This is a genomic window from Paenibacillus harenae DSM 16969 (assembly GCF_000422465.1).
In the GTDB taxonomy this organism is placed as follows: domain Bacteria; phylum Bacillota; class Bacilli; order Paenibacillales; family Paenibacillaceae; genus Pristimantibacillus; species Pristimantibacillus harenae.
This window is the reverse complement of sequence record NZ_KE383843.1, coordinates 346029-461371: the sequence shown is the minus strand read 5'-3', so window position 1 is coordinate 461371 and position 115343 is coordinate 346029. Positions and strand designations below refer to the sequence as shown.

Annotated in this window: 101 protein-coding genes and 1 pseudogene (2 of these 102 cut by a window edge); 87 read left to right on the top strand and 15 right to left on the bottom strand. The window is 52.3% G+C overall.

What is annotated here, in order from left to right:
- From H581_RS0121525 to yajC, 9 genes are all read left to right on the top strand, one after another.
- Positions 1 to 284: the 3' portion of a BofC C-terminal domain-containing protein gene (locus H581_RS0121525; protein WP_028611808.1), read on the top strand. 358 nt of this gene lie to the left of the window's left edge; 284 of the gene's 642 nt are visible here — the last part of the coding sequence; its start codon lies off the left edge, out of view; its stop codon occupies positions 282 to 284.
- Between the two features lie 167 nt (positions 285 to 451).
- Positions 452 to 955 carry a crossover junction endodeoxyribonuclease RuvC gene (gene ruvC / locus H581_RS0121515; protein WP_028611807.1) on the top strand — a complete coding sequence of 168 codons (504 nt, stop codon included), beginning with the start codon at positions 452 to 454 and terminating at the stop codon, positions 953 to 955.
- Positions 952 to 1587, top strand: a complete 636-nt coding sequence (ruvA, locus tag H581_RS0121510) for a Holliday junction branch migration protein RuvA (protein ID WP_028611806.1) — start codon at positions 952 to 954, stop codon at positions 1585 to 1587. Before ruvC ends, ruvA begins: the two co-directional genes overlap by 4 nt.
- A 20-nt stretch (positions 1588 to 1607) precedes the next feature.
- Complete coding sequence (ruvB, locus tag H581_RS0121505; RefSeq protein WP_028611805.1) at positions 1608 to 2609, top strand: Holliday junction branch migration DNA helicase RuvB; 1002 nt, start codon at positions 1608 to 1610, stop codon at positions 2607 to 2609.
- A gap of 6 nt (positions 2610 to 2615) precedes the next feature.
- Positions 2616 to 3086 (top strand): thiol-disulfide oxidoreductase DCC family protein, encoded by a 471-nt coding sequence (locus H581_RS0121500; RefSeq protein WP_028611804.1) that lies wholly within the window; start codon positions 2616 to 2618, stop codon positions 3084 to 3086.
- On the top strand, positions 3079 to 5205 hold the full coding sequence (locus tag H581_RS0121495) for a SpoIID/LytB domain-containing protein (RefSeq protein ID WP_051251184.1): 2127 nt from the start codon (positions 3079 to 3081) through the stop codon (positions 5203 to 5205). The genes H581_RS0121500 and H581_RS0121495 overlap by 8 nt, the downstream gene beginning before the upstream one ends.
- Before the next feature lie 9 nt (positions 5206 to 5214).
- Positions 5215 to 6261, top strand: coding sequence for a tRNA preQ1(34) S-adenosylmethionine ribosyltransferase-isomerase QueA (gene queA / locus H581_RS0121490; protein ID WP_028611802.1), 1047 nt, complete (start codon positions 5215 to 5217; stop codon positions 6259 to 6261).
- Positions 6262 to 6285: 24 nt separating this feature from the next.
- A complete protein-coding gene (tgt, locus tag H581_RS0121485) occupies positions 6286 to 7419 on the top strand; it encodes a tRNA guanosine(34) transglycosylase Tgt (protein WP_028611801.1) in 1134 nt (377 codons plus the stop codon).
- Between the two features lie 20 nt (positions 7420 to 7439).
- Positions 7440 to 7751: a preprotein translocase subunit YajC gene (gene yajC / locus H581_RS0121480; RefSeq protein ID WP_028611800.1), complete on the top strand. Its 312-nt coding sequence runs from the start codon at positions 7440 to 7442 to the stop codon at positions 7749 to 7751.
- Positions 7752 to 7816: 65 nt separating this feature from the next.
- On the opposite strand, the gene H581_RS0121475 is transcribed toward yajC, so the two are convergent.
- Entirely contained in the window at positions 7817 to 8209 is a 393-nt protein-coding gene (locus H581_RS0121475; RefSeq protein WP_028611799.1) for a TIGR04086 family membrane protein, read from the bottom strand.
- Between the two features lie 281 nt (positions 8210 to 8490).
- Here H581_RS0121475 and H581_RS0121470 point away from each other — a divergent pair, with 281 nt between their 5' ends.
- Positions 8491 to 9168, top strand: a complete 678-nt coding sequence (locus H581_RS0121470; RefSeq protein ID WP_425414642.1) for a DUF421 domain-containing protein — start codon at positions 8491 to 8493, stop codon at positions 9166 to 9168.
- A gap of 32 nt (positions 9169 to 9200) precedes the next feature.
- On the opposite strand, the gene spoVB is transcribed toward H581_RS0121470, so the two are convergent.
- Positions 9201 to 10760 carry a stage V sporulation protein B gene (gene spoVB, locus H581_RS0121465; RefSeq protein ID WP_028611797.1) on the bottom strand — a complete coding sequence of 520 codons (1560 nt, stop codon included), beginning with the start codon at positions 10758 to 10760 and terminating at the stop codon, positions 9201 to 9203.
- 268 nt (positions 10761 to 11028) lie between these two features.
- Between spoVB and H581_RS0121460 the strand changes: the two genes are divergently transcribed.
- The 13 genes from H581_RS0121460 to H581_RS36635 all read left to right on the top strand — a co-directional run bounded on the left by H581_RS0121460 (position 11029) and on the right by H581_RS36635 (position 25580).
- Positions 11029 to 11268, top strand: coding sequence for a post-transcriptional regulator (locus H581_RS0121460; RefSeq protein WP_028611796.1), 240 nt, complete (start codon positions 11029 to 11031; stop codon positions 11266 to 11268).
- Positions 11269 to 11352: 84 nt separating this feature from the next.
- Complete coding sequence (secD, locus tag H581_RS34960) at positions 11353 to 12618, top strand: protein translocase subunit SecD (RefSeq protein ID WP_036719553.1); 1266 nt, start codon at positions 11353 to 11355, stop codon at positions 12616 to 12618.
- On the top strand, positions 12608 to 13519 hold the full coding sequence (gene secF, locus H581_RS34955; RefSeq protein ID WP_051251183.1) for a protein translocase subunit SecF: 912 nt from the start codon (positions 12608 to 12610) through the stop codon (positions 13517 to 13519). The genes secD and secF overlap by 11 nt, the downstream gene beginning before the upstream one ends.
- Positions 13520 to 13608: 89 nt before the next feature.
- Entirely contained in the window at positions 13609 to 14523 is a 915-nt protein-coding gene (locus tag H581_RS0121450) for a cation diffusion facilitator family transporter (protein ID WP_028611795.1), read from the top strand.
- A 32-nt stretch (positions 14524 to 14555) separates the two neighbouring features.
- Positions 14556 to 16583, top strand: a complete 2028-nt coding sequence (recJ, locus tag H581_RS34950) for a single-stranded-DNA-specific exonuclease RecJ (protein WP_036719551.1) — start codon at positions 14556 to 14558, stop codon at positions 16581 to 16583.
- 39 nt (positions 16584 to 16622) lie between these two features.
- Positions 16623 to 17153 (top strand): adenine phosphoribosyltransferase, encoded by a 531-nt coding sequence (locus tag H581_RS0121440; RefSeq protein ID WP_028611794.1) that lies wholly within the window; start codon positions 16623 to 16625, stop codon positions 17151 to 17153.
- A 257-nt stretch (positions 17154 to 17410) separates the two neighbouring features.
- Positions 17411 to 19591, top strand: coding sequence for a RelA/SpoT family protein (locus H581_RS0121435; protein WP_028611793.1), 2181 nt, complete (start codon positions 17411 to 17413; stop codon positions 19589 to 19591).
- Between the two features lie 52 nt (positions 19592 to 19643).
- Positions 19644 to 20087 (top strand): D-aminoacyl-tRNA deacylase, encoded by a 444-nt coding sequence (gene dtd / locus H581_RS0121430; RefSeq protein WP_028611792.1) that lies wholly within the window; start codon positions 19644 to 19646, stop codon positions 20085 to 20087.
- 92 nt (positions 20088 to 20179) lie between these two features.
- Positions 20180 to 20347, top strand: a complete 168-nt coding sequence (locus tag H581_RS38475; protein ID WP_169507537.1) for a hypothetical protein — start codon at positions 20180 to 20182, stop codon at positions 20345 to 20347.
- A gap of 670 nt (positions 20348 to 21017) precedes the next feature.
- Positions 21018 to 22265, top strand: a complete 1248-nt coding sequence (hisS, locus tag H581_RS0121420; RefSeq protein ID WP_028611791.1) for a histidine--tRNA ligase — start codon at positions 21018 to 21020, stop codon at positions 22263 to 22265.
- A 47-nt stretch (positions 22266 to 22312) separates the two neighbouring features.
- Positions 22313 to 24127, top strand: coding sequence for an aspartate--tRNA ligase (aspS, locus tag H581_RS0121415; RefSeq protein WP_028611790.1), 1815 nt, complete (start codon positions 22313 to 22315; stop codon positions 24125 to 24127).
- A 29-nt stretch (positions 24128 to 24156) separates the two neighbouring features.
- Positions 24157 to 24912: a tRNA threonylcarbamoyladenosine dehydratase gene (locus tag H581_RS0121410; RefSeq protein WP_028611789.1), complete on the top strand. Its 756-nt coding sequence runs from the start codon at positions 24157 to 24159 to the stop codon at positions 24910 to 24912.
- Positions 24909 to 25580 carry a YdeI/OmpD-associated family protein gene (locus H581_RS36635; RefSeq protein WP_051251179.1) on the top strand — a complete coding sequence of 224 codons (672 nt, stop codon included), beginning with the start codon at positions 24909 to 24911 and terminating at the stop codon, positions 25578 to 25580. The genes H581_RS0121410 and H581_RS36635 overlap by 4 nt, the downstream gene beginning before the upstream one ends.
- A 90-nt stretch (positions 25581 to 25670) precedes the next feature.
- Here H581_RS36635 and H581_RS34940 read toward each other — a convergent pair whose 3' ends face one another.
- Entirely contained in the window at positions 25671 to 26204 is a 534-nt protein-coding gene (locus H581_RS34940) for a hypothetical protein (protein WP_036719549.1), read from the bottom strand.
- Positions 26205 to 26421: 217 nt separating this feature from the next.
- Here H581_RS34940 and H581_RS0121395 point away from each other — a divergent pair, with 217 nt between their 5' ends.
- The 3 genes from H581_RS0121395 to H581_RS0121385 all read left to right on the top strand — a co-directional run bounded on the left by H581_RS0121395 (position 26422) and on the right by H581_RS0121385 (position 28794).
- Positions 26422 to 27726 (top strand): replication-associated recombination protein A, encoded by a 1305-nt coding sequence (locus H581_RS0121395; protein ID WP_028611788.1) that lies wholly within the window; start codon positions 26422 to 26424, stop codon positions 27724 to 27726.
- A 124-nt stretch (positions 27727 to 27850) separates the two neighbouring features.
- Positions 27851 to 28357 carry a MerR family transcriptional regulator gene (locus H581_RS0121390; protein WP_028611787.1) on the top strand — a complete coding sequence of 169 codons (507 nt, stop codon included), beginning with the start codon at positions 27851 to 27853 and terminating at the stop codon, positions 28355 to 28357.
- Positions 28354 to 28794, top strand: coding sequence for an SRPBCC family protein (locus H581_RS0121385; protein ID WP_028611786.1), 441 nt, complete (start codon positions 28354 to 28356; stop codon positions 28792 to 28794). Before H581_RS0121390 ends, H581_RS0121385 begins: the two co-directional genes overlap by 4 nt.
- 525 nt (positions 28795 to 29319) lie before the next feature.
- Here H581_RS0121385 and H581_RS34935 read toward each other — a convergent pair.
- Both H581_RS34935 and H581_RS0121375 read right to left on the bottom strand, forming a co-directional pair.
- Positions 29320 to 30405 carry a copper resistance D family protein gene (locus H581_RS34935; protein WP_051251178.1) on the bottom strand — a complete coding sequence of 362 codons (1086 nt, stop codon included), beginning with the start codon at positions 30403 to 30405 and terminating at the stop codon, positions 29320 to 29322.
- On the bottom strand, positions 30402 to 31004 hold the full coding sequence (locus H581_RS0121375; protein ID WP_028611785.1) for a copper resistance CopC family protein: 603 nt from the start codon (positions 31002 to 31004) through the stop codon (positions 30402 to 30404). The genes H581_RS34935 and H581_RS0121375 overlap by 4 nt, the downstream gene beginning before the upstream one ends.
- Before the next feature lie 366 nt (positions 31005 to 31370).
- Here H581_RS0121375 and H581_RS0121370 point away from each other — a divergent pair, with 366 nt between their 5' ends.
- Complete coding sequence (locus tag H581_RS0121370) at positions 31371 to 32711, top strand: hemolysin family protein (protein ID WP_028611784.1); 1341 nt, start codon at positions 31371 to 31373, stop codon at positions 32709 to 32711.
- A 172-nt stretch (positions 32712 to 32883) separates the two neighbouring features.
- Here H581_RS0121370 and mnmA read toward each other — a convergent pair whose 3' ends face one another.
- A complete protein-coding gene (mnmA, locus tag H581_RS0121360; protein ID WP_028611783.1) occupies positions 32884 to 34017 on the bottom strand; it encodes a tRNA 2-thiouridine(34) synthase MnmA in 1134 nt (377 codons plus the stop codon).
- A gap of 174 nt (positions 34018 to 34191) precedes the next feature.
- Here mnmA and cymR point away from each other — a divergent pair, with 174 nt between their 5' ends.
- The 15 genes from cymR to H581_RS0121285 all read left to right on the top strand — a co-directional run bounded on the left by cymR (position 34192) and on the right by H581_RS0121285 (position 50254).
- On the top strand, positions 34192 to 34611 hold the full coding sequence (cymR, locus tag H581_RS0121355; protein ID WP_028611782.1) for a cysteine metabolism transcriptional regulator CymR: 420 nt from the start codon (positions 34192 to 34194) through the stop codon (positions 34609 to 34611).
- Between the two features lie 14 nt (positions 34612 to 34625).
- Positions 34626 to 35780 (top strand): cysteine desulfurase family protein, encoded by a 1155-nt coding sequence (locus tag H581_RS0121350; RefSeq protein ID WP_028611781.1) that lies wholly within the window; start codon positions 34626 to 34628, stop codon positions 35778 to 35780.
- Positions 35781 to 35797: 17 nt separating this feature from the next.
- Positions 35798 to 36343: a PRC-barrel domain-containing protein gene (locus tag H581_RS0121345; RefSeq protein ID WP_028611780.1), complete on the top strand. Its 546-nt coding sequence runs from the start codon at positions 35798 to 35800 to the stop codon at positions 36341 to 36343.
- 3 nt (positions 36344 to 36346) lie between these two features.
- Positions 36347 to 36544: a hypothetical protein gene (locus H581_RS0121340; protein WP_028611779.1), complete on the top strand. Its 198-nt coding sequence runs from the start codon at positions 36347 to 36349 to the stop codon at positions 36542 to 36544.
- A 156-nt stretch (positions 36545 to 36700) separates the two neighbouring features.
- Positions 36701 to 37771, top strand: coding sequence for an AI-2E family transporter (locus H581_RS0121335; RefSeq protein ID WP_028611778.1), 1071 nt, complete (start codon positions 36701 to 36703; stop codon positions 37769 to 37771).
- Between the two features lie 352 nt (positions 37772 to 38123).
- Positions 38124 to 40757, top strand: a complete 2634-nt coding sequence (gene alaS / locus H581_RS0121330) for an alanine--tRNA ligase (RefSeq protein WP_028611777.1) — start codon at positions 38124 to 38126, stop codon at positions 40755 to 40757.
- A gap of 36 nt (positions 40758 to 40793) precedes the next feature.
- Complete coding sequence (locus tag H581_RS0121325) at positions 40794 to 41054, top strand: IreB family regulatory phosphoprotein (RefSeq protein WP_028611776.1); 261 nt, start codon at positions 40794 to 40796, stop codon at positions 41052 to 41054.
- 25 nt (positions 41055 to 41079) lie between these two features.
- Positions 41080 to 41496 (top strand): Holliday junction resolvase RuvX, encoded by a 417-nt coding sequence (gene ruvX / locus H581_RS0121320; RefSeq protein WP_028611775.1) that lies wholly within the window; start codon positions 41080 to 41082, stop codon positions 41494 to 41496.
- A gap of 8 nt (positions 41497 to 41504) precedes the next feature.
- Positions 41505 to 41801 carry a DUF1292 domain-containing protein gene (locus tag H581_RS0121315; protein WP_028611774.1) on the top strand — a complete coding sequence of 99 codons (297 nt, stop codon included), beginning with the start codon at positions 41505 to 41507 and terminating at the stop codon, positions 41799 to 41801.
- Positions 41801 to 42112, top strand: a complete 312-nt coding sequence (locus H581_RS0121310) for a DUF1292 domain-containing protein (protein ID WP_028611773.1) — start codon at positions 41801 to 41803, stop codon at positions 42110 to 42112. Before H581_RS0121315 ends, H581_RS0121310 begins: the two co-directional genes overlap by 1 nt.
- Before the next feature lie 129 nt (positions 42113 to 42241).
- Positions 42242 to 43354: an endolytic transglycosylase MltG gene (gene mltG / locus H581_RS0121305; protein ID WP_281169562.1), complete on the top strand. Its 1113-nt coding sequence runs from the start codon at positions 42242 to 42244 to the stop codon at positions 43352 to 43354.
- A gap of 57 nt (positions 43355 to 43411) precedes the next feature.
- Positions 43412 to 44344, top strand: coding sequence for a peptidase U32 family protein (locus H581_RS0121300; protein WP_028611771.1), 933 nt, complete (start codon positions 43412 to 43414; stop codon positions 44342 to 44344).
- Positions 44345 to 44362: 18 nt separating this feature from the next.
- Positions 44363 to 45625: a peptidase U32 family protein gene (locus tag H581_RS0121295; protein ID WP_028611770.1), complete on the top strand. Its 1263-nt coding sequence runs from the start codon at positions 44363 to 44365 to the stop codon at positions 45623 to 45625.
- A 189-nt stretch (positions 45626 to 45814) separates the two neighbouring features.
- A complete protein-coding gene (locus H581_RS0121290) occupies positions 45815 to 48022 on the top strand; it encodes a methyl-accepting chemotaxis protein (protein WP_169507536.1) in 2208 nt (735 codons plus the stop codon).
- Positions 48023 to 48220: 198 nt separating this feature from the next.
- Positions 48221 to 50254, top strand: coding sequence for a peptidoglycan D,D-transpeptidase FtsI family protein (locus H581_RS0121285; RefSeq protein ID WP_028611768.1), 2034 nt, complete (start codon positions 48221 to 48223; stop codon positions 50252 to 50254).
- Positions 50255 to 50412: 158 nt separating this feature from the next.
- Here H581_RS0121285 and ytvI read toward each other — a convergent pair whose 3' ends face one another.
- Complete coding sequence (gene ytvI, locus H581_RS0121280; RefSeq protein WP_028611767.1) at positions 50413 to 51552, bottom strand: sporulation integral membrane protein YtvI; 1140 nt, start codon at positions 51550 to 51552, stop codon at positions 50413 to 50415.
- A gap of 167 nt (positions 51553 to 51719) precedes the next feature.
- On the opposite strand from ytvI, the gene H581_RS34930 reads away from it, so the two are divergent.
- Positions 51720 to 53123 (top strand): polysaccharide deacetylase family protein, encoded by a 1404-nt coding sequence (locus H581_RS34930; RefSeq protein WP_051251176.1) that lies wholly within the window; start codon positions 51720 to 51722, stop codon positions 53121 to 53123.
- Between the two features lie 258 nt (positions 53124 to 53381).
- On the top strand, positions 53382 to 57329 hold the full coding sequence (pelA, locus tag H581_RS37360) for a pectate lyase (protein WP_084134710.1): 3948 nt from the start codon (positions 53382 to 53384) through the stop codon (positions 57327 to 57329).
- Between the two features lie 141 nt (positions 57330 to 57470).
- Here pelA and ilvD read toward each other — a convergent pair whose 3' ends face one another.
- Positions 57471 to 59156, bottom strand: coding sequence for a dihydroxy-acid dehydratase (gene ilvD, locus H581_RS0121260; RefSeq protein ID WP_028611766.1), 1686 nt, complete (start codon positions 59154 to 59156; stop codon positions 57471 to 57473).
- A gap of 246 nt (positions 59157 to 59402) precedes the next feature.
- Between ilvD and H581_RS0121255 the strand changes: the two genes are divergently transcribed.
- The 18 genes from H581_RS0121255 to melA all read left to right on the top strand — a co-directional run bounded on the left by H581_RS0121255 (position 59403) and on the right by melA (position 77070).
- Entirely contained in the window at positions 59403 to 60107 is a 705-nt protein-coding gene (locus H581_RS0121255; RefSeq protein WP_028611765.1) for a response regulator transcription factor, read from the top strand.
- Positions 60085 to 61206, top strand: a complete 1122-nt coding sequence (locus H581_RS0121250) for a sensor histidine kinase (protein ID WP_245600110.1) — start codon at positions 60085 to 60087, stop codon at positions 61204 to 61206. The genes H581_RS0121255 and H581_RS0121250 overlap by 23 nt, the downstream gene beginning before the upstream one ends.
- An 89-nt stretch (positions 61207 to 61295) precedes the next feature.
- Positions 61296 to 62264, top strand: a complete 969-nt coding sequence (locus H581_RS34920) for a D-alanyl-D-alanine carboxypeptidase family protein (RefSeq protein ID WP_051251174.1) — start codon at positions 61296 to 61298, stop codon at positions 62262 to 62264.
- A gap of 188 nt (positions 62265 to 62452) precedes the next feature.
- Positions 62453 to 62758, top strand: coding sequence for an urease subunit gamma (locus tag H581_RS0121240; protein ID WP_028611763.1), 306 nt, complete (start codon positions 62453 to 62455; stop codon positions 62756 to 62758).
- A 45-nt stretch (positions 62759 to 62803) separates the two neighbouring features.
- Positions 62804 to 63172 carry an urease subunit beta gene (locus tag H581_RS0121235; RefSeq protein WP_028611762.1) on the top strand — a complete coding sequence of 123 codons (369 nt, stop codon included), beginning with the start codon at positions 62804 to 62806 and terminating at the stop codon, positions 63170 to 63172.
- Positions 63169 to 64884, top strand: coding sequence for an urease subunit alpha (ureC, locus tag H581_RS0121230; RefSeq protein WP_028611761.1), 1716 nt, complete (start codon positions 63169 to 63171; stop codon positions 64882 to 64884). The genes H581_RS0121235 and ureC overlap by 4 nt, the downstream gene beginning before the upstream one ends.
- A 22-nt stretch (positions 64885 to 64906) precedes the next feature.
- Positions 64907 to 65599 (top strand): urease accessory protein UreF, encoded by a 693-nt coding sequence (locus tag H581_RS0121225; protein ID WP_028611760.1) that lies wholly within the window; start codon positions 64907 to 64909, stop codon positions 65597 to 65599.
- Between the two features lie 27 nt (positions 65600 to 65626).
- The gene (gene ureG, locus H581_RS0121220; RefSeq protein WP_028611759.1) at positions 65627 to 66355 is read left to right on the top strand and encodes an urease accessory protein UreG; all 729 of its coding nucleotides are present in this window, start codon (positions 65627 to 65629) and stop codon (positions 66353 to 66355) included.
- Positions 66355 to 67242: an urease accessory protein UreD gene (locus H581_RS0121215; RefSeq protein WP_245600109.1), complete on the top strand. Its 888-nt coding sequence runs from the start codon at positions 66355 to 66357 to the stop codon at positions 67240 to 67242. Before ureG ends, H581_RS0121215 begins: the two co-directional genes overlap by 1 nt.
- Before the next feature lie 160 nt (positions 67243 to 67402).
- On the top strand, positions 67403 to 67864 hold the full coding sequence (locus H581_RS36630; protein WP_169507535.1) for a MarR family winged helix-turn-helix transcriptional regulator: 462 nt from the start codon (positions 67403 to 67405) through the stop codon (positions 67862 to 67864).
- Positions 67865 to 68084: 220 nt separating this feature from the next.
- Positions 68085 to 69140 (top strand): BMP family lipoprotein, encoded by a 1056-nt coding sequence (locus H581_RS0121205; RefSeq protein ID WP_028611757.1) that lies wholly within the window; start codon positions 68085 to 68087, stop codon positions 69138 to 69140.
- A 422-nt stretch (positions 69141 to 69562) separates the two neighbouring features.
- A complete protein-coding gene (locus tag H581_RS0121200; RefSeq protein ID WP_028611756.1) occupies positions 69563 to 71062 on the top strand; it encodes an ABC transporter ATP-binding protein in 1500 nt (499 codons plus the stop codon).
- Between the two features lie 22 nt (positions 71063 to 71084).
- Entirely contained in the window at positions 71085 to 72107 is a 1023-nt protein-coding gene (locus tag H581_RS0121195; RefSeq protein WP_036719784.1) for an ABC transporter permease, read from the top strand.
- 1 nt (position 72108) lies between these two features.
- Positions 72109 to 73032, top strand: a complete 924-nt coding sequence (locus H581_RS0121190; protein ID WP_028611754.1) for an ABC transporter permease — start codon at positions 72109 to 72111, stop codon at positions 73030 to 73032.
- Positions 73033 to 73090: 58 nt separating this feature from the next.
- Positions 73091 to 73765: a sulfite oxidase-like oxidoreductase gene (locus H581_RS0121185; protein WP_028611753.1), complete on the top strand. Its 675-nt coding sequence runs from the start codon at positions 73091 to 73093 to the stop codon at positions 73763 to 73765.
- Positions 73766 to 73769: 4 nt separating this feature from the next.
- On the top strand, positions 73770 to 74492 hold the full coding sequence (locus H581_RS0121180) for a nucleoside phosphorylase (protein WP_028611752.1): 723 nt from the start codon (positions 73770 to 73772) through the stop codon (positions 74490 to 74492).
- Between the two features lie 37 nt (positions 74493 to 74529).
- Positions 74530 to 75444, top strand: coding sequence for an AraC family transcriptional regulator (locus H581_RS0121175; RefSeq protein WP_028611751.1), 915 nt, complete (start codon positions 74530 to 74532; stop codon positions 75442 to 75444).
- Positions 75445 to 75573: 129 nt separating this feature from the next.
- On the top strand, positions 75574 to 77070 hold the full coding sequence (gene melA, locus H581_RS0121170) for an alpha-glucosidase/alpha-galactosidase (protein ID WP_036719542.1): 1497 nt from the start codon (positions 75574 to 75576) through the stop codon (positions 77068 to 77070).
- Here melA and H581_RS0121165 read toward each other — a convergent pair.
- Positions 77067 to 77678 carry a 3'-5' exonuclease gene (locus H581_RS0121165; protein WP_028611749.1) on the bottom strand — a complete coding sequence of 204 codons (612 nt, stop codon included), beginning with the start codon at positions 77676 to 77678 and terminating at the stop codon, positions 77067 to 77069. The two genes, melA and H581_RS0121165, sit on opposite strands and share 4 nt — an antisense overlap.
- Before the next feature lie 514 nt (positions 77679 to 78192).
- Between H581_RS0121165 and H581_RS0121155 the strand changes: the two genes are divergently transcribed.
- Positions 78193 to 79494 (top strand): MFS transporter, encoded by a 1302-nt coding sequence (locus tag H581_RS0121155; protein WP_028611748.1) that lies wholly within the window; start codon positions 78193 to 78195, stop codon positions 79492 to 79494.
- Between the two features lie 77 nt (positions 79495 to 79571).
- On the opposite strand, the gene H581_RS0121150 is transcribed toward H581_RS0121155, so the two are convergent.
- Positions 79572 to 80567 (bottom strand): ABC transporter substrate-binding protein, encoded by a 996-nt coding sequence (locus H581_RS0121150; RefSeq protein ID WP_051251170.1) that lies wholly within the window; start codon positions 80565 to 80567, stop codon positions 79572 to 79574.
- A gap of 205 nt (positions 80568 to 80772) precedes the next feature.
- On the opposite strand from H581_RS0121150, the gene H581_RS0121145 reads away from it, so the two are divergent.
- Positions 80773 to 81783 (top strand): FecCD family ABC transporter permease, encoded by a 1011-nt coding sequence (locus H581_RS0121145; protein WP_028611746.1) that lies wholly within the window; start codon positions 80773 to 80775, stop codon positions 81781 to 81783.
- A complete protein-coding gene (locus H581_RS0121140) occupies positions 81776 to 82774 on the top strand; it encodes a FecCD family ABC transporter permease (protein ID WP_028611745.1) in 999 nt (332 codons plus the stop codon). The genes H581_RS0121145 and H581_RS0121140 overlap by 8 nt, the downstream gene beginning before the upstream one ends.
- A 5-nt stretch (positions 82775 to 82779) precedes the next feature.
- On the opposite strand, the gene H581_RS36625 is transcribed toward H581_RS0121140, so the two are convergent.
- Positions 82780 to 83595, bottom strand: a complete 816-nt coding sequence (locus H581_RS36625; RefSeq protein WP_028611744.1) for a helix-turn-helix transcriptional regulator — start codon at positions 83593 to 83595, stop codon at positions 82780 to 82782.
- A gap of 349 nt (positions 83596 to 83944) precedes the next feature.
- Between H581_RS36625 and H581_RS34905 the strand changes: the two genes are divergently transcribed.
- The 6 genes from H581_RS34905 to H581_RS0121105 all read left to right on the top strand — a co-directional run bounded on the left by H581_RS34905 (position 83945) and on the right by H581_RS0121105 (position 91492).
- Positions 83945 to 85828, top strand: a complete 1884-nt coding sequence (locus H581_RS34905; RefSeq protein WP_051251168.1) for an IucA/IucC family protein — start codon at positions 83945 to 83947, stop codon at positions 85826 to 85828.
- Positions 85825 to 87696 carry an IucA/IucC family protein gene (locus tag H581_RS34900; protein WP_051251166.1) on the top strand — a complete coding sequence of 624 codons (1872 nt, stop codon included), beginning with the start codon at positions 85825 to 85827 and terminating at the stop codon, positions 87694 to 87696. The genes H581_RS34905 and H581_RS34900 overlap by 4 nt, the downstream gene beginning before the upstream one ends.
- Entirely contained in the window at positions 87693 to 88943 is a 1251-nt protein-coding gene (locus tag H581_RS0121120; RefSeq protein WP_028611743.1) for an AMP-binding protein, read from the top strand. The genes H581_RS34900 and H581_RS0121120 overlap by 4 nt, the downstream gene beginning before the upstream one ends.
- A gap of 245 nt (positions 88944 to 89188) precedes the next feature.
- The gene (locus H581_RS0121115; RefSeq protein WP_028611742.1) at positions 89189 to 90187 is read left to right on the top strand and encodes a DUF6005 family protein; all 999 of its coding nucleotides are present in this window, start codon (positions 89189 to 89191) and stop codon (positions 90185 to 90187) included.
- A complete protein-coding gene (locus tag H581_RS34895; protein ID WP_051251164.1) occupies positions 90184 to 91053 on the top strand; it encodes a sugar phosphate isomerase/epimerase family protein in 870 nt (289 codons plus the stop codon). Before H581_RS0121115 ends, H581_RS34895 begins: the two co-directional genes overlap by 4 nt.
- A 112-nt stretch (positions 91054 to 91165) precedes the next feature.
- Positions 91166 to 91492: an antibiotic biosynthesis monooxygenase family protein gene (locus H581_RS0121105; protein WP_028611741.1), complete on the top strand. Its 327-nt coding sequence runs from the start codon at positions 91166 to 91168 to the stop codon at positions 91490 to 91492.
- Between the two features lie 91 nt (positions 91493 to 91583).
- Here the strand turns inward: H581_RS0121105 and H581_RS0121100 are convergent, their stop codons facing one another.
- Positions 91584 to 93137, bottom strand: coding sequence for a sensor histidine kinase (locus H581_RS0121100; RefSeq protein ID WP_028611740.1), 1554 nt, complete (start codon positions 93135 to 93137; stop codon positions 91584 to 91586).
- Positions 93134 to 93820, bottom strand: coding sequence for a response regulator transcription factor (locus tag H581_RS0121095; RefSeq protein WP_028611739.1), 687 nt, complete (start codon positions 93818 to 93820; stop codon positions 93134 to 93136). The genes H581_RS0121100 and H581_RS0121095 overlap by 4 nt, the downstream gene beginning before the upstream one ends.
- Before the next feature lie 178 nt (positions 93821 to 93998).
- Between H581_RS0121095 and H581_RS39745 the strand changes: the two are divergent.
- Positions 93999 to 94298 (top strand): annotated as a pseudogene (locus tag H581_RS39745) (peptidoglycan-binding domain-containing protein); the annotation flags it as partial.
- A 33-nt stretch (positions 94299 to 94331) separates the two neighbouring features.
- On the opposite strand, the gene H581_RS39740 reads toward H581_RS39745, so the two are convergent.
- Complete coding sequence (locus H581_RS39740; protein WP_425414641.1) at positions 94332 to 94961, bottom strand: hypothetical protein; 630 nt, start codon at positions 94959 to 94961, stop codon at positions 94332 to 94334.
- A 723-nt stretch (positions 94962 to 95684) separates the two neighbouring features.
- Here H581_RS39740 and H581_RS0121085 point away from each other — a divergent pair.
- From H581_RS0121085 to H581_RS0121040, 10 genes are all read left to right on the top strand, one after another.
- Positions 95685 to 95864 (top strand): hypothetical protein, encoded by a 180-nt coding sequence (locus H581_RS0121085; RefSeq protein WP_028611737.1) that lies wholly within the window; start codon positions 95685 to 95687, stop codon positions 95862 to 95864.
- A gap of 67 nt (positions 95865 to 95931) precedes the next feature.
- Positions 95932 to 97503, top strand: a complete 1572-nt coding sequence (locus H581_RS0121080; RefSeq protein WP_028611736.1) for a glycoside hydrolase family 43 protein — start codon at positions 95932 to 95934, stop codon at positions 97501 to 97503.
- 302 nt (positions 97504 to 97805) lie between these two features.
- Positions 97806 to 98216: a helix-turn-helix domain-containing protein gene (locus H581_RS0121075; protein ID WP_156889657.1), complete on the top strand. Its 411-nt coding sequence runs from the start codon at positions 97806 to 97808 to the stop codon at positions 98214 to 98216.
- 76 nt (positions 98217 to 98292) lie between these two features.
- Positions 98293 to 99639, top strand: coding sequence for a chromosomal replication initiator protein DnaA (gene dnaA / locus H581_RS0121070; protein WP_028611734.1), 1347 nt, complete (start codon positions 98293 to 98295; stop codon positions 99637 to 99639).
- A 401-nt stretch (positions 99640 to 100040) separates the two neighbouring features.
- Positions 100041 to 101384 carry an ABC transporter substrate-binding protein gene (locus tag H581_RS0121065; protein ID WP_028611733.1) on the top strand — a complete coding sequence of 448 codons (1344 nt, stop codon included), beginning with the start codon at positions 100041 to 100043 and terminating at the stop codon, positions 101382 to 101384.
- A gap of 126 nt (positions 101385 to 101510) precedes the next feature.
- Entirely contained in the window at positions 101511 to 102404 is an 894-nt protein-coding gene (locus H581_RS0121060; RefSeq protein ID WP_028611732.1) for a carbohydrate ABC transporter permease, read from the top strand.
- A gap of 1 nt (position 102405) precedes the next feature.
- The gene (locus H581_RS0121055; protein WP_028611731.1) at positions 102406 to 103236 is read left to right on the top strand and encodes a carbohydrate ABC transporter permease; all 831 of its coding nucleotides are present in this window, start codon (positions 102406 to 102408) and stop codon (positions 103234 to 103236) included.
- Between the two features lie 39 nt (positions 103237 to 103275).
- The gene (locus tag H581_RS0121050; protein WP_028611730.1) at positions 103276 to 104430 is read left to right on the top strand and encodes an AGE family epimerase/isomerase; all 1155 of its coding nucleotides are present in this window, start codon (positions 103276 to 103278) and stop codon (positions 104428 to 104430) included.
- A 134-nt stretch (positions 104431 to 104564) separates the two neighbouring features.
- Positions 104565 to 106346 carry a cache domain-containing sensor histidine kinase gene (locus H581_RS0121045; protein WP_028611729.1) on the top strand — a complete coding sequence of 594 codons (1782 nt, stop codon included), beginning with the start codon at positions 104565 to 104567 and terminating at the stop codon, positions 106344 to 106346.
- The gene (locus tag H581_RS0121040; RefSeq protein ID WP_028611728.1) at positions 106321 to 107916 is read left to right on the top strand and encodes a response regulator; all 1596 of its coding nucleotides are present in this window, start codon (positions 106321 to 106323) and stop codon (positions 107914 to 107916) included. The genes H581_RS0121045 and H581_RS0121040 overlap by 26 nt, the downstream gene beginning before the upstream one ends.
- 182 nt (positions 107917 to 108098) lie before the next feature.
- Here H581_RS0121040 and H581_RS34890 read toward each other — a convergent pair whose 3' ends face one another.
- Complete coding sequence (locus H581_RS34890; RefSeq protein ID WP_036719536.1) at positions 108099 to 109094, bottom strand: LacI family DNA-binding transcriptional regulator; 996 nt, start codon at positions 109092 to 109094, stop codon at positions 108099 to 108101.
- Positions 109095 to 109540: 446 nt separating this feature from the next.
- Here H581_RS34890 and H581_RS0121030 point away from each other — a divergent pair, with 446 nt between their 5' ends.
- The 5 genes from H581_RS0121030 to H581_RS36620 all read left to right on the top strand — a co-directional run.
- On the top strand, positions 109541 to 110395 hold the full coding sequence (locus tag H581_RS0121030; protein WP_051251286.1) for an ABC transporter permease: 855 nt from the start codon (positions 109541 to 109543) through the stop codon (positions 110393 to 110395).
- Positions 110396 to 110411: 16 nt separating this feature from the next.
- Positions 110412 to 111305 (top strand): carbohydrate ABC transporter permease, encoded by an 894-nt coding sequence (locus tag H581_RS0121025; RefSeq protein ID WP_028611726.1) that lies wholly within the window; start codon positions 110412 to 110414, stop codon positions 111303 to 111305.
- Between the two features lie 73 nt (positions 111306 to 111378).
- Positions 111379 to 113121 carry a type 2 periplasmic-binding domain-containing protein gene (locus H581_RS0121020; protein WP_028611725.1) on the top strand — a complete coding sequence of 581 codons (1743 nt, stop codon included), beginning with the start codon at positions 111379 to 111381 and terminating at the stop codon, positions 113119 to 113121.
- A gap of 105 nt (positions 113122 to 113226) precedes the next feature.
- The gene (locus H581_RS0121015) at positions 113227 to 114684 is read left to right on the top strand and encodes a glycoside hydrolase family 32 protein (protein WP_028611724.1); all 1458 of its coding nucleotides are present in this window, start codon (positions 113227 to 113229) and stop codon (positions 114682 to 114684) included.
- 165 nt (positions 114685 to 114849) lie between these two features.
- A protein-coding gene (locus H581_RS36620) for a discoidin domain-containing protein (RefSeq protein WP_051251162.1) crosses the window boundary here: on the top strand, positions 114850 to 115343 show its 5' end (the start). It continues 2470 nt past the right edge of the window; only the first 494 of its 2964 coding nucleotides appear in the window; its start codon is at positions 114850 to 114852; the stop codon falls past the right edge of the window.

Below are 115343 nucleotides of genomic sequence, written 5' to 3'. Positions count from 1 at the left end.
AGGTTGACGATCTATCCGAGCATTGCAAGGAGAATGCGTATTTTGGCGTTGATAAAAGCGGAAATCTGACGTTATACGATGGGGCGCCGAAGAAAGAAAAGGTTGTTCGTACCTTCTTTCAGCTGGACGTAAGGTACATGGAGAGCAGTCTTCCGCAGGACAAGCTGGATGAACTTGCGAATGGCATCCGGGTCAGCGATATAGATGAATTCAACAGCGTCCTATCGACCTACAGCGATTTTGCGGTTGAAAAAAACGAGAAGGTTATGAAATCGGCTTATTAATCCATGCGAAGAAGCATAAGCGCTGTCAGCTTATGCTTCTTTTTTAATTCTGCCTGGCCGATTGATTGAAATATCAAACGCGCGTTCTCATTCACGCCAACTTTTGCTATAATGGACAGGATGCTTTCGTTGTAAGATTTACATAGAACTTTTTAGGAGATGACCACTTGCGCGTTCTTGGCATAGATCCCGGCATTGCGATCGTCGGGTTTGGATTTATTGATAAAATCGGTCATAAGCTCACGCCCGTACAATACGGGGCCATCCAAACGAAGCCCGACACGCCTCCCGAGCAGAGGCTGCTGCAGGTCTATGAGTCCGCGGGCGCTTTGATGGATAAATATAAGCCGGACGCCGTTGCGGTAGAGAAGCTGTTTTTCAACCGGAACGTGACGACGGCTTTCGATGTGGCGCAGGCGAGAGGCGCCATTATTTTGGCTGCCGCCCAGCGGGCGCTGACGATCGGTGAATATACGCCGCTTCAGGTGAAGCAGGCTGTAGTCGGCTACGGGAAGGCAGAGAAGAAGCAGGTGCAGGAAATGGTCAAAATGTTTTTAAAACTGTCAGCGGTGCCGAAGCCGGACGATGTTGCCGATGCGCTCGCTGTGGCCATTTGCCATGCGCACTCCGCGGTTATGAGCGGGATAATAAACGAGGTGAAACGTTCGTGATTGATTTTTTAAGAGGCAATGTCGTGCATATGGAATCGGAATATATCGTGTTGGATGTAAGAGATACCGGGTATCGGGTATTTACGCCAAATCCCTATGCTTTTGCGAAGAAAGAAGAGCCCGTAACCGTGTTTATTCATCATAACGTGCGCGAGGATGCGATTCTGCTGTTCGGCTTCGAGACGAGGGAGGAGCAGAAGCTGTTCCGCAAGCTGCTCGAGGTATCGGGAATCGGGCCGCGCGTTGCGCTGGGCATCCTATCCGGCGGCCGGCCGGATGCTGTTATCGCCGCTATCCAGCAGGAGAACATCGCATTTCTGACCAAGCTGCCGGGCATCGGCAAAAAAACAGCCCAGCGGATGATTCTTGATCTGAAGGATAAGCTGATCGGCGCCGGACTGGACGGAGGTTTATTAACCGCCGCCGGCATTGCCATGGACCTTTCGGACGGCAAGAACACGGGCCAGGGAGCCGGTACGGCGTGGCAGGAAGCGCGCGAGGCGCTGGCTGCGCTTGGATATACGGCGGCAGAGCTGGATAAGGCGTGGAACGGCCTGCAGAGCAGCATAACCGCCGAGGAGACGGTCGATTCTTTGATGAAGAGGGCGCTGCAGCAGCTTTTTAAAGGTTGACGGAAGGAGATGAACGAAGGTTGGATGATAGAATCATTTCCGCAAACCTTATGATGGAAGACCAAGCGGTGGAGCTTAGCCTGCGTCCCCGCTACTTGGCTGAATATATCGGGCAAACGAAGGTCAAGGAAAATTTGAAGATTTATATTGAAGCGGCGAAAATGCGCAAGGAAGCGCTGGATCATGTGCTGCTGTACGGTCCGCCGGGGCTTGGGAAAACGACCTTATCCAATATTATCGCGAACGAGCTCGGCGTTCATTTACGCACAACATCCGGTCCTGCCATTGAACGTCCGGGCGATTTGGCTGCGCTGTTGACGAATTTGCAGGAGGGCGACGTTTTATTTATCGACGAAATTCATCGCTTGCACCGTACGGTAGAAGAAGTGCTGTATCCGGCCATGGAGGACTTTGCGCTCGATATCATGATCGGCAAAGGGCCGAGCGCCCGCTCGGTCAGGCTCGATTTGCCCCCGTTTACGCTTATCGGGGCTACGACAAGGGCGGGGTTGCTCTCCGCTCCGCTGAGGGACCGGTTCGGGGTCGTCAGCAGACTGGAATTTTATACGGTTGACGAGCTTGCGTTTATCGTCTCGAGGGCATCCGAAATTTTAAACGTCAGCATCGTAGGAGAAGCCGCTTCCGAAATCGCCATGCGCTCCCGCGGGACTCCGAGGATCGCGAACCGGCTGCTGAAGCGCGTCCGCGATTTTGCCCAGGTTCGCGGCGACGGCGTCATTACGCATGATATCGCAAGGTCCGCGCTGGAGCTGCTTCAGGTCGATCCGATGGGCCTTGACAGCATCGATCACAAAATGCTGCATGCGATGATGACCAGCTTTGCCGGAAGGCCGGTCGGACTCGACACGATTGCGGCAACAATCGGGGAGGAAAGCCAGACCATCGAAGACGTATACGAGCCGTATTTGATGCAAATCGGCTTCCTGCAGCGAACGCCGCGGGGAAGAATTGCAACGGAAAGCGCATACCGGCATCTCGGCTTGCCTATGCCGGGGAGGTAGCCGGACATGGGCGCGAAGAAGATCCAGGCGCAGCCGGGGGAGAGGCTTTACGTTATATACGACGGCAACTGCAATCTCTGCCTTGCGTCGGTTGCCAGACTGAAGGACTTGCCTGCGGATTGTGAGCTGTTGTTCATTCCCATTCAACAAATCGAAAATGCGGGCAAGGAGCGTCGGCTTGCGCCTGGCATTGAAAAGCTGGCAACTGAAGCGTTGTACGAGAAAATTCACGTTGCCGACGAGTCCGGCCGCCTGTTCGCAGGAGCAGACGGCATCGTTCGGATTTTGCGGACGGTGAAGGGGCTGAAATGGATTTCCGCTTGCTATCGAATACCGGGGATGAAGAGGCTCGCGGACCGGCTTTATCGCTATGTGGCAGTCAGAAGATACGATTGGTTTGGCTCTGCGGAGGAAAGCTGCTCCGTACACGGATGCGAGCTGCCGGAAAGACAGGAAGGAGAAAATAAGCATGACTAGAACAAGATCACGATCGATTACCCGATTTATTCTTTTATCCGTTACGTTTTTGCTGCTTGCTTCGGCATGGACGGCTTCGCCTGCACGGGCGGCCGTACCGAAGCTCGATGATATCCGGGTTGCCATTTATATGAAGCTGCCCGGTAAATATGACGATACGACGGCAGCGGCGACCTTTTCGTCCACAGGCGGAATTGCTGTAGGAACGAGACAGCCTGACGGCGTAACCGACTGGTTTCAAGTAGCCGCATCGGCTCAAATCCGCTTTGCGGCGGACAATTATAAGGTAATGCTGTTTGAATCATCGAACTTTGCAACGGCGCACGCCGTTTTCAAACGGGTACAAGCCCTCAAGGGGGCGGCGTATCTGACGTCAATATCCAAAAACGGGGCAATTATTTATCAAGTCATCGAAGGTACATACCAGACAGCGGCGGAAGCGACAGCCGCACAGGCCAAATGGGCGTCCGACAGCGAGCTGGCCGGACTCGCAGGGGGCTTCCAGGCGAAGCTGCAAGGCCCGCTGCATCTCGAGACCAGGGCGCTCGCAAACAAAACAGCCGCAATCACAGCGGCAAACGGCTTCGGAGCCGTTGGGCTTGATGCTTTCGTAGCGGTACGCTTCTTGCAGAACGGAGCAGTCGGATACTCGGTTATGGTTGGCGCGGCCGTTACGGACGCGGAGCTGCAAATCGTTAAGGCGGCAGCGGCTAAAGCAACCGGAGGAGCAGGCTTGGCAGAGGCTGACGCGCAGTCGGCCTATATGCTTCTTCGGAACGATCATTCCGTCAGCGGTAAAGCCGAAAGCAGCTTGGAGCTATACGCTTTCGGGGGAACCGGGACGAAGGTGTCCCTGACATCAGCCGATTCTTCGCCGATTAAGCTGAGCGAAAGAAGCGGTCGTTCGTACCGCGGCATGTTCGAGCTGAGCGTTCTAAACGGCCGAATGGCTGTCGTGAACGAGCTGCCGTTCGAACAATACTTGTATTCGGTCGTCGGGGTGGAGATGTATCCGACATGGCCGGCTGAGGCATTGAAGGCACAGGCGGTAGCCGCACGCTCCTTTGTCCTTAACAAGGGTTTCGCCTTCCAAATCGCGCATGTCGTTGACACGACATTAAGCCAGGCTTATTACGGAACGGGCTCAGAGACTCCTTCCACGATCGCTGCCGTAGACGCGACAGCAGGCGAGGTTATCCTCTATAACGGCAAAGCGATTGAGGCGTTGTACTCTTCAAATGCCGGCGGAATGACCGCTGATGCGAAAGAAATTTGGAATAATCAGGTGCCGTACCTGCAGCCGGTTAAAAGTTCCGACAGCTCGTCGGAGGCCGGTCTGCACAGCTGGTTCAGAGTGCTCCTCCCAAGCGGAGCGATTGGCTACATCCGGGATGATCTTCTTGCTGATACAGGACGTGCTACAGCAGCAGGAAGCAAGATTATGCAGGTGAATACAAACGGAACAAAGGTGCGGAAGCATCCGGTTATACAAGATACCGTCCCGCTGATCGGTCAGGCGGACAGCGGGACGGAAGTGGTCGTTTTGGAGAAAACAATCGAGTCCAACGCCATGACATGGGTTCGAGGACCGTTTACCGCACAGGAAATGTCGACGGTTATTAACTCCAAAGCAAAAACAGCTATTGCCGGTCCGATCTACACGCTTGAGGTGAGCCAGCGCGGAGCATCCGGCCGGGCAGTCGCAGTCACGGCGAACGGGCAGAAGGTGGACGTCGGCAGCCCCGATTCGCTTCGCGGCGCATTAGGCGCGCAGGGCTCCCTTCCGAGCACATTGTTTGAGATCGATGAGACAGCTAAAGTCGCCATGCAGGGAGCAGGCTCTTCAACAAGAACGAAGACATCCGAATCTGCCCCGGTATACACCATAAGCGCTGGAGGCAAAGTATCGGAAGCCGTTAATGCCAATCTGTTTATAATGGACGGCGACGGAAATATCCGCCCTTCAACGAAGGAACCTTCCTTCCGTTTCGTCGGCACAGGATTCGGGCACGGGCTCGGCATGTCGCAGTATGGAGCGTTAAGCCTTGCGCAGCAAGGGTATGACTATCAATATATTTTGAAATACTATTACAAAGATGTCACCATCGCTAAGGAATGATTAAACGAGATGAATGTGGACTGGTTCGATTTTCAATTGCCGGAGAGGCTGATCGCGCAGACGCCTTTACGCGAACGTACGGCATCGAAACTGTTAGCCCTGGATAAACAAACAGGCGAAGTGACGCATCATACCTTTACCGATCTGGAGAAATTTATAAACGCGGGCGATGTTCTTGTCCTCAACGATACGAGAGTGATTCCAGCCCGGCTGACGGGGATGAAAAGCGATACCGGCGCCAAGATCGAGCTGCTTCTTCTAAAGCAGCTCGGCGAGGACAGGTGGGAAGCGCTGGGGAAGCCGGCCAAGCGGTTGAAGGTCGGCACGGCGCTCTCTTTCGGCGACGACGGCGAGGGAAATCCGCTGCTGAGGGCGTTTATCGAGCAGGAAGGCGAGATGGGCGGGCGAACGGTCCGCTTTGAGTATGATGGCATATTCCAGGAGCTGCTGGACCGGCTGGGCGAGATGCCTCTGCCGCCTTATATCAAAGAGAGATTAGAGGAGCGCGAGCGGTATCAGACCGTCTATTCGAAGCATGCAGGATCGGCAGCCGCGCCGACGGCGGGTCTTCATTTTACGGATGATTTTTTACGGAAGCTGCAGGATAAAGGAGTAAAGCTGGCCTATGTAACGCTTCATGTCGGCCTTGGAACCTTTCGCCCGATGTCTGTAGAGCTTGTTGAGGAGCATGAGATGCATGCGGAATATTATGAGCTGGACGAGCAGAATGCCCGGATCATAAATGAAGCCAATCAGAGCGGTGCGCGTATTATTGCCGTGGGTACTACTTCGTCAAGAACGCTGGAGACGGTGGCAGCCCGCTTCGGGGACAAACCAATTGAAGCATGCAGCGGCTGGACGTCCATCTTTATTTTCCCCGGTTATACGTTTAAGCTCGTTAACGCCTTGCTCACGAATTTTCATCTGCCGAAGTCAACGCTCGTTATGCTTGTAAGCGCGTTGGCCGGGCGGGATAAGGTGATGCGTGCTTACGGGGAAGCGATCGCGAAGGAATACCGATTCTTCAGCTTCGGCGACGCGATGTTCATTTACTAACATTAAGAATAGGAAGCGTGAATTGTGGCTGTCAAATATGAATTAATCAAACAATGCAAGCAATCCGGAGCACGTCTCGGCCGTGTCCATACCCCGCATGGCGTCATCGAGACGCCGGCGTTTATGCCGGTCGGCACGCAGGCGACCGTGAAGACGATGAGCCCGGAAGAATTGAAGACGATGGACGCTCATATTATTTTGAGCAATACGTACCACTTGTTCCTTCGCCCGGGACATGAGATCGTGAAGCAGGCGGGCGGACTTCATAAATTCATGAATTGGGATCGTCCGATTCTTACCGACAGCGGCGGTTTTCAAGTGTTCAGCCTTAGCGAGATGCGCAAAATTACCGAAGAGGGCGTACACTTTCGTTCGCATCTGAACGGAGACAAAAAATTTCTGTCCCCCGAGGTTGCGATGGAAATCCAAAACGCGCTTGGCTCCGATATTATGATGGCCTTTGACGAGTGTCCGCCGTTTCCAGCCGAGCACGAGTACGTGAAGAAATCGCTGGAGAGAACGACCAGGTGGGCGGAGCGCTGCTTGGAGGCGCATGCGAGACCGCAGGATCAAGGCTTATTCGCCATCGTTCAAGGCGGCATGTATAAAGATTTGCGTATTCAGAGCGCAAATGATTTGACTTCCATGGATTTCCCGGGGTATGCTATTGGTGGACTGAGCGTAGGCGAGCCCAAGCATTTGATGTATGAAGTGCTTGATTATACGGTTCCCGTTTTACCCGCTGGCAAACCTCGTTATTTAATGGGAGTCGGCTCTCCGGATGCTTTAATCGAAGGGGCTATCCGCGGAATCGACATGTTCGACTGCGTTCTCCCGACCCGTATTGCCCGCAATGGGACAACGATGACGAGCCAGGGAAGATTAGTCATTCGCAATGCGAAATACGCCGAAGATTTTGGTCCGTTAGATCCGGAATGCGCCTGTTATACGTGTACGAATTATTCCAGGGCCTACATACGGCATCTGATCAAGGCGGATGAGACTTTCGGCATGCGACTGACAACATATCACAATTTGCATTTCTTACTGCAACTCATGCGGGACGTCCGGCAAGCGATTATGGAGGATCGGCTGTTAGATTTCCGTGATTCCTTCTTCTCAAGCTACGGCCTGTTCGATAATGAGAAAGGATTTTGAAAGGGGGGATATCGATGTCCATGTTGCTCGCAACAGCTGAACCTGGCGGAGCTGGCGGTATTATCGGCATGATTTGGCCGTTCGTTCTTATGTTTGCGGTATTTTATTTCTTGCTTATAAGGCCGCAGCAGAAGAAACAAAAGCAGCGTACAAGTATGCTCAGCCAGTTGAAGAAAGGCGATAAAATTTCGACGATCGGCGGCTTGCACGGTACGGTTGTGGAATTGACGGATGATACGGTTGTGCTTCGTGTCAATGATACAACGAAAATGACATTCGAACGCAGCGCAATTAATACCATCATTACCTCTGCTCCGGCAGTAAACGAATAATCAGCTACATATAAAAACGGCCTGACATCTCCGATGTCGGCCGTTTTGCTTTTCAATATAAACGTTTATTTCCGTAAATTCACGCCGATCATGCCGCCGAGGGCTCCCGCAAGAAGAGCGGTTCCAAGAAGCAGGAAGCTATGCCATGATAAAGAGGCGTTTTGGGCAAGGAAACTGACGATGATAATGATGATTCCGTACAATAATCCCAGAATCGATCCATGGTACCACCCTTTTTTCTCCGAACGTCTCCCGGCCGTGAAGCCGCCTGCCAACGCGGCCGCTGCATGAACGAGAAATGCGGATCCGGATAAGCTGCTTTCCTTAATTTCCGTAAAATGGAGCAGCAAGGAAAGCAGCAGCGCGCCCGCTGCCAGCCAAACGATAGAGAAAAGCACTCCGGCAAGCAAAGGCGAAGCGATTAAAGGCGGTTTAGGAGCTTGTTTTACCGAACTCATCTTATTCCCCCCTAAGTATAAGTACATTACTAATCCATATGGTCAAGCCCCGCGGAATAGTACAACTTTGTCCGCCTGAATTCCATTGCCTTATCAGCAGTTGCCATATATTCGTACAAGGGACATTTGTATGATGTGATTGCACGAAGGCCAGAATAGCTGTACAAGAAAATGCCGTTTAAGATTAGCTGGTATATCAATGTCGAGGAGGAGGTTTCCGCTTGGAATATTGGGGCCTGTTAATCCGGACTGTGATTATCTACTTCGTCGTGTTTTTGATTATGCGTTTCATGGGAAAACGCGAGATCGGCAAGCTGTCGGTTTTTGATCTGGTTATCTCCGTCATGATCGCGGAAATTGCCGTTATTGTGCTCGAGGATATGGAAAGACCTTTATGGAGCGGTATCATGCCCATGTTAATCCTGCTGCTGGTGCAGCTTGGGACCGCTTATATCACGTTGAAAAGCAGAACGATGAGACTTTTATTTGACGGCAAGCCAAGCGTCATCATTGAGAAGGGCAAGCTGAACAAAGAGGTTATGCGCAAGCAGCGCTACAATCTGGACGATCTTATGCTTCAGCTTCGGGATAATAAAATCAGCACCGTTTCCGACGTCGAGTTCGCGATTCTGGAAACGACCGGCAAGCTGTCCATCATTCCGAAGGAGCAATCGGACGAAACGGTAGCGGAAAGTACGTCAGGGAATACTTCCGAATCGAATTTGGATGTTAAAAAAGTCATTCCTCCAAAATTCCGGTTTGAAATTTTGCCGATACCGTTGATTATGGATGGGAAAGTACAGGATAAGAATTTGGAAAGCCTTGAGAAAACGAGATTTTGGCTCAAAAACGTACTCCAGGAGGAAGACGTTTATGATTTTAAGGATGTTTTCTTATGCACGATTGATCATAAAGGCAAGCTGTTTATCGATCTGCAAGACAGAAAACCGCGATATTAGGGGCTTCCCTAGTACGCGGTTTTTTTATATTTTTATTTAAACCATTTACCGAGCAGAGGGATTCGAACGATGTCATGACGGTCAATAATTTTCATCATGATCATGAGCAGGAGATATACAATAACGCCCGCGCCGCATGCAAGGATCAAATTGATCCATTCCAGTGAAAGCGGCGTATGATCCATCGTGAACCGTGCGGCTGCCCCCATTACGACCATGGCGGCGATGACTTTGACGAAATCGATCACCTTCATATGGAAGCCGATAAAACGGAGAACGCTTATGCCATGCAGAACGGTAACCAGAACGATATTGACATTGATGGCAATGAGGGCCCCATAAATGCCGAAGTCGGGATTAGACGCTAACTGAATGATTAGGATAAGCTTGACGACCGCTCCGATCAACGTATTGATCAGCGCAGTCCCGGGTTTATCCAAGGCTTGCAGCGCCGCTTGCAGCGGGGCTTGCAAATAAATGAAAATACCGACGGGCGCAATCAATTGGAGCATAGGCGAAATATCGGCATGATCATACAGGATGCGGCAGATGGGTTCGGCGAATAGGGCCATGACAACCACGAATGGAGCGCCCGAAACAAGTGCAAGACGCATCGACTGATGGAGCCTCTTATGGATGAGGGCATTGTCTCCTTTGGCGGCCGCTTCGGATAAGGAAGGAACCAAGGAGACGGCTAATGAATAGGTTAATGCGGTCGGAAGCAGGACCAGCGGAACGATCATGCCCTGCAGAGCGCCGTATTGTGCCGTTGCGAGACTTGCGGTGATGCCGGCAGCTACCAGGCTTCTTGCGGTAAAGATCGTTTCAAGCAAATAGGATAGGGAACCGATCATCCGGCTGCCAGTCACCGGTATGGACAGACTAAGGAGCCTTCTTAACACCGGAACTCTCTTTTTTGGCGGATTCGGCGATGGGATTGCTGCTTCTAATTTGGTTCGCTGCTTGTCGCGATAATATTTCCACAGAATGACGCCCAAGCCTCCGATTTCACCGACGACAACGCCGAGCATCGCGCCCGCGGCCGCCCATTCGAGCCCCAACGGCAACAGCAGGTAAGCAAAGACAAGCGTAGCGATGATCCGCAGTACGGTTTCCGTGATCTGCGAGACTGCGCTGGGGATCATATTTTGTTTGCCTTGAAAATAACCGCGGTAAACGGCTGAAATTCCGCTAATCAGAAGCAAAGGAGTCATAGCGAGGAACGTGCGGTATACCCGTTCGTCCGGCAGGACATGCGTCGTAATCCAAGGGGCGAAGAGCAGCATTCCGGCCGTCATCATAATGCCCAATGTGACGGCAAGTCCCATTGCCGCGCGGAAAATGTATTTGACCCGCGCAGAGTCCCCTTGCGTGTCGGCTTCTGCAATCCATTTGGCAACGGCGAGCGGAATGCCTCCCGTAATGATCGTCAGCATAACCGTCAGGAATGGGAAGCTGAGCTGGTATAAGCCGACTCCCTCCGCACCGATGATGCGCGGCAGCGCAATTCGCGGCACAAAGCCGAGCAGCCGGTTGATGATGCCGGCGGCAAGCAGGATCATGGCGCCTTTAATAAAGGTTTGCTTCGTCATATTGTAATGCCCTCATCTCTTTTCTGAAATAGCGGAGCCCCTCATGCGGAAGCAATAAAGCGAAGCTGCTGTGAGACAGGCCGGTACTATCATCTTTATGCGCGGCATGTCCGATTCCATGTCACTCAATTAGTCAATTTTAGGAATCGGCCCCTATATGCAGGAATATGGAATACGAATATCGAATGACTTAAAGGAACGATTTAAGCGGATGCGTGCGAAGCGGTGCCAGCTTCGTCATGCTTTAGCTTATGGGAGGGTCGGCAGCATGGCAGACGATGAGCTAAACCGGGTAATCGAGGAGCTGTGCAACAGCAAAGCGGAGGAATTCCGACTGATCGGGTATGAGCATATTACCGGCAAGGAAATTTGGGATTGTGTCAATGATAAATATGCAAAGAGCGGACAGCCAGAGCTGCATCAGATGGTAAACGATATTTTATCGCTGAAGGTTACCAAATTTATGAATTACATGACGCTTAGCGCGTTTAAAGGGAACCCATTCTAAGCGGGGGTTCTTCTTTTTTTTGACTCGTTTTTACCGCGTCTGTATAATAGGAATATTGAGATCACAAGGGGGAGCCTACAATCTATGAAACGCATGGTTGCATTCGTGCTTATTGTCGTCCTGTCTTTCGTCGTAATCGGCGTGACAAGTCCGACACTAGTGAAAAAAGTTAAGCTGGGGCTTGATTTAAAAGGCGGGTTTGAAATTCTGTATCAGGCGGAGACCATTACTCCGGGAGGTACAGTGACGCATGAAGCGCTGATCGAAACGGCAAAAAGCCTCGAAAAGCGGGCTAATGGTTCAGGAGTAGCCGAACCCGAAGTTTTGCCGGAGGGAAAGGATCGGATTCGCGTTAGAATAGCAGGTGTAATGGACGAAGCGGCTGTAAGGGAAATATTGAAGAAACCCGCCGAATTGACGTTCCGCAGCATGGTAGGCTGCCCGGATGAGGAAGGGTTTTGCAAGGTAGAACTTATCGGAAGCGACTTCGTTGAGAACGGCGCCGATGTTGTGCTTAACCAAATGAACGGCTACGACATAACGCTTAAGATGAAGAGTGCCGACAAATTTGGCGATTTGACGAGCAGCATCTCCAAACAGCCTGACGGTAAAAATTTATTGGCCATTTACTTGGATGACCGGCAGCTTGCAGCTCCGAGAGTCGGGTTCGAGATTAGAAGCACGGAGGCTTCGATTGAAGGAAACTTTACCCGGGCGGAAGCGGATGAAATCGCTCAAACGATAAATCTGGGCGCCCTGCCGCTTAAGCTCACTGAAAAGTATACGCAAAGCGTAGGAGCAACGCTTGGACAAGCCTCGCTGCAGGAAACGATGTTTGCAGGTCTTCTCGGAACCGCCGTTATCTTATTGTTTATGCTTGCTTTTTACCGGCTTCCCGGTGTAGTCGCAAGTATTTCGATCATTGTATACATTTGGCTGCTGCTGGTAGGATTCTGGCTGATGAACGCCACGTTGACCCTGCCGGGAATCGCTGCATTTATACTTGGTATCGGTATGGCCGTCGATGCAAATATCATCACTTATGAGCGGATAAAGGAAGAGATTCGCAGCGGTAAAAGCGTCTTGTCGTCCTTGAAGGCAGGGTCGAAAAATTCACTCCGCACGATTCTCGATGCACAGATTACGACGGCTATTGCAGGATTTGTCCTCTTCTTTATCGGAACAGGGTCTGTAAAGGGCTTCGCAGTCATTTTGATCATGAGCATCGTGGTCAGCATTATCACAAACGTTGTTTTCTCGAGAATATTGCTAACGCTGCTTATTCGCAGTAACGTCTTGAATAAACCGTCTTTCTTCGGAGTAAAGGAGAGTGAAATCCGTGCGCTTTAATCCATCATTCAGCTTTATCAAAAAAAGCCGGATTTTCTTCATCTTCTCCATCGCTATCACTGTACTTGGCATCATTACGCTCGCGATGTTCGGTTTGAATTACGGCGTTGACTTTAAAGCAGGCTCCAATGTAGACATTTCAGTTTCGAAAAGCATGGTCGGACAGAAAGAAGCAATCGAGCAATATTTAAAGGATGGCGGTTTTGCCAAATCAACGGTGACGGTAGGTTCTGACAGGGTCGGCATACGTTTCGACGATGTGCTGCAAAGCGATAAAGAGACCCAATTAAAGAAAGATTTTGCGGAAAAATTCGATGCTGATGCTTCCATGGAGGTAAACACGGTAGACGTTGAGATGGCGAAGGAGCTGCAGCTTAATGCCTTAAAAGCCATGTTCGTTGCAAGCATTGGGATTATTGTTTACATCGCAATTCGCTTTGAATGGCGGTTTGCAGTCGCGGCGGTCATCTCGTTGGCACATGATGCTTTTATCGTCATCAGTTTATTTTCGATTTTACGGCTTGAGGTTAATCTGCCGTTTATCGTAGCAATACTGACGATCATCGGATATTCTATAAATGATACGATCGTCGTGTTTGACCGGATCCGTGAAAATATGCGTTTCGCAAAAATCCGAAGTCCTCAGGATTTGGCGGGTATCGTCGACTCGAGCATTTGGCAAACGATGACGCGTTCCATCAATACGGTATTGACTGTTTTTATCGCTGCTCTTTGCTTGTTTATCTTCGGCAGCGAATCATTGAAGATGTTTTCTCTTGCCATGCTTCTAGGTTTGCTAAGCGGAGCATATTCCTCTGTGTTTATTGCCAGTCCGATATGGTATGTGCTTAAAAGTAAACAAAAACCGAAGCCTGCTGCCAATAAACAGGCAACGCCATAGAACGGTAACTGCTGCGAAGAGGGTTTGTTTTGGAAAATCTTAGCTGATACTAACAAAGCAGGTTTCGCATTTATTGTAGGAGGTTACCGATGTCAACCGCACAGCGATATGCAAAAGCAGAGTCCGCAAGCAGGACCGGCTTATGGGGGAACATGCTGCTGGCCGTATTCAAAGGTATAGTAGGTTGGTTGTCAGGTAGTAAGGCGCTGCTGGCAGATGCATTCCGATCGGCTGCCGAGGCAGCCGGATCCGCTGCCGCTTTGACGGGCTTGCGGGAAAAGCGGCGCCGCAAAACGGACAAACCGGCGTCAAACGAAACCGAATATGCGAGAGGAGAGACGGCGGCGACAATTGTATTGTCAGTCGTTCTTCTCATCATTGGACTGGAGATCGGAATTTCCGCGGTCCGCGATATTTCCGATCTCGTGACCAGCGTTCCTCATTGGAGCGCAGCCGCGTTCATCGCTATCGGCCTTATCATTCAGCAATTCTTTTTCCCTTCCAAAAATCGGTTGTCCGAAATTTATTGTTCCCTTGCCGCATTCATTGGAGTTGTCGGGGCCACGATGGGCAAGGCGCTGGCGATTCCCGCTCTTTATTATTTCGACCCGGCCGCGGCTCTCGTGATTGCGGGAATTGTAACATACAACGGCTACCGGATGGCGGCAGGAGCCGTACGCAGACCAAATAAAGAGCGTATGGAAGAGGAACATCCGGATGAGCTGATGCAGCTCGTGCAGCGCATCGAAGGCGTGATTACGGTTCAGTCGCTGCGGGCGAAGGAGCACGGGCATTATGTCGTTGCAGAAATGGTCATAAGCGTTAATCCGCGAATTTCCGTACTGGAAGGCCATGAGATTGCCAAGAGGGTAAAGCAGCTTGTCATGAAAAAATTTATTCATATTACGGATGTATCGATTTATGTTGAACCATATGATCCCGGTTATCCATACAAGTCGAACCACGATCCGAATCAAGATCAGATACAAACGCTGTTGCAATAAAGGCTGCATACCGCAGGAGAGGGGAAAGCGGCATGATTCAAAGAAAGACCCGCTGGTCATTGGCGCCTTGGCAGACAACGGACGAAGAAAAGGCGAAAGAGCTGGCTGAAGGTTTAAACCTGCCGCCGCTTGTTGCCAGACTTCTCGTGCAACGGGGCTATAAGGAGCCGGAGGCGGCGAATCGATTTTTGCGAGGCGGTCATGAGCTTTTTCATGACCCCTATTTATTGCTTGGGATGAAGGAGGCCGTTGAACGCATTAGGCTGGCCGCTTCCCGGAATGAAAAAATTCGCATTTACGGCGATTATGATGCGGACGGCGTATCGAGCACCTCCTTGCTTGTTCACCTGTTTCGCGGCTTGGGTTATGATTTCGATTATTATATCCCTCATCGAGCCTTGGAAGGTTACGGCTTGAATCGCAAAGCGATAGAGCTTGCCGCCGAAGATGGTATACGTCTGATCGTAACCGTCGATACGGGAATCAGCGCTTATGACGAGATTGCGTACGCGAAATATCTTGGAATCGATGTCGTCGTAACGGATCATCATGAGCCTCCCGAGCGTACACCTGAAGCGGCAGCGGTCGTAAATCCGAAGCAGAAGGAGTGCGGTTATCCATTCAAAGGCCTCGCCGGCGTCGGTGTCGCGTTTAAGCTGGCGCAAGCGCTGCTCGGGCGCCCACCGCTCGAATGGACGGATATCGTCAGCTTGGGGACGATTGCAGATCTTATGCCGCTTACGGACGAGAACCGGATCATGGTGCGTTACGGCCTGGAACGGCTTCGAAGCCAGCCCGCAACCGGTTTCCGCGCCCTTGCCGAAGCGGGCGGTATCGAATTGCCGGGCGTAACGTCAACGGCAATCGCATTCGGAATGGCGCCGCGCATCAATGCGGCCGGCAGGCTGGACCACGCGAAGCGAGCGGTAGAGCTGTTAACGACGGAGGATTACGACCAAGCGATATTGACCGCGGTCGGGCTTGACAGCCTTAATAAGGAACGCCAGCGGGTCGTGGAGAGTATCGTCAAGGAAGCGGAGCTGCAGTGGCTGGACAAATGCGAGGCTGCGGAAGCGGCTGGAGCCGAGGCGCCACCTGTCATTGTGTTGGCGGGGGAGGGGTGGAATGTCGGCGTTATCGGCATTGTAGCCTCGAAGATTCTGGAACGGAATTATAAGCCGGTTATTATATTAGGCATAGATGAGCAGACCGGGATGTGCAAAGGTTCTGCGCGTTCGATAGAAGGCTATGATCTGCACGCGGCTTTAACGGAATGCGAAGAGCTTCTTGATCATTATGGCGGTCATCAGGCCGCTGCCGGGATGAGTCTCCACCGCGATCGCTTGGCGGCGTTTGAGAGGCGTCTGGGGGAGTTGGCGTCCCAATGGCTAACAGCCGACGACTGGATACCGAAAACGGCGGTGGATCTGGTATGCTCCCTAGGAGAAGCGACGATCGAGACGATTACGGAGCTGGCGCTTCTCGAGCCGTTCGGCATGGGAAATCCGTCGCCGCGGCTGCTCTTTCAGGGAACTGAGCTGGCGGACAAGAGAACGATCGGCAAGGAATCGAAGCATTTGAAGCTGTCGCTGGGGAGCGGCCGCCGATTGCTTGACGGTATTGGGTTCGGAATGGGTACGCTTGCGGCTGGACTCCAGCCGGGCTGCCGAATTGACGCGATCGGCGAGTTGTCCGTGAACGAATGGAACGGCCAGCGCAAGCCGCAGCTTCAGCTGCATGACCTCCATTTCGATCCCGAAAGCGAATCTTCATTTCCCGAACGCGAGCAATTCGGCGTCATCTATCAGCAGCTTCGGAAGCTTGGTGAAGCGCCGCTGCCGGGATTGCCGGAGAAACTGTCGGAGCAAAGCGGCTTGACCGTCGGCACGATACAGCTTATGCTTGACGTGTTCGCGGAACTGCAATTTATAGAAATACGCGACGGATTCATGACCGCAGCCGCTTCCCCCCGGAAGAGAGAACTGTCTTCTTCAAAAAAATACAGGGAAGCGAAGCAAAAATTTGAAGTGTCGCATAGGTCGGCAGCAAGTATAAAATAATAATAATGATGATGATGAGTGGGAAGGGTTGACAGATCAATGTCGAACATACAATACAATTTTAAAGATTACATCCGGGTTATTCCCGATTTTCCGCAGCCGGGTATCCGGTTCAAAGATATTACGACGTTGTTGAAGGATGGCGGAGCGTATCGCGCAGCCGTCGAAGAAATGCGGGAAGCCGTTTCGAACATGAAGATCGATATTATCGCAGGACCGGAGGCGCGCGGCTTCGTCGTCGGAGCTCCCCTCGCGTTGGCGCTCGGCGTAGGCTTTGCTCCAATCCGCAAAAGCGGCAAATTGCCGGGCGAGACGATCTCGGCAAGCTATGATCTGGAATACGGCAAAGACCAGCTTGCCATGCATAAGGACGCTATTTCGCCGGGACAACGGGTATTGATCGCGGACGATCTGCTCGCTACGGGCGGCACGATCGCAACCTCCATTAATCTCGTCCGCCAGCTCGGCGGCGAGGTCGTCGGAGCGGCCTTCCTGATCGAGCTTGCTTATTTGAACGGCCGCGAGAAGCTGGATGGAATCGATGTTTTCTCATTAATGACCTATAGCTGATAAATGCAGCGCGTGCGAACCAACCGCCTGTCTCCTTCCGTACGAATCGCGAAGGGACGGCGGTTTTTTAGAACCGGAATGGCCGCGATGGGTGATCAGCATCACTTCGATAGTTGACGTCATGCTGTTATAACAGGCATAATATTATAAAAACTCGGAAAACCGACATTTATACACCGCTTTTATTTCATTGCGAAACGGATTCTTGCCGGCGAGGGCAAGATAAACAGCCGTTTACGCTTGGGAAGGGACGTTTCATGGGCATTGAGCATTTAATCGAGAAGGCATCCGCCTATATGAAAGAGCAGGACCTTATACGCATACAGGAAGCCTATGACTTCGCGGAACAAGCCCATCACGGACAAGTGCGGAAATCGGGAGAGCCGTATATATTACACCCCGTCGCGGTTGCGGACATTCTTGTTGATATGCAAATGGACGTGCTGTCGATTATCGCGGCATTGCTTCATGATGTCGTCGAGGATACGACGGTGGATTTGCAGACGGTTCGCGCGAAATTTGGCGAAACCTGTGCGATGCTCGTTGACGGGCTGACAAAGCTCGAGAAAATAAAATTCCGCTCCAAGGAAGAGCAGCAGAACGAAAACTACCGTAAAATGTTTGTCGCGATGGCACAGGATATTCGCGTCATTCTTATTAAATTGGCGGACCGGCTGCATAATATGCGAACGCTGAAATTCCAATCGGAGGAAGCGCAGCGACGAATCGCGTACGAAACCTTGGAGATCTTTTGCCCGATTGCGCACAGGCTGGGGATATCGGCAATCAAATGGGAAATGGAAGATATCGCGTTGCGTTATTTGAATCCGCAGCAATATTACCGGATCGCGAATCTTATGAAGAAAAAACGCGCCGAGCGCGAGCAGTTTATCGACGATGTCATTACCAGGATTTCGGAGAAGCTGGAGGAAATGGGCATCGAAGGCGATATTTCCGGAAGACCCAAGCATTTGTACAGCATTTACAAAAAAATGACGGACCGGAATAAGCAGTTTACCGAAATTTACGATCTGCTGGCGATTCGAATTATTGTCGATAATATCAAGGATTGTTATGCGACGCTTGGCATTATTCATACGCTGTGGAAGCCGATGCCCGGACGCTTCAAGGATTATATCGCAATGCCGAAGGCGAATATGTATCAGTCGCTTCATACGACCGTAATCGGTCCCAACGGCGAACCGACCGAGGTTCAAATCCGGACCTGGGAAATGCACAGAACCTCCGAGTACGGCATTGCGGCACATTGGGCGTATAAGGAAGGCTCGATCGTGCCTGGCGGCAGCTTTGAGGATAAAATGACCTGGTTCCGCGAGATTTTAGAGCTTCAGAATGAAGCGCGCGATGCGTCCGAATTTATGGAGTCGCTGAAAATGGACTTTTTCTCCGACTTGGTTTTTGTCTTTACGCCGAGCGGGGAAGTCATCGAGCTGCCTGCGGGATCGGTTCCGCTTGACTTTGCTTACCGCATCCATACGGAGGTCGGCAACCGGACGATCGGCGCGAAGGTGAACAGCCGGATCGTGCCGCTTGATCATAAGCTGAAGACGGGAGATATTATTGAAATTTTAACGTCTAAGCATTCCTACGGTCCGAGCCAGGATTGGGTGAAGATCGCCCAGTCGTCGCATGCGCGCAGCAAGATCCGGCAATGGTTCAAGAAGGAGAAGCGCGATGAGAATGTCGCGAAGGGCCGCGAGCTGCTTGAGCGCGAGCTGAAGCGGCTCGGACTCGAGCCGTCCGCATGGCTGCAGGAGGATAAGCTGCAGGAGGCTGCCGCGAAATTCGCGTTCAACGATATTGAGGACATGATGTCGGCCATCGGCTTTGGCGGTATTACGGCTGCGCAAATATGTACGAAGCTGACCGAGAAGATGCGCAAGGAGGCTGAGCTTGCGAATCAGCTGGAGCTTACGGCCGAGATAAAGGAAATTAAGTCGCCGGGCAACCGGAAGACTAGACCGAACCAGGGCGTAACGGTTAAGGGAATCGACAATTTGCTTGTCAGATTCGCCCGCTGCTGCAACCCGGTGCCGGGCGATTCGATCGTCGGTTATATAACGCGGGGCCGCGGCGTCTCCGTTCACCGGATGGACTGCACGAACATTCCGTTCGGCGATCAGGGCGAGGAAGGCGAACGCGTTATCGAGGTGGAGTGGGAGCAATCGAGCGAAGCGAATTACAGCGTCGATATCGAGATTACGGGTCATGACCGCAGAGGGCTTCTCAACGAGGTGCTGCAGGCGGTGTCCGAGAGCAAAACGAATATATCTGCGGTAACGGGACGTTCGGTTAAAAATAAGATGGCGCTTATTCATATGACGGTGCTTATTCGCAATATTGAACATCTGTCTTCGGTCGTGGAGAAGATTAAGCGGGTGCAGGATATTTATTCCGTGCAACGTATCATGCAATAGAGAAGCCGGCCATATCCGGCGGGCATGCTCAGATCATCGGAGGTTACGCGAAGTGAAAGTAGTCGTACAGCGCAGCAAGCAGGCCAAAGTCGTCATCGAAGGCGAAATTGCCGGTTCTATCGAACACGGACTCGTACTGCTGGTTGGCATTACGCATGAAGATACGGAAGCGGATATACGGTGGATGGCGGATAAAATAGCGGGCTTGCGCATCTTCGAGGATGAATCCGGCAAAATGAATTTGTCCGTTACGGATACCGGCGGGCAATTGTTATCGGTATCGCAGTTCACGTTGTACGGCGATTGCCGCAAGGGGAGACGCCCGAATTTTATGGCCGCGGCGAGGCCGGAGCAGGCTGAGCAGCTGTATGACAAGTTTAACGAAGCGCTTCGCTCGCTCGGACTTATCGTGGAGACCGGCCGTTTCGGCGCGATGATGGACGTCGAATTCGTGAACTCCGGACCGGTCACTTTAATTTTGGAAAGCGGCGCTTAAGATGAGGAAACGCGGGTTACAATAGACATGTAGACACGTGTACGGAGGAATCGGCCGGAGCGTGCTGATGTTATATTGGAGGTATACCGCGCATGCACCAATCACGCAAGGAACAAAGCATAGAACGAGCTTCCAGAATACTGCTGCACCCGGATCGCAGAGAAGCCGGACTTTTAAGTGCGATGGAGGACAACATCGAGGCTGCTGAAGAATGGGCGGGTTTTGCGGTAAATCCCCGCCGGAACCATCAAGGCCGTTAACCGCTATAGAAACAGTGAAATTGTTCTTCGGCGCCGTTCGGGATAAAACCTGGGCGGCATTTGTTCAAATATAAGAAGGTATAAGGGAATGATTGCGTAAAACGCTTTCGAAATTGTAATATTTCTGTAATCAATCTCTAACCTGCTTTTAACATCGTTAACCTATAATAAATCTCGACCCCCTTTTTAAAAATATATTTTACTTTTGGACCTACAACTCGTTTTGTAGGTTTTTTTCTGTCCTTTTGTCGAACGGGACACTTGATTCTTGACTTTATGAAAGGCTGCGGGTAAAATTAACTCTCAGTATGATTCAAATGGATTCGTTGATGGGACAAAGTAATTCTTCGCGTTATATCCAGAGAGGGACGTCATTAAGGCTGCAAGCGTCCTTATACCGGTTGAATGAATAGACCTCCCGGAGAACAGACGGTGAACGAACGAGCTTGGCAAGCGTAGTCTTGTCACTTTCGGCGTTAAGTAGCCGCACTGCGGATGACGGACGTTAACCGTCTTAAGCGAGCTGCTGCCTGGGCATGCAGTCTCGGAATGTGGGTGGTACCACGGGAGATACACTCTCGTCCCTTTCGGCATGAGCCGTCAGGAACGGGAGTTTTTTGCGTTTTCCGAACCATAACAGCATTTATTACTGGGGCAGGAGGGAATTCGAATGGCTTTTCAAAAAATGCCGGGCACGCAGGATATTTTGCCTGGCGCTGTAGAGAGATGGCAGTTCGTTGAGCAGAAGGCGCGCGACATTTGCCGGCGCTTTAATTTCCGCGAAATTCGCACGCCGATTTTCGAATCGACGGAGCTGTTTCAGCGCGGTGTCGGCGAAACGACCGATATTGTCGAGAAAGAGATGTATACCTTTACCGACCGCGGCGACCGCAGCCTCACGCTGCGCCCGGAAGGAACGGCGGGCGTCGTAAGGTCTTATGTCGAGAATAAGCTGTACGGCGAACCGGATGTGTCGAAGCTGTATTACATCGGACCGATGTTCCGTTATGAACGGCCCCAAGCTGGCCGCTATCGCCAGCTGCATCAGTTCGGCGTCGAGGCGATCGGTTCGGTTGATCCCGCTCTTGATGCGGAGGTGATTGCGCTCGGATATACCTTTTACACGGAAGTAGGTCTTAAGGGAGTGCGAGTCGAGATCAACTCGGTCGGCACGCCTGCCGTACGAGCCGTGTTCCGCGAGCGGCTGCTGGCGTTTCTTGAACCGAAGCGGGAGATTCTCTGTAAGGATTGCCAGTCCCGGATGGACCGCAATCCGCTGCGGGTGCTTGATTGCAAGACGGACCAGAAGCATTTCACGGACGCGCCGTCGATCTTGGACAGCTTGGATGAGGAATGTCAAAACCACTTTGGCAAGGTACAGCAGTATTTAAGCGATATGGGCATTCCGTTTACGATTAATCACCGTCTCGTGCGCGGTCTCGATTACTACACGCATACCGCCTTTGAATATAAGGCCGAAGGAATCGGCGCTATCGATACGGTAGGAGGAGGCGGCCGTTACAACGGTCTGGTAGCCGAGATCGGCGGTCCCGATCAACCGGGCGTCGGGCTGGGCCTTGGCTTGGAGAGAACGATCCTGCTGCTCCAGCACCAGCAGACGGAGCTGCCGGCTTTCAATGAGATCGATGTTTATCTCATAGCGCTAGGCGAGGCGGCAGACCGCGAAGTGACGAAGCTTGTGTACCAGCTAAGGCGGCGCGGCATCCATGCGGAACGTGACTATCTTGGACGCAAAATGAAGGCGCAGCTGAAGTCGGCGGACCGGCTGCAAGCTCGTTATACCGCCATTCTTGGCGATGATGAGCTGGCGCGCGGAGAAATTGCGCTTAAGGACATGGGGAAAGGCGAGCAGCGTTTCGTAGCGCTGGATCGGCTAGCCGATGAAATTAGTGGTTAAAAACAACACAATAAACCATTCTAATGAATTAAGGGAGATTGAAAACTATGTTATTAAAAACTCATCATTGCGGCCTGCTGACGAAAGCAGACGTAGGCCAAACCGTAACGCTGAACGGTTGGGTGCAGCGCCGCCGCGATCTTGGCGGCGTACTCTTCATTGATCTTCGCGACCGTTCAGGTATCGTTCAAACCGTGTTCAACCCGGACTTCTCCGGCGACGCGCTTGCCGTAGCCGACCGCGCCCGCAACGAGTACGTGCTGGCTATCCAAGGCACGGTCGTTGAACGCGATGCGGAGACGTATAACGCTAATCTGGCTACAGGCGAAATCGAAGTTCGAGTTACCAACATTGAAGTCATGAACGCGGCGAAGACGCCTCCGTTCCCAATCGAAGACGGCGTTGAGGTGGATGAATCGCTACGCTTGAAATACCGTTACCTGGATTTGCGCCGCCCGGAAATGCAGCGCACGTTAATGCTTCGCTCGAAAGCGGCGAAGGTGTTCCGCGATTTCCTTGACGGCGAGGGTTTCATCGATATCGAGACACCGATTTTAACCAAAAGCACGCCGGAAGGCGCGCGTGATTACTTGGTTCCGAGCCGCGTGCATGAAGGCGAGTTTTTCGCGCTTCCGCAATCGCCGCAAATTTTCAAGCAGCTGCTGATGGTCAGCGGAATCGAGCGTTATTATCAAATCGCCCGCTGCTTCCGGGACGAGGATCTTCGTGCTGACCGTCAGCCTGAATTCACGCAGGTCGACATCGAAACTTCGTTCTTATCACAGGATCAGCTGCTTGCGCTAATGGAGCAGTTAACGGCGAAGCTTCTTCGCGATACGGTCGGCGTTGAACTGGAACTGCCGTTCCAACGGATTACGTATGCGGACGCGATGAATAAATACGGCTCCGACAAGCCGGATCTTCGTTTCGGACTTGAGATTGAAGACATTACCGATATCGTTTCGGGCAGCGATGTGAAGGTATTTGCAAGCGTAGCGGCAAGCGGCGGCGTCGTGAAGGCGTTAAACGCCAAAGGCTGCGCAAGCTGGAGCCGCAAGGAGCTTGACGACCTGCAGCCTTTCGCTGCAAGGTACGGAGGCAAGGGTCTGGCATGGATTACCGTGAAAGACGGCGAATGGCGCGGACCGATCGTCAAATTCCTGAAGCCGGAAGAAATCGCTGCATTGACCGAGCGTCTTCAAGTGGAAGAAGGCGATCTATTAACATTCTCCGCCGACAAGAAAAAAGTCGTAGCCGATGTGCTTGGCAACCTGCGTTCGAAGTTAGGCCGCGATCTTGGGCTGATCGACGATTCGAAGTTCAAATTCGCATGGGTCGTTGATTTCCCTCTGTTAGGCTGGGATGAAGACGCAAAACGTTATGTGGCGGAGCATCATCCGTTCACGCGTCCAAACGAAGAAGACCTTCATTTCTTCGATACGGATCCGGGACAAATCCGCGCGCAGGCATACGACCTTGTCCTGAACGGCTATGAAGTAGGCGGCGGCTCGATGCGTATTTACAAACGCGAGGTTCAAGAGCAAATGTTCAAGGCGCTTGGCTTCAGCATGGAAGAAGCGCAGGACAAATTCGGCTTCCTGCTGGATGCCTTTGAATACGGAACGCCTCCTCACGGCGGCATTGCATTCGGATTTGACCGGCTTGTTATGCTGTTGACCGGACGCACCAACCTGCGGGAGACGATTGCTTTCCCGAAAACGGCAAGCGCGACGGACTTGCTGTGCGATGCGCCTTCCGAAGTCGAGCTATCTCAGCTTGAACAGCTGCATATCCGTACGGTCATTAAGCCGAAGCAGCCGGTTGCCGCAGCGAACGCTCCTGCGGACAAAAACGATAAATAAGCGTATTCAGCAAAGGAGGCGGCAGCCTGATGCTGCACCAATTTTCACGTACGGAGCTGGCCATCGGGCCTGAAGGATTACAGCTGATGAAGGAGAGCACGGTTGCCGTGCTCGGCATCGGCGGCGTCGGAGGCATTGCAGCGGAAGCGTTAGCGCGCACGGGCATCGGAAGAATCATTCTGATCGATAAGGACGTTGTCGATATTACAAATGTCAATCGGCAGGTGCATGCGCTGACGTCAACGGTCGGGCAGCCGAAGGCCGATCTCATGCGCGACCGTATTAAACTTATTAACCCGGACTGCGACGTCATTGCGCTACGGATGTTCTATACGGAAGAAACGTACGAGCAGCTTTTCGAACATACGCCCGATTATGTCGTTGACGCTTCGGATACCATTTCGTACAAAATCCACTTAATCAAGCAGTGCCTGGAGCGCAAAATTCCGATTATTTCGAGCATGGGCGCGGCGAACAAGATGGATCCGACCAAGTTTCAGGTCGTCGATATCTCGAAGACGCATACCGATCCTATTGCGCGGGTCGTACGCACGAAGCTGCGGAAGGAAGGCATCAAGCGGGGGGTTAAGGTTGTATTCTCCACGGAGACGCCGATGAAGCCGCGCGAGGATGTCACGCAGCGGATCGTACCGGAGAACGCCCCGGAGATCCGCAAAGCGAAGCAGCCGCCTTCCAGCAATGCATTCGTGCCGCCTGTCGCCGGGTTGATCATGGTAAGCGTTGTAGTGAAGGATCTGCTTGAAACGGGCGGGATCGAGCTATGAATGAGACGCTGGTCAAGAAGCTGAGATTGCAGCCGGATATGAAGGCATTGGTGATTAATGCGCCTTCTGAGCTGTATTTGGGCCAACTTGGATTGACAGGCGACTCTTCCATTGAAGGCCGGGGGAAGGGAGAGCATGATTTTGTCATGCTCTTCGTCCGCTCGATGGCCGAGCTAGAGGAACATGCCCAGGCAGCCGTTCATGCGGTTAAAGAGGATGGCTTGCTGTGGATTACGTACCCGAAAGGCACTTCGAAAATCAAGACGGATATTAACCGGGATACCGGCTGGAAGCATATGCTGAAGCTGGATATGGAAGGCGTCGCGATGATCTCGATGGACGATACCTGGTCATCCATGCGTTATCGGCCGGCAGGGAGCGGGTCACGGTCGAAGACGCGTTCCGCTTCGGCCTCGCTTGCTGCGCAATCGTCCGGTCGTTTGTCTGCCTCTGCAACGGAAGAACCGGAGCTGCCGGATAATCTGGCGGCAGCGCTTCAGGAATCGCCGGCTGCGACGGAGTTCTTCCGGGGCAGCTTAACCGCCGCGAAGCGTCGTGATTTCGTGAAGTGGATTACCGATGCCAAAAGGGAAGAAACACGCTCTACACGCGTTCATGCAACGATCGGAAAGCTGGAGCGGGGTTTGAAGTCGCCTTTTGATAAATAGAGCAGGAAAAAGCCGTTTCAGGAGCAAGCGTTATTCGCGCTTTGCTCGGATGAAACGGCTTTTTTACGCGATCCGGTTAGGACTTGCCCGTCAGCTCGGATACTTAAGCCAATGGAACATCGGCATGTTTACATACATCTGGTTCGTTTCGAATAGTACGGGTACGACATAATCTCCTTTGTAATAATACTCTCCACCCAGCTTCTCCATCGGGATATGGAAGCTTACTCGCAGCGCGCGGAAAAACACGGGCTCAAGCAACGATACGAAATAACGGTAATGATGCCGGTCGGCAAAATAAATGATGGAGGAGAGCAGGTCGGACAAATACCGTCCGCGATAAGGCTTTAGCAATGCGATTTTGTCGATTTCGGCGACCAATCCTTCTTCTGCGGCAGCAAGAATGTGCATCGGCAATTTCGTTGTCTGCAGCAAGGGGCTCTTGTTGGGACAGAAGCGGTTTATTTCTGCCGTTCCAATATAATTTCCGTCAGTCGTTACAATGACGTATTGGGCCAACGGCTGCTCGCTGTATTCGAGCTCGTACCCTTTTTCCTTCCAAACGGTTGTCCAAATGTCATTGAATAGTGCAGTTTCGATCCCATTCTCTACTCTCTTAAACAATAGATCAGCCCCCCGCAGCTTTCCATTCATTAAAAATGACGCACGCTGTCGAATGCGACAAAAAATGATTGTTCGACACCATGATTATACATCTTCTTCCAAATGATGTGAATATTTAATAGGTGAGACTTTCGTACTAAATTTACTTCCCTAGCGAACAAATGTACGAATATGCTATGATCGGAATAACAGATTGGAAGAAGGTTGGGACGCTGTTATGGATTTATTTTCCTATCAAGAGGAAGAAAAGCCTCGTGCGAGGCTGCTTGCGGACCGGATGAGGCCGCAAATCTTGGATGAATATATCGGTCAGGAGCATATTGTCGGTGAAGGGAAGCTGCTGCGCAGGGCGATTGAGGGCGACCAGGTATCTTCTATTTTGCTATACGGGCCTCCGGGCTGCGGAAAAACAACGCTTGCGCATATCATATCGCTCCGAACGGCTGGAGAATTCGTGAAGTTGAACGCTGTCGACGCCTCGGTCAAGGATGTACGGGAGGTAATTGACCAAGCGCGTACCAATAAAATGATGTACGGCAAAAAAACGATCCTATTTCTGGACGAGGTTCACCGGTTTAATACCGCCCGCCAGGATGCCCTGCTGCCTGCCGTTGAGCAAGGCATTATAATTTTTATCGGGGCGACGACCGAAAATCCGTTTCATCACGTGAATGGCGCGCTTCTGTCGAGGTCCACGCTGTTCCAGCTGGAACCGCTCGGAGAGGAGCATGCTTACGAGGCGATGATCCGTGCGCTGTCCGACCGGGAGCGGGGTCTCGCCTTTATGACGATTCACGCGGATGAAGATGCGCTGCGTCATATTGCGGCGATGGCGGGCGGCGATATCAGGCGCGCGCTTAACGCCTTGGAGCTTGCCGCCGTGACGACGCCGTCCGAACCGGACGGGTCCGTGAAGCTGACGCTTGAAGTGGCGCAGGAATCGATACGAAAGCCGACGATCCGTGCCGACCTGTCGACGCAATACGATGTGCTTTCCGCTTTCCATAAAAGCGTCCGCGGTTCCAGCGATGCCGCGCTATTCTGGTTCCTCTACGCGGTAGAGAAACTGGGGATGGATCCGATGACCTTTATCCGTCGTTTGATCGTCGCCTGCAGCGAAGACATCGGCCTTGCGAATCCGCAGGCCATGATACAGGCGGTGACCGCGATGGATGCGTATCATAAGATCGGCTGGCCGGAAGCAAAGTACAATATATCGCAAGCGATTTTATTTGCCGTAGAAAGCCCGAAATCGAATGCGACGGCGATAGCCATCGGCAATGCGGAGGCCGCGATCGAACGGGCCGGCGGCGCCGAAGTGCCGCTGCATCTGCGCGACACGCACTACCGCGGGGCGCAGCAGCTGGGCCATGAAGGCTATAAATATCCTCATGATTTCCCGAATCATTACGTCAGGCAGCAGTATTTGCCCGATACGCTCGGCGGCATGACCTTCTACCGGGCATCGGAGCAGGGGATGGAGGATAAAATCAAACAAAACCAGCAGCGGCGCAAAGGGTAAAGGGTTTCGTGAGGGCTTACCTGCGGCGGCATTGTTTATTTTCCGCTTGCACCTTACGTTACGTCATGTTTTATAGTACAGTTACCGGCAAGACAAAACGCCAATGCCAGCGCAGGAGTTGACTATGAAACGATATTGGAAAGTAGGGGAGCTCGCCAACCTGACGGGGCTTACCGTTCGAACCTTGCGGTTTTACGACCAGATCGGCTTATTCTCCCCATCCCTTCAGACGGATTCGGGCCATCGGCTTTACAATGAATCCGACCTGTCGCGTCTGCAGCAGATTATATCGCTGAAGGAGCTGGGCTTATCACTAGAGGAGGTTAAGTCTGTCTTGGCCGGCGAGCAGTTCAGCCCGCTCGAGATCGTCAGCCTGCAAATGGCCCGGATCAAGGAGCAGATAAAGCTGCAGCACAATCTTCTGGAGCAGCTCGAGCAAGTATCCGCATTGATGCAGGGGAAGGCGCCATTAACCGTTGAACATTTTACCGGCCTCTTGCAAGCGATGAAAATGGGCCATGAGAAGGCAGTCATCGAGCGGAGGATGAGCTGGGAGCACCGCCTGGACTTATTGGGTGATTTTCTTGCCGGGGATCAGGAAGAAACGAAACCTAAGGAGGATCAACCATGACCGAACGAAACGCCAAGCACGCTACTTTCACCGTCGAACGGACTTATGCCGCTTCGCCTGAGAAGGTCTATAACGCATGGGCCGAACCGGCTGCAAAAGCGAAGTGGTTCTCGAAGCCCGATATTTTCGAATTCCGGATCGGAGGGCGCGAATACAGCAGCGGAGGTCCCGCCGAGGGGCCGGTCTTTACTTTCGACGCCTGCTACCAGGAGATCGTTCAGGAGCAGCGAATCGTGTATACCTACACCTTGGATTCGGATGACAAGCGCATCTCCGTATCCGTTACAACGGTCGAGCTCATCCCGATCGAGAAAGGAACGAAGCTGGTCTTCACGGAGCAGGCCGTGTTCTTTGACGGATACGACACGCCGGAAATAAGAGAGCATGGCACGAATGTTATGTTGGACGCGTTAGGCAAGGCGCTTAATGAGGAGTAGGAGTATGCGTCTTCCATTGGCGCAAACGAAATTGTATCTTCGCGGGGGTGTTCGACGCGCCTCGGGAGCTTTTATTTCAAGCATGGACAAACCCCGGGGAGTTTGCCCGCTGGCAGGGGTAGAAGGGCTTCAGCAATACCTTTCATGAGTTTGGTATGAGGCCGGATCGACCAATGCGTTAATATGGGCTGTTTCCAAAGTAGAGATATCTGCTATGGGAACAGCCCAATTTATTGAAGTAAATGTATCAATCGAGCATCTCATTACCGTCAACGTTAGTCAGGACAGGTAACCCAGGTGCGCCAAAAGGAAAACGTGTCCCGAGAGGGACGAAAGCGGTCATTAACAAATGTTACTTAGGAGCGGCTCTTTACATTCAACGTTAGTCCAATTGCGGGAGTCCATAGGGTGGCAACCCTTGGGGCCCTCCCTTGGAAGGGAGGGTTTGGGTGGGTTCGAAACGCCTTGAAGGTTTAGTAGAAGCCTTTGAAGGTTTGGGTAGAAGCCTTATAAAAGGATTGGTTGTCACGCAATCGCAAACATAAGACCAAAATACCCGAATGCGGCGGTCAGTAAGCCCATCAGGAAGGCAGGGACAAGACGGCCTAAGCGATACATCCAGATCAAACCGCCGGCCATAAGCATGGCCGCGGCAAGCATGAGAATGCTTTCCAGATGAAGCGTGAATTGCAAAGTGATGTCAGGACTGAAGTCTCCCTTATAGACCGACGTGAACAGCGGCGATGGGGAGACGGTCTGCAGCGTTTCCTTCACCGTATGCGGCGGCGTTTGCTGGCCCAGCGCCCCGGTTGCCGCGAGCACGAGCAGCGCAATGACGCTTTCCGCTCTGAGCCATCGCTTCGGATTGAAGGAGGGGTTCAAGGCTGCCTGCCTTTTGTAGCCGAATCCGTTCGAATACGCAAACAGCAGCAGCGGCAAGATGAGCAGATGCTTGATGAGGAGCATCTGTCCATAAGGAAGCATCCACGAATTCACGTATTCGGGCGTGGTGAACGACATAAGCATAAAACCGGCGAGCAGCGTCACGAGCACGCAGGCGATGGCCACGGGCGAGAACCAGCGCAGAAAGGACCGCCAATTGGCTTGATCCTTGGAAAACCAGCTGGCGATGAACAAGATGCCAATCCATACGCTGACGGCCAGGAAATGCGAGGCATGGGTTACAAGCCCGCGTAATCCGTATAGTGATGAGGCATGACCGGCATAACCCAGCCACACGATGAGCAGAAACGTGACAAATAATGCGACCTTCGGCATGTGCCTGTCATTCCGGAATGATTGGAGACCGAGTAAAAACGCGAGACCGGTTGAGCCGATCACGGTCCATACCCAAGCCTTTCCCGTATTGATATCCAGCAAAATACTTTTCAGGATAGAGCCGTAGGTCATATCGAAGTCCTCGGCAAACAAAAGCGCCAACTGATGGATAGGGACATAGGAAAGTACGGGAATCGCAACAGCGCAAGCGACCAGCAAGCTGTTCGGGACGGAAACAGCGGGCCTGCTTGCTTCGGGCACCAGACGCAGCAGTAAAGCCCCCGTCAATAATGCAAAGCAAACATACAGCAGGCCCTCGCTGATATAAATCATGGTTTACGCCTCCGTAAGGACAGGACGAGAGCTGCAGCGACAATAATGGCGCCGATAATAATGGCAGGCGTGTAGTTGGTGTCTTCATCGCCGGCAGCAGCCGTATTCCCTGTTTCATTATTCGAAGCCTCATCCGCGCCGGCAACCGGATCCGGAGATGGAGATGAAGCCGGCGTCTCTGCAGCATCATCCGTGACGGTCGGCTCGTCTTCAACCGAAGGCGACGGTGAAGGCTCATCGGTCACCAGAGTCTCTTCTACCGTAAAAGCATAATTACCTTCGACAGAATGGCCATCGGCTCCGATGATCGTCCATTTGACCGAATATATACCGCCGCTCAGCGATTCGGCAACGGCCGCACTCATGGTGGGGCCCTCTACAAGCTTGTTATCCGTTTCGATTTCCTCGCCGGCGGCATTCAGCAGCTTCAAGCTGCTGAGCTCCTCGATATCAGTGTTAAACGTAAGCTCGATGCGCCCGGGTGAAGCCTGAACCGTCGCGTCCTGCGCCGGTACGGCGTTCTCCAATTTGGAATGAGCCATTACAACGCCCGGCATGAGCCATAAGGCAGCTAAGCAAATAAGTATAATTCGTTTCATTCATAAATCCTCCTGCGCATTTTATGGGAAGCAAGCTTCAATAGCTGATTGCATTATATCAAATTCCGGCTAGGGATAGTTTTACCAATCAGGCGAATTTCGTTGCGGCTTTATGAACATTTGAGAAAAGTCGCAGCGATTTGCGCACAAAAAACATAAGAAAAACCGCGTATAATGGCTAGCCTATCGCGAATACACATAAATACAGTCCTGAAAACAGGAATCCCATGAATCGGACCGTTCGACACGGCGGCTTGACATCATGAAGACTTCACACATTAGACAAAGATCGCCGTATCTTTGTTTCAAAAGGAGGTGCGCCTGTCATCGCTAGGTGCATCGCAAAACGCGATTGACAGGAATTCGTTGAGTGACCCTTTACCGCTTGGCTTGTCACTGCCCCTTGTCATATTGTTGGTCTTCATGAACGGCTTTTTTGTTGCGGCGGAATTTGCGATGGTCAAGGTCCGCGAGAGCCGGATCGATACGCTGGTCTCCGAAGGACATTCGAGAGCGAAGCTTGCTTCTCAAGTGACCGGCCGCCTGGATGCCTATTTGTCGGCATGCCAGCTCGGCATCACGCTTGCATCGCTTGGCCTTGGCTGGATCGGCGAACCGGCCGTTGCGAGGATGATTGAACCGGTCTTCATGAGATTCGGTTTGCAAAACGAGGTATTCATTCATACGGTCTCCTTTATTCTTGCGTTCTCCTTGATCACGCTACTGCATATCGTTCTGGGGGAATTAGCGCCGAAAACGGTTGCGATCCGCAAGTCGGAGTCGGTTACGTTGATGACCGCATTGCCGCTTATATATTTTTACAAAGTGATGTATCCCTTCATATGGGTGCTGAACGGCACAGCGAATTTCCTTCTCCGGGCTGTCGGCATCGAGCCGGCGACCGAGAAGGATTCGGCGCATACGGAGGAGGAGATTCGGATTCTCATGAAAGAAAGCCACAAGAACGGACTTATCGATAATACGGAGCTTACGCTTGTAGATAATATTTTCGACTTTGCCGAAACCAATGCGCGTGAGATCATGATTCCGCGTACGGAAATGATTTGCCTGAACACAGGCTTATCGCTTGCCGAGAACAAAAAAATCGCGTTGGAGCAAATGCTGACCCGTTACCCGGTGTGCGAGAACGATAAGGATAATATTATCGGCTTCGTTCATATCAAAGACCTGCTGAAGGACACGACGCAAAGCCTCCAGGATATAAGGCAAATCACGAGGCCGATTACGACGGTTCCCGAATCCATGCAGATAAGCACGCTGCTTAAGCTGATGCAGAAGCGGAAAACGCAAATTTCGATTTTGATTGACGAGTACGGCGGAACCTCCGGATTGGTAACGCTGGAGGATATCATGGAGGAGATCGTCGGAGAAATTCAGGATGAATTCGACGAGGAGCGGGAGCAGCTCGAGAAGAGGAACGAAGATACGTATTCGATCAGCGGACTGATGCTCATCGAAGAGGTGAACAGCTTCTTCGGACTGGATATCGGAACGGATGATTTCGATACGATCGGCGGCTGGATGTATTCCAAGATTGAATTGCCGCCAACGAATAACCAGCGGTTTGAATATTCGGGCCAATATGAGTTCATCGTTGAGGAAACCGATCATTTGCGGGTATCCCGTATTCTCATTCGCCGGATCGGCGATCGGCCGGAGAGGCGGGGAGAACGGGATTATGGCTAATGGAGCTTATCGGCACAAAAAAAAGGCTGTCCGCGCGCAAGCAACCGATGCGCCATGGACAGCCTTATTCAAAATATAAGAATTTATAAGTTTGCACTTATAACTAAGCTTATATTTCACCGCGAAACGGTTGCATCCTCGGAAAGAGGCCGACAGGCGTTTCTGCTTGGTATCAGACGTGCAAAGCGGCAAATGCGCCGGCATCAATCTTCTGAACGGTTTCAATCGTACCGCCGCCGAGGCAAACGTCGTCGTCATAGAGAACGACCGCTTGTCCAGGGGTAACGGCTTTTTGAGGTTTATCGAAGACGATATGGGCCGTGCCGTCCTCCCGCATCGTTACGGTTACTCCTTGATCCTGCTGGCGGTAACGGAATTTGGCGGTACACTTTACCGTTCCCGTGCCGGTGGCCGGAAGGATCCAGTTCATGCCGCTTGCCGTGAGGCTTTCCGAGTACAAGCTGGGATGCTGTTCACCCTGCACGACGTACAAAATATTGCGCTCCAAATCCTTATCGGCAACAAACCACGGCTCCCCGGTGCCGGAGCCTCCGATGCCGAGACCTTGGCGCTGGCCGAGGGTGTAATACATCAAGCCGTCATGACGCCCTTTCTTCTCGCCGCTTCGAATGTCGATCATGTCGCCCGACTGGGCCGGCAGGTACCCGCTGAGGAAGGTCTTGAAGTCACGTTCGCCGATAAAGCAGACGCCGGTGCTGTCCTTCTTCTTCGCCGTATACAAGCCGGCTTCCTCGGCTATGCGGCGTACCTCCGGTTTCGGAAGGTGGCCGATCGGGAACATCGCCTTCGCCAGCTGCTTCTGATTAAGCGCGCTTAGGAAATAGGTTTGATCCTTGTTCGAATCGACGCCGCGCAGCAGCTTCGTTACGCCATCGGCCGTACGGTCGACGCGGGCATAATGGCCGGTAGCCAAATAGTCGGCGCCAAGCTCCATGGCGCGCTGCAGGAAGTCGCCGAACTTGATCTCGCGGTTGCACATGACATCCGGGTTTGGGGTGCGGCCGCGCTTATATTCATCCAGGAAATAGGTGAATACTTTGTCATAATATTGCCGTTCAAAGTTAACGGTATAGTAAGGGATTCCGATTTGGTCGCAAACGCGGCGCACGTCCTCCGAATCTTCTTCAGCCGTGCAATGGCCGAATTCATCGGTATCATCCCAGTTTTTCATAAAGATGCCAATCACGTCGTAGCCTTGCTGCTTCAGCAGCAGCGCCGTAACGGAGGAATCAACGCCTCCCGACATGCCGACGACGACTCTTGTAGAGGCATTTGGTTTTTCCATGTTATCCACCACCTTGTTCATTCAAACATTCCTATTATACCATAGGCTGAAAAGTTTTTCATAAAGACGTCCACCTTTTTACACACGATACTTGCGCGGTATGTTAACATAGAAGTGATATGGGAATACAGTGATTTAAAGGTAATTTGAAAAATAGATAAAAGAGGTGTCACATTGAAAATATCGACGAAAGGCCGTTACGGCTTAACGATTATGATGGAGCTGGCGGCGAAGTTCGGCGAAGGCCCGACCTCGCTCAAGAGCATTGCGGAACGTAACCAGCTGTCCGAGCATTACCTGGAGCAGTTGGTCGCGCCGCTTCGCAACGCCGGATTGGTCAAGAGCGTAAGAGGAGCTTACGGCGGATATATTCTGTCCAAGGAGCCCGAGAATATTACATCCGGCGACGTCATCCGCATCCTGGAAGGCCCGATCTCGCCGGTCGACTTCACGGAAGAAGACGACCCGGCCAAGCGCCAGCTATGGCTGAGAATTCGCGACAGCATCGCCGACGTGCTGGATTCGACCACGCTCGCCGATCTGATCGCCTTCGAAGACGCAGGCAAACCTGACAGCTACATGTTTTATATATAAAGGAAGGCGGAATAATGAACACGTATTATTTCGATCATGCCGCCACAACGCCGATGCGCCCCGAAGTCATGAAAGCGATGCTGGAAGTTATGAGCGGGCCAGGCAGCAATGCATCCAGCATGCACGCTTACGGCAGAGCGGCCAAACAGCATTTGAACCGATCCCGCGACCGGATTGCCGCAGCCCTGGGCTGCAAACCGTCGGAGCTGCTCTTCACCTCCGGCGGGACGGAAAGCGATAACGCGGCGCTGATCGGCGCTGCTAGAGCGCAGCGCAAGCGCGGGAAATCCCATATTATAACTTCGGCGGGAGAGCATCACGCCGTACTTCATGCATGCGAGTGGTTAAGAAAGGAAGAAGGCTTCACATTGACCGTCCTCCCGGTGGACGGCAGCGGAAGAACCTCCGCGGCTTCCGTGCAGTCGGCGATGACGGCGGAAACGGGATTGGTCAGCATCATGCACGGCAATAACGAGCTCGGCACGCTGCAGCCGATCGAAGAGATTGGCGCAATCGTAAAGGCAGGCGGCGCGCTGTTCCACGTGGATGCCGTACAGACGCTAGGCTGGATCGGCTACCGACTAAATGAAATTCCTGTCGATTTAATGAGCTTTTCAGCCCATAAAATTAATGGTCCGCAAGGCGTTGGCGCGTTATATATAGCGAATGGTACACTATTCGAAGCGGTTCAGCACGGAGGTTCACAGGAAAGAAAACGGCGCGCGGGGACGGAGAATATTGCAGGTATTGCCGGTTTTGCGGAAGCCGTTGACATTTGTGTGAACGAACGGGAAACGAAGCAACTTTTTATGGACGAGCTTCGTAAGAGATGGATTGAGCTGCTGCAGGAGCATGCCGGAGTGCCTATTCGAATAAACGGCAGCGAGCAGCATCGATTGCCGCATATCGTCAATGTCAGCTTTATCGGCGTCGATACGGAGACCATGCTCATGAACCTCGATATGGAAGGAATAGCCGCCTCAAGCGGATCGGCCTGCACATCCGGTTCGCTGGAGAGGTCGCATGTCCTGCGCGCGATGGAGCTGCCGGAAGAGCAGCTTCAATCCGCCGTAAGATTTAGCTTCGGTTTGGGGAATACTTTGGAGGAATTAGAAAACGCCGCGCAAAAAATTGGAACGATCGTGAGGCGTATTCGTAATAACTACTAGGAGGACTCCGCCTGAGCGTGATTAAACTTCAACAGCTTATTGGGCTTCCCGTTATCGTTATTCATTCCGGCAAGCTGGTCGGGACCGTGAAGGATGCCTGGTTCGACGAGCATTGGCAGCTGAACGGTCTTATATTGGATTATGCCAAGTGGTTTGGTTTATCTGTAAAGATCGTGAAATGGTCCGATGTGCTTTCCTGCGGGGAAGATACGGTTATTATTTCGAGCGAAACCGCGATTCACCGGATGAAACCGAAACAAATTTTGCGTTCCTTTTATACAGGACTCGTGAAATTAAGGGATTTGCCCGTTGTAACCGTTCAGGGCGAGCAGCTTGGACGCGTGTCGGATGTTTATTTTTATCCAAATCAGGGCACACAAATAGTAGGCTACGAGCTTACGGACGGTTTTGTTTCGGATCTGATGGAGGGACGCAAATGGCTGAAGGCGCCGAGTGATCCGGATGCCGTGTTACTCGGGGAAGACGCGATTATTGTTCCTGCTGTCAGTGAAGCGGAATTGGAGCCTGTCGCAGCTTCCAATTCAATCGATAGGGAGAAATGAATGATGATGAGATGTCCGAATTGCAATTCGAAAGATATCGGGAAAATTGGTTCCCACCAGTTCTACTGCTGGGGCTGCTTCATTGAACTGACGGTTAACGGCGACAAGATGTCGGTTTACCAAGTAGAAGAGGACGGCACGCTGAGCTCGCTCGACGACTTGTTCTTTGAAGAGGAATTACCGGAGGTTCACGTGAATTAACGTGAAGCTTCTCTCATAGCGAATACGAAAGGACGGTCTTTGGCCGTCTTTTTTTTTGCCTCTCAAGGATGATTTAGGGCGCTTGTACATATACTGAACTAGCCCGATTTGTCCGGCTGGACAAAGGGGGAAACGCTGGTTCGGGGGTGAGGGACGGTGGAGCGCTTCACGAAAAACCGTCTATTTGTGTGGCTGGTGTACTTGATATTAGGCTTGCTCGCCATCTATCTGCTGCTGCTGATAAAGCCGCTTATCGTAAATGTATATGTCTTCCTAAAGGCTGTGCTTGCGCCATTCGCCATTGCCATGATCATCTCGTATGTGCTGAATCCGATCGTCACGCTGCTTCATGACCGGAAGGTGCCCCGGACGATTGCCGTGCTTCTTATTTATGCGGTGTTCTGCGCGGTTATCACCGTGCTGCTCGTCAATCTGATCCCGATGTTCATCGAGCAGGTTCAAGAGCTGAACAGGCATGTGCCGGAGCTGTCGATGCGCGCGCAAGACATCGTTACGGATATTAACAACACATCCTTTTTACCGGAAAGCATCCGCAGCGGGATGAACAAATCATTGCTGCATATGGAGAAAAAACTGTCGGAGTTTTTGTTTAACTTCGTAAACAACATCGGAACGATGCTTAACGCGGTGTTTATAGCGTTTATCATTCCTTTCCTGGCTTTCTATATATTAAAAGATTTTGACGTGTTCGAAAGAACCGTTATTACGTACGTGCCCAAATCGCACCGCAAAAACACGGTCAGACTGCTCAAGGATATCGACGCCGCGCTCGGCAGCTATATCCGGGGACAATTTCTCGTCTGCGTCATCGTTGGCGTATTGGCTTATTGCGGCTATTTACTTATCGGGATGCCGTACGCGCTGCTGCTGGCCGGTATCGTGGCCATTACGAATGTCATCCCGTATCTTGGCCCGTTCTTCGGCGCCGCGCCCGCGCTGCTGGTCGCTTCAACCATTTCACTCAAAATGGTCATCCTGGTTGCCATTATCAATACGCTGTGCCAAATTCTCGAAGGCAACGTCATCTCGCCGCAGGTTGTCGGGCGGACGCTGCATATGCATCCGCTCGCCATTATTTTTGCCTTGCTGGTGGGAGGCGAAATTGCGGGCATATTAGGCATGATTCTTGCGGTGCCGATCTTTGCGGCCTGCAAAGTCATCGTCCAGCATATGTTCGCTTATTACGTGCGAAGAAAGATCATTTGACAGGCGCAAGAGCTGTAGCTATAATTTTAGAAAGTGAAAGCATATATTTGGATAAAACGTTGAAGAATTGAAGTAAGCCATTGCCCGTTAGCCAGAGAAAAGGCCTCTTCGCGACCGTTCCTTCGGGAACGTCCCGCGTCGGTTGAGAAGGCTTTTATAACGAAGAGTGGCCGAAAGCTCTTTTCCGAGTGTGAACGAACTTCACCGGGTGGACCCGTTAATGTCCGATGAAGGCGATTATGCCTGCCGTCAAGCGCAGCGTAATAACCAGGGTGGTACCGCGAACATATTCGTCCCTGTCAATGACAGGGGCGTTTTTTGTGTTTAATGACAAGAGGGAGGCTTCTATAAAATGAAAGCTAGTGAAATCCGCGCTAAATGGCTTGCTTTTTTTGAAAGCAAAGGCCACAAAATCGAACCGAGCGCATCGCTCGTACCGCATAACGACCCTTCTCTGCTGTGGATCAATGCGGGAATGGCACCGCTTAAGGCTTACTTTGACGGCCGTGTCATTCCGGAAAACCCGCGTATTACGAACTCGCAGAAATGCATTCGCACCAATGATATCGAGAACGTGGGCAAAACCCGCCGTCACCATACGTTTTTTGAAATGCTGGGCAACTTCTCGATCGGCGATTACTTCAAGGAAGAGGCAATTACATGGGCTTGGGAATTTCTGACCGGGCCGGAATGGATCGGCTTTGACCCGAACCGCCTCTCGGTTACGGTATATCCGGAGGACGAGGAAGCGTTCAGCTTCTGGAATGCCAAAATCGGCATTCCTGCCGAACGAATCTACAAGCTGGAAGAGAACTTCTGGGACATCGGCGAAGGGCCGTGCGGACCTTGTACGGAAATTTTCTATGACCGCGGGGAAAAATACGGCGATTTATCCGATCCGGAATGCTGGCCGGGCGGAGAAAACGAGCGTTTCCTCGAAGTGTGGAACCTCGTCTTCTCGCAATTCAATCATAACAAGGACGGCAGCTATACGCCGCTTCCGAATAAAAATATCGATACAGGAGCGGGACTGGAGCGTTTTGCATCGATCCTGCAGGACGTGGATTCGAATTTCGACACGGATCTTTTCCAGCCAATCATAGACCGTACCTGCGAAATGGCAAAAGTGAGCTACAAAACGAACGATGAGCAGGATATCGCGCTTAAAGTCATTGCCGACCATATTCGTACCGTCGCATTCGCTGTCGGCGACGGCGTCATGCCTTCCAACGAAGGCCGCGGCTATATTATTCGCCGATTGCTCCGCCGCGCGGTTCGTTACGGAAAAACGATCGGCATCGACCGTCCTTTCCTCTACGAGCTTACTTCTATTGTCGGCGATGTGATGGGCGTGTACTATCCGGAGGTCGTGGAGAAGCGCGAGTTTATCGAGCGCGTGATCCGTACGGAGGAGGAGCGTTTCCATGAGACGCTGTCTGACGGTCTGGCGATGCTGTCGGGGCTGGTTGCTGCTGCAGGCAGAGCGGGCAGCAAGGAGATTAACGGCGATGATGCCTTCCGATTGTACGATACGTACGGCTTCCCGTTTGACCTGACGGAGGACTTCGCCTCCGAGAACGGCATGACCGTTGACCGCGCAGGCTTTGATGCGGCGATGGAAGCGCAGCGGGAACGCGCGCGCGCAGCCCGTCAGGATACAGGCAGCATGAAGGTGCAAGGCGGTCCGCTCGGTGATTTTACGGTTAAAAGTGAATTTGTTGGCTATAATGAACTCGTAACGAAATCCCGAATTATTGCGGTTGTATCGGATGACCAACTGGTGGATTCCGCTGCCGCAGGCAGCCAAGTAGCCGTTATTCTTGACCGTACGCCTTTCTATGCGGAGAGCGGCGGACAAATCGGCGATAAAGGCACGATCGCGGGCAGCGGGTTTACGCTGCAGGTCGAAGATGTGACGAAGGCTCCGCACGGGCAAAGCGTTCATCATGCCGTAGTGGCTTCGGGTACTCTCCGTACCGGCGAATCGGTTGACGCTGCCGTCGCTAAAGCGGTTCGCGAGGATATTATCAAAAATCATACGGCAACGCATTTGCTTCATAAGGCGCTCAAAGAAGTGCTGGGCGGACATGTCAATCAAGCAGGCTCTCTGGTCGAGGCTGAACGCCTGCGGTTCGACTTCTCGCATTTCGGCAGCATAACGGCTGAAGAGCTCGTTGAAATTGAGCGTCGCGTCAATGAACAAATCTGGTTGTCTACGCCAGTGTCCACCGATACGAAATCGCTCGGCGAAGCGAAAGCGATGGGAGCGATGGCCTTGTTCGGCGAGAAGTACGGCGACGAGGTCCGCGTCGTGCAGGTCGGCAGCTACAGCTTAGAGCTTTGCGGAGGCTGTCATGTCGGCAATACGTCGCAAATCGGAATATTCAAGCTGCTTAGCGAAAGTGGGATCGGCTCGGGCGTTCGAAGAATTGAAGCCGTAACGGGGAAGCACGCGTATAACCATTTGGAGAGCCAGCTTGACCTGTTGAAGCAATCCTCTTCCTTGCTTAAGTCGAATACGGCTGACGTTCCGAAACGGATCGAAGCTTTGTTCGGACAATTGAAGGAGCTTTCCCGCGAGAATGAATCGCTGCAGGCTAAGCTGAGCCGCATCGAAGCCGGCTCGCTTGAAGCGAACGCGAAGACCGTCGGCGATATGACCGTGTTATTCGCGAAAGTAAGCGCACCGTCAATGGATGCGCTTCGCGGCATCGTAGACGAGCTGAAGCTGAAGCTGGCCTCCAGCATCATCGTGCTCGGCGCCATTGCCGACGATAAAGTGAATCTGGCAGCTGCGGTATCCGCCGACTTGGTGAAAAAGGGCTTCCATGCAGGCAAAATCGTCAAAGAAGCGGCCGTACATTGCGGCGGCAGCGGCGGCGGACGTCCTGATATGGCGCAGGCCGGCGGCAAAGATACGGCTAAGCTGGACGAAGCTTTGAAACTTGCGGAAGAACTGGTTCTAAGCCAAACAAATGTGATATGATAGGAATGAAAAGCGGTTGAAAGCGAGGTGCTGGCGATGAGTTCCATGGACAAAACGATGAAGTTTAACGTGAAGGCAGAAGGGGCTGAATCTTCTCAGGATATTCTGCTGTCCGTGCATGAGGCGCTCCTGGAGAAAGAGTATAATCCGATTAACCAGATCGTTGGGTATTTGCTGTCCGGAGACCCCGCGTATATCCCGCGGCACAACAACGCCAGAAGTTTGATTCGCAAGAAGGAACGGGACGAATTGATCGAAGAGCTTGTCCGGTTTTATTTGAACCACAAGAAACAATAATCAAGGGTCAGGAGCCGGACAAGAAATGAGATTAATGGGATTGGACTACGGCGACCGTAACATTGGCGTTGCCGTCAGCGATGCGTTTCGCTGGACCGCGCAAGGAATCGGGGTTGTTGAACGCAGGCGCGACGCAGGGGAGTTTGACCGCATTGCGGACCTGGTGAAGGAGCATGAGGTTAGCGAGATTGTCGTCGGCCTGCCGAAAAACATGAATGGAACAATTGGTCCGCGTGGTGAAATTTGCATCGCATTTGCAGAACAGCTTCAGCAAAAGCTAAACATACCTGTTCACCTTTGGGATGAAAGGCTGACAACAGTAGCTGCCGAGCGAACGCTTCTTGAAGCGGATGTCAGTCGGAAGAAGCGCAGGCTTGTCATAGACAAAATGGCGGCGATGCTTATTTTGCAAAATTATCTCGATTCTAAAGCGAAAAGGTGAGGGTAAACATGACAAAAGAAGATATGGAATTTGAAGAGCCGGAAATTATTTATATCCCGGACGAAGAAGGAAATGAAGAAGAATTCGAGGTCATCATGAAGTTCGAGGTTGATGGTTCCGATCAGAAATATATGATGGTCGTTCCGCTTGCCAGCGAAAACGATGAAGAAGACGAAGTATACGCTTTCCGCTACGAGGAGGAAGGCGACGACCTGAAGCTCTACACGATCGAGGACGAGGAAGAATGGAACATGGTTGAAGAAACATTCAACACGCTGCTGGGCGAGTTGGAGGAGCAGAACTAATGACCGGCCCGGAACAAGCGGCAGTGAGGAAGCTGAACAGCCTAAAGGAAGCGTTCGGAAACGAGATCGAATTAGAGGCAGAGGACGGTAACGCCCTGGCTTTCGATATTAAAGCCGAGTTTCAACTGGGGGATCGCGTCTACGCCGCTCTCCAGTCCGAACAGATGCGGCGCGAGGATGAGGTTGAGCTGTTTCGCGTCGTTCATACGAACGGAGAGCCTCATTTGGAAACAATCGAGGATGATGAAGAATGGGAAGCTGCGTCAGAAGCATATGACGACTTATTGTTTGCGGACGACGAGCGGCCGTGAGGGGCTACAAGAACATATGCAGTAGACAAAAGGGCGGCTGATAACCGCTCTTTTGTTGAATTCTAACCATTTATAAGATTCATTGCTTGGATGATAAACGGTTTCGTAAAATAACGAGGAGGTCTAAGGTTGAACAAGTCATCACAGCGCCCGGAGTATAACGATAATCAAATTTCGGGTCCGAAGCGCAGCCGTATTACCTTGTGGGTTATACTGAGCCTGCTAAGTATCATGATCATCGCTGCGGGAAGCTTCGCCTTATACGTCTGGAGCAGCCTGCAGCCGACAAAGGCCGGCGACGCGGTAAAGGTTGAAATTCCCAAGGGAACCTCGGCAAACGAGGTTGCCGATTTGCTGGAGCAGAACGGCATTATTAAGAACTCATTTATTTTCAAGTACTATTTAAAACTGAATGATCAGGGTGCGCGCTTTCAAGCGGGCCTCTATGAGCTTAACCCGGGAATGGAGCATGATGCGATTATCGCGAAGCTGAACGCCGGCGATACGGTGGCAGTGGAGACGATTCGCTTTACGATACCTGAAGGCTTCACCGTACTGCAAATCGCGGACAAGCTTGCGGCAGAGAAGCTGATAGACCGGGATAAATTTATAAAGCTGGCTGCTACGAATACCGCATACGGCGACGCGGAGGCCGTACGTTCCATTCCGGAAAATGATAAGCTTCACCAGAAGCTGGAGGGATATCTGTTCCCGGAAACGTATGAATTGAAAAAGGGGAGTACGGAGGAGGATATCATAAGACGGATGTTATCCGAACTGGACCGCAAGCTGGAAGTGCTGCCTGAAGGCTGGATGGATGTCCTTGAAGAGAAAAAGATGACGCTGCATGAGCTGCTTACGATTGCTTCGCTTGTCGAGCGGGAAGTGGTCATCGACGAGGAGCGCGCTCTTGTCGCCGGCGTTATTTATAACCGGATTGAGGACGGCATGATGCTGCAAATTGACGCGACCGTACAATATTCCCTCGATAAACCAAAGGAGAGATTGTACGAGAAGGATTTGCAGATAGACAGCCCGTACAATACGTACAAGGTCGAGGGGTTGCCGCCGGGACCTATCGCAAGTCCGAGCATGGCTTCGATTACTGCCGCATTATATCCGGAGGAATCCGATTATTTGTTCTATGTGACGAAAAAAGACGGCAGCCAGTCGCATCTATTCGCGAAGACATATCAAGAGCATTTGAAAAACATCGAGAAAAGTAATCAAGCTGCAGGTTAAATCGAATAGAACGAAATACGAAGCTGCAGCCGTTATTTTTCGAGGGGGGAAAATCCTATGTCATACAAGCCGGAGTTACTGACTACCGCTGCTTCGCTGAACGAGCTGGAGCGGCTGATAGCCGCAGGCGCCGATGCCTTCGTGATCGGCGAAGCCCGTTACGGAATGCGGCTGCCCGGTGAATTTCCTATAGATCAAATAGCCGAGGCCGTCCGAATCGCCAACCCAACAGGCGTTAAAATCTATGCGGCGGTTAACAATTTGATGGATAACGAAGCCGTGGAAAGCCTGCAAGCCTACATGGCCGCTCTCGCAGAAACGGGCGTCGACGCGATCGTATTCGGCGATCCCGCCGTTCTTATGGCTGCGCGGGTGCATGCGCCCGGTATAGCCTTGCACTGGAATGCGGAAATGACATCGACGAACTACGTCACGGCCGACTATTGGGGACGCAGAGGGGCTTCTCGGTTTGTGCTGGCGCGAGAGCTCAATATGGAGCAGATCGTTGAAACGGCCGCAAGCACGGCGCTCGAGCTGCAGGTGCAAGTACACGGGATGACGAACATTTATCATTCCAAGCGCTCGCTGGTGAACAGTTACATGGAGCATCAGCAGGAGACGGACAGGCTTGATCGAAGGGACAAGGACCGCGGATTATACGTTATGGAAGCGGAACGGAAGGATGAGCGTTATCCGATATTCGAGGATGCGAACGGAACGCATATAATGAGCTCGGATGATATATGCATGATTGAAAATTTGCATGAGCTCATGGATGCCGGCGTGGCCAGCTTAAAGGTGGAAGGCATTATGAAGTCCATTGATTATAACGAAATCGTCATTCGCGCCTACCGGCAAGCGATCGATGCCTACATAGCGGATCCGCAAGGCTATACGTTTCAAGAGGAGTGGCTGGATAGGATCCGCGAAGCGCAGGATCCGAATCGCGAGCTGAGCTATGGTTTCTTTTATAAAGAGCAGGTGTATTGATAGCAGGAGGTAGAGAGAATGACGGTTACAGAGAAAACAACCCAGCGGTACCAAGGAAAGCGCCATCGCCTGAACAAGCCAGAGCTGCTTGCACCGGCCGGCAATTTGGAGAAGCTGAAATTTGCGGTTCATTACGGCGCCGATGCCGTTTATATAGGCGGACAAAAATACGGTCTCCGTTCCAATGCGGATAACTTCAGCTTTGAGGAAATGAAGGAGGGCGTGGAATTCGCGAACAGGTACGGAGCCAAAGTATTCGTCGCAACGAACATCTATGCCCACAATGAAGATATCGAAGGCTTGGAGGACTATTTGCGAAGCTTGGAGGAAGCCGGCATATCCGCGATTATTGCGGCTGATCCCGTCATCATTGAGACAGCACAGCGGGCAGCGCCGAAGCTGGAGGTCCACTTGAGCACGCAGCAATCGACGTTGAATTGGCAGGCGGTCCAATTTTGGAAGGAAGAAGGTTTGCCTCGCGTCGTATTAGCCCGTGAGACGAGCTTTAAGGATATTGCGGAAATTAAGAAGCATGTCGATATTGAAATCGAAGCCTTCATCCACGGTGCGATGTGCTCGTCTTTCTCCGGCCGGTGCGTGCTATCGAATCATTTCACGGACCGGGATTCAAACCGCGGCGGATGCTCGCAGTCATGCCGCTGGAAGTATGACCTGTTCGTTGACGATATGCCGCTTTATCCGGAGGACGAAGACAAGTTTACGATGGGCTCCAAGGATTTGTGCATGATCGAATATTTGCCCGAGCTGATCGAGGTCGGCGTGGACAGCTTCAAAATTGAAGGCCGGATGAAGAGCATTCATTACGTGGCTACGGTCGTTAACGTTTATCGGCAGGCGATCGATTCGTATTTCGAGAATCCGGCGGACTTCGTCGTCAAGCCGGAGTGGATAGAGGAGATCAACAAAGCTGCCAACAGGCCGCTGAACACGGGCTTTTTCCTGGATACTCCAGGACCGGAGGATCATATTTACGAGCCGGAAGAAAAGGCGGCCCCTTATGATTTTGCCGGTGTCGTGCTTGATTATGATGCCGGTACGGGATTTGCGACCGTGCAGCAGCGCAACCATTTCAAGCTTGGGCAAGAGGTGGAATTCGTCGGGCCGCAGGGAACCCTTTTTAAACAAACCGTAACGGAAATAACCGATGCCGATGGCCAAGCAATAGATGCGGCGAGACATCCGCTTCAGCAGATTCGCATCCGGACATTAAAGCCCGTTTATCCGATGGATATGATGCGTAAAAAAACCGGAAAGAAGTAGACGGAAAGATCTAATACCGGAGTCTTATTTTTTCGATAAAATAAGGCTCTTTTTTTTGTCTTCAGTATTATGAATTGATCAGCGACTGCCGATATTAAATAATAGATCGAAAATACATATTTCGGCAAGATTCGCTAGCAGCCAATGGACCTAATTAGACTTACAATATTAAAGGCGGTGTCTTTCCCTATGAAAAAGGAAGAAGAGAAAAAAGAGAAAAATTCGAAGCAGGAAGAGAACGAATCTACATCGAACGCAACGGGCAAAGATCGTTCCGAGCTTGCGATGAAAGCGCAATCAAGCTTGAAGGCATTATCGAAAGCAACGAAGGAGGCCATGAAAGAAACGAAGCTGTCCAATCCGATCAAGTCTGTCGGAATGAAGCTGTTTCTCATTATTTTTTGCAGCATTATCGCATGCGTATTGACAGTAGGACTAATGGCTTATTCGAAATCCAAGCAAATCATAGAAAACAAGGTGTCGGACGCCAGCTTTCAGACCGTTAATCAGGTCGCGAGCAACTTGGACGTTATTTTTAAAACGTACGAGGACTTGACGCTTCAAATTCTAATTGACAAGGATTTCCACGAAACCGTTCGATTGATGATGGACGGCGGCGACGATTACAGCAAATTTGAAGCGTCCCGCAAGCTGGGCGATAAAATGCAAAGCTACATCATGGGAAACAACTCCATAAGCGGACTTATTCTGCTGCCGATCAATCCTGCCTTAACCCCGGTCACAGCCGGATCCGCCAACGCGAGCAGCGCGGACAAGCTGATGCAGTCGGAATGGTTCAAGGAAACGGTAGACTTGTCAGGCAAAACGAACTGGATCGCACCTCAGCCTGAAGGACTTGCCGGACAGTCGGATGTAAAAACGATAGGGATAAGCCGGCTTCTAAAGGATACGACGTCGAATGAAGCCTCCTATGTATTGCTGTTGGAGGTTGCGCTAGGGACGGTGACCAATCGTTACGGCGATGTCGTTCTCGGCAAGGACAGCGAAATGTCGATCTTGGACGCAAGCGGCAATTATATCGCTTCCCCTGATCTGTCGCTGATCGGCAAGCCGTCCAAAGTCAGCTTGCCAACGGAAGGCGATGAAGCGCGGCACGGTGCCGCAACGGTCAGCTCAACGGATGGAATGGATGTTCTGGCGGCATACAAAACATTCGAGGCCATGGACTGGAAGCTGGTCGGAACCATACCGGTGAAGGAGCTTGTCCGGGATGCGAAGGCTATCCAGACGCTCACCTGGATTACGGTAGCCGTGGCGGCCCTGCTTGCCATTGCAATCGGATTGCTGGTTATCCTTATGATTGCGCATCCGCTTGTGAAGCTCAGAAACCTCATGAACGAAGGCTCCCGGGGCAACCTGACCGTTCGTTCGTCGATGAACAAGCGCCGGGATGAGATCGGCGAGCTGGGTCAAAGCTTTAATCTGATGATGGCGCAAATTACGGATCTCGCCGTGCAGACGACGCGTTCCGCTGAGGATGTTCTATTAACGGCGACGGACCTGAGCGAAGCATCCCGCAAGACGGCTATTTCGGCCAAAGAGATCGCGGTCGCGACAGAGGAGATCGCAGGCGGGGCAACCAGCTTGGCGGTTGAAGCGGAGAAGGGGAATGACCTGACTGCAAATATCGACGTTCAAATGAAAAAGGTAATCGACGCGAATCAACAAATGGTGCGTTCTGCCACAGAGGTTGAGAAGGCCAGCGAGCAGGGTACTGCGTATATGGGCGTTCTCATCGAGAAAACGGGCATGACGGAGGAAATGACGCGTTCGATGGTTGAGAAAGTCGATGCGCTCAAGGAAAGCACCGGCTCGATCGTTAAGATTTTGGACGTGCTTAATAACTTAACGAAGCAAACGAACATTTTATCCTTGAACGCAACGATCGAGGCGGCACGCGCTGGCGCTGCGGGCAAGGGCTTCATGGTAGTCGCGGATGAAATTCGCAAGCTTGCCGACCAGTCGCGTCAATCCATTGACGTCGTCGGTCAAATTACCGAAAAAATTAGAGGCGAAATTGATGAAACGGTTCATGTGCTGTCGGATGCTTACCCGTTATTCCAAGAGCAGATTGGTTCGGTCAAGGAAGCGAATCAAATTTTCTTGAGCGTGCAAGGCCAAATGGGTCATTTCGCGGAGAAGCTTAATCTCGTAACGGATTCCATCAGCCAGCTCGATCAGTCGCAATTGGTATTGGCGGAAGCGATGACCAACGTCAGCGCGGTTGCGGAAGAATCGTCGGCTACGTCCGAGGAAGTAGCGTCTCTCAGCTCCGAGCAGCTCAGCATCAGCGACGGCATGGTGCGGCTGTCCGAGAAATTGGACGCGGTATCGCGCGAGCTGAAAGACTCGCTCTCTCAGTTTAAAATTAGCTGATTCATTAGGGAAAAGCGTAAGGCATCATCTATACCTTTATCGGGCTGTTCAGTCAATTAGACTGAACGGCTCTTTTTTATTCCTTGCAGGAGGAAAAGGTTTGAACGGCCGTTGGTGAAGGAAATAATGGTGAGTGAAGCTGCTCGCAAGCTTTAACTTCCGAATGCGACAGACAGCAGGTAAAGGAGCTCCGAAGAGATGGGAAGCGGCATGTTCAAACGAATATGGTTCGCGGCGCTCTTAATCAGCGCCGTGATGGTGGTTTATATAGGGCGGCTTGCCTGGCTGCAGCTCATGCCCGGCAGCCTGTCGGCGCCGGTCTACAAGAGCGTCTCCAATCGGGCCAGCTGGCAGCGGATGTCGGTTATCCAGCGTCAGCGGCAATTAATATTGGATTCCGGTCGAGGCGATTTCTATGACCGGAATGGGCTTGCGATTACGGGCGAAACGTATTCGGCCGTTGCTTTTTTTCCCGTACGCGCCAATGCCCGGGGAACGGAAGAGGATATGGCTAAGCTTAGCCGGCTGCTGGGCGTGTCGAGGGAGCATTTGCAGCTTTTATGGGACGCGGTGAAGGAGCCGGTATTTTGGATGAAGGACGGGGAACGGCTTCCGATGCGATTGAGCGTATCGCAGGCGGAGGAGATTAAAGCACTTAAGCTGAACGGCGTCCGCGTACTGCCTTACCGCAACCGTTATTTGCCGCAATTCGAACCAAAGCATGCGATCGGCTTTACGAGCCAGCATCCGGAGTGGCTGCAGCACATTCACGCGGAAGAGCTCGCAGACGGCAAACGAAATCTGACGGATCAAGTAGGCGGGTCAGGGCTCGAGAGGTCGCTCGAGCAGTTGCTGCACGGCGCCGGCGCTACGTCGGTATCGTATTTTATCGATGGGCGCAACGCGCCGGTTCAAGGGCTGGATACGCGGATTACACAGCCGCGCAATCCCTATTATCCGCTTAAGGTGATAACGACGATCGATTTAGCCCTTCAAAACGAGATCGAAGCTTATGCCGACGCGCAAGGGCTTAAGGAGGGAGCGATTGTCGTGCTTGACGCGAAGAGCGCCGATATCGTCGCTATGGTTTCCCGGCCGAAGCTGAAGCCAGGCGGGTTCGAGACCTCGGACGGGACGGAGTGGGCGAACCATGCGATCAAGGCGGTCGCGCCCGGCTCGATTTTTAAGCTGGTGACGGAGGCGGCCGCTCTGGAAGCGGGCGTAACGGATAAGCGCGACACCTTCTACTGCGATGGGGAATACGGCAAATACGGTTTGTCCTGCTGGAAGGAAGGCGGCCACGGGCTGCTTACTCTGGAGGAGGGGCTGGCGCAATCCTGCAACATCGCCTTCGCAACGATAGCCGAACGTTTGAAGCCGTCCGAGCTTCAGCGCACCGCCGATGCGCTGGGCATCGGACGGAGAGCCGGCTGGCACCGGGACAAGCCCTTTGGACCGTTTGAAGACCCTCTGCGGCTGCTGGCTGAGGAGGAGAGCGGACAGCTGTTCGCGGCGCCATCGGCGATGAAGACGGCCGGCGGGAGCGGGGAGCGAGGCGATGATCGCGCTGATGGAAAGCAAACCGTGTTAAGCGAGGAGAAGAGCGGAGGCAATGGGGAGGCGGGAAATGCCGACGGAGAGCATAGTGAGATAGGTGACGCGCAAAGCGGGAAGCGGGAATCGTTAAAGAGGGCGGCTGCGGAACGGGCGGCCGCGCTTGCTGCCGTTGACGGCGGCGTGCTCGCGCAAAGCGGAATCGGGCAGCGTGATGTAAGAATGACGCCGCTTCAGGCGGCTAATTTGATTGTAACGCTGCTGAACGGGGGGCGCGTATTGGAGCCGCGCCTCGTCAGTGAAATCCGCTATGCCAATGGCCAGCGGATGGCGAAGCTGCCCGCGCAGCGCGCGCAAGGGCAAGTTGGCCGGATCAGGCCGGCCACCGCCCATGCGCTGCTGCGCGGCATGGAGGCGGTCGTCGACCACGGAACCGGTCGGTCGATCCGCCAAGGGCTGTGGGCGGTTGCCGGGAAATCCGGCACCGCCGAAACGACGCGGGCCGGAATCGCCCGCAACCATCAATGGTTTGCGGGCTACGGCCCGGCCAAGTCGCCTCGCTACGCTGTCGCCGTGCTTGTGGAGAACAAGCCGCCTGGCAGCGCCAATCAGGCGACGAAGCTGTTCCGCGGCATTATGGATATCGCCGCGAACATGACAAAGCCGTCTGAACGCTAGCTCAGACGGCTTTGACGGCTTCGATATCCAATGCGTTTTTTACAGCAGAAAGGTAATGCGGCCCGAACCTATTGCGAGCTGCGCAGCAAACTTACTTTCGAAGACTTGATCTGCTGACTGCGAGCCGATCTCTAACGCAGCGCAGTTTAGTAAATGGCCTACTCCCGTTTCTTAAGATTGTCGACGAAGCTCTCGCTATCAGGCGGTATGTCAAACTCGCCTTGCGGCGTGCGGATCCAGCGGTGGAAGTAACCTTGGTCGTAAAGCGCCTTAAGGAGAATCATAAGAATCGGCGACAAGATGACGCCGGCAACGCCGAACAGCGACAGCGATACGATCATGAAGGCGAGCATCGTAAAGGCGGATACGCCCAAGGAGTCGCCCGTAATTTTCGGTTCGAGAATTTGCCGCGTAAGCACGACGACAAGAAAGAGGGCGGACAGCCAGATCGCCAGCGAAATTTTGCCGACGATAATTAAGTAAATGATCCACGGGATGAAGACCGTGCCGACTCCGAGCAGCGGCAAAATATCGAAAATCGCGGAGACGACCGCAATAACGAAGGCATTTTTCACCCCTAAAAAAATAAGCGCAATCAAAATCACGATAAACGTAATGCTGATCATTTTGGCCTGTGCTTTTATATAAAGCGCGATGCCTTTGAATACGTTATTCCGCAGAAAGAAAAAGGCGTTTTTGAATGTATTCGGCGTTTTGTCCTCCGCGGTCTGTTTCCATGTCGTAATTTCGATGCTTAAGAAATAAGCTAATATAATGCCGACGATAAAATTGAAAATAAAGGTCGAGAACGAAGACACGTAACCAATGATATTCGTGAGAACCGTCTCGCCGACGTTAACCAACCAGGAGGACGCTCCTTTAATGATTTCCTGAGAGCGTTCAACGACGTTAAAGTCTTCCGGCAGCGCGCCCAGCCTAAGCTGTATTTCCTCCGTGATATTGGCGATTTGGATCGCGAGCATTTCCTGATATTTCGGGAAGTTATCGACCAATTCCGTTCCCTGCTTCGTGAGCAAATAGGCAACGCCGGAGAAGGCGGCAAGAATGACGATGGTAAAGACAAGAATGGATATGCCCGATGCGATCGATTTCTTCATGCCCCATTTGTTTAACCGCCTGGCCAAAGGCTCTATGCACAAAAAAATGAGAAATGAATAAAAGATAGGAGTGGCAATGCTGTACAAGTAACTGAAGCAATACATGATTAAGTATACGGTAAGTGCAATAAGCGCGATGTCAAAAGCGGTACGCCAATATTTTTTGTAAAATGGCAGCATGTTCAAACTCCTTCTTTTTTTCAAAATCATATTTCCATAAAGATTGTACTATAGTTTTTAAAATGATGCCTATTTTTTATCGCATTATGCTACAATTAAAGCTATCGTTGTTGTTTTGTACCGCTATCCATTCGTCGACAAAAACATATAATGGTGGGGAAAACAAAATGGAAAAATTATTGCTCTGGGGTTTATACGTTGCCACCTTCTATGCGTTTCTGCCAGGCCTCATTAGCCGTACGTTCGGCTTTCGCGTATTCAAGAAAGGGCGCGTAGAGAAAGAGATCGCTCTCACCTTCGATGACGGCCCGGATCAGGAGTATACGCCTCAGCTGCTTGATTTGCTCGCTCGCTATCAAGCGAAAGCGACTTTTTTTGTTGTGGGCTCTCATGCCGAGGGGCAGGAGAAGATATTGCAGCGGATGAAGGACGAAGGACATATTATCGGTATTCATAATTATGTTCATAAATCGAATTGGCTTATGCGTCCCGGGTCGGTAAAGAAACAAATTGACCGTACCGCCGATATCATCGAGAAGGCAACGGGCGAGCGTTCGACTTATTATCGTCCGCCTTGGGGAATCGTAAACGTGTTTGATTACGCGAACCTGGGTCATTTACAAATTATTTTATGGTCGGCCATGTTCGGAGATTGGCGAATTCGAGTAGGTGCGCAACGGCTTAAGAAGCGAATGATGAAGAAGCTCAAGCCTGGAGCCGTCGTGCTCCTCCACGATTGCGGCATGACCTTCGGAGCGGACAAGGATGCGCCCCGCAATATGCTGATCGCATTGGAGGCTTATCTAGAGGAAGGAACGCGCCGCGGATACCGTTTCGTCGGCATCGGCGAGATGATCAAGCTGACGGACGCCGCAAGGATGGCTCACACTTCCCTGTGGAAGCGGGTCCTGATCTCGCTCTGGCTGCTGTGGGAGAAGGCCTTCCATTTCGCATTCCGGTTAAAAACGGTCGGTGACGCGCAAGATGCCGCATTCCATTACCGCGTAACAACCTACAATGGAGATGCGGTTGAGCTTTCCGAAGGCGTGCGCGTCGTGAAGGGCGACCGGATCGCGGAGCTTCATTTCGATAACAGGAAGCTGTCTTCGATTGCCGCGACCTCGAAATCGCCTGTCGCGACCGGCATTCGTATGCTCCGCGAAGTAGAACAGGCGCTGCCGCTGCTCGCGGATCAGCTGGCTGACGATGCGGACGCCAAAGATATTAAAGCGGTATACGGCGTGACGATGATTCACCGGGGCGCGGACCGGCTCGGATTTAAGATACATGAGCTTCCGGAAGGCTTGTTCGCAAAGTCGACTCGAGTGTATCTGCGCATTCTCATACGGGTGTTGACGAAGAAGCAGATCACGGCGAAGAGCAGCAAGAGAAGAGATTCAATCTCGCCCCGTATGCTGTTCATGCCGGTTGAGACGATTCGCAGCTATGCGACCAAGCAGCTGAGCAAGATGCAGGAGGAAGCTGAACGAATCAGCGACGCCGTAGAACGAACAATAAGCGCGGCAGCCGACGAAGCTGCGCAACTTGGTACGAAAACAACAGCCATTTGAAGCCCGTCGTTTCATGCTATCATCTTATAATAGTAAAGGGGCTGTCCCGTAAGGTCATTGATCTTACGGGACAGCCTTTGTCTTGGATTAAATTATTTTCTCTACGCGGCCAATCTTCCTCTCACAAGATGATCATCATCCCATTTTGATAATCATTAGATCAGGTATACCTTGGAAAAACTGCGTCTTCTGTAATTCGTATGCTGTGATTGTTTGCGTAATTGACAGCGCTTTCATATAATTGGGGTGTTATTTCGCATGACACACATTATGTTGGAAGGGGAAATGATGATGAAACGTACCAAACGGGTAAACAAGTTTGTGGCCTTACTGTTGTCTTCGGTGATGGCAGTAGCGCTCTTCGGTTCGGCTTGGCCAAGCGCCCTGCATGCGGAGGAGACGGCTTCCGGAAAGCAAGTCGTAAGCGAAAACTTCAATGCCCAAATAACCGGAGAAGCGCCCGCCGGGTTTGCGGTTTCAGAAGGAGGCGGTACCGTTCGTACCGCGGAGCTGCCGGATTCCTCAAACAAAAGTGTGTATTTGGAAGATACGAGTACTTCAACGAATGTGGCATTAAGCAAATCGTTTGAACCGCTCGCCGGCGCGGTCACGATAGGAATGAAGTTTATGATGCCGGCATACGCCGGATCTACGAAGGTAATCAGGTTGAAAGGCAATGGCAAAGCGGCGGTTATTTTGGAAACGAAGTCCGACGGCGTCACGTATCGCCATGCGGGCGATACCTACGAGCAGTTGATTCCGGTAACGGCGAATCAATGGATGGATCTAAAAATCATAGCGGATACGGATGGCGACACGGCGAGTGTTTATGTGGACGGCGAATTGAAAATCGAGAATGCTCCTTTCTATGATGCGGCCGACCGAATCGATTTTCTTGAAACTTTCACACCGAACGGCAGCACAAGCAGCCACTATGTGGATGACCTAGTTGTTACGGGCACCGCATATGTAGAACCGGGAACCGGCGACGGCGGAGATGACGGGCACGAGACAGCGCCGCCGGTCGACGGAATTTATGAAGCGGAGGATGCTGCAGGCTCCGGCACGATTGTCGATAACAAGCATTTTGGCTTCACCGGCACCGGCTTCGTCGATTTTAACCCGAATGCGCCAGGCGGTTGGATCGAATGGACCGTCGATGTGCCGACAGCGGGCGAATATACGCTTGCTTTCCGTTATGCATCCGGTGCCGCGGAAGACCGTCCGGCTGAAATCAAAGTAAACGGAAACGTCGTTGCGCCGCAGCTGAGCTTTCCTTCTACAGGAGATTTTGCCGTATGGAGTACCGTGTCCGCGAGAGCGTCATTGAACGCCGGCAGCAACGTGATTCGTGCGACAGCTGTGAGCTCGAGCGGCGGAGGAAATATCGACCATCTCCGAATTCACAATCAATCGGACACGGAAGAACCGGCCCCTGTTGTCCTGGAAGAGGTCGAGGTGTCAGATATTATAGGCGGCTTGCTGATGAAAAAGCTGAAAACGTTGGGCATGCTGACTTCCGGGCAAGCGGCGGATCAACCGATTGCCCGCATAGCATTTATGTCGCTTTTGAACGACGCGCTCGGTTATGTTCATCAGGATACGTTCAAAAATCTGGATCAAGCAGCTTCTGTATGGGAAAAATCACTGGATGAATGGGATGCGTATGTGCTGGAATCCGCAAAGGAAGCCGGTTATATCGACGCCGGAGGGGACGGATTGATACATCCGGAGGAGCCGCTTTTACGTGCGGATGCGGCGAATATGATTGCCAAAGCTCTCGATTTGATCCCGGAATCGGCGAACGGCAACAGCGGAATCGGAGCGGTTGTCCGGGAAGGGTACATGTCCGCAAAAGGCGGTTTCGACAAGAACAATTTTGTCACGATTACGGAAGCGATGGAAATCGTCGCGGCTGTATCTTCCGATGCGGAGGGTCCTGAAGAGATCCGCATCGTCGGCGTACACGCGGTGGCCAGCAACGTCGTTGCGGTCACCTTGAACAGCCGGCTTGTAGATGTCGATTACAAAGATATCGTGCTCAGCAGGTCAACCGGAACCTGGAAATCGCTTAACCCCGCATTTAAAAATCTGACGCTGAAGAAAGCCGCGGCGGGCACGAACCGTTTCGGCAACACAGTCATCTTTTTTGAGACAATGGAGGTGTTTGGCGAGGACGCAACAATTGTGAACGAGACGGCAGCCGGCGGTTTAACCGGAGACTTGAGTGACGCCGTCGTGAAGGCTGAAAACCTCGTATCGTGGCAAATGGATCATGGCGGGTGGACGAAAGCGATGCCTTATGACAGAGCCTGGAACGGGGTTGAAAAGAAATCGTCGCAGCTTGGTTTGGATGGCGTAACGGAGATCGGCACCATCGATAATAACGCGACGATTAACGAACTGCGGTTTATATCGCAAGTTTACCGCGCATCCGGAGATGAAAAGTTCAAAGCGAGCGTACGCAAAGGCATCGGCTTCCTGCTGGCGATGCAGTACGAGACAGGCGGCTGGCCGCAGGTATACCCGCAGCGCGGCGGCTATTCCGATTATGTGACGTTTAACGATAACGCGATGATTAACGTATTGGATTTAATCGATGACATCGCCAGCAAGCGTTATCCGTTCGACACGGATTTAATCGATGCCGAGACGATTGCCTTGCTGGAGCTGGCAAGAGAGAAAGGCGTTGCGTATATTTTAAAGTCGCAGATCGAAGTTGACGGTCAATTAACGGCCTGGTGCGCGCAGCACGATCCGATCACTTACGAGCCAATGCTTGCCCGGGCTTACGAGCATCCTTCCATTTCCGGCTCGGAATCGGTTGGTATCGTTCGCTATTTGATGTCCTATCCGAATCAAACCGCAGAAATCAAGCGGTCGATTGAGAGCGCATTGCAATGGTTTGATGAAGTGAAGCTGGAAGGCATCCGGTATGTGAGCGCGGATCCGAACGGCATCTATTTCGTCCAAGACCCAAGCGCCGTATCCTGGTACCGATTCTATGAAATCGGCACGAATAAGGGGATATTCTCCGGACGCGACGGAATGATCAAATACAATATTCAAGAAATTGAGCAAGAACGCAGAGACGGATACTCATGGGGCGGAAGCTACGCCAAGAGACTGCTTGAAATGATGAAGTCTACCGGTTATTATTCAAACCGCGCATATGCAAATGTTGCGGCTGCAAATTCCAAGGATGCTGCAGGAAGAAGTCTGGCTCCAGGAGAGCTGAAGGCGGTTAAGGATATGATAAGGCAAATAAGCGCGCTGCCAAGCCAATTGACCGTAGCGCAAGACGGAACGGGCGATTATTCGGACATTCAAGCGGCTATAGACGCTGTACAAGCAAATAACACGGAACGGGTCGAAATTTTTATTAAGAAAGGCATCTATAAACAAGTCGTTACGGTACCCGTTAATAAACCCTTCATCTCCATGATTGGAGAAAGCGCCGAAGATACTGTCGTTACTTATGACAACTATGCGGGAAGGGAGCGTCCGACCGGCGGTACTTACGGTACCAGCGGCAGTGCCAGTATGTTCGTGAACGGAAGCGATTTTATAGCGAAGAATCTTACGATCGAGAATTCATTCGACGAAGCTTCCGTAAACGTGAGCGGTAAGCAAGCGGTGGCACTGAATGTCCGCGGCGATCGCCAGCGATTCGAGAACGTCCGCTTCATCGGGAATCAGGATACGCTGCTTACGAACGGCGGAACCCAGTACTTCTACCGGTGTTATATTGAAGGCGATGTCGATTTTATCTTCGGCGGCTCGCGGGCGGTATTCGAAGAATGCGCGATCCATTCGCTTGATCGCGGTTCTCTATCCAATAACGGCTACATTACGGCGGCAAGCACAATGATTACGGAGCCTTACGGTTACCTGTTCCTAAACAGCAAGCTGACGAGCAATGCAGCCGCCGGCACTGTCTGGTTGGGCCGTCCGTGGCATCCGGGCGGCAATCCGGATGCAATCGCAAGCGTCGTGTATATGAACTGCGAGATGGGCGCCCACATCAACCCGATCGGCTGGACCGACATGTCAGGCTTCTCTGCGGCGGATGCCCGGTTTTATGAATACAACAGCAGCGGCCCCGGCGCCGCCGATACGGACACGCGCCGTCAGTTGACGGATGAGCAAGCGGAATCGTGGACGGTCGAAAACGTGCTGAAAGGTTGGAACCCAAATCAAGAGTAGATATATGAACGGCGGGCTTGATTATGCAAAGGTGTTATAAAAAAACCATAATTTGCTCAAGCAAGCAGCCAACGATCAAAAAAAAAATGGCGGTGCAGGATTAATCCTGAACCGCCATTTTTTTGTGTTTCGTTTGGTTCACTACATCTTCATGACGCCGCCGGTGCTGGCGGATGTGACAAGGTGCGCGTAGCGGGCCAGGTAGCCGCGCTTGATTTTGAGCTCGAAGCCTTTCCATTCGGAGCGGCGTTTCTCGAACTCCTCGTCGCTGATCAGCAGATCCATCGTACGGTTATTCATATCGATCTCAATGATGTCGCCGTCCTGCACGAAGGCAATCGGTCCGCCTTCGGCCGCTTCGGGAGAGACGTGGCCGATGCTGATGCCGCGGGATGCGCCGGAGAAGCGGCCGTCCGTAATCAGGGCAACCTTCGCTCCGAGACCCATACCGACGATTTGCGACGTAGGCGCCAGCATTTCCGGCATGCCCGGTCCGCCGCGAGGTCCTTCGTAACGAATGACCACGACATCGCCTTCCTTGATTTTGCCGCCTGCGATTCCTGCTAGCGCATCGTCTTGGGAATCGAAGCAGATGGCAGGTCCTTTGTGGTAGCCGCCAACCGATTTGTCGACGGCGCCGGTTTTGATAATCGCGCCGTTAGGGGCCAGATTGCCGAACAGGACAGCCAAGCCGCCTCGCTCCGTATGCGGATTGTCAAGCGTGTGGATAACGTCCGTATCCGCAATTTCGCAGCCGGCTACGTTCTCGCGAAGCGTCTTGCCGGTAACGGTCAAGCAGTCGCCGTGGAGCGCGCCATCCTTCTTGAACAGCTCGTTCAGAACGGCGCTAACGCCGCCTGCGTTATGAACATCCTCGATATGGTAATCGGAAGCCGGAGCGATCTTCGCAAGATGCGGCACGCGTTCCGCCACTTCGTTAATGCGTTCAATCGGGTATTCGATGCCGGCTTCATGAGCGATCGCCAGCGTGTGAAGAACGGTATTGGTCGAACCGCCCATCGCCATGTCAAGCGCGAACGCGTTGTCGATCGCATCTTTCGTTACGATATCGCGCGGTTTGATGCCGAGATCGATAATTTTCATCAGCTGGCGCGCAGCTTCCTTAACGAATTCTTTGCGCTCAGGCGCTACGGCAAGGATGGTACCGTTGCCCGGCAATGCAAGTCCAAGGCCTTCCGCCAGGCAGTTCATCGAGTTGGCCGTGAACATGCCGGAGCAGGAGCCGCAGGTTGGGCAGCCGAACTGCTCAAGCTCCTGCAGCTGCTCGTCGTTGATCTTGCCGGCTTGGTGAGCGCCGACGCCTTCGAATACGCTGGACAGCGAGATCGAACGGCCGTCGGATGTTTTACCCGCTTTCATCGGTCCGCCGCTGACGAGCATCGTCGGGATATTGACGCGGAGCGCGCCCATGATCATGCCCGGCGTAATTTTGTCGCAGTTCGGAATGCAGACCATTCCGTCGAACCAGTGCGCGTTTACTACGGTTTCAATCGAATCGGCAATGATCTCGCGGCTTGCAAGAGAGTAACGCATGCCGATATGGCCCATCGCAATTCCGTCGTCGACGCCGATGGTGTTGAATTCGAAAGGCACGCCGCCCGCCTCGCGAATCGCTTCCTTCACCAGCTTGCCGAACTCCTGAAGGTGAACGTGGCCCGGAATAATATCAATATACGAGTTACAAACCGCGATAAAAGGCTTGCCGAAGTCTTCCTCTTTCACGCCTGCGGCACGCAGCAAGCTGCGATGCGGTGCGCGGTCGAAACCTTTTTTGATCATGTCTGAACGCATTCTTTTGGCCGCCATGTAAGTGCCCCCTATAAGCTTAGTAAAATTTCAATACCTTCAATTTTATCACATCGGACAAGCGTTGGCTACAATGCCGGGGCTGGGAAGGCGTGGGTCCGGCCGGATCTGCCGGCAATCTTTAAAAAAATATTAAGAAACACTTAAACATTGTGAAATTCCGCTGAGGGACGGGACATTCCGTCCCCGACTCATGTATAGTAAGCTGAGCGGACACACTGAGTGTAACGAGGAGGCGAAGCCGTCTTGGACAGACGAATATTAATCGTAGACGACGAACGGGAAATTGCCGATCTGATTGAAATATATTTGAAGAATGAAGGTTTTGTAACCGAGAAGGCGCATGACGGCGAGCAAGCGCTGTCAGCGTATGAGAGAAACCCTCATGACCTGGTTATTCTGGACATCATGATGCCGAAGCTGGACGGGCTGGAGGTGTGCCGCAGATTGAGGCGCGATCAGTCCGTGCCGATCCTGATGCTCAGCGCGAAAGCGGAGGATATGGATAAAATTATGGGTTTAATGACCGGCGCCGACGACTATATGATCAAGCCGTTTAATCCGCTGGAGCTGGTCGCGCGCGTACGGTCGCTGCTGCGGCGTTCCTACCAATATGCGGCTCAGCCCGATAACAACGGCGGCGCGCGGTCGGAGAGGGAGCTGCGCCTTGGGCCGCTCCGGATCGATAAGCTCAGCCATACGGCGGAGGCGGACGGCAAGCCGCTCCATTTAACCTCGACGGAATTTGGCATTCTGCACCTGCTGGCCGGACATCCGGGAAGGGTGTTCAGCGCGGAGGACATTTTCCAGCAGGTGTGGAAGGAAAAATATTTTGACTCGAACAATACGGTAATGGTTCATATCAGCAAGCTGCGCGATAAGCTGGAGAAGGAGCTCGGCGATAAAATGATCGTTACGGTATGGGGGGTTGGCTACAAAATTGAAGGATAATATCGCATTGCGCCTGCTCAGCCGGACGCTGTTCCATATGGCCGCGAGTTTGCTGCTGGCCGCAGTCACCGTATCCGTTCTCCTCTTGTCCGCAGATTCGATACTGCGAGTATTCGGCATATTTGGCATCCGCTTCTTGATTCGCGGCATTGTCAAGGGTATGGGAGAGGATATTTTTTTATTCGGGTTGGGCTTATTTTTGTCCTTTGTGTACTTTTGCATCATGCAGTGGAGATTTTTCAGCTACTTTGCGGGCATGAATACGATTGTAAGCGGCATGGCGGAAGGGCGGTTCGATTTTGATTATAAAATAAAAGTTCACAAAAGCAATCCATTCGGCGATATGGCCGGCCATATCAACCGATTGGCGGGCAGGCTGCATTTCGCGCTGGAGGAGGAGCGGAAGGCCGAACAAACAAAAAACGAACTGATTACAAATGTGTCGCATGATTTACGAACGCCGCTTACGTCTGTGCTCGGTTATCTCGGATTAATCGAACAGGACAGGTACCGTGACGAGGTGGAGCTGCGTCATTACGTTCAAATCGCTTATGACAAATCGCAGCGGCTAAACGTGCTCATCAATGATTTGTTCGAATATACGAGGATGAGGCATGACACGGCCGCGACGAAGGAAACCACCTTCAATCTTGTTGAAATGCTGGGCCAGCTGCTCGTTCAATTCCATCTGCCGCTACAGGAGGCGGGCATGGAAAGCAAGCTGATTGCCGATGAAACGGCGGTGACGGTCAAGGGCGATCCGGCGAAGCTCGTGCGGGTATTCGAGAACTTGATTGCGAATGCGATGGCGTACGGCAGGGAGGGCAAGCGCGTTGTAGTGACGGTTCAACTGGAAGGCAGCGACGTGGTTGTGGGGGTTATTAATTACGGCGAACCGATTCCGGCTATCGATCTGCCGCACATATTCGACCGGTTCTACCGCGTGGATAAGTCCCGTACGCAGTGGTCGGGCGGTTCGGGGCTCGGGCTTGCGATATCCAAAGGCATCGTGGAGAAGCATGGCGGCACGATTGCGGTTACCAGCGATTTGGACCGGACCGCGTTTCGGGTGACGATTCCGGCCGTTCAATCATCTTAAGACTTTCTTATGGTTTGGTTACGATCTCCTTAAGCTGCAGCTTCTATACTTAATCGTATGAAGCGAAAGTGAAAGGGGATTTTTTTTAGATGATGACGCGTACTTATAAAAGAGAGAGCGGCCGTACGATAAAATTTCTGCTAATTGCCGCGGGGGTACTGGCAAGCCTCGCTTACCTCGCCTCCTTAAAGGATCGGCCGGCGGTATCCGAGCTTGTGCTCGAATCCAAAGCCGCGATTCTGCTGGATATCGGGACGGGAGAGGTGCTCTACGAGAAAAATGCCGATGAAGCGATGCCCCCGGCGAGCATGTCGAAGTTGATGACGGAGCTTATTGTTCTGGACTTGGCAAGCAAAGGGGAGCTTCCCTGGAACGAGCAGGTCGTCACGAGCCGCTATGCGGCGGACGTACCCGGCTCGCAGATCGGCTTCGCGGCAGGGGAAGTCTACTCGGTACGGGAGCTGTTCGAGGCGATGGCCGTGCATTCCGCAAACGATGCGGCGGTTGCGTTAGCCGAACATATCGGCGGCAGCGAGAGGGCCTTCGTAGCGCTGATGAACGAGCGAGCGGCTAAGCTTGGTCTATCGGAAGCGTCGGTATTCGGCAACTCAACGGGGCTGAATCGCGGGGATCTGCTGCCGTATGAGGAAGCCTCCTCCGGGCTTGATACGGTATTGACCGCGAAGGATACGGCGACTCTTGCCGCCTATCTGCTGAAGAAGTATCCCGAGGTGCTGGAGGTATCCAGCCGTGCAAGCGTGAAGCTGGACAGCTCCGCGAAGAAGCTGCAGACGACGAATTTGATGCTGGCCGGAAAGTCCTATGCCTATCCGGGGAATGACGGGTTAAAGACCGGGTATACGGAGCAGGCGGGCTATTGCTTCACGGGAACGGCGAAGCAGGACGGCCGCCGCCTCGTATCGGTCGTCATGGGCGCCGATTCGTCCGGACAGCGGTTTGTTGAGACGGGTAAGCTGTTCCATTACGGCTTCCATACGAACGGGCTGGAGGGATTGATCTCGAATATACAGAGTAAGCTGGGCATACAGACTGGATAATTTTCCATATATCAGGAACACTATAATAGACGAAAGTTTGTGTCATATTTATGTCAGTCCTAGGGCGAACACGATAGTTTGCTCTAGTTTTTTGTATTTAATGTCATGAAATATAACATGAAATCATTTACTAACGATAATTTGCTGTCTATAATAGTAGATATTACGGTGAAAAAAGAGGTGGAAACATGCAGTTGACCGAACGCGAGAAAGAAAAGCTGCTCATCACGATCGCTGCGGATTTGGCGAGAAGGCGGATGAATCGCGGCGTTAAGCTGAATTATCCGGAAAGCGTCGCTCTCATCACCTCAGAGATTATGGAAGGCGCCCGCGAAGGGCAGACCGTTGCTCAGCTCATGGAATACGGAACGCAAATATTGAAGCGGGAGCAGGTTATGCCCGGCATTCCCGAGATGATTCACGAGGTGCAGGTGGAGGCGACTTTCCCGGACGGGACAAAGCTTGTCACCGTCCATAACCCGATAGCGGGTTAATGAAAGCGCAAGCAGGCGCAGGAGGACAGGAGGCGTAAGGCGGATATGATACCGGGAGAATACCGAACGGCGGAGGGCGAGATTGAATTGAATGCCGGTCGCCGCACGGTGCGGCTTATCGTCGTTAATACGGGAGACAGACCTGTACAGGTCGGCTCTCATTTTCATTTTTTTGAAGTAAACCGCGCGTTGAAATTCGATCGTGAGGCCGCCTTCGGCATGCGGCTGCATATTGCCGCCGGCACGGCGGTCCGGTTCGAGCCGGGCGAGGAGAAGCCGGTGACCCTCGTAGAGCTTGGAGGCTCCAAGCTGTCTTACGGATTAAACGGCATTACTCGGGGCAAAGCGGAAGCGGGAGCGATGCCCGATACGGTGCGGGAGCGGCTTGCGGCTTGGGAAGGAGACGGCTCATGAGCAGAATGACCCGAAGCAGCTATGCGGCCATGTTCGGGCCGACGACGGGGGATGCGGTCAGGCTCGCGGATACGGACTTGTGGGCGCAGATCGAGCGGGACTATACGGTATACGGCGATGAATGCAAGTTCGGCGGCGGCAAGGTCATCCGCGACGGCATGGGTCAATCGAGCGGCGCGCTGCGCGATGAAGGCGTGCTTGACACGCTGATCACCAATGCCGTCATTATCGACCATTGGGGCATCGTGAAGGCGGATATCGGCATCCGGGACGGCTTTATCGTCGGCATCGGCAAAGCCGGAAATCCGGATATTATGGACGGCGTCCATCCGGACCTGATCGTTGGCGCCAGCACCGAGGTCATTGCGGGCGAAGGGAAAATCGTAACCGCGGGAGGCATCGATTCTCATATTCATTTTATATGTCCGCAGCAGATCGAAACCGCGCTTTCGTCCGGCGTAACGACTATGATCGGAGGCGGGACGGGGCCGGCTACGGGAACGAACGCGACGACGGTCACGCCCGGCGCATGGCATATGCGGAGAATGCTGGAGGCGGCGGAGCAGTTTCCGGTGAATCTCGGCTTCACCGGCAAAGGGAATGCATCGTTTACGGCGCCGCTGGTCGAGCAAATCGAGGCGGGAGCGATCGGGCTTAAGCTTCACGAGGATTGGGGGACAACCCCGGCCGCGATTGACGCCTGCCTGCAAGCTGCCGATCAGTATGACATTCAGGTTGCCATACATACCGATACGCTGAACGAAGCGGGCTTTGTCGAGGATACGCTGGCGGCGATCGGCGGCCGCACGATTCATACGTATCATACCGAAGGAGCCGGCGGCGGGCATGCGCCCGATATAATCGTGGCGGCAGGAGAGATGAACGTGCTTCCATCCTCGACGAACCCGACGCGTCCTTTTACGATCAATACGATCGAGGAGCATCTGGATATGCTGATGGTCTGCCATCACCTGGACAGCCGCATTCCGGAGGACGTGGCATTCGCCGATTCGAGGATTAGGCCGGAGACGATTGCGGCCGAAGATATTTTGCACGATTTAGGCGTATTCAGCATGATCAGCTCGGATTCGCAGGCGATGGGCCGAGTCGGAGAGGTCATTATCCGGACGTGGCAAACCGCGGACAAAATGAAAAAACAGCGCGGCCCGCTAGCGCCGGACGATGAGCGGAACGACAATTTCCGCATTAAACGGTATATTGCGAAATATACGATTAATCCGGCGATTACCCATGGCATCTCCCATCTGGTCGGTTCGCTGGAAGCGGGGAAGTTTGCCGATCTCGTCATTTGGAGCCCGATGTTCTTCGGCGTGAAGCCCGATATGGTGCTGAAGGGCGGAAGTATCGCTTATGCGCAGATGGGGGATCCGAACGCCTCGATTCCGACGCCGCAGCCGGTGTTCGGACGCCCGATGTTCGCTTCCTTCGGCAAACTGGTCTTCAACAGCTCGATTACGTTCGTATCTCAATCGGCTTACGATCGGGGTATTGCGCAGGAGCTTGGGCTGCAGAAGAGGATTGAGCCGGTTAAGGGCTGCCGGTCCGTAACGAAGAAGGATATGATCCATAACGATGCAACCCCAAGGATTGAGGTCAATCCGGAAACCTACCATGTCACGGTGGATGGAGAGCATGCGACATGCGAGCCGGCAGACGTGCTGCCGATGGCTCAGCGGTATTTTTTGTTCTAAAGCAAGAAAGCGGGGAGACGAGATGGACGAAAACGTGAGATGGCTGGCCATGCAGCAGCTGCTCGATTCGGCTCTTCCGATCGGAGGATTCTCCCACTCCTTCGGTCTCGAGACGCTCGTTCAAGATGGACGGATGAACAACTCCGGGCAGCTCTTCGCCTATGTCTCGGCCATGCTGATGCAAAGCTGGGCGACCTCGGATGCGTTGGTCATTCGCGCGGTATACCGGGATGCGCCTGCCGGGGATTGGGATCGGCTTTGGTCGGTTGAACGGATCGTTCATTTGCAAAGAGCGGCATCGGAAACGCGGGGCGGCGTGGAGAAGATGGGCCGGCGGCTTCTGCAGCTTGCGGCAGCGATTCATCCCCGGCTGGACTGGTCGCCTCTGACGGAGGCGCTGCGGGGCGGGCGATGCTTTGCTTCGCATCCGCTTGTGCACGGGTATGCATGCCGGCTGCTTGGCGTATCCGAGGAACGCGCGATACAGGGCTACTTCTATACCTGTATCGTCACCTGCGTCAACAGCGCGCTCCGGTTAATGTCGATCGGGCAGACGGAGGGACAGTCGCTCATCGCCCGGCTGACGCCGCTGACGGTGGGTGCGACGCGGCTTGCGGGAGAGCTTGCGCCGGAGGAGGCATATTCGAATATGCCGATGGCCGAGCTGGCGATGATGCGTCATGAACGATTATATTCAAGGCTGTTTATGTCATGATCGAATAACCGATTGGAGGAATTTGATATGTGTCAAGGACAAGGACATACGCATCAGGAATGGGAAAGCCCGGCAATCGACAGCTCGCGGCCGATTCGCATCGGGATCGGCGGGCCGGTGGGCTCGGGCAAAACCGCGCTCGTCGAGCGCTTGACCAGAGAGCTGCACACGCGCTACAGCCTGGCGGTTATTACGAACGATATTTATACGAAGGAAGACGCGAAAATTTTATTTAACACCGGCGTGCTTCCGGAGGAACGGATTATCGGCGTGGAAACGGGCGGCTGCCCGCATACGGCGATCCGCGAGGATGCGTCCATGAACTTCGAGGCGATCGAGGAGCTCGAGCGGCGATTCCATGATCTGGATCTGATCTTTATCGAGAGCGGCGGCGACAACCTGGCTGCAGCCTTCAGCCCGGAGCTGGTCGACCGGTTTATTTATATTATCGACGTCGCGCAGGGAGAGAAAATTCCGCGCAAGGGCGGGCCCGGCATTATGCGCTCGGATTTGCTTGTCATTAATAAAATCGATCTTGCCCCGTTCGTGGGAGCAAGCCTGGAAGTGATGGAGGCCGATACGGTGAAGATGCGCGGCAGCCGCCCGTTCGTCTTCTCGAACCTGTTCGGCGGAGACGGCGTTGACGAGATCGTAAGCTGGCTGACGCATGAAATTGCCCATGCCCGCGGCACGGAGCATAGCCATGTGATTCAATTGTCGAGCACGCCGCCAGGCCGCAGCCACACGGCTTCTTAATGGAGAGCCATTCGACGGGATTGCCGGCTGCAATCGCGTTTCCGCCGGAGGCTGCTGCGGCAGCCCGGCTGTCCGTGCTTCGCGCGTCGCTTGCCAGCCGTAACGGTCAAACGGTAATGGAACAGAAATACCACACCGCGCCGATCAAAATAGCGAAGGCTTTCCCGCTGGACCGGCAGCTTGGCGTCATCGTCATGGATGTGTCGCCCGGGCTGCTGGACGGGGACCGTTACGAGCTCGAATGGCGCTTGAAACGGAATGCCCATGCCATGCTGACGAATCAGTCGTTTACCAAGGTTCATCCATGCTTGCCGGGCGGAGGGTCATCCATGCGGCAGAGGTTTGACCTGGAGGAGAACGCCGTTGCCGAACATATGCCGGAACCGGTCATGCTCTTTAAGAACGCTTCGTTCCATAACGAGACGATGGTGCGCCTGAAAGCCGGGGCCGTATGGATGCAGGCCGATGTGCTCTGTCCCGGGCGAACGCTGCGGGGCGAGCGATTCGATTACCGGAGCTTCCGTAACGATCTTTCCGTCTATTACGGCGATGAGCTGGTTTTCTCGCAGCGGCAGCGGATCGAACCGGCAAAGCAAGTAATCGGCGCACCGGGAAGCTGGGACGAAATGACGCATTGGGGGACGTACTATCTATTCTCGGACCGTGTAGGCGCCGCTCACCTTGAACAATTGCAAACGAAAATCGATAGCTTCGCTTCCCCTATCGGTCATCGCATTATTGCCGGCGCCTCGTTAACGTATCGTTACGGCCTAGTCGTGTCCGCCGGGTCTACGGCGGCATGGCCGCTGCAGCAGCTTATGCGGGAGCTTTGGGGCGCGGCAAGAACCGGCATACTCGATCTGCCTCCGCTATGCTGGCTTCATTAAGATCAACTTGCCAGCAAACATCGGCCTGAGGCCGGCCATCATGTCATGGCCGGCTTCTTTGCATGATACGCGGTTTATAGCTGCGAATTCTTTAGTGCTGTACTCCTATATTGCATTTGGTATAATCAATATCAAAGTCTTGCATGGAGGCGTTGATAACGTGAAAGAATCAAATGCGGATAAGCTGGTATTAATGAGGCGGCTGGACGAGGCATTCCGTCAGGTGCGGCGGCATGTCAACGCGGAATGGAATACCTATAACGTACATGGGCTCGGGATGACGCACGGAAGAATGCTGACGATATTGGCCGAATCCGGTCCTCAGAAAGCGTCGGCTTTGGCGGAGCAGCTCCATATAACGAGCGGGGGCGTGACCGGCATTGCCGATCGGCTTATCGAGCTTGGATTCATTCAGCGGACGCGCGGTGAACAAGACCGGCGAGTCGTTATGCTGGGCATAACGGACGAGGGAAAGAAGAATGTCGAGCTCATCGAGACGGTAAGAACCAAAATTATGTTTAAGCTGTTTGACGGCATGTCCATCGATGAAATGGCGAGCGGTCTTGCGCTTTTTGAACGAATGAACATGAATATGGAACCGCCTCGCGGGGATGGAAAATAGGGCGCCGGACATCATGTGATTAATTTGTTACAAATTCGTGACTTTTGAAATAAATGATTAGGCTATCACGCCGTATTAGTGTAGAATTGACTAGAAATTTGTCGAAATTCGTTCAGCCGAATCCTATCATTTTACAAAAATAAATAGTGGTTGACAAATTCCGATAATATTACTAGGATTAAAGGAAATTAATTCATTTACGGGTACGGGGGAGATTAGGATGAAGAAGGCATTAGCTCTGGCAGTATCGCTTTTCCTTATGGTTGCAATTGTCGCAGCCTGCGGAGCGAACCAAAAAGAAACAAACAACACGGCGAATAACAGTGCGGCAAATGCAGGCGGCCAACCAACCGAATCGGCAGAAGCAAAGAAAGTCGCATTGGTATTGCCTGAGAAAATCGGCGTAAACAAGTTTTTCGTCTTGATGGATGAAGGCTTCAAAAAAGCGGGCGAAGAGTTCGGCGTGGAAGTGAAGACGATTGAGTCGACGGATCCGGCCGCATTCGAGCAAAACCTGCGCGCGACGGTTGCGGAAGATTATGATCTGATCATTACCGCTACCTTCCAGGCAGAGGACGCTTTAAATAAAGTAGCTGCCGAAAATCCGGACAAGCCGTTCGCGATCATCGATACGATCGTGGATCAGCCGAATGTCCGCAGCGTGCAATTCCGTGAGCACGAAGCGGCTTATCTCATGGGCGCGCTCGCCGGACTTTCCACAAAAACGAATAAGGTTGGCGCTGTAGTCGCAATGGACGCGCCCTTGCTCGCGAAATACACGTTCGGCTTCGAGCAAGGCTTGAAGAGCACGAATCCGGACGCAGAGTTCCTGGTGAACTACGTCGGAAGCTTTACGGACCCGGTAAAAGGGAAAGAGCTTGCCCTGCTTCAGCAGTCGAAGGGCGCAGACTTTATCGCCGGCATGGCGGCTGTAGGCGACAACGGCGTGTTCGATGCCGCGAAGGAGAAAGGCTTCTACGCTTCCGGCCAAGATACGGATCGTACCGTCGAGGATCCGGAACATATCGTATTGTCCCAATTGAAAGGAACGGATGCGGTAGCCTATGAGACGGTGAAAGCGTTCGTGGAAGGCAATTTCGACTTCGGCGCAGCCGATTACGGTTTGAAAGAGAACGGCGTAGGCCTTACCTTCGTAACGAGAGAAAGCGAATCTCCGCTTAGCCCGTTCATCGGCCAAGAAAACGTCGACAAAGTCAAACTGATCGCAGAAGATATTATTTCCGGTAAAATCGTCGTTGAGCTGCCCGCTAAATAAATGGCAAAGGTTACCGGCTGCTTCCCTGCAGCCGGTTTGCTCGTTGATCGAAAGCTTCCTTGAGCAATTGAGGGAGCGGTTTTTTATTTCTAAGAATTTATAAGATTAACACTTATATATGCTTCGAATTCTTCGCGAAACGGTTGCGTCCTCTGACAAGGACGAAAGGCAGGCGTTTCTGCTTGAATTCTAAGAATTTATAAGATTTACACTTATATATGCTTCGAATTCTTCGCGAAACGGTTGCGTCCTCTGACAAGGACGAAAGGCAGGCGTTTCTGCTTGAATTCTAAGAATTTATAAGATTTACACTTATATATGCTTCGAATTCTCGCGAAACGGTTTGCGTCCTCTGATAAGGACGAAAGGCAGGCGTTTCTGCTTGGTTCCACGAAAAATTGCGGGAGGAGATGGGCGTCCGAATGCTGCTGCAAATGAATAACATTACGAAATCATATGGGAACGTTACCGCGAATAGCAATGTCGCTTTCTCGCTGCGCAAAGGGGAGATACATGCGCTTGTCGGCGAGAACGGCGCCGGCAAAACGACGCTTATGCGCATTTTGTACGGGATGGAAAATCCGACGAGCGGCGAGATCCGGCTTGAAGGAAAGCCGGTGTCGTTCTCGAGCCCGGAAGATGCCATTTCGCATAAAATCGGTATGGTGCATCAGCATTTCATGCTGTTTCCGACCTTCACGATTGCGGAAAATATCGTGATCGGACGCGAGCCTTCGAGCGGGATCGGCTTTGACCGCAAAGCGGCGGCAGCGGTAACGGAGCAGCTTGGCCGGCAGTTCGGCATGCCGGTCGATCCGTGGAAGAAGGTCGGCGAGTGTTCGCTGGGCCTTCAGCAGCGCGTTGAAATATTGAAGGTGCTGCATCAGGGCGCGGAAATCATTATATTGGACGAACCGACCGGCGTGCTGACGCCGCTTGAGGTCAAAGAACTGCTTATCGCCATCAAAGGCCTCGCCACGCAGGGCAAAAGCTTCATCCTGATCAGTCACAAGCTGCAGGAAATTATGGAGGTCGCCGACCGGATTACGGTGCTGCGCGACGGTAAAGTAACGGGAACGGTCGAAGCGAAGGATACGGATGCGGAAAAGCTGTCGAGGCTGATGGTAGGCCGCGATCTCGTACATATGTCGCGCAATGAGATTCCTGCCGGCAAGCCGGTGCTGGAGGCTGCCGGCATTACGATTGCCGGTTCCAAAACAAAACCGCTTCTAGACGGTGTCAGCCTTCACGTCGATGAAGGCGAAATTGTCGGCATCGCGGGCATCTCCGGCAATGGGCAATCCGAGCTGATCCAAGCGATCTCCGGGTTGATGAAAGTCGATACCGGCTCGGTTAAACTGCTCGGGCAGGACATTACGGGAGAGCAGGTTAAGGCGATCCGTGAACGGGGACTCGCCCATATTCCGGAGGACCGCTACCAATGGGGCGTAGCCAAGGACGCGACGGTTGCGGAGAACGGATTGATGGGACATGCCGATAGGCATCAAAGGTACGGCGTGCTGAGAGGCTCCGGCATACGCCGCATGGTCGGCGAATGGGTGAGCAGGTTCGGCATCAAGACGGGTTCGTTATCGACGAAGGCGCAATACTTGTCCGGCGGCAACCTGCAGAAGCTCATCGTTGCCCGCGAGCTGGCCCAGAATACCCCATTCCTGATAGCGGCGGAGCCGACTCGCGGCGTCGACGTCGGGGCGATGGAAATCATTCACGGCGAGCTGCTCAAGAAACGCGACGCAGGCGGGGCCATTCTGCTTATTTCATCGGAATTAACGGAAATATTGAAGCTCTCCGACCGCATTCTGGTCATGTTCGAAGGGCGAATCGTAGGCGAGCTTAACGCAGACAACGCGACGGAAGAGCATATTAGTTTGTTAATGGCGGGAGGAAAAGCGGTTGGATAAGCTGGTATCATTCATTCGTTCGATGGTGCAGCCGCTGCTGGCTGTTATCGTCGGCCTGGCGGCCGGCGCGATAGCGATCGCTGTCGTCGGAGGCTCTGTGCCGGAGACGTACGCGGAAATGTGGAAGGGCGCCTTCGGCAGCTTTTACTTCTTCACGAATACGTTAAGCAGAGCGACGCCTATTATATTAATCGGATTAGGGGTAGCTCTTGCATTCCGCGCCGGTTTTTTTAACTTGGGCTCGGAAGGCCAGATGGTGCTCGGAGCGTTAAGCGCCGCTCTAACGGCTATTTATTTGCCGGGTCCGGCATGGCTTAAATTGATTGCCGCACTTATAGCCGGCATTATTTCCGGGGGAATATGGTCGGCCTTCGCAGGCTGGCTTGACGCCAAGTATCGGATGAATCTGCTCATCACGACATTATTGCTTAATTATATCGCGACTTTATTTGCAGGTTATATCGTCTCCTATCCGCTTAAGGACAGAACCGGCTCCGCCGCGATGGCGCAGACGATGATGATTGATAAAAGCGTATGGCTGCCCAAGCTGTTCAAAGGGATGAGCCTGCACTACGGATTCATTATTGCCGCCGTATGCGCGGTATTGCTGTTCCTGTTCATGAGATATACGGTCAAAGGCTATGAAATCAGAATGCTCGGAGGCAATCCGCTGTTCGCAAGCTACGGCGGCGTGCAGCGCGGCAAAATGATGCTGCTCAGCATGTTCGTCAGCGGCGGCTTCGCGGGCCTTGCCGGCTCGATCGAGGTGCTTGGCACGCAGTACCGTTATTTAGACGGCGCCCTGACAACCCCGGGGTACGCCTGGTCAGGCATTATGGCTACGTTGCTGGCAGGCTCGCATCCGTTAGGCACTGCGATAGCCGCTATACTGCTGGCTGCCTTGCAGACCGGGGGAATGGGCATGGAGCGGAACACGGAGGTGCCGCTCGAGGTTTCGAATATTATTCAGGCGGTGCTCATTTTGTTCGTATCGGCTAAAATCACGTATTCGTTCATTAAGCGCAGGAAGGCGGCGAGGTCTTAATATGGATCACTTATTCGATGTCTCGCTATTTGCGTCGACGCTGCGTTTGGTTACGCCTATTCTGCTGGCAGCGCTCGGCGGCGCCATATGCGCCCGCGTCGGACTGTTTAACGTCGGCTTGGAAGGGCTAATCCTGATCGGGGCTTTCTCCGCCATCGTAGGCAACCATTTTACCGGGGACGTGTTCGCATCCATCATTTTCGCCATTCTATGCTCGGTCCTTTTCTCCATGCTGTTCGGCTATATGAGCATCCATCTGCGGGCAAATGTCATCGTCGTCGGGATTGCGCTTAATTTTCTGGCGCTGGGGCTTACGACCTTCTCGCTGCGGGCGATATTTGACGTGAAAGGCGCATACTACAATAAGGATATGGTCGGCCTGCCGAAATGGGATATTCCGGTGATCAAGGATATTCCTTGGCTGGGAGACGTGATATCGGGGCATTCGCCCCTGGTTTACCTATCGATCCTGCTCGTCATTGCCCTTCATCTGTTTTTATTTAAGACGGTGACCGGCTTCCGGCTGCTGGCTGCGGGCGAGAACCCTACGGCTGCGAAGAGCTTAGGCATCAAAGTCACCCGCATCCAGTACGGCGCGGTTCTGATGTGCGGCGTATTATGCGGTCTTGCCGGCTCGCAGCTGTCGCTCGGCAACGTTACGATGTTCACGGAAGGCATGACATCGGGCCGCGGGTTTATCGCGCTGGTCGCGACGATGCTGGGTCAATCGAATCCGATTGGCGTAGCCGCTTCCAGCCTGTTATTCGGCTTTATGGACGCGCTTAGCATCAGGCTGCAGGGCTTTGCGCTGCCGACTCATTTTACGATGATGCTGCCTTATGTCGTTACGATCGCCGCGATGCTGTTCTTTAAAGACAAAGGTTACATGCAGGAAGCGCGTAAAGCGAACGAAAGCTCCAGATAGTAAATCAATAAACGATAGCTGCAAGGTTTCCCAAAATGGCAAGAAGGAGGCGGTTGCGATGCACAACAAAGCGGAACGTTTAAAAAAGGTTACGGCGGTCAGGAAGGCGGATGTCGCGCCCGGGCTGGCGCACCGGGTGCCGCCCGGACAGACGGTGACGGAGCGGTTCCCGATTTTGCACGAGGGAGACGTTCCCCGCTATGATCCGGGCAGCTGGTCGCTTCGGGTGTTCGGCGAGGTGGAGCAGGAGCGTGCATTCGGCTTCGAAGAGCTGCTTGCCCTGCCGCAGACGAAAATCGTATGCGATATTCATTGCGTGACGCGCTGGTCCAAGCTGGATACGGAATGGGAAGGCGTTAAGTTCACGGATCTGCTTCCGCTGCTTGGAGCGAAGCCTGGCGCGAAGCATGTTATGATCCATGCCGACGAGGATTACGATACGAACGTGCCGCTTGAGGATTTGCTGCGGGACGACGTGCTGCTCGCACACCGCTTCGACGGCGAGCCGCTTACGGATAAGCACGGCTGGCCGCTCCGGCTGCTTGTGCCCCATCTCTATTTCTGGAAAAGCGCGAAGTGGATTCGCGGCATTGAATTTATGAAGGAAGACCGTCCCGGTTTCTGGGAACGCAACGGCTTCCACAATTACGCAGACCCGTTCGAGGAACAACGGTTCGCAAGTGACGAGAACATGATGCCTGAGGATGAATGGATAAAGAAGGAGTTTGATTAGACAGATGCTACCCATACTGCAAGTTAATCCGGAGGATCTGCCGGCTTATGCGATCGTATGCGGCGATCCGCGCCGCGCGGAGGCGATATCCCGCAAGCTGACGAATGCGCGCGAGCTTTCCTTCGCGCGGGAATACCGGACGTTCGTCGGTGAAATTGAAGGCGTTCCGCTGGCGGTCGTCAGCCACGGCGTAGGCTCGTCAGGCGCGGCGGTGTGCTTCGAGGAGCTGATCCGCGGCGGCGTGAAGACGCTGATCCGCGTCGGAACGGCCGGATCCTATTCGGCCGATCACCCGGCGGGAAGCCTCATCGTCAGCACGGCGGCTGTGCGGGCCGAAGGGCTGTCGCGTCAGCTGGTGCCGGACGGGTTCCCGGCGGTAGCCGACAGCGAGGTGACGGAGGCGCTCTACCAATCGGCGCTTGAAAGCGAAGGGATTGTGAAGAAAGGCATCACCGTATCGCTGGACGTCTTCTTCTCGGGCGTCGTCGAAATCCCGCACCGTCAATATAAGCAAGCGGGCGTGCTCGCCGTTGAAATGGAGATCGCGGCGCTCTACGTTGTGGCTTCCCTTCGCGGAGCGCGCGCCGGCGCCATCGTGGCGCTGGACGGCTATGCGGACACGGATCTTGCGGGCGAATACGATCCGCATACGGATGTTGTGGCGAAGGCGGTAGAACGCGAGATCGAGACGGCGCTGCGCGCTGTCGTGAAGCTGGCAAAGAGGTAAAATCGGTTAAGCCGAGGCGGCAGGGGAGGTAACGGTCGTGAACGTAACCCTTTTTAAACCGGAGTGGCTGGAGGAGGACTTGTATCCTCATGTGTTCGCTTATTATTTTAAGCAGTGGGCGAACTATTCCATGGCCTATCATACGCATGATTCCATTGAAATTATGTATGTCATCTCCGGGGAATGCGGAATCGAAATTGAAGCGACGGCGAAATCGGCGGCATGCGGGGAGACGCTGAAGAAGGGCGAATTCATCATTCTTGACGCCAATGTTCCTCATCGGCTTATCGTCGATGAACGAGGACCGTGCCGGATGCTTAACGTTGAATTTGATTTCAGGGAGCGCGAAACGGCGTTTCCTTCCATGCGGCAGCTTGCGGCGGAGGACGAGGATGTGGCCGAATTGATCACGGAGCCGTCCTCTTATTTGTTTCTGCGGGACGCAGGCGAGCTCTATCAGGCGCTCAAAGGACTGGTGCTGGAGCTGGACAGCCAAGGCAAGAGCAGCAGCATCCGAACCGAGCTTCTGTTCGCGCAGCTGATCGTGTCGATCGCCCGCATCCGGCGTGAATCAGGGATGAAGGGCGTTAATCCGGCTGACCTGTACGTGAAGCAGGCGATCGAATACATGCACCATAACTACGACCGCGATATTCAAGCAAAGGATATTGCGGCTGCCGTCAGCCTGCACCCCGGTTATTTGCACCGGCTGTTTCGTTCCCAGCTTAAGAAATCCATGACGGGTTATTTAACCGAGCTACGGATGGAGAAAGCGAAGATGCTGCTGCGGGAAACGGATATCGCCATCGCGGACGTTTGCGATTATGTCGGAGTAGGCAGCCGGCAATACTTCCATGCGATGTTTAAAAAATATACGGGAACGACGCCGATTCTATACCGCAACTCGGTTGATACGCAGCAATTGGATATAAGAGACATGGGCCAAGAATAATAAAAGTGACGATTTCTGACACCTAAAACGTCACTTGGTCACAATATTGATAACGCTTTCGGTTGATCGTTGCTAAAATGTAGAGGAGATCAAACGAATCTATTCAACGATTATCGGAGGCGGATGAACATGTCCAATTTTAAAATTACGTTTATCGGGGCGGGATCGATCGGATTCACGCGTGGTCTTCTGCGCGACCTGCTCGCCGTACCTGAATTCCGGAACATCGAGGTCGCTTTTACGGATATTAACGCTCATAACCTGGAGATGGTCACGGCGCTCTGCCAAAGGGACATCCAAGAGAACGGCTTGTCCATTTCCATTCAGTCGACGACGGACCGGCGCGAGGCTTTGAAGGATGCGAAGTACGTAATTTGTACAATCCGCGTCGGGGGGCTTGAAGCTTTTGCGACCGATGTGGATATTCCGCTCAAATACGGCGTCGACCAATGCGTCGGCGATACGCTCTGCGCGGGCGGCATTATGTACGGTCAGCGCGGCATCGCGGAAATGATGAATATATGCCGGGATATTCGCGAGGTTGCTTCCGAGGACGTGCTGCTGCTCAACTATGCGAATCCGATGGCGATGATGACATGGGCCTGCAATAAGTACGGCGGCGTGCGGACGGTCGGCTTATGCCACGGGGTTCAGGGCGGACATTGGCAAATCGCCGAGGCGTTCGGCCTGAAGCAGGAGGAAGTCGATATTATTTGCGCGGGGATCAACCATCAAACCTGGTATATCCAAATCAAGCATAACGGCGAGGACTTGACGGGCAAGCTGCTTGAGGCGTTCGAGAAGCATCCGGATTTCAGCCGCACGGAGAAGGTTCGTATCGATATGCTTCGCCGCTTCGGCTATTACAGCACCGAGTCGAACGGTCATTTGAGCGAATACGTGCCTTGGTACCGCAAGCGGCCGGAAGAGATAAACGATTGGATCGACTTAAGCTCGTGGATTAACGGAGAGACGGGCGGTTATCTGCGCGTCTGCACGGAAGGGCGCAACTGGTTCGAGACCGACTTCCCGAACTGGATGAAGGACCCTGCTAATGAATTCAAGAGCGAGCTTCGCAGCCATGAGCACGGCTCGTACATTATTGAAGGGCTTGAAACCGGACGCGTCTACCGCGGACATTTCAACGTCGAGAATAAAGGCGTCATCGCCAATTTGCCGGCGGATGCCATTATCGAGGCGCCGGGGTACGTCGACCGCAACGGCATATCGATGCCGACCGTCGGCGACCTTCCGCTTGGCCCAGCTGCAGTATGCAACGTGAGCGTCTCGGTTCAGAGGCTTGCCGTGGAAGCGGCGATTCACGGCGACGATAAGCTGCTGCGGCAAGCGTTCATGATGGATCCGCTGGTCGGTGCCGTATGCAATCCGAAGGAAATCTGGCAAATGGTCGATGAGATGCTGGTGGCTCAGGAGCAGTGGCTTCCGCAGTATACGGATGCGATAGCCGCCGCCAAGAAGCGGCTGTCGGAAGGGCCGCTTCTTCCAACCCGCGATTATAAAGGAGCGGCGCGCTTGAAAGTGAAGTCCGTCGAGGAGATGCAGCAGGATCGCGAGGCGGCGAACAAAAACGCGGGCGAATCGGATAAAGGGAAAGAACGCGTCTAACGGGCGTATTTAAGCTCAACGGCTTCGAGCAGCGCGACCGGAGGGCTCCAGGCCGGAGGGCCGTACTTCCGCAAATAGCCGAGCTTATTCAAGTAGTTGTCAACCGGCTGCTCTTCGTTCAGCTTGCGGAACAGCTCCCAGCAGGCAATGACATCGTTCAGCGCGCGGTGGCCGCCGATAAGCGGAATGCTGTATCGGCCGCACATGTCTCCTAGCGTATGCGGATAGAAATGCCTTGCGCGGCTGATGGTCAGCGTATCGATAAAGCTGTTATGGAAGGAGCGGCCCGCGATTCGGAGCAGGGAATGATGCAGGAAGCCGAGATCGAAGGCTGCATTATGAGCGATCAGGATATGATCGCCGATCATCCGGTTGAGGATCCGGAAAGCCGTATCCTCATCCATTCCGGTTGCGGTCATTTCATCGGTTATGCCGGTAATCTCGGTTATTTTCGCGGACAGCTTGCCGTCATAACGCACGAGCGTGCTGAATTCGCTCGCAATTTCCCCATTGACGCAGCGGATGGCGGCCATTTCGATGACCCGGTCTTTTTTGGGATCAAGTCCGCTCGTCTCGAAATCAATTACGGTATAAGAACGGGCATTCATTATAATTCACCACTTTTTCTAAAATAAAATGAAGATGATTAACGTATTTATTCGCCAAAAAAAGCCAATAACCTTTTTCGGCCGCACACGAAAAGACCCGTTACCGCTCTTGCAGAGCCGGTAATGGGTCTTTGGCGTCTCACTCAAGTATCATACGGCTAGTGGTTGTTACCGGATGCGTTGCCTTTCTTGTCCTTAGATTTCGTCTTCGTATTCTGATTCGCGTGACCTTGCTGCTTGGCCATGGATTTCCCTCCTTTTCAAAGAGATAGAGGTAGTTTGTGAAGAAAGCGGAGAGCTCTATTCATGCATGCAGCGTCATTTCAAGCAGAGCTTGCACGCTTAAATGCGCGAACGGGGGACAAAAACGGAGATTTCGATTCCTAAGAAGCTTCATACGATAGGAGAGCGGCGTTTTTGGATGAGATAACGCTTTCTTCAGCAGAAGCCTATCGGTTCGCGTGTGGTAAAATAAAGATTATTACGAGTTAAAGAACATCGGGGGATGCCGCGCATGCAGACGGTGAAGGGCTTTTTCGCCAGATTAAGCAGGTTGAAAGGGACGCCGCTGGCTCCTGAGCAACGCTTGGGGAAGGATGCGGTTACCGCCTTAATGATTCATTGCTGTTTTCAATTCGGCGCTTCCATGTCGGGATTATTTCTGAACTTGTATTTATGGCGGCTGACGCAGGACTTAGTCGTGAACGGGGTTTATAATATCGTTGTTTTTTTAGTGACGCCTCCTGCATTCGCGATCGGCGGGTGGATTGCGAAGAAGCGCGACCGGATGGTGACGTACCGTCTCGGCATCGTCATGATCGCCGTCTTTTATTTATTTGTCGTTATCGCCCGGGAGCAGGTCGCGCAGTACTACATATGGTTTGCTATCTTCAACGGACTTGCGGCGGGATTATATTGGACCGGCTATCTGGTTATCCAATATGATGTCTCAACGGAAGCGAATCGGATTCGGTTCCTGGCAATGAATATGGTATTTTTCAATTCTGCGGGATTGGCCGGTCCGGCGCTTGCCGGATTCATTATCCAGCGCAATGAAGGACTGCAGGGTTATATTTTTATTTTTACGCTGGCATTCGTCATGTTCCTGATCGCTGCGATCGTAAGCTTACGGATCCCGATGGTTCCGACGCATCACAAGGCGTACTATTTGAAGCTTATGGGGATTGTCATGAGCCGGAATAAACGGTGGCTTAAAGCGCTTTACAGCTTTTTTGTACTGGGGCTATTTCAAGGCATCATGCTGTTTCTCCCGAATATTCTGCTGTTTCAAACGGTCGGGCGCGAGGACTGGGTCGGGTATTTGGGCGTATTCTTCTCCTCGCTTACGGTAGCGACCGGTTACGTCATCTCGCGGAAAGCGCAGAAGGAGCATGTGCGCAAATATGTGCTGCTGTCTACGACAGGCGTAGCCATCGGATCGGGGCTGCTGCTTATTCAAGTCGAATTTTGGTCTGTCGCCACGTTTATGATTTTGTTCTCGATCTGCAACCCGCTTGCGATCAATACGCTAACTTCCTATTACTATCGGCTGATCGGTTCTTTGCCGCTCAAGGGTCAGCTGCGCGTCGAATCGGTTGTCATGCGCGAGCTTTTCCTGAATGTAGGACGGGTTGTGTCCATTACGCTGCTAATTGTGCTGGCAGGTGACTTGCATTCAAGCTGGCTGCCGGTCATTCTGTTCGCGATGGCTGTGCTTCAATATTTATTAATCCTTTGCATCAAGGAGAGGGGGAATGAAGAGTCGGGGCAGGAGCAGTACCAGGCAAAGCAAGGGCTAGGGGAGAAGCATCATTAAGAGAACGCCTACTTCGTTCCGCCAATAAACAAAACCTCCTGGTCGCGAATGGACAGGAGGTTTTGCTCATGATCAGGCTACTTTACTTCAAAATACGCAATGAGTTCATCCAGCAGCAGGTTTGCCGCTTTATAACCGCCTGCCAAATTCCATACGACTTCATCGACCTTAATCACTTTGTTGGTCTTGGACACAATCAGGTTCTGAAACAGCGGATCCTTTAGCCACTCTTCGGATACTTTGGCTGCGTCATTCTTGCCCGGGGTTTCGGATAAGAAATAGAACAGCACGTCGCCATCCATATCGGGAATGCGCTCCTTGGTCAGCTTCTCGATGAACTGATCCTTATCTTGAGAAGCAGGGCGAGCGATGCCCAATTGCTGGAAAAGCACTCCGCTGAACGTCTGCTTCTGATAGATGCGCACATCCCCTGCGGTAAAACGCACAACGGATACCTTTGTCGCCGCTTTCGTACCAAGCTTGGCCTTCACATCAGCGACGCGATTATCGAATGCGGCCATCGCCTTGTCGCCTTCCTCCTTCTTATTCACCGCTTCTGCATACAGGCTGAAGTTGATCTTCCAATCACCCGCCAAGTCCGCCGAGAAGACAGTCGGAGCAATCTTCTTCAGATCCTCATATATTTTCTCATGTCTTACCTTGTTGCCGATGATGAGATCGGGCTTCAAGCTTGCGATCAGCTCGATGTTCGGCTGTGTTTCCTCTCCCAGAACAGTTACGTCCTGCATGTCTGCCTTAATATGATCGTACCACGGATCTCCGACCCAGGACTGTACCGCACCTACCGGCTTGACGCCCACCGTAAGAAGAGCCTCGGTCCCTTCATTGGTCAAAATGACTACGCGCTCCGGCGTGCCCATGATTTTTTCCTCGCCCATGGCATGCTTGACTGTTCTCGCGGTCTCATTCTCGGCTTGCGCGGATGGTTCAGGCGTAGACGCGGCTGGAGTTGTCTCTGCCGGCGAGTTGCCGCAGCCGACCGCCGCCAAGAGCAGTACCGTGGCAAGCAAGAAAAGCAGGGCGCTTCGGGTGAATCGGACATTCTTAATCATGTTTCTCTCTCCTCTGACCTATAGTTTTCTCGACTCCCAATACGATAATAGGAATCATTATCAATGCCAAATATAAGAGATTACATGCATGAAGTCAACACATTTTTCGAGAATGATAATCATAATCATTGACACGGGGTGTTATCGCCCATACAATAAGCATGTTATTTTAAATGAAATTTTAACTTCATGGGGGATAAGTTCGATGGGTCTATTTAAGCATAACCGTCTGCTGAAACTGCTTGGATTGGCGGCAGGCGTACTCCTGCTGCTCGCTTTCATGTTGGCTAGCGTTCTTTATGGTCTGCAGCATTTTGGAGTGGACGAGGTATGGCAAGCATACGCCGATCCTGACGGCTCCAACGAGCAGATCATCATTACGAATACGCGCGTTCCCCGAACTTTCATTGGCGCTGTAGTAGGGGCCAGCCTGGCCATGGCCGGCGCGATGATGCAAGTGCTCACAAGAAATCCCCTCGCTTCCCCTTCGGTTTTCGGGATTAATGCGGGAGCCGTGCTTTTTCTGGTCATCAGCCTATGGATCTTCGGTTCGGGTCTCCTGCTTGGAAGCATGATCTGGATTTCATTCGCGGGAGCATCGGTTACGGCTTTATTCGTTTTCCTCCTCGGTTCGAGAGGGAAGGGCGGCTTCGAGCCGGTCAAACTGACGCTAGCCGGCGCTTCCGTCGCCGCATTCGCTTCTTCGGTCACCTCCGGTATCGTCTTGGTTAACAAGCAATCGCTGGATCAAGCGCTATTCTGGATGGTCGGCTCGGTCGCAGACCGGGAAATGGAGCATCTCACGGTTGTACTGCCCTATGTAGCTGCAGGCTGGGCGCTGTCCATGCTGCTATCCGGATCGTTGAATGTCGTGGCGCTTGGAGATACCGTAGCCAAAGGGCTGGGACAGCGGCTCGCGCTCATCCGCCTCCTGTCCGCCATCGCCATTGTATTGCTCGCCGGAGGCTCTGTTGCCGTTGCGGGCCCGATTGCATTTATCGGCGTTATCGTGCCGCATTTGAGCAGATATTTCGTGGGAAACGATCACCGTTGGCTGCTGCCCTACTGCGCCGTTATGGGCGCCTTGCTGCTGGTTGGCGCGGATATTGCTTCCCGCTTTATCATCATGCCGAAGGAGGTCCCCGTCGGCGTCGCAACGGCTCTGCTGGGAGTACCCTTCCTAATCTACGTGGCAAGAAGGAGAACTCATGCTTAAAGCGATCAAAGGAAGAGGGCACCTTATTGTCCTCCTGCTGGGTCTTGCAACCCTGCTCTTGTCGTTGCTCAGCTTATCCATGGGCAGTACCCGTATTCCCGTGATGGAAGTGGTCCAGACGATCCTCGGTCAAAACAACGAAAGCAGCGGACTCGTCATCCTGGAGTTTCGCCTGCCCAGAATTGTCGCTGCTTTGTTGATTGGCGCCGCCATGGCGGTTTCGGGCGTACTGCTGCAGGGGGTGATTCGCAACCCGCTGGCCGCACCCGACTTGCTGGGCGTTACCGGGGGCGCCTCCGTTGCGGTTGTAGCCTTCATGACGTTATCCGCAGGCGTCTACAGTATCCACTTTGTTCCCTTCATCGCCATCGCAGGGGCGTTCTGCGCAGCAGCGGTAAACTATGTATTAGCCTGGAAAAGAGGCGTTTCCCCTCTGCGGCTCGTACTGATCGGGATTGGCATATCGACCGCCATGGGCGCGCTGACCACGTTCTTGCTGATCAACGGACCCGCTTACATGGCCTCCCAAGTGCTGAATTGGTTGACGGGCAGCATTTATGGAACCAACTGGAAAAATGTGGCTGCATTGAGCCCGTGGGTCGCCGCAGGATTATCTGTAGCCTATCTCTACGCCAAAGAGCTGGATGTGCTGACGCTAGGAGAAGAAATAGCCTCAGGCCTGGGAATCCGATTGCAGTTCAACCGTTTGCTGCTGCTGGCGATTAGCGTCGCGCTCTCAGGGGCGGCCGTCGGAGTGGCTGGGACGATCTCGTTTATCGGTCTATTGGCCCCGCACATGGCCCGTAAGCTCGTCGGCAACTCGCACCGCGTTTTGCTTCCCGCCGCCGCCCTGCTCGGCGCAGTCATCCTCCTGCTCGCGGATCTGGCAGGAAGAATGCTTTTTCAACCGATGGACATCCCCGCTGGGGTATTTACGGCAGGAATCGGCGCGCCATTTTTTATGTATTTGTTATACAAAAGCAGTAGATGATTCGATCATTCGAGTCTGTTTTTTGTAAACAGGGTGGGGGAAACGCCTTCGCAGTTTTTGAACACCCGGCTAAAATACAGCTCGTCTTGATAACCCACGCTGCAAGCGATTTTTTTTAACGTCAAGTTCGATTGTGCCAATAATTGCTTGGCACGATTGATACGCAGCCGGGTTAAGTACCCATTCGGGGTCAACCCGGTCGCCTTCTTGAAGGCTCTGCAATAGGAACTCGGCGTAAGGCCGGCCAGCACAGGCAGAAATCCTGCCTGAATGGGCTCCGAATAATGCAGTTCCATGTAACGGATCGTTCTCTGAATCGACGGGGTCGGCGTCGGCTCCTCCGTTGCTTCGGAGAATACCTGAAGCAACTCAAGAAATAACGATTGCCTTCGAAACCACATAGAAGGACGCGAATCATTCAGCGCCTGCTGCAGCTGCGTGAGCAGCGGCTCGATCCATGCAGGGGAGTGAAGTTCGACCCTGGCACGGTCCCAGCCGATATTCGGCCATTCGTGCAGTGCTGCATCGTATTCGGATTCGGCGACAGCCAAGGGTATGCTGATGTATTGGAGCAAAAACAGCTGCAAAGGGCGATCCGGCGCGGCGGCCAGTTCAATGAAGGTGGAAGGGGACCATAAAAGACAGCTTCCCGGCAGCAGATCGTACTTGTGCTGATCCATTCGGAGTTGTCCAGCGCCTCCGGTTACACATAGAATGGAGTGCATGCCGAACCGTGCCGGCTTCAGGCGCATGCCAGGCACATAGCGATGGAGCTTCAACGAGACAGGCATATAGGTTACATAAGAGCTGCGAATCGTCATTGGAAACCGTCCTTTTCATGAGAATGATTATCATTACTTTAACGATAAACAAGTTGAAGATAAAAATCAACTGCCTTGGAATATATTCCAAGGCAGTCTGAAATCTGCCATTCTCAAGCCATAAGTTCATTTCATCCATGAAAAAGGGTAAACCCGTGTATAGCCACCCGGCGGATTTGTCATTACAATGAAACGAGACTGATAATCAATATCAGTCAAGCAGAAACGCCTGTCGGCGTCCTTGTCTAAGGACGCCACCGTTTCACGGTGAAATATAAGCCTAGTTATAAGTGTTAAACTTATAAATTCTTATATTTTAAACGAAGGCCATGAATTAAAGGAGAATATCATGACTCAACGTGCCAGAGAGATTGCAGAGAAGGCCACGCTGGAGAGCTTTCTGAATTGTTATTTGCGAGAAACCGGGAAAGGCTGCATCGTCAGGTCAACAGGAAAGGTCACGGAATCCCCGGGCAGCAAGGGGGATCAACCGCTCTTCGGGAACGAAGCCTATGTGCGCGTTCCGTTGCTGCATATGACGCTTTATGTTAGAGCCAGCTACCTGTCACCGACGGGAAGACACCGTTTTGCGGGACCGGTTTATTGGCAGGTGGGCGGCAACGCTCCGGAACCGATCGACTATATCACGGCAATCACGCTGCTTGTAAGAGAGCTTTCTCGCGGCAATGATCATGCGCGGTCGGCAGAGCTCATCCAGCGCGTGGTCCAAAGCTGCAATCACATCGAAACGTTTATCCAATCGCGTGAGGATGACGCGGAAAGCTTGTACGGGGAGCATAGCGACTTTATTCAAGCGGAGCAGGCGCTTCTGTTCGGGCATTTGACCCACCCGACGCCGAAGAGCCGACAAGGCTTCGCGGACTGGAAGCAGAACGAGTACGCGCCGGAGCTGAAGGGGCAGTTCCAACTGCATTACTTCTGGTCGCATCGCAGCTTGGTCGTCGAGGCATCGGCGCTTGGGGACTCCGCGGTGGAACTGATCAAATCGGAGCTGAGAAAAGACCCCGAGGTCGACCAAGACTTTAAGGATTGTTATTGCGGCAATAAGAGCATCGCACTGATACCCGTTCATCCGAATCAAGCCGAATGGCTTCTGTGTCAAGACCGCGCCCGGCGCTGGCTGGAGCAAGGCCTGTTGGGCTATTTAGGTGCGCAAGGCAGATCCTATATGGCGACATCCTCGTTAAGAACGGTCTATCATCCCGAGGCGCAATTCATGCTAAAGCTCTCGATACAGGTCAAAATTACGAATTCCATGCGTATTAACAAGTTTAAGGAGCTGGTAAGCGGCGTTGAGAGCAGTCGGCTTTTGTCAACTTGCATACCTGAGTTTCATCGTCGTTTTCCCGGCTTTTCCTTTATCGGCGATCCTGCTTATTTAACCTTAATGGCGGAGGGGGATGCGGAAGAGTCGGGATTTGAAGTCATTGTGCGTGACAATCCGTTCCGGGAGGAGGAGGCAAAAGAGGTAACGCTGATCGCCGCCCTCGTGCAGGACCCGCTTCCGGGCTCTCGCTCCCGATTAGCCCATCTAATCGACAGCTTATCGCAGAAAGAAGGGCGCAGCAGCAGCCAAGTGAGTCTGGACTGGTTTCGCCGCTACCTTGATCTGTCCCTTAAGCCTATGGTATGGCTATTTCTGAAATATGGCATTGCGTTGGAAGCGCATCAGCAGAACTGTTTGATCAGGCTACTGAACGGCTATCCGAGCCGATTCTATTATCGCGACAATCAGGGTTATTATTACTGCCGTTCGACCAAGCCGATGCTGGATGGACTGCTTCCTGAACTAGGGGAAAAGAGCGGCAATATTTACGATGACCGCATCGTTGACGAACGGTTCCGGTATTACCTGATCGTGAATCATATGCTCGGCCTCATCAACGGGTTCGGCATGGAAAACTTGATTGACGAGAGGGTGCTGCTTGCAGAACTTCGCTCCGCCCTGGAGAAGTTTCTCCCGATGAACCGTGAGCCGTCTATTTTCCTGGAGAGTTTGCTGAAGGAATCGAGCATTCCGTGCAAAGCCAACCTGTTGACGCGGTTATACGATATGGATGAGCTCGATTGTCCGCTGGAGCAAGCGGTATATGTGCCGATCGATAATCCGCTCGTGAAGGAGCTGCCGAGCATGCGAATGATTCATAAGGCGAAGCAGGTTACCTTTCGCTGGCGGAAGGAAGCGGTGTGGAATGGGAGCGGGCAGGCATGAAGATGTATGCGGAAGCAACCCAAGTGTATGAGGCGATCTTGTCTCCTGCTTACGTACAGGCGAGAAGAAGAGTGCTTCGACAGCTGCTTGAAGCGCTGATATACGAAGGAATCGTTCATTCTGAAAGGAGGGAAATCGCGGGAGAGACGGAGTTCATAATCCGCGGCAAGGATGGATTGGGACAGTCGGTAAAATATGTATGCATCGGCCGGGAACGCTTCACTTTCGGGCGCATCCGTCTAAAGGACCGGCCGATTATGCGGTGCACGAGGGAGACGGAGCAAGAAGCAGAGTCGCCGAGCTTGCTCATGCAGGAGCTGTGCCGCCAGCATGATGTACCGGAAACCAAGCTGCACGCCTTCATTCAAGAGTTGGAGCAAACGCTGCTGAATGATACGCTGGCCCAACATAAGAGAGCAACCGAGGGGACGCAGCCGCTTCACGGGCTGTCCTACGACAAGCTGGAAAGCGCCCTGATGGACGGACATCCGTATCATCCGTGCTACAAGTCGCGAATCGGATTCTCCGTCAGCGATCACTATGCCTATGGTCCGGAATTCGAGGCGGAGGTGAAGCCCGTCTGGATCGCGCTCTGCAAGGAGCTTGCAGGCCAACATGTCCTTTCCGGGCTTGCTTACAGGGATATTCTGCTTCTGGAGCTAGGCGAAGGTCAACTCTCACAGTTTGATTCAGTCCTGAGGGAACATAATCGCGAGCCGGCCGAATACGTCTACCTTCCCGTGCATCCCTGGCAGTGGACGCATCGGGTATTGCAAGTTTTTAGCATGGAGTTAAGGAACAAGCAGATGATCTGCCTCGGGGAGTCAGAGGTTGGATATCGCCCCCAACAATCGATCCGCACTTTAGCGAATCATGCCAATCCCGTCCAATCGTACTTGAAACTGTCGCTGCATATCACGAATACATCAAGCTTGCGCTCTCTCACACCGCACAGCTTGGCAACGGCTCCGCTTGTTTCCGCCTGGCTGAACCAGATCGTACAGCGAGATGCATTCTTGCGTGACGAAGCGCGGGTCGTCCTGCTCATGGAGTATGCGGGGGTTTCATACGATCCGCATCCACATGCGCCGCAGTCGGGTCAAGACGCGGGAATTCGGCCGGAAGCTTACGGCGTCATCGGCTGCCTGTGGCGCGAGAGCCTTCACCGCTACCTGGAAGCAGGGGAGGAGGCGGTACCGATGAATGCGCTCTCGGCGGTTGAAATCAATGGAACGCCCTTCATTGATCCGTGGGTTCGCTGTCAGGGCGTCAGGATTTGGCTTCGGAGGCTGCTTGCCGTATGTATGCTGCCGGTCGTTCACCTGCTCGCCGGGCATGGTCTCGCCTTGGAATCGCATGCGCAAAATATCGTGCTTCTTCACAGGCAAGGAATCCCGGTCCGAACGGCTTGGAAAGATTTCCACGAAGGGGTGGAATATCACCCCGCTTACTTGAAGGAGCCGGCGCGATGTCCTGACTTCGCCTCAGCTCATCCTTACTACAGCTCGACTGCGCGGAATGAAGGCTTCGCTATGGACAGCCTGCAGTTAGTAAAAGAACTGATGACCGATTGCTTGTTCTTCATGAACCTGGGGGAGCTTGCGTTGCTGCTGGAAGATCACTACGCCTTCGATGAACGGCAGTTCTGGGAGCTCGTATACGAGATGCTCGCGGAGCATATCGGCCGATTCCCTGAGCTGGAACCTCGATTCCAAGAGCTCGATCTGTTCACTCCTGCCTGTCGCGTGGAGCAGTTGACAAGGCGCAGGCTATATCAAGGTCAAACGCTCATGGTACACGAAGCTCCTAATCCGCTGTACCCGGCCTCATCGAATGAAATATGGAAAGGGGATTACAGCCGTATATGATAACCGTAAATACAACCAGGTACGATAAGTCGGAAATGGAAGCCGTCCATGCCATGTATCAAGGGCTGGAGCACCTCGCTCGCGTCGAAGGCCGAACGCTTGCGGTTTGCTGCACGGACCCGATTTATACGATTTCGCTAGTGCTTTACTTTAGACGGCATGCAGGCTCCGTCTTGCTTATTCACGGCGAGACGCCGATGGACGCTGCAGTTACGATGGCTGTAGATGCGGATTGCTCCGGACTCATTTATGGCGATCCCAAGCACTACATCCCCCTGAACAGATTCTTCGAGGAGAATGTCCTCCAGGCTGGCATCTGCCAATTCAGCTCGGGAACGACAGGCGGGGCGAAGCTCGTCAGACGAACATGGCAAGAGGTGCAGCATGAGCTGGAGGCATACAACGAGGCACTGATGACGGATGACGATCCGACTCCCGTGATTTTATCGTCCGTCTCCCATTCCTACGGCTTGCTGTCGGGCGTGCTGTCCGCCCTGGAGAGAGGAAACGACCCGGTTATCATTACCCATAACAACCCGAAGTTCGCGCTCGGCCTCATCCGGCAAACGCCGCGGCATCTGGTATATGGCGTTCCGCTGCTGCTGCAGGCCGTCACCGGGCTAGTCCGTGAACCCGTACGCTTCCATCGCTTCATCAGCTCCGGCGCTCCTCTTCCTGAAGCGCTGTACCGTAAGCTAATCGGGATGACGGAATCGCTATTGCAGCAGTACGGCTGCTCGGAGGCGGGCTGCATCAGTCTCTCCAACGGCATCGAATCGCACGACGATATGGGATATCCGCTAAAGCACATTGCCATTGAAGCCGGAAGCCATCCTTCCCGGCCGGCCGAAATCAGCGTTACCGCCCACGGGAAGGTAATCCGGACGCAGGACTTAGGATATACCGCCGAATCGGGGAGTCTCCGATTTGTGTCCCGCGCAGACGATGTGATCAATGTATCCGGGCTTAAGGTGTATCCCGTTGAGGTTGAGGAATGCATCAGCCGTTTAGAAGGTATCCATGAGGTTGTCGTCTACCGCGGTCGGCATCCGGTGATCGGCGAGCTGGTAAAGGCCAGCGTCGTAGCCGCATCTTGCGTCACGCCGGAGCTGGTAAGAGATTGGTGCCTGCAGGGCCTGCCTCCTTACAAGGTTCCCGCCCATGTTGAAATGGTCTCTGACATTCCAAGAACCAAGAACGGAAAGGTTAGCCGCAGACTACTCGAAATGAGGGATAATGCAAGATGAATCGCGAGGAACAAAGAATACAGCTCGCAGCAGTTATGAAGGAGAAGCTGCGATGGGAGGGAGCGGTCGAGCTGCACGACGCGCTGCGTCTGAAGGACGATTTGTGCATCGATTCCATCATGATCGTTCAGCTTATCGTGTACATCGAGACGGATATGCATGTCTTGGTGCCGGAAGAAGAGGTTGACCCGAGAGTTTTTTCAACCGTGGGGACGCTGCTTGATTTTATCGAGACGCTGGAGCCATTGGAGGCCGCCCCCGAGGAAGTCAGCATTAAGGTGCATTGCATCGTCAGCTGTTTCTGTGAAGTTGTCAAAAGGAGCAGCGCCGTCGATTACCGTCCCTTCTACCTTGGGGTATGGGATGCGGAGTTTGACGTGACGGAGAGAGGGGCCATTACTTACTATCAGCACAGCTTGTCGCATGATTATTTTACCACCTGGTTCGAGCGGCTGTTCGGTCCGAAGGTTCACGAGTGGTATGACCGTACGAAGGATCGGGAGAGCAATGTGTCGACATTGCTTTCCCTCATTGAGTCGCGCCCGGAGCATCGGTACATTGTCGCGCAAATCGATATGGCCTGCATGCCGGTGAGGGAAAATAAATTCCATCAGAAGCCATTTCCCCACTTTCTGATGCTGTCGGCAACCGAGCGGGAGGACGAGTGGTTCATGCTGGACCCTGATTTTCGCTGGGAAGGGATTGTGAAGAAGGATCTGGTGATCGAGGCGTTTCGGCAAAATCAATTCGGGGGAGGCTTCTACATCGACGCTCTGGATATTCGCGACCCTTCCGATGAAATGGTGGAGCTTCTGTACGATACCAGCTTCGGCAAGCATGATAACGAGCTGACCAACCGATTGAAAGAGCTGATCGGAAATGTAGCCGGGACAGGGCAAGAGGGCTATGCAAGGCTGGTCGAAACGGTAAAACAGCTTCCCGTCATCGCCATACGCAAGTATAGCTACGAGCATGCCCTCATGTACTTCAACAGCCGAACAGGCGATGCATATGAGCAGTTTGACGAATGGACGGATCGGATTGAGGAGCTGGTGCAAGGGTATTCAAACGTGCAGTATCGCACGATCAAGTTGGCGATGACAGGCAATGCGAGTCTGCTTCCCGGCATTTTGCAAAGCTTGGACGTACTGGATATGCTAGAGCTTAGTATCAAACAAGAACTGCACCGGAAGTTCCTCCAGTGGAAGCAATTTGCTTCAACGAGAGAAGAGGCGGCCCGATGAAATATGCCTTATGCACGATATCATTCCGGCATCAGCTGATCTCCTTCAGCGATTTGGTCCGCTACGCGCTTCGGCACCGCTTCGATGGCATCGAGCTATGGGGGGTTCATGCGCTGAATTTGTACCAGTATGAACGCGAGAGCACCAGGGAACAGCTGGATAAGCTGCAGGGCGGCGGGCTGCGCGTTTCGATGATCAGCGATTATTTCGACATCTCTCCGGAAGCGGACTTCTCGAATACATTGGCCAGGTGCGCTCAATTGATAGAGGCGGCCGGGTTGTTCGGAGTGAAGCGGCTTCGGTCGTTTGCGGGACAGCGGCCAAGCGCGGAGCTGTCCGATGCGGAAAGGTTTCAGGCAGTCGAACGGCTGCGGCAGCTGTGCGATTTATGCCAAGCGGGCGGGATCCATTTGCTGCTGGAGACTCATCCGAATACGTTGACGGATACGGTGGATGCCACCTTGGCGCTTCTGGCCGAGCTGGACCATCGTAACGCAAGAATCAATCTTGATTTTCTTCATGTGTGGGAGTCGGGCACCGATCCGATCGACGGCTTCGAGCGGTTGAAGCCGTGGGTGGATCATTTTCATCTGAAAAATGTTACGTCCGCCCGCGATCTCCATGTCTTTCATCCGCATAACGTATATTCTGCCTCGGGGAGCCGCAGCGGGATGGTTCCGCTCCGGGCGGGTGCTTTGGACTACCGGGCTATTATCCGGGAGATTGAGCCCACCGGACTGTACGCCTCGCTGGAATGGTTCGGTTCGAAGCCGCTCAGCGTGCTGCAAGACGAGTTGAAATGGCTGCGAAGTTCTCATAGGGAGGGAAGCGATCCGGCGTTTTGCAAGCTGCTATCCTCCCTATAAACCATTGATCCTGACGGACATCGCCTGGCGGGGCGGACATTAGGAACGGTTTGCCGCCGAGGGAAGCTTATGCGAGATTGTACACGATAATATTATAGAAGGGATTGGGTATATGTTTATTGAAACGAAGATATTCATCGTCAAAAAAGGTACGGCGGGGCTTGTTGTAGAGCACTTCACGCCGCCGGGAGAAATAGAGAAGTCCCCGGGCTTTATCGATTTGAGCGTTATGCAGAAGAAGACCAGCCGGTCGGGAGACGAGGAAGTGCTGGTCTTGATTCGCTGGGAATCCGAAGCAGCCTGGAAGCGTTGGGAAACGAGCGAACCTCATCTCGAAGGCCATAGGCAAGCCAGAGGGAAGTCCGAGCCGGAGCATATCGTCGGTTTTGAGCATGGGTATTATAAGGTGCTGGCGGCGAAGAAGGCTGAAACCATCTGAAGGCTGTATTGGAAATCCTCCAATTTCATCCGAAATAGGGCCAGATTGAAAATAGGACAGCCCGGCGCATCGGAGCGCCGGGCTGTGTTCTTTATAACTCGATTTGCCGGCATGAGCCCAGCGGAAGATAGATCCGGAAGGTTGTACCGTCTCCCGGCCTGCTCTGCACCTCGATACGGCCATGATGCGCGTCTACGATCGATTTCACAATCGCGAGCCCAAGGCCGGCCCCGCCGGATTTCCTTGTTCTTGACGATTCGCTGCGGTAAAAGCGTTCAAACAGATGAGGAAGATGCTCCTCTCCGATGCCGGAACCATTGTCTGACAGGCTGATTTCCGCATCATGGTCCTTAATGCCGAGCGCCAAGGAGATGCGGCCCTCTTCGGGATCGGTATGCTGTACCGCATTAAGAAAAACATTCAAGACGACCTGCTTCAGCTTATCCGCATGATAGCCGCCCTTCACGTTCTCCGTTAGACGGAGCTCTACGCTCCGGCTTCCTGCAAGCAATCGTAATTGAGGCTCCATCTCAAGCAGCAGCCCGTCGAGCGACGTCTCGGAAAGCTGAAGCCTCGGCTCTTGATCCAGCTTGGCGATGGCAAGCAAATCCTCTACTAGCTTATTTATTCGTCGGGATTCGAGATGCATGCTGTTCAGCGCGCGGTTAAGCTGTTCAGGATTCGAAGCGGCTCCGCGCAGCAGCACCTCGAGAAAGCCGTGGATCGACGTCAGCGGCGTTCGCAGTTCATGGGAGGCGTCGGCAACGAAGCGGCGCATTTTCTCCGTCGTTCTTCGTTCCGCTTCGAAGGAAACGTCGAGCCGCTCGAGCATGCCGTTGAAGGCATCGGACAAGCTGTCGATTTCCTCCTGCCCTTGGCTGGCCGGAAGCCTCTCGGTTAAGTTGCCCGCATCAGTGAACCGTGCGGCCCGGACTACCCGGGATAACGGCTGAAGCGTCCGGCGAAGCAGAGGCAAGTAAAGCGCAAGGCCTGCGGCGAGCGCGGCGGCGGATAGACCGGAGAATACCGCGAGCTGGGTCATTAGCAGTTGACGCAATGATGCCGTCTCCGTACTGACCTGGATCAAGCCGTCTGACCTGCCCGGCGGGCCGGCGAGCCGGTATACGATCAGCTGCTCGCTGCCGGCGGAATTTTCCGCGATTTGATAACCGGTTTGTTGCCGCTTGGTCAAATCCTTCTCAATGCGCTCATACTCGTCCGCGGACAGAACCGGAGGTTCACCTTCGCTGCCCTTGGATATTTCGGATACGCCGCCGTTCGAATCGATATACGCAATGGTTAGTCCGGGCTGATACATAATGGGCGATTCCCTGCGGCCCGGCTTCGGGCGGCCGCCGCGTGCGGGAGCGGCGGCCCGACTCTCGGTGACTGCAGGGACACGGAGCTCCCCGGCCATCTCGTCCGCATTCGGGTTTTTAAACCAATCGATCGGCATGGCCATAATTTGAGCGTTCAGCGATTCGGCTTTGTTTTGATAAATAAAATCTTTCATAAGGATATATTGAAGTGCGCCGATCAGCAGAAATAAGGCAGCCAAGATGGATAAAGTCCGGTACAGCAGCTGGCGCTTCAGCGAGCGCGCCGCAAGTAATCGAACGGCTGCATTGATCAGGGAAGCTGTCATGGCAGATCCATCCGATAGCCGGCACCGCGGAGCGTCCGAATGAGACGGTGTTCTTTGTCGTTTAATTTATCGCGGAGTGAGCGGATATACACCTCGACAATGTTCTCTTCCCCGCCAAAATTGTACCCCCACACCTTTTCCAAAATCAGCGCCTTGCTCAGTACGACGCCGTTATTCATAAGAAGGAAGCGGAGCAGTTCATATTCCGTTGGAGAAAGCGCAAGAATCCGGTCCATGTAGCTCAGCGCTTTTCTCCGGTCATCGAGCAGGAAGGGGCCATACGCCACCTCTCCGAGCAGATTCGGGAACTGGTTGCGCAGCCTGGCCCCGATGCGTGCCAGCAGCTCGCTGAAGCTGAACGGCTTTACGACATAGTCGTCGGCTCCTAACGTCAGGCCTTTGACGCGGTCGTCGATCTCGTCCTTTGCCGTAAGCATGATGACGGCGATATTATCGCCCGTCGCCCGAAGCGCATGGCACACTTCAAAGCCGTTCATTCCCGGCATCATGACATCGAGGATGACGACATGGGGCTTGAAAGATGCAGCCTCCTGCAGCGCGGATTCCCCGTCATGAGCCGTGCATATTTCAAATCCCTCGTTTAACAGCCCAAGCTCCAGAAACTGCACAATGTTCGGCTCATCATCGACCAGTAATATTTTAATCCCCTTAAAGGATGCCATAGCTATCTCTCCTCCATTGAAACTATGGTTTATTATCCGCTTTTTGACGCAAAGTTGCATCCTTTTAAAGGGATATTCAGCAAACTTTCAGAGAAAAACAAAGTTGAATGTAATAAATTTCAAATATTGGAGATAGTAAGACGGGTTAAAAAACAAACCAAAAGGATGGTGTATTCGCATGCAGCAAAAGCAGGAAGTAATGGAGTTGCAAGGCAAACGAAAAAAAAGCTGGCGTACGGCTAAGTATATAGGCGCACTTATGCTGGCATTTGTGCTGATGGCGGGCATGCCGGATACGGGGCTTGCCGTCGGCAAGGGAGCGAAAGGGCCCGATGTCTATGTCATTCAAGGAATGTTGAAGTCATTGGGCAGTTATGCCGGGCCAATCGATGGTTATTACAGCGCGGCAACCATGCGCGGCGTTAAATACTTCCAGAAGTCGCACGGCTTGCCGGTAACCGGCGCGGTGGATGCGGCTACGTTGAAGTCCATTACCTATTCCTATTCAGCATTAAAAACAGGGAATAATGCGAAAGGAAACTGGAACGGCAAAGGAGCCGGTCAAGGTGGAGCCGGAGGCGGTGCCGGAGCCGGAGGCGGCGCGGGCGGCGGAGCTGGTGGCGGTATGGGTGACGGTGCAGGCGGCGGAGCCGGAGACGGTGCAGGCGGCGGAGCCGGAAACGGTGCAGGCGGCGGAGCCGGAGACGGTGCAGGCGGCGGAGCCGGTGGCGGTGCAGGCGGCGGAGCCGGTGGCGGTGCAGGCGGCGGAGCCGGAGGCGGTGCAGGCGGCGGAGCCGGAGACGGTGCAGGCGGCGGAGCCGGAAACGGTGCAGGCGGCGGAGCCGGAAACGGTGCAGGCGGCGGAGCCGGAGACGGTACAGGCGGCGGAGCCGGAGACGGTATGGGTGACGGAGCCGGAGACGGTATGGGTGACGGAGCCGGAGACGGTATGGGTGACGGAGCCGAAGGCGGGAAGACCGAAAATAAAGGGTTTGGCGGCAGCGGCAAAAAATCCGAGCACAAAGGCAATGGGGGCGCGAAGTCGGAAAATAAAGGCTTTGGCGGCCAACAAGGCGGAAGCTCTTCCGAGAACCAAAGCCACGGTCAACAAGGCGGAGGCTCTTCCGAGAACCAAAGCCATGGCGGACAAGGCGGAGGCTCTTCCGAGAACCAAAGCCATGGCGGACAAGGCGGAGGCTCTTCCGGGAATCAAAGCCATGGCGGCGGCTCGTCCGGGAATAACGGACGCGGCGGGGCCAAATCGGAGAACGAGCCCCTAAACGGCAGCCGGTAATAAAGCTGCATCCATTTAACTGATATACGAAGAGGACCCCGAATCATGGAGGTCCTCTTTCTATTTGAGCATATAATATAATTTTCGCCGATTATGAAGAGCTGAGCCGCTCATTCAGCCGGAACGGAGACAAGCTTGATTCGCCATCGTTGAATAGAGCTTTTCAAGTGCAAAAACAGGAAACATAGTATCAAAATCTGAAATTAATATTGACTTCAATGGCGCGCAATCAATTAGTTTCGAGAACTGAAACTATAGCACTTCATTCACATGAAAAACCTCCAGATGCCGTTGATCTATTTCAAAATTTGAAATTAATCCTCGATTCAGCTCCAACTCCAATCGATTAGTTTCAAATTTGGAAACTACGCCGATTTTCATAGGCCTCATTTCAAAAATCTATCTGCCGAGAGGCAGCTTAGTTCTTGACCCCGATGAATTCGGTTAAATAACTGCACTTTATTCTAAAAAAACATGCACTCGTGAAAAAAGGAAATATGCTACGATCATTTTATAGCCGGGAGGCAATCCCGTAAGTGAAAGCGGCAGCTCCGCCGGCGTGCCTTTCGCATGCACCGTTTGCGCCTCGGATACGGGGAATTCCAAGTACAACCTGAAGCGCCGGCCAGAGAGGAAACGAAATTGCAGAAGGGAAAAAAGGCATTGGCAACCCGGACGGAAGCGACGGCTGCAGACAACAATGGCAGTTTATCGCCGCGGCAGTCACTCGCGCCATGGGGCATCGTATAAGTAAGGCAGCTGTAGGCAGAGATCATCTTGCAGCTCAATGACATAACAATTTGTGAATGGAGGTTTAATGCCAGTGATTCAAAACCCGATCTTAACCGGCTTTAATCCCGATGCTTCTATTCTGCGCGTCGACGATGACTATTATATTGCGACATCCACCTTTGAGTGGTTTCCGGGCGTTCAGCTCTACCACTCCAAGGATTTGGCGAATTGGGAGCTGATTCCCCATGCCCTGCAGCGCATCTCTCAGCTCGATTTGCGTGGAAATCCAAGCTCAGGCGGCATTTGGGCTCCCGCGATATCCTACGACAACGGAATCTATTACTTGCTGTACACCGATGTGAAGGCGCGAAAAGGCGTATATAAAGACTTGTGCAATTACCTCGTAACGGCGGAAGATATGAACGGCCCGTGGTCCGAGCCGATCCTCTTGAACGGCAGCGGCTTCGACCCCTACTTGTTCCATGACGACGACGGCACCAAGTGGCTGCTCAATATGCAGTGGGATTTCCGCGACGGTCAAAGCCGTTTCGGCGGCATTCTGCTGCAGCAGTACGATCCGCTGGAGCAGAGGCTGACAGGACCGATCCGGAAAATCTACGAAGGCACCGACATTGGCGTAACGGAAGGGCCGCAGCTGTTCAAACGCGACGGCTATTATTATTTGCTTGTCGCGGAGGGCGGCACCGGCATCAATCACGCGGCTACGTTAGCCCGCTCGAGCCGCATTGACGGCCCATACGTAACCGATCCGGATTATCCGGTTATGACGACGCGCGGGAATGCCGATTATCCGCTTCAAAACGCGGGACACGGCATGCTGGTCGAGACGCAGCAGGGCGAGTGGTATATGTGCCATATTTGCAGCCGCCCGTTCCCGGGGACGAATCTGAATCCGCTCGGCCGAGAGACGTCGCTGCAGCGCTGCGTCTGGACGGAAGACGGCTGGCTGAGGCTGGCTCATGGAGGAAGGCTGCCGGCTCTGGAAGCGCCGTCGCCGGAGCTTGCTCCGCATCCGTTCCCGGAGCAGCCGGCAAAGGATGATTTTGACGCGCCATCGCTTGGCCTGCAGTATCAGACGCTGCGCGTTCCTGCGGAGGAGTCTTGGCTGAGCCTGAGCGAACGGCAGGGCTTCCTTCGTCTTCGCGGCAGGGAATCGCTTCATTCCTGGAACCGGCAGAGCATGGTCGCGCGGCGGCTGCAGCATTTCCGCTGCACCGTGGAAACCCGCATGGAATATGAGCCGGACCATTTCATGCAAATGGCGGGACTCGTCTTTTATTACGACGAGCAGGATTATTATTATTTGCGGATCACCGAGGATGGCGGACGCAAGCTGGGCGTCGTATCCTCGAACGGCGGCAAGTACAAGGAAGACAGGACAAGCGAGCTGAGCGTGGACGGTTGGTCCGCTTATTATCTAAAGGCAGCGGTGAACGAGCGTTTGCTGCAGTTCTATGCATCGCCGGACGGCTTGCAGTGGGAAGCGGTCGGCGGCGAGCTCGATATGGGCGCGCTGTCTGACGAATACGGCGGCAAGCTGGGCTTTACCGGCGCGATGATCGGCTTATGCGCGCAGGATCTTAACGGAACGGGTAAGCATGCGGATTTTGATTATTTGATCTATAAGTCCGGTTAATCGTCGAATAACGGTGTGTAAGAACTTTTGGTAAATGCGCATTTACAAAAAGGGATTGCACATCGGTTTTCTTCAATAATCATTTGTAACCGATGTAATCGGTGCCATGGTCTTCCGGTTCGACGTATTCCTGTGATTATAATTCTACCTGTTATCCCAACCAGGCTGCCGTTTAAATAACGGCAGCTAGTTCTCATGTCTATCAAGCTAGACTTTCTTTTTTCCAACTTTGAAAAATAATTCCTTTACTTATCCTCAAGTGCCGTTTATTATAAGGATAAATAGGGATAAGGGTGAGGCTGATGAATGCAAAGGAAGCATCGATCATGCTCGGAGTTCACTATAAAACGATTCTTAATATGATAAATGATGGTCGTCTGGCAGCTACCAAAACCGATTCTGGCGATTGGGAAATCAGCGAAAGTGATCTTGCTGCTAGAGAGCAGCGTATCGAGGATAAAGAGTTTTCGGCAATTTATACACACATGGCCGTCCAAATGATCGAGAAAGAGCATGGCCGCGCCATAAAGGCAGCTCGCGAGGATCTGCTTTTTATCGCACGGTCGTTAGTAAAATATGCTGACAGTCCAAACGAATTTATCCAACATATAAAACGTCTTGAAAGGGCTCTTGATGCCTACAAAGCTGCTGAAGCTTTCATCTATACAGTTGAGTCCATTCGAAAGCAATTGGACGCAGGAGGCCAGAGGTAATTCTTTGCACGAAAGAGATCAGGACTTAATTCTAACACAGTTCCTAGGAAGTTTTATCCGAAGGAGATGAATGTATGTGGAGATCCAGATCCAGGAATTATGGCAACAGGTACTTTCTGCAATTAGGGTTAAGATAAGCAAACCTAGCTTTGATACTTGGCTTAGTTCAACGAAAGCAATCGTTCTTGATGATTCGACTTTATACGTGAGCGCCCCAACAAAATTTGCGCAGGAATGGTTAGAAAACCGTTATTTAAATCTGATTAAGTCCACTGTGTACGAGTGTTTCAATCGTCATGTCCACGTAATCATAACCGTCGAAGAAGAAATTCCAACTGTAGAGACGGGGAGAGAATCAAAGCCGGCGGTTTTGATTGAGCAAGACAACTCGTATGTGGATACACTTAATCGCAGGTATACATTTGATACTTTTGTTGTAGGTACAGGAAACCGTTTCGCACATGCAGCTGCGCTCGCAGTTGCGGAGGCGCCAGGCAAAGCGTACAATCCACTCTTTTTGTACGGTGGAGTTGGATTAGGTAAAACCCATTTAATGCATGCGATCGGACATTATGTATTGGGACACAACCCTAATGCCAATGTATTATATTTGACGTCGGAAAAATTCACAAATGAATTTATTAATGCAATCATGAATAACCGAGGTGAAGCCTTTAGGAACAAATACCGGAATATTGATGTGTTATTGATTGATGACATCCAATTCATTGCAGGAAAGGAACAAACGCAAGAAGAGTTTTTCCACACATTTAATTCTCTTCAAGAGGAATGCAAAGCAATTATCATCTCGAGCGATAGAAAGCCTAAAGAAATTCCAACGCTGGAAGAACGTTTGCGCTCACGCTTCGAATGGGGTCTAATAACGGATATTCAGCCTCCGGACCTTGAGACGCGAATCGCTATTTTGTTTAAAAAAACGAAGGCAGAGAATCTTGATATTCCGAACGAAGCGATGGTTTACATTGCAAACAATATCAATACAAATGTTCGTGAATTGGAAGGGGCACTCATTCGCGTTGTCGCATTTTCTTCACTAGCTAATCAGGATATCAGTGTTCATTTAGCTGCAGAAGCTTTAAAAGATATTATTCCCTCGCAATCACCCCGGGCTGTTACCATACAAAAGATCCAGGAAGATGTGGCAGAGTTTTACGGATTGCGAATCGAAGACTTTAAGGAACGCAAGCGAACAAAAGCGGTAGCCTTACCGAGACAGGTAGCGATGTACTTATCAAGGGAGCTTACCAATTCCTCGCTTCCGAAGATCGGGGAGGCATTCGGAGGACGTGATCATACTACAATTATTCATGCACATAATAAAGTAATGAAGACAATCCGCCAAGATTCGGAACTTGTTAGAATCATCAATGTATTGACAGAGAAAATAAAAAGCCAAAACTAAGGATATTGATTTGAAGGAGCCCATCTAATAAACTAGTCAAAGGAAAAGCATAAGAAATATCATCATACATCAAAAGTCCCGCAGCCGCAATGCAGCTGTTGCGGGGCTTTTTTGCCTAATTTTAAGGTCCATTGTTCGCATGGAGCAGGGAGCCGGGGGAAAGAGTAAACCAGGAAGCTTGGCTTCGGATATGCCGGTCAATGACGGTTATTAGGGATAATGACCTATCCGGGAAGCGATTATCTTAAATTAGCGTCACATCCGTCTTAAAAAACTTCATTCTACCAAATGATAAATGATGTTAATCTTATTTCAAGGAAAAGCAGGAAACAAGATGATGCGCACATCTTGCAGGAGCATTCCTCTAAACCATGCAGATCATAAAGGGAGGTCCAAGCATTATGGCAAAACAACCGATGCTTAAATTCGTTACGACAATGATGGCTTTGACTTTGATCTTGACCGCTTGCGGCGGCGGAAATAATGCGAACAACGGAAATAACGGAGCAGCGCCAAGCGACTCCGCGAATAATGGCACGGAAGCCCCTAAAGAAGTTAGCTTTTCGATTGCTTACGCCACCGGCGACCCGGCAACGAAGAAAGCGATCGAAACGACGATCGACGCATTCACGGCGAAAAATCCGCACATTAAAATCGTGAATTACAGCGAAACGACATCCTCGGCATACCTGGATTGGCTTAAAACAAAAGACGCGGTAGGCCAATTCCCGGATCTGGTCGAAATGCGCGACACGAAAGTATTCGCCGATGCGGGCAAAATCGTCGAGCTGCCCGAAGAACTTCGAGGCTTGTTTAAAGTATTGCCGGAATACGACGGAAAAATCTTCAACGCGCCTTTGACCGGCACTGCGCCGCAGGGTATTATTTACAGCAAAAAGGCTTATGCCGATGCAGGAATTACGGAGCTTCCTAAAACCTACGACGAGTTTCTGGCTGCTCAAGAAAAGCTTGCGGCTTCCGGTATTTCTCCGATCGTCGTCGGCGGCAAAGATATTTTCCACATGGGCTTCTGGACGAACTACTTCTTCGAGAACGAGGTATACGCGGCGGATCCGGATTGGAACTCGAAGCGTACGGCCAAGACCGCAAGCTTCACCGATGCCAACATGGTAAAAGCGGTTACGGACTACAAGGAATTGTTCGCGAAATACGTGGACAAAGGCTGGCTCAGCACGGCTGACAACCAGACGGCTTCCATTCTGGTAACGGGCAAAGCGGCTCAATTGTTCTCCGGCCCTTGGATGTTCGGCCAAATCTCGGAAGCGGATCCGAACTTTGAATTCGGTTTCTATGCGGTGCCTAACCGCGAAGGCAAAACGGTCATCACCGGTTTGCCAAGCCTTGCAGGCTGGTCGTTGTCGGCTGATGCGGCCAAAGACGCGGATAAAGTGACGGCAATGAAGGATTTTATCAAATTCTTCTTCGAGCCGGCACAATACGGTCCTTACCTTGCCACCGTTAACGGCATTCCGACTACGACTGCCGATGTGACGTATGAAACGGGTGAGCAAATGAAAGAAGTGCTTCGTCTCATGAGCGACGATTCCGTCGTGAAATCGTTGGGTCTCGCCAACTGGTACGGCGACAACTCGATTCCGCCGCAATTCCGCAATTGGTTCTATAAGCTCCTTCAAGAGCTTGTGCTGAAGGACGGCGACGTGACGGAATATATGAAACAGGCCGACACCGAGTACGACAACAACGTGAAAGCCAATCAGCAGTAATAGCAAGCTGCAGTCCTGCATGACCCGTATGACATTAAAAGAGCAGCCTCTGCCGACGCGGAGGTTCTCTTTTTAAGTAACGGTCCGTAACGCTTATCAAACTCTTTGAGGAAGTAGGAGAAAGCCATGATTGCCCAGACAAAGAAAAAGAAGTGGACGAATTACGCCTTTTGGTTTATCCTGCCGGCGCTTCTCGTATATACGGCTTTCGTCATCGTGCCGACGCTGAGCAGCGTATACCTCAGCTTTACGTCATGGGACGGGATCAGCGACAACATCCGTTACATCGGATTGGACAACTTTATCGAAATCGTCAAGAGCCCCCGCGTCCATAACGCCTTGAAAAATACGATGATCTTCGCTGTCTCGTTAGTGATTTTGGAGAATATCGTCGCTCTGGCACTCGCTATATTGGTCGATCAGGTACGATGGTTCCGCAACCTGTTTCGCAGTATATTTTATTTCCCCGTTCTGATGAGCGGTATTATTATGGGCTTTATCTGGATGATTATTCTGAATTACAATTTCGGCGTTATGAATCAATTATTGGATATGATTGGTCTCGGCTCTCTGAAGACGGATTGGCTGGGCGATCCCGATTTCGCCTTGATATCGATTATTTTGTCCACCGTTTGGAAGGCAGCCGGTTACTATATGATTATTTATTTGGCAGGCCTGCAGGGCATACCTCAGGAATTGAACGAAGCGGCGAGCATAGACGGCGCGAATCGCTGGCAGCAGTTCCGGCACATTACGTTTCCGCTGCTTGCGGGAGCTACGACGGTTTGCGTCATGCTGTCGATGATCGGGTCGCTGAAAATTTTCGATCAAATCGCGGTTATGACCGACGGCGGTCCGGGGTTTGCAACGGAAACGTTGACGTATATCATCTATAAGGTCGGCTTTGGCGAATTGAGACAAGGCTTCGGTACGGCACTGGCGATCGTGCTGTTCCTGCTCACCTTGCTTATCTCCCTCATTCAGATTAAGCTGCTTCGCAAGAGAGAGGTGCAGATGTAACATGAAAAAAGAAATAAAAGCCATTGACGTTATCGTTCTCATCGTAACCCTGTTCATTGCCGTAATATTTGCCTTTCCGATCTTTTTCAATATCATGTCCGCGTTCAAAAGCAACAGCGAAATTATGCGCGATGCGATCGCGTTTCCGAAAGAGTTCTATCTGGAGAGCTTCAGGTACCTGCTGACCGAGACCAAATATCCGGAAGCGATGCTTAACAGCGCGATTCTGACGCTCTGCTCGATTGCCGTTATGATCCTTGTGATCCCGATGGCGGCTTACGCGATCGAGAGAACGAACACGAGATGGACGAACGGCATATTCACGTATTTCCTGTTCGGCATGATGATTCCGTTTCAGGTATACATGATTCCTTTGTTCAAGCAGCTGAAGATGATCGGATTGTTCGGCACCCTCTGGGGACCCATCCTGATTTATATCGCCGGCTCCGTCGGCTTCGGTGTCCTGCTCTATACAAGCTTTCTCAAAGGCGTGCCGCGGGAGATCGAAGAATCCGCGGAAATCGACGGCTGCACGAGAACGGGCATCTTCTGGAAAATCGTATTCCCTCTGCTCGGACCGGTTACGGCCAGCATGGTCGTGCTGCAGGGGCTTGGCATTTGGAACGACTTCCTGATGCCGATGATGGTGCTGCCTGCGGGCCAAGCCAAAACGATGATCGTAGAGCTATTCTATTACGTCGGCGAGTTCTCCTCGCGCTGGGATATGATTTTTGCCGGCACGACGATGTCGCTAGTCCCGGTTCTGATTGCGTTCCTCTCCCTGCAGAAGTATTTCGTGAAGGGCGTATCGTCCGGGGCTATTAAAGGGTAGTTTGAAGGAAACTATACGAGTGGAAAGTAGGAACGAAACATGCTGCAAACGAATGATCAGGCTTGGCTGAATGGCGTTATTCATAAGATAACGGCGAAAATGGACGGGGTAAGCGAAAAGTCCAGGCATAAAATTCCTTATACGACGATAGGCGGCACGCATGACGACCGCGCGGCAGATAACCCGACGGGCACGGAGACGGACGGGATTAACTGGTGGACGAACGGCTTCTGGGGCGGCATGATGTGGCTGATGTATCATGAAACCGGCAACGAGAAATATAAAGAAATTGCATCCGTTTCGGAAGAGAAGCTGGACGAATGCTTCCATCAATTTTACGGCCTGCATCACGATGTCGGATTTATGTGGCTGCCGACCAGCGTAGCGAATTACAAGGTTACGGGCAATCCGGAATCCCGGAAAAGAGCGATGCACGCAGCCAATCTGCTCGCCGGCCGATTTAATCTGGCCGGTGGATTCATCCGCGCGTGGAACGATCTCGAGGGAAGCGATACCCGGGGCTGGGCGATTATAGACTGCATGTTCAACATCCCGCTGCTGTATTGGGCAACGGAGGAATCGGGCGACCCGAGATTCAAGCAAATTGCGATGAAGCACGCGGATACCGCCATGTCGGCGTTCGTAAGGCCGGACGGCTCCGTCAACCATATCGTGGAGTTCGACCCTTTCCAGGGCGGCGTGGTCAGAACCTACGGGGGCCAAGGCTATGCGGAGGGCTCCTCCTGGACAAGGGGACAGACCTGGGCGCTATACGGCTTTATGATGAGCTATATTCATACCGGCAAAGAAGATTATTTGCATACGGCGAAACGGATCGCGCATTATTTTATGGCTAATATCCCGGAGAGTGGCATTATACCGATTGACTTCAGGCAGCCGAAGGAGCCCGCGTACGAAGATTCGACGGCGGCGGCTATCGCGGCATGCGGTTTGATTGAAATAGCCAAGGCCGTCGATCCGCATGAGAAGGACGTATACATCGGCGCGGCATTGAAGCTGCTGAAGACGCTTGACGCATCCCGCAGCGATTGGACGACGGATTCCGACAACATCCTGATCAACGGATCAGCGGCCTATCATCACGATAACCGTCATACGCCAATTATTTACGGCGATTATTATTTCATGGAGGCCGTCTTCAAGCTTAAAGGCAATGACTTATATTTATGGTAAGGCCATCTTAAATCTTATAGCGTAAGCCAAACGGCTACCCCGACGATCGGACAGATCCAAGGGGTAGCCATTCGTGTTATGCTGCGGTGTGGTATGATAAATCGGCGGAGATTGAAATAAAGGGGAGCTGCGGCGTGAAGAATTGGATGCCAAAATGGAACAGCGTGTTCGTCAAATTTTCTGCGGCTTTTATTATCGTGGGCTTAATTCCCTTGTTTGCGCTGAGCTATTATTCCGTTGAGACCTTCTCCGGTCATGTCGAGCGGTATACGAAGGATAATTTGCGCCAAATGGTCTTGTATGTCAGCTATAACCTGAACTCGGCTTTCAATAATTACAATGAGATCTCTTTGCTGATGTATACGGGCAGATACGATACGTTCCTCGAAAGTTTCGCCGACAACCAGACCCGGAACGTCAACGAACGGGAACAAATCAATGCGGTGCCGATCGATACCTTTCTCAAGATGGTCATGTACAGCGACCGCTATATTAACAGCGCTTATTTTATCCGAACCAAGGACCGGAAGCTTTATTATCAGGCCAAAGAAAACAAAGTGATTATGCCGGACAAGCTTCCTGCAGACGTCTGGCTTGCTGCGATGAAGGATAATCCGACGGATCTTCTCGTTTATCCGACGCATGCCGACAGCTACGTGTTTGGCTCCAATGAGCAGGTCATCACGATCGGCAGAAACTTAATCGATACGTCGGGTGCGTTAACGCGCGAGCCGAAGATCGTCGGCACCTTATTTTTCGACGTCGACGTCCGTTTGGCCGACCAGTTCCTGCGCGAGCTTAAGCTCGGCGAGAAGGATGAGCTATATGTGCTGGACGGACAGAACCGTCTGTATTTCAGCAATCGAGAGCTGTCAACGATCCAGAGTGCCGACCTGCGGGCATCGGACCGGGGGCATTTGGTGCTTAGCGAGGAAATCCCGTTTATCGACGGCGAGATTCTCGTCAAATTCGCCAGCGATGAATTGTTTGAACAGCTGGAAACGACAAGCACGGCCGTATATATTGCCATCGGTATCTGCTCGATCGTTCTGATCGTCATGGGCACGTGGTTTTCCCGCCGGCTGGCGGCTCCTATACGCGGCATGATCAAGCAAATGACGAAGGTGGAGTCCGGCAATCTCGAAATTCAAGTCGAAGTGAACGGCAATGACGAAATGGGACGGTTGGCACATGGCTTCAACCGGATGGTCGACAGGCTGAAGGCGTTCATCAATGAAGCGTATGTAGCCGAGATCAAGCAGAAGCAAACGGAGCTTAACGCGTTGAAAAGCCAAATCCGTCCTCATTATTTATACAACACGCTTGAGGTCATCCGGATGAATGCCGTCCACAGCGACGCGGTCGAGGTCGGCGATATGATTTTGTCGCTGTCGAACCAATTGAAATACGTGATCGATTACGGCGAGGAACTGGTGACGATCCGCAGGGAGCTGGAGCATTTAAAGGATTATTTCTATATAATCGAGGTCAGGTTCGAGAACCGTTTCGATCTGGTCTACGCTATTTCGGACAAGGTCAACTTAGACTGGCCGATCCTGAAGCTGTCGCTGCAGCCCATCGTCGAGAATGCAGTCCAGCACGGCCTGCGCCCGAAAGGCAAGGGCACCGTCAAAATTTCGTTCGAAACGGACGGAGATAAGCTAGCGGTTACGGTATACGACGACGGGATCGGCATGGAGAAGGACGAGCTGGACCGTCTGAACATTTCCTTGGAGGATCCCGGGGCGCCTTCCAAAAACGTCGGTTTAAAAAATGTTCATGAACGGATTAAGTCGGTTTGCGGCGAGGGTTACGGCTTATCCGTGAGCAGCAGAAAGCATGTGGGAACATCCGTATTATTGTTATTTTCCATAAAGGAGGGGCTGCCGCATGATCCGAATCATACTGGCGGATGATGAACCGATCATCATTAAAGGGCTTCGCAAGCTGATCGACTGGAAGGCCTTCGGGATGGAAATCGCCGGGCAAGCCTACGACGGCAACGAGCTTATGCAGCGGATCGAGGAGCTTGAGCCGGATATCGTCATCAGCGATATCAGCATGCCGTTCCGGTCAGGCATTGATATCATCAAGGAAATCAAGCAGCGCAATTTGCCGGTTAAAGTAATTTTCATCAGCGCTTATCAGGAATTCTCCTATGCCAGGGACGCGGTAGCTTACGGCGCTATCGATTATTTGGTGAAGCCGGTCGTTAAGCAGCAGCTGGAAAACGTGCTTGAGAAGACGTTGTCGGTGATTTCTCTTCATCATGAAGAAGAGAAAAGAAAAGGAAAGCTGCAGTTATTGGAAAGGAAAACCCGGATTGAAGAGCTGCAGGATGCGCTGATTCAAATGACCGACGGAAATCTGTCCCCGCAGGCGAAGGTCTACCGCGAGGTGGAAGCGCAGCTTCGAGGTCCGCTGTATTCCGTCTCGATCATCGAAATCGAACGTCTGCGGGAGGAATCCGACCGCTGGAATGAGAAAGAAAAAAAACTGATCGAGTTTGCCATCGGGAACGTCCTGCAGGAGACGATTACGGATGCGGGAATCGGATTCGCCTTCATGAAGCGGGATCATCACGTCATCGCGGCAAGCCATGATAAGCCGGAGGATTCAATACTGCTAGCCGAGGATGTCAAGAGCAAGATCGAAACCTTCCTGAAGCTGAAAGTTTCCGTTGCGGTAAGCCGGACCGTCGATGGGATGCCGAAGCTCGCCGAAGCGTACCGCGAGGCGGAGAACACGCTGCAAACCAAATTTTTCGTCGGTTTGAACCGCGTGCTTAGCTATATTCCGCCCGCTCAGGACCAAGCTTTTAATCAGGAGCTGTATGAGCAGCAGTGGAGCATTATCCGTCACATGACCTCCAAAACCTGGACGGAGGTGAACGATCAGCTAAGCAAGTGGCTGGAGATGATCCGTAAGGAAACGTACGGCAACCGGTCGCTTGCGATTTCTACGAGCTTCTCTTCCATGGTGTTTATATTCCAGGAGCTTGTCAAAGCGGGGATCCAGCTTTCGAAGCAGGTCATGAATAAAGGCGAGCTGCAAAGCTTGCTGGCCTCTTATGAGTCCTTTGAAGAGATGAGCGGGGCCATTACGGATTTGTTCCGCCAAATGCATGAAGAAATCGGCACGGATACCGGCAATAAGGACAAGATCGTACTGGCTAAAGTGAAGCAGCATATCGACGAGCATTTTGCCGAGGAAATCACCTTGGAGTCCATGGCCAGCATGGTGTATATGAATCCTTATTATTTCAGCAGCTTCTTCAAGAAGCATACGAAACAGAACTATAAGCAGTACGTGACGGAGGTTCGGATGAGTCATGCGGCGCAGCTGCTGGCCCGCACGGATTTGATGGTCTACGAGGTCGCGGAGAAGGTCGGCTACAACAACGCGCGCCATTTCAGCGATATGTTTAAAAAGCAATACGGACAGCTGCCGAACGATTACCGGCAGGAATCGAAGAAGAATGGATAAAACCGGGGCTATTCCGGTTTTTTTGTATAGGAAACTGGTACAAGAAGCAGTAAAGAAGGCAACGAGATGCGGTACGAAGCGTATCGTACGCAGTGCAGGCAATCGATCAACAAACCAAAGCGGTTGTCCCGGTATAACCTTCGGTACAACCGCTCCTTCAACTCTGAGTATCTCATGGTAAACTATCTTCGTCTAAACTTGGAGCTTTTTCTTTCGATCAATGTGGGTTCCATCATAATATTTACCAAGCTGGAGGGCACCTCTTGATGGATCCGGTTCAGGAGTATTTCAAAAGTAGTCTTTACCATTTCTTTAATCGGTTGATGCATGCTTGAAATCTCCATGATTTTCGACAGATACGTATCGTCAAAACCTATGATGCTCACGTCTTCGGGAACCCGAATTTGTCTTTGCTGCGCGGCTCTCATGAACTCAAGGGCCATGATGTCATTTTCCGCGAATAGACATGTGAATTCAAGCTTCTCCGACTCATCCAAAAATTTTTCGATATATCTGCGAATCATAAAGCTGTCATTTGAAGATTCAACCAGCAGGAAGTTATTTGGGTCAAACATAAAGCCGTTTTCTTGCAAAACGCTTTCCAAACCGTAAAATTTTTCGTCGTCTCGTATCGATCCAATGTATCCAAATGTCTTGTGTCCGGAATGAATGAAGCTTTCTCCCGCCAATTTGCCTGCTTGAAGATGGTTGATTCCGACACTGTCGAGCATTTTTTTATTATTGGTGATCACAACGGTGGGGATATCCAGCTTTGAAATCCGCTCAAGGTTAAAATCGCTTGAAGGCACGATGATGATCCCGTCCACCTGCCGGGAAACAAAGTTTTGTATGTTCTCCCATTCCGTCACCGGATTATATTTGGAGTTGTGTAACAGAATATTGTACCCGTTCTTCCTCGCTTCAAGCTCCAGCGAATCAATGATATCCACAAAATAAGGATTGTCGATCTCCCTTGTGCTAATGCCAATAATGTTCGTACTGCTTCTTTTCAACGTTTGAGCCGCTTTATTGGGAACATAGCCAACCTCTTCAACCACTTTCATAACGGCATTGACGATTTCTTCGCTGACTCCTTTATGGCCATTAAGGACCCGGGATACAGTCGGTTGGGACACTTTCGCCTTTTTTGCTATTTCCTTCATAGTCAGTTTTGCCATAGGGATAAGCTCCTTTCAGAGTTACTATATCATAAAACGAATAGCAATAATATATTCTGAATAAAATTTTTAATATTCAAGAATACATTTTTAATTTAAGAAATCGTATTCTAGAATCGTGAATAAATCAATCCTGGCATTGCCAGTGATATTCAAGCTCATACCTTTAGATTAGTATTGACAGCTGTTAAATCAAAGTGTTATGCTTTCGTTGTAAGTGCTTCCATTGTTATAATACGTATTCACAAGTATTCATGACTAAGAGCAGAATTATACTCTAGGGGGCGACAAATGAAATATAAAATCGTTTTATCGGGAGCGACGCAATACTTTGTGAATTTTAGAATGTGGAGGGATTCTCGCTAGTGAGTACTAATTTGAAAAATGAAAATGTGGGGTTAAAGCGGCGCAGGATTAAGAATCCCGATGTAAAGCATTATTGGATCATGCTTGTTCCGGCTTTAATTTGGTTGGCTTTGTTTCAAATCACTCCGATGTTTGGAATTGTGATGGCATTCCAGGATTACAATGCGGGGACAGGGTTTCTGCATTCGGAATTTGTCGGTTTTGAGCATTTCCAATACATGTTTGAGTTGAACGATGCGCGAGTTGCCTTGAGGAACACATTGATCATTGCTTTTGGCAAAATCATCTGCAATTTGTTCATTCCATTAATATTCGCGCTGCTGCTGAATGAGCTAAGGCAAAAGTACTTGGTCAAGACGATTCAAACGAGCGTATACCTGCCTTTTTTCTTGTCCTGGGTTATTTTATCCGGCATTATGCTGCAAATTTTTTCGTACAATGGTCCGGTTAACAACCTGTTGGAATTTATGGGCTTTGATCCTGTCCTATTTTTTCAAAAGGCGGATTTATTCAGGGGTTTCCTCATCGGGTCGGATGTATGGAAGAACTTCGGCTTCAACGCGATCATCTATTTGGCCGCATTGGCCGGCATTGATCACACGCTTTATGAGGCGGCAGTGGTCGACGGGGCGGGTCGCTGGAGAAAAGTGTGGCATATAACGCTGCCGGGCATTCGCAGCACCATCGCACTATTAGCCATTTTGTCGCTTGGAGGCATCCTGGATGCAGGCTTCGATCAAGTATACAACTTGTACAATCCGCTTGTGTACAGCACTGGAGATATTATTGATACTTTTGTTTATCGCGCTGGGCTGCAGGGGTTGGATTTCAGTTTCGGCACAGCGGTTGGTTTATTGAAATCGGTCGTCAGCTTTATTCTTATTACCGCGGGGTACTGGCTGGCAAGGAAGCTCTTGGGCTATCGAATCTTCTAAGTTTGGAGGAAGTAAAGTGATCGAGAATCGTTCATTGGGATCAAAAGCATTTGACGTATTCAATTTAATCATTCTCATTAGCTTGACGCTGCTGAGTTTGTTGCCGCTCTGGTATACCTTGATGGTTGCGTTGAGTGAAAAAGAAGCCGTGCAGGCGGGAATTGTATCTGTTTATCCGATTGGCTTCAATTTATATTCGTTTGACGCGATTTTATCGGATTCCGGTTTCTTTAAAGCGTTTTGGGTATCGATACAACGGGTTGTACTAGGAGCGGCGTTTACGATGCTGGTGTTGTCGCTCGCAGCGTACCCGTTATCCAGAACAAGCAGGCAATTTCCGGGACGCAATTTGCTGATGTGGGCATTCATCTTCTGCTTGTTGTTTAACGGCGGTTTGATTCCTTGGTTTATCACCATGAGGAACTACAACCTGATGGACAGCATCTGGGGCTTGGTGCTAAGCGGCGGAATTCCGATATTCAACATGATTCTGATTACGAACTTCATCAAGAATCTGCCGGAAGAGCTGGAAGAGGCGGCGAAAATCGACGGGGCTGGTCCGTGGAGAGTCCTGTATCAGGTATTGCTGCCGCTCCTGAAGCCTGTATTGGCGACCGTCCTTTTGTTCACGATGGTAGGGCATTGGAATGAATTCTTTCAAGGGATGGTCCTGTCCACGCAAATGGATAGTTATCCGTTGCAAACCTATATTCAGCAGTTGGTCGTCTCGGCGAGCCTTGAAAATCTGGCGAACCTGTCCCTTGAAGAGCTCGACCGTGCCACCAAATTGAACAACGGATCCTTGAATGCGGCCAAGATTTTTGTGGCGATAATTCCGGTGATGCTGATCTATCCGTTCTTGCAGAGATATTTTGTGAAAGGGATTACGCTTGGATCCGTGAAGGGATAACAAGCGTGTCCGGGGCGTTGTTGTCCGAGGAGAACATCCTTTGACATAAATAATAATAAAGGGGAATGTACGTATGAAGAAATCAAGCATCATCAGAAAGGCGAGCACAGCAGCCCTGTCTTTGTCGCTTGTCGCTTCCTTGCTCGCGGGTTGTACCGGCAATGGGAGCAATAGCGACAATGGCAGTAACACCCAGTCTTCTACTAGCGAGCCTACGGCTCCAACAGTGACGCAAGCGGATCCGTTTGGCAAACAGCCAGAGCTGACCGTTCTTTCGAGGGGAACATGGGCGAATCCGGATGCGAAATACCCTGACGGCCAATCCTTGGAAGACAATGCGTACACAAGGAAGCTTAAGGCAGATTACAACATTGAGATCAAGAATGCATTCGTCGCATCCGATTATCCGAAGCAAGTGGATTTGGCAATCGCAAGCGGGACTATCCCGGATTACTTGACGAATCTGACTTATCCCCAGTACAGAGCGATTGTCAAATCAGGCCTCGCCATGGACATCTCCGAGGTTTGGGAGAAGTACGCAAGCCCGGATGTGAAGGCAGTATACGACTCCAACAAGGAATTGTTCGACAGCCTGGTCAAGGAAGACGGCAAGATGTATGGCATTCCTGGCGCCAAACCGCTTGTGGATTTCTTGCCTGTCATGTGGGTTCGTCAAGATTGGCTGGATAAAGTAGGGCTCAAAGCGCCTACGAACCTGGATGAGCTTGCAGCCGTGGCGAAAGCGTTCGTCGAGCAAGATCCGGACGGCAACGGCAAACCGGATACGGTTGGCCTTGTGGGTCCGAAGAAAGACGGAAAACTGTACCAGGATATGGATGACCAGAACTTCAGTTTGCACTTTGATTCCATATTCTCAGCCTTCAACGCTTTCCCCGGCTTTTGGGTAAAGGACAGCAACGGCGAAGCGGTTTACGGTTCGATTCTGCCCGAAACAAAGGCGGCCCTTCAGAAGTTGGCCGACATGTACAAACAAGGGCTGATTTCCAAGGACATGTTGACGTCTAATACAGAGGAACTGATTTCAAATAACAAAGCGGGGTTGTTCTTCGGTACTTGGTGGAACCCTTTCACCGAGATTGGAAACAGCTGGAGAAACGACAATAACGCTAACTGGCAGGCTTATCTTTTGCCTTCCGGATCTGACGGTATTACCCTGGCGAAAGGCGGCAACGCGGCCTCTCAATTTGCGGTCATCAGCAAGGACGCCAAAAATCCGGAAGCTATTATTAAACTGCTGAACATTAAAACAGCTAGCCTGGATAAACTCGTCGCCAAGGAGGACCGGGCGGTTTTGTCGGATTATCCATACCCGTTCTACCTGACGTACTCATACGCGGACGGTCCCGCCAAGATCCTGCAGGGAATGATTGACTATACTGAGGGCAAGGGAACGGTCGACGAGATACGCGCTGACTTTGACAGCTACGATCCTGGCGCAATCCCGATATTCGACAAGATGATCGCTTTCAAAACCAAGCCGTACGACAATTTGAACATTTCGGGTTGGGATTTCTCCGGGGACAAGGCGAATGATTTCGGATTGGTTTATTCCTTTGGCATCGGCCTGAGGCCTTATGTGGGCGGTAAGTTCAAGTGGGTCAATACCTTGACTTATGCAAAAACCGAAACGATGGATAAACGATGGGGCAATTTGAAAAAACTCGAGTACGAAACGTTCTCCAAAATCATTATCGGCGTGCAACCGATCGACACCTTTGATTCATTTGTAGAACAGTGGAAAAAAGAAGGCGGCGACAAAATCACGCCAGAAATTCAAAGCTCGTTAGGTCAGTAAGATCAATATAGGTAACAATGAGTTCTGTCTTTAACGGAACTCATTGTTTGCCTGCCTATTTGGACTGTAGCGAATATGAGCGATCAGGATAGAGAGGAAGAGAAGATGTTGCAAACTATAAAAGTTGATAAGTACCGTCCCAAGTTTCATTTTTCTCCTGCGTCTGAATGGATGAATGACCCGAATGGGCTGGTATATTTTGATGGGGAATATCATCTTTTCTACCAACACCATCCGTACGGAACGGACTTTGGACCTATACATTGGGGACATGCGGTAAGCAGGGATCTCATGACATGGGAACACCTCCCCATAGCGCTGGCGCCCGATGAGAAGGGCATGATTTTTTCAGGCAGCGCTGTGGTGGATTGGAACGACACAACGGGTTTTTTCGGCGGAAAGCCTGGTCTTGTCGCTATTTTTACTCATCATAACCCCGGGTTGACACGAAAGGAAAGCCAAAGTATTGCCTATAGCAAAGATTGTGGCAGGACCTGGATCAAATACAGGGGTAATCCGGTTGTCACTTCTGACACCTATCATGATTTTCGGGATCCGAAGGTTTTCTGGCATGAAGAAACGAAGCGTTGGGTGATGGTTCTCGCTTGCGGCCAAACAGTTTGCCTATACTATTCGCCCAATTTAATAGAATGGACCTTTGGCAGCGAATTCGGTGAAGGGATCGGTTCCCATGACGCCGTCTGGGAATGTCCCGATTTGTTCGCGTTATCTCTTGATGGGGATAGAACGCAACGGAAATGGGTCTTGCTTGTAAGCATTGGAAACGAGCCTCACATCAAGGAGGGCTCAAGAACCCAGTACTTTACCGGGCATCTCGACGGTCGCACCTTTATACCGGATGAAGCTTCCCAAACCGTTCGCTGGTTAGATCATGGCAGGGATAATTATGCAGGCGTAAGCTGGTCGGACATACCGGAAGAAGACGGACGCCGAATCTATATCGGCTGGATGAGCAATTGGAAATATGCGAATACGACTCCTACCGAAGGCTGGAGAGGCGCCATGACGATTCCAAGGGAGCTTACACTGGAATCAAGAAATGGCGAAACGGTATTGATTCAACGTCCTGTGAGGGAACTGGAAAAGATCAGAACTCTTCTTATAGAGACGGAAGGGGAAGCTGTAAACGAACTGAATTTGGTATTGAAGGATCAACAACTGGAAACGTATGAAATTGTGGTCGAATTTAAGCCTGGAGAGGGGATTGACTCCTTTGGGTTTAAACTAAGAACCTCGGAACAGGAAGAAACGGTAGCAGGTTATTCCGTGAAGGATTCGGCCGTATTTGTAGACCGCACTCGTTCGGGAACCGTTGATTTTCATGAGCATTTCTCCGGCAAACATCAAGCGATCATGCCGCCCGATCAGCAGAGTCTACAACTTCGTCTTCTTGTAGATCGCTCCTCCGTTGAAGTATTTGCGAACGATGGTCTTGTCGTGATTACCGATTTGATTTATCCGTCCTCATCCGCATTAGGATTATCATTTTTTTGTAACGGGAAGAACGAGATCCCCTATCAAGTAAGGATATATAAATTATAGTTGTTCTGGGGGGAGGGGGAAATTAGCGAACAATCCATACGTCTTGAACATCCGTTCTCCGATGTATGGTGTTCGCAGATTTCCACTGATCCTTGGAAGCGTTTTCGAACGCTTCGAGGGGCAATGGTTTATAGCCAAAAAATCTCTTCTGTTAGGAGAACGAACATGAACATAACAAAAAAATCTTTCCTTCTACTATTAGTGTCTATCATGTGTATCAGTCTTGTTTTCATACCATCTTATCCAATCCAGGCTGCGGAAAGAAATTCCGTTCAGGTTTGGCTGACAGACATATCGGGCGACAAGTGGCTTGAACAACAGGACGATGTGTTATTCCAAACCGTGCAAACGACTAACCCGCTTACAATCAATGTCGACGCAAGCCGCAAGTATCAAGAAGTTCAAGGTTTTGGGGCGGGCATGACCGACTCTTCCGCTTGGCTAATCCGGAACAAGATGTCGGAATCCCAGCGCACGGAGCTGATGAGCAATCTGTTTGATCCTTCGTCAGGCATCGGTCTTAGCTTACTCCGCACTCCGATGGGCGCTACGGATTTCAATGCATCCGGGAATTACTCCTATGACGACATGCCGGCGGGAGAAACGGATCCGACGCTGGCGGGCTTCTCTATCGAGCATGATGAGGAGTACATCATTCC

What these genes read in the sequence shown, in the direction of transcription:
- H581_RS0121395 (WP_028611788.1), top strand. Translation starts at nt 26,422, where the DNA reads ATGGATTTATTTTCCTATCAAGAGGAAGAAAAGCCTCGTGCGAGGCTG.
- H581_RS38475 (WP_169507537.1), top strand. Translation starts at nt 20,180, where the DNA reads ATGCACCAATCACGCAAGGAACAAAGCATAGAACGAGCTTCCAGAATA.
- H581_RS0121165 (WP_028611749.1), bottom strand. Translation starts at nt 77,678, where the DNA reads ATGAATGCCCGTTCTTATACCGTAATTGATTTCGAGACGAGCGGACTT.
- ureG (WP_028611759.1), top strand. Translation starts at nt 65,627, where the DNA reads ATGTGTCAAGGACAAGGACATACGCATCAGGAATGGGAAAGCCCGGCA.
- ureC (WP_028611761.1), top strand. Translation starts at nt 63,169, where the DNA reads ATGAGCAGAATGACCCGAAGCAGCTATGCGGCCATGTTCGGGCCGACG.
- H581_RS0121075 (WP_156889657.1), top strand. Translation starts at nt 97,806, where the DNA reads ATGAATGCAAAGGAAGCATCGATCATGCTCGGAGTTCACTATAAAACG.
- H581_RS0121015 (WP_028611724.1), top strand. Translation starts at nt 113,227, where the DNA reads ATGTTGCAAACTATAAAAGTTGATAAGTACCGTCCCAAGTTTCATTTT.
- H581_RS0121495 (WP_051251184.1), top strand. Translation starts at nt 3,079, where the DNA reads ATGACTAGAACAAGATCACGATCGATTACCCGATTTATTCTTTTATCC.
- H581_RS0121120 (WP_028611743.1), top strand. Translation starts at nt 87,693, where the DNA reads ATGATAACCGTAAATACAACCAGGTACGATAAGTCGGAAATGGAAGCC.
- secD (WP_036719553.1), top strand. Translation starts at nt 11,353, where the DNA reads ATGAAACGCATGGTTGCATTCGTGCTTATTGTCGTCCTGTCTTTCGTC.
- H581_RS0121085 (WP_028611737.1), top strand. Translation starts at nt 95,685, where the DNA reads ATGCACCGTTTGCGCCTCGGATACGGGGAATTCCAAGTACAACCTGAA.
- H581_RS34890 (WP_036719536.1), bottom strand. Translation starts at nt 109,094, where the DNA reads ATGGCAAAACTGACTATGAAGGAAATAGCAAAAAAGGCGAAAGTGTCC.
- H581_RS0121145 (WP_028611746.1), top strand. Translation starts at nt 80,773, where the DNA reads ATGGGTCTATTTAAGCATAACCGTCTGCTGAAACTGCTTGGATTGGCG.
- H581_RS0121095 (WP_028611739.1), bottom strand. Translation starts at nt 93,820, where the DNA reads ATGGCATCCTTTAAGGGGATTAAAATATTACTGGTCGATGATGAGCCG.
- H581_RS0121460 (WP_028611796.1), top strand. Translation starts at nt 11,029, where the DNA reads ATGGCAGACGATGAGCTAAACCGGGTAATCGAGGAGCTGTGCAACAGC.
- pelA (WP_084134710.1), top strand. Translation starts at nt 53,382, where the DNA reads ATGACACACATTATGTTGGAAGGGGAAATGATGATGAAACGTACCAAA.
- H581_RS0121030 (WP_051251286.1), top strand. Translation starts at nt 109,541, where the DNA reads ATGCTTGTTCCGGCTTTAATTTGGTTGGCTTTGTTTCAAATCACTCCG.
- H581_RS0121200 (WP_028611756.1), top strand. Translation starts at nt 69,563, where the DNA reads ATGCTGCTGCAAATGAATAACATTACGAAATCATATGGGAACGTTACC.
- ilvD (WP_028611766.1), bottom strand. Translation starts at nt 59,156, where the DNA reads ATGGCGGCCAAAAGAATGCGTTCAGACATGATCAAAAAAGGTTTCGAC.
- H581_RS0121470 (WP_425414642.1), top strand. Translation starts at nt 8,491, where the DNA reads ATGCGTTTCATGGGAAAACGCGAGATCGGCAAGCTGTCGGTTTTTGAT.
- H581_RS0121450 (WP_028611795.1), top strand. Translation starts at nt 13,609, where the DNA reads ATGTCAACCGCACAGCGATATGCAAAAGCAGAGTCCGCAAGCAGGACC.
- H581_RS0121155 (WP_028611748.1), top strand. Translation starts at nt 78,193, where the DNA reads ATGCAGACGGTGAAGGGCTTTTTCGCCAGATTAAGCAGGTTGAAAGGG.
- hisS (WP_028611791.1), top strand. Translation starts at nt 21,018, where the DNA reads ATGGCTTTTCAAAAAATGCCGGGCACGCAGGATATTTTGCCTGGCGCT.
- H581_RS34930 (WP_051251176.1), top strand. Translation starts at nt 51,720, where the DNA reads ATGGAAAAATTATTGCTCTGGGGTTTATACGTTGCCACCTTCTATGCG.
- H581_RS36625 (WP_028611744.1), bottom strand. Translation starts at nt 83,595, where the DNA reads ATGACGATTCGCAGCTCTTATGTAACCTATATGCCTGTCTCGTTGAAG.
- yajC (WP_028611800.1), top strand. Translation starts at nt 7,440, where the DNA reads ATGTTGCTCGCAACAGCTGAACCTGGCGGAGCTGGCGGTATTATCGGC.
- H581_RS34920 (WP_051251174.1), top strand. Translation starts at nt 61,296, where the DNA reads ATGATGACGCGTACTTATAAAAGAGAGAGCGGCCGTACGATAAAATTT.
- H581_RS0121225 (WP_028611760.1), top strand. Translation starts at nt 64,907, where the DNA reads ATGGACGAAAACGTGAGATGGCTGGCCATGCAGCAGCTGCTCGATTCG.
- H581_RS39740 (WP_425414641.1), bottom strand. Translation starts at nt 94,961, where the DNA reads ATGGCTTTGGTTCTCGGAAGAGCCTCCGCCTTGTTGACCGTGGCTTTG.
- H581_RS0121435 (WP_028611793.1), top strand. Translation starts at nt 17,411, where the DNA reads ATGGGCATTGAGCATTTAATCGAGAAGGCATCCGCCTATATGAAAGAG.
- H581_RS0121385 (WP_028611786.1), top strand. Translation starts at nt 28,354, where the DNA reads ATGACCGAACGAAACGCCAAGCACGCTACTTTCACCGTCGAACGGACT.
- H581_RS0121180 (WP_028611752.1), top strand. Translation starts at nt 73,770, where the DNA reads ATGCTACCCATACTGCAAGTTAATCCGGAGGATCTGCCGGCTTATGCG.
- H581_RS34935 (WP_051251178.1), bottom strand. Translation starts at nt 30,405, where the DNA reads ATGATTTATATCAGCGAGGGCCTGCTGTATGTTTGCTTTGCATTATTG.
- H581_RS0121240 (WP_028611763.1), top strand. Translation starts at nt 62,453, where the DNA reads ATGCAGTTGACCGAACGCGAGAAAGAAAAGCTGCTCATCACGATCGCT.
- H581_RS0121325 (WP_028611776.1), top strand. Translation starts at nt 40,794, where the DNA reads ATGAGTTCCATGGACAAAACGATGAAGTTTAACGTGAAGGCAGAAGGG.
- H581_RS0121050 (WP_028611730.1), top strand. Translation starts at nt 103,276, where the DNA reads ATGCTGCAAACGAATGATCAGGCTTGGCTGAATGGCGTTATTCATAAG.
- H581_RS0121295 (WP_028611770.1), top strand. Translation starts at nt 44,363, where the DNA reads ATGACGGTTACAGAGAAAACAACCCAGCGGTACCAAGGAAAGCGCCAT.
- H581_RS0121065 (WP_028611733.1), top strand. Translation starts at nt 100,041, where the DNA reads ATGGCAAAACAACCGATGCTTAAATTCGTTACGACAATGATGGCTTTG.
- aspS (WP_028611790.1), top strand. Translation starts at nt 22,313, where the DNA reads ATGTTATTAAAAACTCATCATTGCGGCCTGCTGACGAAAGCAGACGTA.
- H581_RS0121150 (WP_051251170.1), bottom strand. Translation starts at nt 80,567, where the DNA reads ATGATTAAGAATGTCCGATTCACCCGAAGCGCCCTGCTTTTCTTGCTT.
- H581_RS0121310 (WP_028611773.1), top strand. Translation starts at nt 41,801, where the DNA reads ATGACCGGCCCGGAACAAGCGGCAGTGAGGAAGCTGAACAGCCTAAAG.
- H581_RS0121185 (WP_028611753.1), top strand. Translation starts at nt 73,091, where the DNA reads ATGCACAACAAAGCGGAACGTTTAAAAAAGGTTACGGCGGTCAGGAAG.
- H581_RS0121080 (WP_028611736.1), top strand. Translation starts at nt 95,932, where the DNA reads ATGCCAGTGATTCAAAACCCGATCTTAACCGGCTTTAATCCCGATGCT.
- mnmA (WP_028611783.1), bottom strand. Translation starts at nt 34,017, where the DNA reads ATGGAAAAACCAAATGCCTCTACAAGAGTCGTCGTCGGCATGTCGGGA.
- H581_RS0121315 (WP_028611774.1), top strand. Translation starts at nt 41,505, where the DNA reads ATGACAAAAGAAGATATGGAATTTGAAGAGCCGGAAATTATTTATATC.
- melA (WP_036719542.1), top strand. Translation starts at nt 75,574, where the DNA reads ATGTCCAATTTTAAAATTACGTTTATCGGGGCGGGATCGATCGGATTC.
- queA (WP_028611802.1), top strand. Translation starts at nt 5,215, where the DNA reads ATGAATGTGGACTGGTTCGATTTTCAATTGCCGGAGAGGCTGATCGCG.
- H581_RS0121190 (WP_028611754.1), top strand. Translation starts at nt 72,109, where the DNA reads ATGGATCACTTATTCGATGTCTCGCTATTTGCGTCGACGCTGCGTTTG.
- H581_RS0121300 (WP_028611771.1), top strand. Translation starts at nt 43,412, where the DNA reads ATGTCATACAAGCCGGAGTTACTGACTACCGCTGCTTCGCTGAACGAG.
- H581_RS0121060 (WP_028611732.1), top strand. Translation starts at nt 101,511, where the DNA reads ATGATTGCCCAGACAAAGAAAAAGAAGTGGACGAATTACGCCTTTTGG.
- H581_RS0121020 (WP_028611725.1), top strand. Translation starts at nt 111,379, where the DNA reads ATGAAGAAATCAAGCATCATCAGAAAGGCGAGCACAGCAGCCCTGTCT.
- H581_RS0121340 (WP_028611779.1), top strand. Translation starts at nt 36,347, where the DNA reads ATGATGAGATGTCCGAATTGCAATTCGAAAGATATCGGGAAAATTGGT.
- H581_RS0121100 (WP_028611740.1), bottom strand. Translation starts at nt 93,137, where the DNA reads ATGACAGCTTCCCTGATCAATGCAGCCGTTCGATTACTTGCGGCGCGC.
- H581_RS34900 (WP_051251166.1), top strand. Translation starts at nt 85,825, where the DNA reads ATGAAGATGTATGCGGAAGCAACCCAAGTGTATGAGGCGATCTTGTCT.
- H581_RS0121205 (WP_028611757.1), top strand. Translation starts at nt 68,085, where the DNA reads ATGAAGAAGGCATTAGCTCTGGCAGTATCGCTTTTCCTTATGGTTGCA.
- H581_RS0121410 (WP_028611789.1), top strand. Translation starts at nt 24,157, where the DNA reads ATGCTGCACCAATTTTCACGTACGGAGCTGGCCATCGGGCCTGAAGGA.
- H581_RS34905 (WP_051251168.1), top strand. Translation starts at nt 83,945, where the DNA reads ATGACTCAACGTGCCAGAGAGATTGCAGAGAAGGCCACGCTGGAGAGC.
- H581_RS0121475 (WP_028611799.1), bottom strand. Translation starts at nt 8,209, where the DNA reads ATGAGTTCGGTAAAACAAGCTCCTAAACCGCCTTTAATCGCTTCGCCT.
- H581_RS0121235 (WP_028611762.1), top strand. Translation starts at nt 62,804, where the DNA reads ATGATACCGGGAGAATACCGAACGGCGGAGGGCGAGATTGAATTGAAT.
- ruvX (WP_028611775.1), top strand. Translation starts at nt 41,080, where the DNA reads ATGAGATTAATGGGATTGGACTACGGCGACCGTAACATTGGCGTTGCC.
- H581_RS0121500 (WP_028611804.1), top strand. Translation starts at nt 2,616, where the DNA reads ATGGGCGCGAAGAAGATCCAGGCGCAGCCGGGGGAGAGGCTTTACGTT.
- H581_RS0121290 (WP_169507536.1), top strand. Translation starts at nt 45,815, where the DNA reads ATGAAAAAGGAAGAAGAGAAAAAAGAGAAAAATTCGAAGCAGGAAGAG.
- H581_RS0121375 (WP_028611785.1), bottom strand. Translation starts at nt 31,004, where the DNA reads ATGAAACGAATTATACTTATTTGCTTAGCTGCCTTATGGCTCATGCCG.
- H581_RS0121040 (WP_028611728.1), top strand. Translation starts at nt 106,321, where the DNA reads ATGATCCGAATCATACTGGCGGATGATGAACCGATCATCATTAAAGGG.
- recJ (WP_036719551.1), top strand. Translation starts at nt 14,556, where the DNA reads ATGATTCAAAGAAAGACCCGCTGGTCATTGGCGCCTTGGCAGACAACG.
- H581_RS0121390 (WP_028611787.1), top strand. Translation starts at nt 27,851, where the DNA reads ATGAAACGATATTGGAAAGTAGGGGAGCTCGCCAACCTGACGGGGCTT.
- H581_RS0121140 (WP_028611745.1), top strand. Translation starts at nt 81,776, where the DNA reads ATGCTTAAAGCGATCAAAGGAAGAGGGCACCTTATTGTCCTCCTGCTG.
- H581_RS36635 (WP_051251179.1), top strand. Translation starts at nt 24,909, where the DNA reads ATGAATGAGACGCTGGTCAAGAAGCTGAGATTGCAGCCGGATATGAAG.
- H581_RS0121215 (WP_245600109.1), top strand. Translation starts at nt 66,355, where the DNA reads ATGGAGAGCCATTCGACGGGATTGCCGGCTGCAATCGCGTTTCCGCCG.
- alaS (WP_028611777.1), top strand. Translation starts at nt 38,124, where the DNA reads ATGAAAGCTAGTGAAATCCGCGCTAAATGGCTTGCTTTTTTTGAAAGC.
- H581_RS34895 (WP_051251164.1), top strand. Translation starts at nt 90,184, where the DNA reads ATGAAATATGCCTTATGCACGATATCATTCCGGCATCAGCTGATCTCC.
- H581_RS0121440 (WP_028611794.1), top strand. Translation starts at nt 16,623, where the DNA reads ATGTCGAACATACAATACAATTTTAAAGATTACATCCGGGTTATTCCC.
- H581_RS0121105 (WP_028611741.1), top strand. Translation starts at nt 91,166, where the DNA reads ATGTTTATTGAAACGAAGATATTCATCGTCAAAAAAGGTACGGCGGGG.
- H581_RS0121055 (WP_028611731.1), top strand. Translation starts at nt 102,406, where the DNA reads ATGAAAAAAGAAATAAAAGCCATTGACGTTATCGTTCTCATCGTAACC.
- H581_RS0121350 (WP_028611781.1), top strand. Translation starts at nt 34,626, where the DNA reads ATGAACACGTATTATTTCGATCATGCCGCCACAACGCCGATGCGCCCC.
- ytvI (WP_028611767.1), bottom strand. Translation starts at nt 51,552, where the DNA reads ATGCTGCCATTTTACAAAAAATATTGGCGTACCGCTTTTGACATCGCG.
- H581_RS0121195 (WP_036719784.1), top strand. Translation starts at nt 71,085, where the DNA reads ATGGTGCAGCCGCTGCTGGCTGTTATCGTCGGCCTGGCGGCCGGCGCG.
- H581_RS0121285 (WP_028611768.1), top strand. Translation starts at nt 48,221, where the DNA reads ATGGGAAGCGGCATGTTCAAACGAATATGGTTCGCGGCGCTCTTAATC.
- spoVB (WP_028611797.1), bottom strand. Translation starts at nt 10,760, where the DNA reads ATGACGAAGCAAACCTTTATTAAAGGCGCCATGATCCTGCTTGCCGCC.